Source organism: Paraburkholderia unamae (assembly GCF_003268775.1).
Classification (GTDB): Bacteria; Pseudomonadota; Gammaproteobacteria; order Burkholderiales; family Burkholderiaceae; genus Paraburkholderia; species Paraburkholderia unamae.
Genome location: NZ_QLSU01000031.1, coordinates 1 through 112,744, shown reverse-complemented (window position 1 = coordinate 112,744; position 112,744 = coordinate 1). Strand labels below are relative to the sequence as shown.

97 protein-coding genes and 1 rRNA gene are annotated in these 112,744 nt (G+C 65.1%); 48 read left to right on the top strand and 50 right to left on the bottom strand.

Annotated features, from left to right (window positions below; genetic code table 11):
* A 5S ribosomal RNA gene (gene rrf, locus C7401_RS46305) occupies window positions 1–88 on the top strand; the annotation flags it as partial.
* 372 nt (window positions 89–460) lie between these two features.
* Here the strand turns inward: rrf and pdxR are convergent.
* Window positions 461–1,966, bottom strand: coding sequence for a MocR-like pyridoxine biosynthesis transcription factor PdxR (pdxR, locus tag C7401_RS35520; RefSeq protein WP_112176725.1), 1,506 nt, complete (start codon window positions 1,964–1,966; stop codon window positions 461–463).
* A gap of 122 nt (window positions 1,967–2,088) precedes the next feature.
* Here pdxR and C7401_RS35515 point away from each other — a divergent pair, with 122 nt between their 5' ends.
* The 5 genes from C7401_RS35515 to C7401_RS35495 all read left to right on the top strand — a co-directional run bounded on the left by C7401_RS35515 (window position 2,089) and on the right by C7401_RS35495 (window position 5,405).
* Complete coding sequence (locus C7401_RS35515) at window positions 2,089–2,727, top strand: FMN-binding negative transcriptional regulator (protein ID WP_112176724.1); 639 nt, start codon at window positions 2,089–2,091, stop codon at window positions 2,725–2,727.
* Window positions 2,728–2,765: 38 nt separating this feature from the next.
* Window positions 2,766–3,116, top strand: a complete 351-nt coding sequence (locus C7401_RS35510) for an antibiotic biosynthesis monooxygenase family protein (protein WP_112176723.1) — start codon at window positions 2,766–2,768, stop codon at window positions 3,114–3,116.
* Between the two features lie 284 nt (window positions 3,117–3,400).
* Window positions 3,401–4,471, top strand: coding sequence for an MBL fold metallo-hydrolase (locus C7401_RS35505; RefSeq protein WP_112176722.1), 1,071 nt, complete (start codon window positions 3,401–3,403; stop codon window positions 4,469–4,471).
* An 11-nt stretch (window positions 4,472–4,482) separates the two neighbouring features.
* Window positions 4,483–4,746, top strand: a complete 264-nt coding sequence (locus C7401_RS35500) for a hypothetical protein (RefSeq protein WP_112176721.1) — start codon at window positions 4,483–4,485, stop codon at window positions 4,744–4,746.
* A 110-nt stretch (window positions 4,747–4,856) separates the two neighbouring features.
* On the top strand, window positions 4,857–5,405 hold the full coding sequence (locus C7401_RS35495) for a J domain-containing protein (RefSeq protein WP_112176720.1): 549 nt from the start codon (window positions 4,857–4,859) through the stop codon (window positions 5,403–5,405).
* 13 nt (window positions 5,406–5,418) lie between these two features.
* On the opposite strand, the gene C7401_RS35490 is transcribed toward C7401_RS35495, so the two are convergent.
* From C7401_RS35490 to C7401_RS35465, 6 genes are read right to left on the bottom strand one after another with little or no spacing between them, the layout of a single operon-like run.
* Window positions 5,419–6,570 (bottom strand): aromatic ring-hydroxylating oxygenase subunit alpha, encoded by a 1,152-nt coding sequence (locus tag C7401_RS35490; protein WP_112176719.1) that lies wholly within the window; start codon window positions 6,568–6,570, stop codon window positions 5,419–5,421.
* Window positions 6,571–6,623: 53 nt separating this feature from the next.
* Window positions 6,624–7,418, bottom strand: coding sequence for a siderophore ferric iron reductase (locus tag C7401_RS35485; protein WP_112176718.1), 795 nt, complete (start codon window positions 7,416–7,418; stop codon window positions 6,624–6,626).
* A 2-nt stretch (window positions 7,419–7,420) separates the two neighbouring features.
* Window positions 7,421–9,325, bottom strand: coding sequence for an IucA/IucC family protein (locus C7401_RS35480; RefSeq protein ID WP_309252015.1), 1,905 nt, complete (start codon window positions 9,323–9,325; stop codon window positions 7,421–7,423).
* Window positions 9,326–9,347: 22 nt separating this feature from the next.
* Complete coding sequence (locus tag C7401_RS35475) at window positions 9,348–9,947, bottom strand: GNAT family N-acetyltransferase (RefSeq protein WP_112176717.1); 600 nt, start codon at window positions 9,945–9,947, stop codon at window positions 9,348–9,350.
* Window positions 9,937–11,169: an MFS transporter gene (locus tag C7401_RS35470; protein WP_112176716.1), complete on the bottom strand. Its 1,233-nt coding sequence runs from the start codon at window positions 11,167–11,169 to the stop codon at window positions 9,937–9,939. Before C7401_RS35470 ends, C7401_RS35475 begins: the two co-directional genes overlap by 11 nt.
* Entirely contained in the window at window positions 11,166–12,521 is a 1,356-nt protein-coding gene (locus C7401_RS35465; RefSeq protein WP_165842066.1) for a lysine N(6)-hydroxylase/L-ornithine N(5)-oxygenase family protein, read from the bottom strand. Before C7401_RS35465 ends, C7401_RS35470 begins: the two co-directional genes overlap by 4 nt.
* Before the next feature lie 471 nt (window positions 12,522–12,992).
* Between C7401_RS35465 and C7401_RS35460 the strand changes: the two genes are divergently transcribed.
* Complete coding sequence (locus C7401_RS35460; RefSeq protein WP_112176714.1) at window positions 12,993–13,850, top strand: AraC family transcriptional regulator; 858 nt, start codon at window positions 12,993–12,995, stop codon at window positions 13,848–13,850.
* Between the two features lie 175 nt (window positions 13,851–14,025).
* A complete protein-coding gene (locus tag C7401_RS35455) occupies window positions 14,026–14,817 on the top strand; it encodes an enoyl-CoA hydratase (protein WP_112176713.1) in 792 nt (263 codons plus the stop codon).
* Here the strand turns inward: C7401_RS35455 and C7401_RS35450 are convergent, their stop codons facing one another.
* From C7401_RS35450 to C7401_RS35435, 4 genes are all read right to left on the bottom strand, one after another.
* Window positions 14,818–15,252: a MarR family winged helix-turn-helix transcriptional regulator gene (locus C7401_RS35450; RefSeq protein ID WP_112176712.1), complete on the bottom strand. Its 435-nt coding sequence runs from the start codon at window positions 15,250–15,252 to the stop codon at window positions 14,818–14,820. It abuts the gene before it with no gap.
* A gap of 92 nt (window positions 15,253–15,344) precedes the next feature.
* Window positions 15,345–15,797 carry a hypothetical protein gene (locus C7401_RS35445; protein ID WP_112176711.1) on the bottom strand — a complete coding sequence of 151 codons (453 nt, stop codon included), beginning with the start codon at window positions 15,795–15,797 and terminating at the stop codon, window positions 15,345–15,347.
* Window positions 15,798–16,016: 219 nt separating this feature from the next.
* Window positions 16,017–16,520: a DUF8737 domain-containing protein gene (locus tag C7401_RS35440; protein WP_112176710.1), complete on the bottom strand. Its 504-nt coding sequence runs from the start codon at window positions 16,518–16,520 to the stop codon at window positions 16,017–16,019.
* 61 nt (window positions 16,521–16,581) lie between these two features.
* On the bottom strand, window positions 16,582–17,418 hold the full coding sequence (locus tag C7401_RS35435) for a DUF8737 domain-containing protein (protein WP_112176709.1): 837 nt from the start codon (window positions 17,416–17,418) through the stop codon (window positions 16,582–16,584).
* Window positions 17,419–17,591: 173 nt separating this feature from the next.
* Here C7401_RS35435 and C7401_RS35430 point away from each other — a divergent pair, with 173 nt between their 5' ends.
* From C7401_RS35430 to C7401_RS35410, 5 genes are all read left to right on the top strand, one after another.
* Entirely contained in the window at window positions 17,592–18,560 is a 969-nt protein-coding gene (locus C7401_RS35430) for a LysR family transcriptional regulator (RefSeq protein ID WP_112176708.1), read from the top strand.
* A gap of 106 nt (window positions 18,561–18,666) precedes the next feature.
* Complete coding sequence (locus tag C7401_RS35425; RefSeq protein ID WP_112176707.1) at window positions 18,667–19,617, top strand: TauD/TfdA dioxygenase family protein; 951 nt, start codon at window positions 18,667–18,669, stop codon at window positions 19,615–19,617.
* A gap of 54 nt (window positions 19,618–19,671) precedes the next feature.
* Window positions 19,672–20,715, top strand: coding sequence for an ABC transporter substrate-binding protein (locus tag C7401_RS35420; protein ID WP_112176706.1), 1,044 nt, complete (start codon window positions 19,672–19,674; stop codon window positions 20,713–20,715).
* Between the two features lie 178 nt (window positions 20,716–20,893).
* Complete coding sequence (locus tag C7401_RS35415; RefSeq protein ID WP_112176705.1) at window positions 20,894–21,835, top strand: ABC transporter ATP-binding protein; 942 nt, start codon at window positions 20,894–20,896, stop codon at window positions 21,833–21,835.
* Window positions 21,832–22,719 carry an ABC transporter permease gene (locus C7401_RS35410; RefSeq protein ID WP_112176704.1) on the top strand — a complete coding sequence of 296 codons (888 nt, stop codon included), beginning with the start codon at window positions 21,832–21,834 and terminating at the stop codon, window positions 22,717–22,719. The genes C7401_RS35415 and C7401_RS35410 overlap by 4 nt, the downstream gene beginning before the upstream one ends.
* 15 nt (window positions 22,720–22,734) lie before the next feature.
* Here C7401_RS35410 and C7401_RS35405 read toward each other — a convergent pair whose 3' ends face one another.
* Both C7401_RS35405 and C7401_RS35400 read right to left on the bottom strand, forming a co-directional pair.
* Window positions 22,735–23,715 (bottom strand): zinc-dependent alcohol dehydrogenase family protein, encoded by a 981-nt coding sequence (locus tag C7401_RS35405; protein ID WP_112176703.1) that lies wholly within the window; start codon window positions 23,713–23,715, stop codon window positions 22,735–22,737.
* A 165-nt stretch (window positions 23,716–23,880) separates the two neighbouring features.
* Window positions 23,881–24,795, bottom strand: a complete 915-nt coding sequence (locus C7401_RS35400) for a LysR family transcriptional regulator (protein WP_112176702.1) — start codon at window positions 24,793–24,795, stop codon at window positions 23,881–23,883.
* 126 nt (window positions 24,796–24,921) lie between these two features.
* On the opposite strand from C7401_RS35400, the gene C7401_RS35395 reads away from it, so the two are divergent.
* The 4 genes from C7401_RS35395 (at window position 24,922) to C7401_RS35380 (ending at window position 29,932) form a co-directional block, all read left to right on the top strand.
* The gene (locus tag C7401_RS35395) at window positions 24,922–25,833 is read left to right on the top strand and encodes a DMT family transporter (protein WP_112176701.1); all 912 of its coding nucleotides are present in this window, start codon (window positions 24,922–24,924) and stop codon (window positions 25,831–25,833) included.
* A 186-nt stretch (window positions 25,834–26,019) separates the two neighbouring features.
* Window positions 26,020–27,270 (top strand): SfnB family sulfur acquisition oxidoreductase, encoded by a 1,251-nt coding sequence (locus C7401_RS35390; protein ID WP_112176700.1) that lies wholly within the window; start codon window positions 26,020–26,022, stop codon window positions 27,268–27,270.
* Window positions 27,271–27,275: 5 nt separating this feature from the next.
* Complete coding sequence (locus C7401_RS35385; protein WP_112176699.1) at window positions 27,276–28,541, top strand: SfnB family sulfur acquisition oxidoreductase; 1,266 nt, start codon at window positions 27,276–27,278, stop codon at window positions 28,539–28,541.
* Window positions 28,541–29,932 carry an LLM class flavin-dependent oxidoreductase gene (locus C7401_RS35380; RefSeq protein ID WP_112176698.1) on the top strand — a complete coding sequence of 464 codons (1,392 nt, stop codon included), beginning with the start codon at window positions 28,541–28,543 and terminating at the stop codon, window positions 29,930–29,932. Before C7401_RS35385 ends, C7401_RS35380 begins: the two co-directional genes overlap by 1 nt.
* Before the next feature lie 102 nt (window positions 29,933–30,034).
* Here C7401_RS35380 and C7401_RS35375 read toward each other — a convergent pair whose 3' ends face one another.
* On the bottom strand, window positions 30,035–30,862 hold the full coding sequence (locus C7401_RS35375; RefSeq protein ID WP_112176697.1) for a MetQ/NlpA family lipoprotein: 828 nt from the start codon (window positions 30,860–30,862) through the stop codon (window positions 30,035–30,037).
* A 160-nt stretch (window positions 30,863–31,022) separates the two neighbouring features.
* On the opposite strand from C7401_RS35375, the gene C7401_RS35370 reads away from it, so the two are divergent.
* Complete coding sequence (locus C7401_RS35370) at window positions 31,023–32,522, top strand: MFS transporter (protein WP_112176696.1); 1,500 nt, start codon at window positions 31,023–31,025, stop codon at window positions 32,520–32,522.
* Window positions 32,523–32,535: 13 nt separating this feature from the next.
* On the opposite strand, the gene C7401_RS35365 is transcribed toward C7401_RS35370, so the two are convergent.
* Window positions 32,536–33,360, bottom strand: coding sequence for a phosphate/phosphite/phosphonate ABC transporter substrate-binding protein (locus tag C7401_RS35365; RefSeq protein ID WP_181565778.1), 825 nt, complete (start codon window positions 33,358–33,360; stop codon window positions 32,536–32,538).
* 166 nt (window positions 33,361–33,526) lie between these two features.
* Here C7401_RS35365 and C7401_RS35360 point away from each other — a divergent pair, with 166 nt between their 5' ends.
* Window positions 33,527–34,489: a fatty acid desaturase gene (locus C7401_RS35360; RefSeq protein WP_112176695.1), complete on the top strand. Its 963-nt coding sequence runs from the start codon at window positions 33,527–33,529 to the stop codon at window positions 34,487–34,489.
* A 16-nt stretch (window positions 34,490–34,505) separates the two neighbouring features.
* Here the strand turns inward: C7401_RS35360 and C7401_RS35355 are convergent, their stop codons facing one another.
* Window positions 34,506–35,669 (bottom strand): epoxide hydrolase family protein, encoded by a 1,164-nt coding sequence (locus tag C7401_RS35355; protein ID WP_112176694.1) that lies wholly within the window; start codon window positions 35,667–35,669, stop codon window positions 34,506–34,508.
* Between the two features lie 395 nt (window positions 35,670–36,064).
* Here C7401_RS35355 and C7401_RS35350 point away from each other — a divergent pair, with 395 nt between their 5' ends.
* The 5 genes from C7401_RS35350 to C7401_RS35330 all read left to right on the top strand — a co-directional run bounded on the left by C7401_RS35350 (window position 36,065) and on the right by C7401_RS35330 (window position 42,007).
* A complete protein-coding gene (locus C7401_RS35350; RefSeq protein WP_112176693.1) occupies window positions 36,065–37,090 on the top strand; it encodes an amidohydrolase family protein in 1,026 nt (341 codons plus the stop codon).
* Between the two features lie 47 nt (window positions 37,091–37,137).
* Window positions 37,138–37,851 (top strand): substrate-binding domain-containing protein, encoded by a 714-nt coding sequence (locus C7401_RS35345; RefSeq protein ID WP_258397356.1) that lies wholly within the window; start codon window positions 37,138–37,140, stop codon window positions 37,849–37,851.
* Window positions 37,852–38,054: 203 nt separating this feature from the next.
* Entirely contained in the window at window positions 38,055–39,833 is a 1,779-nt protein-coding gene (locus tag C7401_RS35340) for a tannase/feruloyl esterase family alpha/beta hydrolase (RefSeq protein ID WP_112176692.1), read from the top strand.
* 85 nt (window positions 39,834–39,918) lie between these two features.
* Window positions 39,919–40,200, top strand: coding sequence for a GntR family transcriptional regulator (locus tag C7401_RS35335; protein WP_258397355.1), 282 nt, complete (start codon window positions 39,919–39,921; stop codon window positions 40,198–40,200).
* A 457-nt stretch (window positions 40,201–40,657) separates the two neighbouring features.
* Complete coding sequence (locus C7401_RS35330) at window positions 40,658–42,007, top strand: MFS transporter (protein ID WP_112176691.1); 1,350 nt, start codon at window positions 40,658–40,660, stop codon at window positions 42,005–42,007.
* 138 nt (window positions 42,008–42,145) lie between these two features.
* Here the strand turns inward: C7401_RS35330 and C7401_RS35325 are convergent, their stop codons facing one another.
* The 4 genes from C7401_RS35325 to C7401_RS35310 all read right to left on the bottom strand — a co-directional run bounded on the left by C7401_RS35325 (window position 42,146) and on the right by C7401_RS35310 (window position 46,763).
* Window positions 42,146–43,207: a porin gene (locus tag C7401_RS35325; RefSeq protein WP_112176690.1), complete on the bottom strand. Its 1,062-nt coding sequence runs from the start codon at window positions 43,205–43,207 to the stop codon at window positions 42,146–42,148.
* A 408-nt stretch (window positions 43,208–43,615) separates the two neighbouring features.
* Window positions 43,616–45,052: an MFS transporter gene (locus C7401_RS35320; protein WP_258397354.1), complete on the bottom strand. Its 1,437-nt coding sequence runs from the start codon at window positions 45,050–45,052 to the stop codon at window positions 43,616–43,618.
* 24 nt (window positions 45,053–45,076) lie between these two features.
* A complete protein-coding gene (locus C7401_RS35315) occupies window positions 45,077–45,382 on the bottom strand; it encodes a DUF4387 domain-containing protein (protein WP_112176689.1) in 306 nt (101 codons plus the stop codon).
* Entirely contained in the window at window positions 45,369–46,763 is a 1,395-nt protein-coding gene (locus tag C7401_RS35310) for an acyclic terpene utilization AtuA family protein (protein ID WP_112176688.1), read from the bottom strand. Before C7401_RS35310 ends, C7401_RS35315 begins: the two co-directional genes overlap by 14 nt.
* Window positions 46,764–46,877: 114 nt before the next feature.
* Here C7401_RS35310 and C7401_RS35305 point away from each other — a divergent pair, with 114 nt between their 5' ends.
* The 3 genes from C7401_RS35305 (at window position 46,878) to C7401_RS35295 (ending at window position 49,731) form a co-directional block, all read left to right on the top strand.
* Window positions 46,878–48,092, top strand: a complete 1,215-nt coding sequence (locus tag C7401_RS35305) for a citrate synthase family protein (protein WP_112176687.1) — start codon at window positions 46,878–46,880, stop codon at window positions 48,090–48,092.
* An 83-nt stretch (window positions 48,093–48,175) separates the two neighbouring features.
* Window positions 48,176–49,204 (top strand): cyclase family protein, encoded by a 1,029-nt coding sequence (locus C7401_RS35300; RefSeq protein WP_112176686.1) that lies wholly within the window; start codon window positions 48,176–48,178, stop codon window positions 49,202–49,204.
* A 164-nt stretch (window positions 49,205–49,368) separates the two neighbouring features.
* Complete coding sequence (locus C7401_RS35295; RefSeq protein ID WP_220092890.1) at window positions 49,369–49,731, top strand: transposase; 363 nt, start codon at window positions 49,369–49,371, stop codon at window positions 49,729–49,731.
* Here the strand turns inward: C7401_RS35295 and C7401_RS35290 are convergent.
* Both C7401_RS35290 and C7401_RS35285 read right to left on the bottom strand, forming a co-directional pair.
* Window positions 49,723–50,127, bottom strand: coding sequence for a DUF934 domain-containing protein (locus C7401_RS35290; RefSeq protein ID WP_112176685.1), 405 nt, complete (start codon window positions 50,125–50,127; stop codon window positions 49,723–49,725). The genes C7401_RS35295 and C7401_RS35290 overlap by 9 nt on opposite strands.
* A complete protein-coding gene (locus tag C7401_RS35285; protein ID WP_112176684.1) occupies window positions 50,124–51,914 on the bottom strand; it encodes a nitrite/sulfite reductase in 1,791 nt (596 codons plus the stop codon). The genes C7401_RS35290 and C7401_RS35285 overlap by 4 nt, the downstream gene beginning before the upstream one ends.
* A gap of 266 nt (window positions 51,915–52,180) precedes the next feature.
* Here C7401_RS35285 and C7401_RS35280 point away from each other — a divergent pair, with 266 nt between their 5' ends.
* Entirely contained in the window at window positions 52,181–52,384 is a 204-nt protein-coding gene (locus C7401_RS35280; protein ID WP_112176683.1) for a DUF2970 domain-containing protein, read from the top strand.
* 62 nt (window positions 52,385–52,446) lie between these two features.
* Here the strand turns inward: C7401_RS35280 and C7401_RS35275 are convergent, their stop codons facing one another.
* The 4 genes from C7401_RS35275 to C7401_RS35260 all read right to left on the bottom strand — a co-directional run bounded on the left by C7401_RS35275 (window position 52,447) and on the right by C7401_RS35260 (window position 55,682).
* Complete coding sequence (locus tag C7401_RS35275; protein WP_112176682.1) at window positions 52,447–52,851, bottom strand: RidA family protein; 405 nt, start codon at window positions 52,849–52,851, stop codon at window positions 52,447–52,449.
* Entirely contained in the window at window positions 52,841–53,974 is a 1,134-nt protein-coding gene (locus C7401_RS35270) for a DSD1 family PLP-dependent enzyme (RefSeq protein WP_112176681.1), read from the bottom strand. Before C7401_RS35270 ends, C7401_RS35275 begins: the two co-directional genes overlap by 11 nt.
* 4 nt (window positions 53,975–53,978) lie before the next feature.
* Complete coding sequence (locus C7401_RS35265; RefSeq protein ID WP_112176680.1) at window positions 53,979–54,656, bottom strand: HAD-IA family hydrolase; 678 nt, start codon at window positions 54,654–54,656, stop codon at window positions 53,979–53,981.
* Window positions 54,657–54,776: 120 nt separating this feature from the next.
* A complete protein-coding gene (locus C7401_RS35260; protein WP_112176679.1) occupies window positions 54,777–55,682 on the bottom strand; it encodes a LysR family transcriptional regulator in 906 nt (301 codons plus the stop codon).
* A gap of 202 nt (window positions 55,683–55,884) precedes the next feature.
* Between C7401_RS35260 and C7401_RS35255 the strand changes: the two genes are divergently transcribed.
* The 5 genes from C7401_RS35255 to C7401_RS35235 all read left to right on the top strand — a co-directional run bounded on the left by C7401_RS35255 (window position 55,885) and on the right by C7401_RS35235 (window position 61,599).
* Window positions 55,885–56,190, top strand: a complete 306-nt coding sequence (locus C7401_RS35255; protein WP_112176678.1) for a DUF4148 domain-containing protein — start codon at window positions 55,885–55,887, stop codon at window positions 56,188–56,190.
* Between the two features lie 411 nt (window positions 56,191–56,601).
* Window positions 56,602–58,992 (top strand): DUF3141 domain-containing protein, encoded by a 2,391-nt coding sequence (locus C7401_RS35250; protein ID WP_112176677.1) that lies wholly within the window; start codon window positions 56,602–56,604, stop codon window positions 58,990–58,992.
* A gap of 82 nt (window positions 58,993–59,074) precedes the next feature.
* Entirely contained in the window at window positions 59,075–60,256 is a 1,182-nt protein-coding gene (locus C7401_RS35245; RefSeq protein ID WP_112176676.1) for an acetate/propionate family kinase, read from the top strand.
* 28 nt (window positions 60,257–60,284) lie between these two features.
* The gene (fabI, locus tag C7401_RS35240) at window positions 60,285–61,067 is read left to right on the top strand and encodes an enoyl-ACP reductase FabI (RefSeq protein ID WP_112176675.1); all 783 of its coding nucleotides are present in this window, start codon (window positions 60,285–60,287) and stop codon (window positions 61,065–61,067) included.
* A 208-nt stretch (window positions 61,068–61,275) separates the two neighbouring features.
* Complete coding sequence (locus C7401_RS35235) at window positions 61,276–61,599, top strand: hypothetical protein (protein ID WP_112176674.1); 324 nt, start codon at window positions 61,276–61,278, stop codon at window positions 61,597–61,599.
* Window positions 61,600–61,679: 80 nt separating this feature from the next.
* Here the strand turns inward: C7401_RS35235 and C7401_RS35230 are convergent, their stop codons facing one another.
* Window positions 61,680–62,120, bottom strand: coding sequence for a potassium channel family protein (locus C7401_RS35230; protein ID WP_112176673.1), 441 nt, complete (start codon window positions 62,118–62,120; stop codon window positions 61,680–61,682).
* Between the two features lie 309 nt (window positions 62,121–62,429).
* Between C7401_RS35230 and C7401_RS35225 the strand changes: the two genes are divergently transcribed.
* Window positions 62,430–63,602, top strand: coding sequence for a monovalent cation:proton antiporter-2 (CPA2) family protein (locus C7401_RS35225; protein WP_112176672.1), 1,173 nt, complete (start codon window positions 62,430–62,432; stop codon window positions 63,600–63,602).
* 146 nt (window positions 63,603–63,748) lie between these two features.
* On the opposite strand, the gene C7401_RS35220 is transcribed toward C7401_RS35225, so the two are convergent.
* The 5 genes from C7401_RS35220 to C7401_RS35200 form a co-directional block, all read right to left on the bottom strand.
* On the bottom strand, window positions 63,749–64,861 hold the full coding sequence (locus C7401_RS35220) for a branched-chain amino acid ABC transporter substrate-binding protein (protein WP_372460441.1): 1,113 nt from the start codon (window positions 64,859–64,861) through the stop codon (window positions 63,749–63,751).
* Between the two features lie 151 nt (window positions 64,862–65,012).
* Window positions 65,013–65,363 carry a cupin domain-containing protein gene (locus C7401_RS35215; RefSeq protein WP_090836865.1) on the bottom strand — a complete coding sequence of 117 codons (351 nt, stop codon included), beginning with the start codon at window positions 65,361–65,363 and terminating at the stop codon, window positions 65,013–65,015.
* A 16-nt stretch (window positions 65,364–65,379) separates the two neighbouring features.
* Window positions 65,380–66,762: an NAD(P)/FAD-dependent oxidoreductase gene (locus C7401_RS35210; protein WP_112176670.1), complete on the bottom strand. Its 1,383-nt coding sequence runs from the start codon at window positions 66,760–66,762 to the stop codon at window positions 65,380–65,382.
* A 108-nt stretch (window positions 66,763–66,870) separates the two neighbouring features.
* Window positions 66,871–68,271 (bottom strand): amino acid permease, encoded by a 1,401-nt coding sequence (locus C7401_RS35205; RefSeq protein WP_112176669.1) that lies wholly within the window; start codon window positions 68,269–68,271, stop codon window positions 66,871–66,873.
* 116 nt (window positions 68,272–68,387) lie between these two features.
* A complete protein-coding gene (locus C7401_RS35200; protein ID WP_112176668.1) occupies window positions 68,388–69,857 on the bottom strand; it encodes a PucR family transcriptional regulator in 1,470 nt (489 codons plus the stop codon).
* 343 nt (window positions 69,858–70,200) lie between these two features.
* Between C7401_RS35200 and C7401_RS35195 the strand changes: the two genes are divergently transcribed.
* Entirely contained in the window at window positions 70,201–70,878 is a 678-nt protein-coding gene (locus C7401_RS35195) for a heavy metal response regulator transcription factor (RefSeq protein WP_112176667.1), read from the top strand.
* A gap of 8 nt (window positions 70,879–70,886) precedes the next feature.
* Complete coding sequence (locus tag C7401_RS35190; protein WP_112176728.1) at window positions 70,887–72,314, top strand: heavy metal sensor histidine kinase; 1,428 nt, start codon at window positions 70,887–70,889, stop codon at window positions 72,312–72,314.
* Here C7401_RS35190 and C7401_RS35185 read toward each other — a convergent pair.
* From C7401_RS35185 to C7401_RS35175, 3 genes are read right to left on the bottom strand one after another with little or no spacing between them, the layout of a single operon-like run.
* A complete protein-coding gene (locus C7401_RS35185; RefSeq protein WP_112176666.1) occupies window positions 72,277–73,770 on the bottom strand; it encodes an efflux transporter outer membrane subunit in 1,494 nt (497 codons plus the stop codon). The genes C7401_RS35190 and C7401_RS35185 overlap by 38 nt on opposite strands.
* 15 nt (window positions 73,771–73,785) lie before the next feature.
* Window positions 73,786–75,024 carry an efflux RND transporter periplasmic adaptor subunit gene (locus tag C7401_RS35180; RefSeq protein WP_112176665.1) on the bottom strand — a complete coding sequence of 413 codons (1,239 nt, stop codon included), beginning with the start codon at window positions 75,022–75,024 and terminating at the stop codon, window positions 73,786–73,788.
* A gap of 9 nt (window positions 75,025–75,033) precedes the next feature.
* The gene (locus C7401_RS35175; protein ID WP_112176664.1) at window positions 75,034–78,240 is read right to left on the bottom strand and encodes an efflux RND transporter permease subunit; all 3,207 of its coding nucleotides are present in this window, start codon (window positions 78,238–78,240) and stop codon (window positions 75,034–75,036) included.
* A gap of 298 nt (window positions 78,241–78,538) precedes the next feature.
* Between C7401_RS35175 and C7401_RS35170 the strand changes: the two genes are divergently transcribed.
* The 5 genes from C7401_RS35170 (at window position 78,539) to C7401_RS35150 (ending at window position 85,797) form a co-directional block, all read left to right on the top strand.
* Window positions 78,539–78,895 (top strand): DUF4148 domain-containing protein, encoded by a 357-nt coding sequence (locus C7401_RS35170; protein WP_112176663.1) that lies wholly within the window; start codon window positions 78,539–78,541, stop codon window positions 78,893–78,895.
* Between the two features lie 548 nt (window positions 78,896–79,443).
* A complete protein-coding gene (locus C7401_RS35165) occupies window positions 79,444–81,801 on the top strand; it encodes a TonB-dependent receptor (protein WP_112176662.1) in 2,358 nt (785 codons plus the stop codon).
* Window positions 81,802–81,921: 120 nt separating this feature from the next.
* Window positions 81,922–82,632: a Fe2+-dependent dioxygenase gene (locus C7401_RS35160; protein WP_112176661.1), complete on the top strand. Its 711-nt coding sequence runs from the start codon at window positions 81,922–81,924 to the stop codon at window positions 82,630–82,632.
* A gap of 8 nt (window positions 82,633–82,640) precedes the next feature.
* Entirely contained in the window at window positions 82,641–83,732 is a 1,092-nt protein-coding gene (locus C7401_RS35155; RefSeq protein WP_112176660.1) for an alpha-hydroxy acid oxidase, read from the top strand.
* Window positions 83,733–84,348: 616 nt separating this feature from the next.
* On the top strand, window positions 84,349–85,797 hold the full coding sequence (locus C7401_RS35150) for an undecaprenyl-phosphate glucose phosphotransferase (protein ID WP_258397353.1): 1,449 nt from the start codon (window positions 84,349–84,351) through the stop codon (window positions 85,795–85,797).
* 76 nt (window positions 85,798–85,873) lie between these two features.
* Here the strand turns inward: C7401_RS35150 and C7401_RS35145 are convergent, their stop codons facing one another.
* Window positions 85,874–86,701, bottom strand: a complete 828-nt coding sequence (locus tag C7401_RS35145) for a WecB/TagA/CpsF family glycosyltransferase (protein WP_112176727.1) — start codon at window positions 86,699–86,701, stop codon at window positions 85,874–85,876.
* A 294-nt stretch (window positions 86,702–86,995) separates the two neighbouring features.
* Here C7401_RS35145 and C7401_RS35140 point away from each other — a divergent pair, with 294 nt between their 5' ends.
* Both C7401_RS35140 and C7401_RS35135 read left to right on the top strand, forming a co-directional pair.
* Window positions 86,996–88,696: an FAD-dependent oxidoreductase gene (locus C7401_RS35140; protein WP_112176658.1), complete on the top strand. Its 1,701-nt coding sequence runs from the start codon at window positions 86,996–86,998 to the stop codon at window positions 88,694–88,696.
* Window positions 88,693–89,643: an NAD-dependent epimerase/dehydratase family protein gene (locus C7401_RS35135; RefSeq protein WP_258397352.1), complete on the top strand. Its 951-nt coding sequence runs from the start codon at window positions 88,693–88,695 to the stop codon at window positions 89,641–89,643. The genes C7401_RS35140 and C7401_RS35135 overlap by 4 nt, the downstream gene beginning before the upstream one ends.
* A gap of 45 nt (window positions 89,644–89,688) precedes the next feature.
* On the opposite strand, the gene C7401_RS35130 is transcribed toward C7401_RS35135, so the two are convergent.
* The 5 genes from C7401_RS35130 to C7401_RS35110 all read right to left on the bottom strand — a co-directional run bounded on the left by C7401_RS35130 (window position 89,689) and on the right by C7401_RS35110 (window position 95,638).
* On the bottom strand, window positions 89,689–90,360 hold the full coding sequence (locus tag C7401_RS35130; protein ID WP_112176656.1) for a SagB/ThcOx family dehydrogenase: 672 nt from the start codon (window positions 90,358–90,360) through the stop codon (window positions 89,689–89,691).
* A gap of 199 nt (window positions 90,361–90,559) precedes the next feature.
* Entirely contained in the window at window positions 90,560–91,945 is a 1,386-nt protein-coding gene (locus tag C7401_RS35125; protein WP_258397351.1) for a lipopolysaccharide biosynthesis protein, read from the bottom strand.
* Complete coding sequence (locus tag C7401_RS35120) at window positions 91,938–93,638, bottom strand: glycoside hydrolase family 44 protein (protein WP_112176655.1); 1,701 nt, start codon at window positions 93,636–93,638, stop codon at window positions 91,938–91,940. Before C7401_RS35120 ends, C7401_RS35125 begins: the two co-directional genes overlap by 8 nt.
* On the bottom strand, window positions 93,616–94,902 hold the full coding sequence (locus C7401_RS35115; RefSeq protein ID WP_112176654.1) for a hypothetical protein: 1,287 nt from the start codon (window positions 94,900–94,902) through the stop codon (window positions 93,616–93,618). Before C7401_RS35115 ends, C7401_RS35120 begins: the two co-directional genes overlap by 23 nt.
* Before the next feature lie 52 nt (window positions 94,903–94,954).
* On the bottom strand, window positions 94,955–95,638 hold the full coding sequence (locus C7401_RS35110) for a polysaccharide biosynthesis/export family protein (protein ID WP_165842068.1): 684 nt from the start codon (window positions 95,636–95,638) through the stop codon (window positions 94,955–94,957).
* A gap of 345 nt (window positions 95,639–95,983) precedes the next feature.
* On the opposite strand from C7401_RS35110, the gene C7401_RS35105 reads away from it, so the two are divergent.
* Window positions 95,984–98,008 (top strand): GumC family protein, encoded by a 2,025-nt coding sequence (locus C7401_RS35105; RefSeq protein ID WP_165842069.1) that lies wholly within the window; start codon window positions 95,984–95,986, stop codon window positions 98,006–98,008.
* 19 nt (window positions 98,009–98,027) lie between these two features.
* On the top strand, window positions 98,028–98,999 hold the full coding sequence (locus C7401_RS35100; RefSeq protein ID WP_112176651.1) for a DUF6492 family protein: 972 nt from the start codon (window positions 98,028–98,030) through the stop codon (window positions 98,997–98,999).
* A 108-nt stretch (window positions 99,000–99,107) separates the two neighbouring features.
* Here C7401_RS35100 and C7401_RS35095 read toward each other — a convergent pair whose 3' ends face one another.
* The gene (locus tag C7401_RS35095) at window positions 99,108–99,404 is read right to left on the bottom strand and encodes a GYD domain-containing protein (RefSeq protein ID WP_112176650.1); all 297 of its coding nucleotides are present in this window, start codon (window positions 99,402–99,404) and stop codon (window positions 99,108–99,110) included.
* 35 nt (window positions 99,405–99,439) lie between these two features.
* Window positions 99,440–100,846 (bottom strand): FAD-binding oxidoreductase, encoded by a 1,407-nt coding sequence (locus tag C7401_RS35090; protein ID WP_112176649.1) that lies wholly within the window; start codon window positions 100,844–100,846, stop codon window positions 99,440–99,442.
* A 480-nt stretch (window positions 100,847–101,326) separates the two neighbouring features.
* Here C7401_RS35090 and C7401_RS35085 point away from each other — a divergent pair, with 480 nt between their 5' ends.
* Complete coding sequence (locus C7401_RS35085; protein ID WP_112176648.1) at window positions 101,327–101,539, top strand: DUF1059 domain-containing protein; 213 nt, start codon at window positions 101,327–101,329, stop codon at window positions 101,537–101,539.
* Between the two features lie 407 nt (window positions 101,540–101,946).
* A complete protein-coding gene (locus tag C7401_RS35080) occupies window positions 101,947–103,119 on the top strand; it encodes a branched-chain amino acid ABC transporter substrate-binding protein (RefSeq protein WP_112176647.1) in 1,173 nt (390 codons plus the stop codon).
* Window positions 103,120–103,300: 181 nt separating this feature from the next.
* Here C7401_RS35080 and C7401_RS35075 read toward each other — a convergent pair whose 3' ends face one another.
* The 7 genes from C7401_RS35075 to C7401_RS35045 all read right to left on the bottom strand — a co-directional run bounded on the left by C7401_RS35075 (window position 103,301) and on the right by C7401_RS35045 (window position 111,646).
* Complete coding sequence (locus tag C7401_RS35075; protein WP_112176646.1) at window positions 103,301–104,053, bottom strand: FadR/GntR family transcriptional regulator; 753 nt, start codon at window positions 104,051–104,053, stop codon at window positions 103,301–103,303.
* A gap of 174 nt (window positions 104,054–104,227) precedes the next feature.
* A complete protein-coding gene (locus C7401_RS35070) occupies window positions 104,228–104,980 on the bottom strand; it encodes an SDR family NAD(P)-dependent oxidoreductase (RefSeq protein WP_112176645.1) in 753 nt (250 codons plus the stop codon).
* A gap of 19 nt (window positions 104,981–104,999) precedes the next feature.
* Window positions 105,000–105,740, bottom strand: a complete 741-nt coding sequence (locus C7401_RS35065) for an SDR family oxidoreductase (RefSeq protein ID WP_112176644.1) — start codon at window positions 105,738–105,740, stop codon at window positions 105,000–105,002.
* Window positions 105,741–105,773: 33 nt separating this feature from the next.
* Window positions 105,774–106,970, bottom strand: coding sequence for an NAD(P)/FAD-dependent oxidoreductase (locus C7401_RS35060; RefSeq protein WP_112176643.1), 1,197 nt, complete (start codon window positions 106,968–106,970; stop codon window positions 105,774–105,776).
* A 37-nt stretch (window positions 106,971–107,007) separates the two neighbouring features.
* Complete coding sequence (locus C7401_RS35055) at window positions 107,008–107,838, bottom strand: NAD-dependent epimerase/dehydratase family protein (RefSeq protein WP_112176642.1); 831 nt, start codon at window positions 107,836–107,838, stop codon at window positions 107,008–107,010.
* 10 nt (window positions 107,839–107,848) lie between these two features.
* A complete protein-coding gene (locus C7401_RS35050; RefSeq protein WP_112176641.1) occupies window positions 107,849–109,531 on the bottom strand; it encodes a hydantoinase B/oxoprolinase family protein in 1,683 nt (560 codons plus the stop codon).
* A 3-nt stretch (window positions 109,532–109,534) separates the two neighbouring features.
* Entirely contained in the window at window positions 109,535–111,646 is a 2,112-nt protein-coding gene (locus tag C7401_RS35045) for a hydantoinase/oxoprolinase family protein (RefSeq protein WP_112176639.1), read from the bottom strand.
* A 562-nt stretch (window positions 111,647–112,208) separates the two neighbouring features.
* Here C7401_RS35045 and C7401_RS35040 point away from each other — a divergent pair.
* The coding region (locus C7401_RS35040) for an electron transfer flavoprotein subunit beta/FixA family protein (RefSeq protein ID WP_112176638.1) at window positions 112,209–112,744 on the top strand (536 nt) is incomplete at its 3' end.

Below are 112,744 nucleotides of genomic sequence, written 5' to 3'. Positions count from 1 at the left end.
ACCCCTTCCCATCCCGAACAGGACCGTGAAACAACTCCACGCCGATGATAGTGCGGATTGCCCGTGTGAAAGTAGGTAATCGTCAGGCTCCTTATGCAGCAAGTCCAGAACCCCGGTGTCTCCGAAAGAGAACCGGGGTTCTGGCGTTTACGCTTCGGCTACGCGCGTGCGCGAACAACAACGGCATTCACATCACACCGCTACCGATAATTCACGAAGTTGATGATGTCGTTGAGGAACCACGGGAGAATCAACTGCGTATCGGGATAACTGGTCCCGACGGTGAGCCGCGGTGGTTTTGACGCTGCTCCACTGGCCGATCCACCTCCGGCGCCATGCAGCATATAGCTCTGCGATTCGTCTGAATTCGCGGATGTCGATGTCGAGGCGCAGCCCGCGACGAACACGACGAGGACCACTGCGAAGCAAACACGCTTCATGATGCTGAACTCCCACAACGTTAATTTTCCCGTAGCGCGCTATCGGCAATCACCGCTGCAAGACGGTGTGCCGCATCTTTCATCTGCGCGCTGCTAAATCCACCAAAACCCAGAACCAGCCCCGGACGAGCGGTGCCGGGCGCAAACATCGGCGACACCGCGCGCACTGCCACGCCAGCCTCGGCCGCGAGTTGAACGATGCCCTTATCGTCCAGACGGCTCGCCAGCCAGAGCACCAGGTGCATGCCCTGATCGCCGGGCTCGACCCACGCAAGATCGTCGGGTAACAGCGCTTCGAGTGTTTCGATCAAGCCTGACCGGTGTTCCGCATAGACATTGCGAACCTTGCGTATGTGCCGCTCGAGGTGGCCCTCCGCCATGAACGCGGCCAGAACGTGCTGATCGGCGGTGGGTGCATGGCGGTCCATGAGTACCCGCGCGCCGCAGAACGCATCGACGAGATTGCGCGGCACCACGACATAACCGAGCCTCAGCGAAGGAAACAGGATCTTGCTGAAGGTGCCGAGATAAACCACGCGGTCCGGATCCAGTCCCTGAAGCGCGGGAAACGGATAACCCTCGTACCGCAGTTCGCTATCGTAATCGTCTTCGACGACCCAGGCGTTGCTGGCGTGCGCCCACGCGAGCAGGGCCGTGCGCCGCGCCATGCTCAACGGCATGCCCAGCGGGTACTGATGTGACGGCGTGACGAACGCCGCGCGCGCGTGCGGCGCCATACGCATGCCGGCTTCGACGTCGAGACCTTCGGCGTCGACCGGCACGCGCACCATGGCGTCGGGCGAATGCGTGCTCTCCAGTACGGCGGTCACGCCACGGTACGCGGGGTTTTCGACCCACGCCTGATCGCGCGGACCGAGCAGCACCTGGCTCGCGAGAAAGAGGCCCTGTTGAGTCCCGCTCGTCACGATGATCTGCTCCGCCTCGCAGCGCACCGACCGGGATTTGCGCACGTAACCCGCAATCGCCTCGCGCAACGGTAGCGCGCCAAGCGGATCGGCGTAGCCCGTGGGCGCGCCCGCTCCTCGCGCGCGCAAGCGGTTTCCAAGGCGGCGCCAGATGTCGCCCGGCGCGGTCAAGTCCGTGGGCACCGAAATGGCGAACGGCACCGGAGCCAGCGGCCTGAATTCCCGCGCGATCTGCGCGAATGCCTCGGCGCGCTCGGGCAGGCCCGGCGCCGCCCTCTGTGCCACCGACTGCGGCGCCACGCCAGGCGCGTTGGCAGGCGGCGGCTCGGCCAGCGCCTGCGCGACACGCGTCCCTGCGCCGGCTTTCGACTCGAGAAAGCCCTCCGCGACCAATTGCTCGTAGGCCTCGATCACCGTACCGCGCGCGACCTGAAGCGAAGCGGCCAGCGAGCGCGTTGAGGGCAGCGCGTCGCCGGCCCTGATATCGCCTTTGCGCACCGCGTCGCGCAACGCCTGCGCAACCTGGCGGCTCAGATTGCCGGCGGCCCGGTCCAGTGCCCCGAGCGACGGCATTTCAGCGACACGCGCGGTTCTCGCCATGATTCTGGCTCATCAAGAATGCAACAAAGTGGATCTACAGGATAAACCACTTTTCGGTCACACTGGGTCGATAGCCGCTTCATTCGCTCAATTGCGCCAACCGCCACAGCCGAGATATCCGCATGTACGTACCTGCCCATTTCGCCGAAACCCGCAAGGAAGTCCTGTACGCGAGCATTGCCCAACATCCGTTCGGCACCTTGGTCACGCAGGGGAAAAGCGGGCTCGACGCCAATCACATTCCGTTCGAACTCGATGCGGGCGAAGGCGAGCTGGGCGTGCTGCGCGCTCACGTCGCCCGCGCCAATCCCGTCTGGCAGGATGTGGCGAACGGCGACGAAGTGCTCGTGATTTTCCACGCGGGTGACGCCTATATTTCGCCGACCTGGTACCCGAGCAAGCACGAACTGCACAAGCAGGTGCCGACCTGGAACTACAGGGTCGTCCACGCGCACGGACGCATCACGATCCTCGACGACGAACGCTATGTGCGCGGCGTGATCGGCCGCCTCACGCGCACTCACGAAGCCTCGCAGCCCAAGCCCTGGAAGATGGCCGACGCCCCGAAGGATTTCACGGACGCCATGGTCAAGGCGATTGTCGGCGTGCAGGTCGAGATCACGCGTCTCGTCGGCAAGAGCAAGCTCAGCCAGAACAAGGAAGCGCGCGATATTCGCGGGGCGGGCGAGGCGCTGCTCTCAGGCGGCGAGTCGCCGATTGGCGAAGCCATGCTCGCCGCGCTCGCGCGGAAGTCGCAATGACGCGTCGCGCATTGCCTGGAATTCATCAGGGGAACTGAATGTACTCATCGACCTTCATTTTCCGGGCCGGTCAGTATGACGAAGAATTTCATCGCCTCGACCAGCAGATTGCAGAAGCGGCGCGCGTCATTCCGGGCTATCTGGGCGAGGAAACATGGGAAAGCGCGAGCGAAGGCCTGGTCCAGAACGTCTACTACTGGGAGTCGGAAGAGGCGCTGTTGCAACTGATCCGGCATCCCGTTCATGCCGAAGCGAAGGCCAGGCAGGCGCGCTGGCTGGAGGGCTATCGGGTCGTGATCGCCAGGGTCGTGCGCGAGTACGGCGATGGGCGCATTGCGATGCGTAATCAGGACCACCCCGCGGACCACGGCGAGGACCATCCCGCCTGAGCACACGCGTGCCGGCTTCGCGCCGCAACAGCAGGCCCACGGCATGGCAAACGCTCCATCCCTCGATTCTTTACGCACGGCTTTTTCTCCTGCGACGGCGCAAGCCTGCCATCGGTGCGCTCGCGCTGCGCGCAGGGGGCTGCCGCCAGGTTCCCCGCGTTGCGTTCGCTGGCGCACAAACGCGGGTATATTGGGCGGGCATGATTGACCGACGCACCGCTACGCCCGCAGCGCGCCAGAACCCGCGAAGCGCGCGGCGGCTTTCGCTCCTGGAGAGAGCCGCGATGATCTTTCGCCAGCTTTTCGACCCCGTATCGTCGACTTATACCTACTTGCTCGGCGACGCCGAAAGCGGCGAGGCGCTGCTGATCGACCCCGTCTACGAGCATGCGCCGCGCGACCTCGCGCTCTTGCAGGAGCTGGGCCTGCGGCTACAGGCGACGCTCGACACTCACGTGCACGCCGATCATGTGACAGGCGCGTGGCGGCTGCGCGAGCGTTGCGGCAGCCGGATTGCGCTCGCCGGGGTGGTTGGCGCCGAGGGCGTGGATCGCCCGCTGCGGCATGGCGATCGCGTGGCATTCGGCAAACGCCACGTGGACGTGCGCGCCACACCCGGCCACACGAGCGGCTGCCTCACCTATGTGCTCGACGACGAGAGCATGGCCTTCACCGGCGACAGCCTGCTGATACGCGGCTGCGGTCGCACTGATTTTCAGGGCGGCAGCGCGGAGCAGCTTTTCGCCTCCGTGCGCGAGCAGATCCTCACACTGCCCGACGACTGCCTGCTTTACCCGGCGCACGATTATCGCGGCATCACGGTGACGAGCGTGGTCGAGGAGCGGCGTTTCAATCCGCGCCTGGGCGGCGATGTCGATCTCGGCGACTTTGCCGGCTACATGAATAACCTGAATTTGCCGCACCCCAAGCTGATGGCCGTCGCGGTGCCCGCCAACCTGCGCTGCGGCCAGCCCGAAAACGCGGCCCCGATCGAGGCGACGCCCGACTGGGCGCCGCTCACGCTGCGTTTCAGCGGCGTTTGGGAAATCGAGCCCATGGCGTTGCTGGAACATGCGGCCGAAATGCAGATCGTCGATGTGCGCGAGGCGCCCGAGTTCATCGATCGCCTTGGCCACCTGCCCGATGCAAAGCTGGTGCCGCTCTCCGAACTGACGTCGCGCCTCGACGAACTCGATCGCGAGCGGCCGGTCGTGGCGGTCTGCCGCTCGGGCGTGCGCTCGGCCCAGGCCAGCGTGCTGCTGACCAAGGCGGGCTTTGACAAGGTGGCGAATCTCGCGGGCGGCATGCTGCGCTGGAAGGCCGAGGGACTGCCCGTCGCGCCGTGCAGTCCTTGAAGGAGACGAACATGGCAGCCCACGACTTCGCGCAGTTTTCCTGGGACGAGCAGGAGGACGTCAAGGCCGTGCTTGCGAGCCGCGGACGCGAACTCCACGAGTTCACGATCACGGACAACGGCGCGGCGGCCCCCGAAGGCGGCAAAGCGGCGATCAGGACAATTTCCGTAACGCGTATCGCCAACGGCAAGACGGCGACTTACGAAACCGACCACTTCGCTCCGTGGCTCACGGATTTCGACGAGGCCTTGCAGGCCGGCGAGTTTGACGACTGAATGCGACTGGCGGATTCAACGGGTGAAGCCACGAGCCTGCGCCGCCGTGCAACGGCCGTCATAAACCGCGTGCTACGATCGAGCACACTCCACTTCGATCTATGCGAGCCATGGCGACGTTGTACGACCTGCTGAATGTACGCGACGACGCGAGCGACGAGGAAATCAAGCGTGCCTACCGCCGCGCCGCGATGAAAGCGCACCCCGACCGGAATGTGGGGCGCGAAGTGCACGCGCATGTGCAGTTCCAGGAAATCAAGGAAGCGTACGCCATTCTTTCCGACCCCGAACAACGCCGCGTCTACGACGCCGTGTATGCCGAGGAGATCACGCGCCTCGCGCGCGAGCAGGAAGAAGAGGCGCGTGTGCGCGAAGCCGCGCGCGAGGCGGAATATGCGCGCCACGTTGCGCTTGCCATGCGTTTTGCCGAACAGGGGCACAATCGCGACGTGGTGTTCGGCGTGCTGCTCGGCCGCGACTGCGAAGCGCAACTGGCGCGCCGCATTGCCGACGGTGCGATCGCGCTGCATGCGTCGCGCCAGGCGCAGGCCGACACAACCGCGCCGCGCCCATCCGGCGAACCGCAAGCGGAGGCCGAAGCTTCGCATGCGAACATCTTCAGCACGCTCTGGCACGGGATGTTCGGGCTCCACCCCTGATGGCGAGCATGCGTCAATCCAGCGGCGCGGCCAGCGCGCGGCGATACCACGCATGGAAGTGCCGCATGCCGTCCTCCAGCGGCGACTGATACGGCCCGGCGTCGCTCACCCCGCGCCGGTGCAGGCGCAGGCGTCCCGCGTCCATGCGCTCGGCGATCTCGTCGTCTTCGATCATCGTTTCCAGATAGGCGGCGCGCTGCGCCTTGATGAATTCGCGCTCGAACGCCGCAATATCCTCGGGGTAGTGGAACTCCACCACGTTGAGCGTTTCCTGCGGGCCCTTCGGATACAGGGTCGAGACGACCAGCACATGCGGATACAGCTCGATCATCTGCGTGGGGAAATACGCGAGCCAGATCGCGCCGAAATCGGGTGCTTCGCCGCCGCGATAATCGAGCAGCCGATCGTGCCACGCGCGATAAATCTCCGAACCCGGCTGCGCGAGCGCGGCGTGCACGCCCACGCGCTGCATGCTGTATGTGTCGGCGAATTCCCAGTCGAGCGTTTCGCAGGTCACGAACCGTCCGAGCCCTGGGTGAAACGGCGCGACGTGATAGTCCTCCAGATACACCTCGATAAAAGTTTTCCAGTTGTAGCGGCAGGTGTGCGTTTCCACGTGGTCGAGCACGTAGCCCGAAAAGTCGAATTCGGGCCTCGCGAATACGCTCGCCATGTCGCGCGCCGGCTCGCGCGGACCTTCGTAGAGCAGGCCGTGGCAATGGTGTAGCTCGAAGCGTTCGAGATTGCGGCAGGGCTTGTGCTCGAACTCGGGCGCGCCGATCAGCTTGCCGCCGCCATCGTAGGTCCAGCGATGCAGCGGACACACGATGTTGCCGCCCGTCGCGGCGAGATTGCCGCCGTCATGGCCTTCCACGCCGCCCAGCATGAGCGCCTGGCGGTGACGGCACACGTTCGAAAGCAACTGTACGCCACCCGCGCCGCGCACGAGCACGCGGCCGCCTTCGTCCTGCGGCAGCCGCCGCCAGTCGCCGGACTCGGGCACCGACTGCTCGTGGCCCACATACTGCGCCGAGTGCGCGAAAATGCGCGCCATCTCCCGCTCGAACAGCGCCTCGTCGAAATAGGCGCTCGCGGGCAACTGCGATTGCGCTTCGTCCGTGTCCGGCGGCAACGCGAGGTGCGCGAGGTCACTGATATCGTTCATCGATTCATTCCGTCCCGTTCTTCATGCTGTTGCGCGCCGCGCGCGAAGCGTCCTCAGGCTTCGAGCGCGGCGTCGTGTTGCGCCTGGAGGCGTTCGATGCGCTCTTGCCGCGTGAGCCGCGGGCAGGTGCTGCACATCTCGCCGTCGCGGCGGCGAAAGTGGTAGCAGCAAGTCCGGCGATCGAGCGCGAGCGCGCGAGCGCGGTTGGCGCATTCGAATGCGAAGTAACCGCCAAGGCCTTCCAGTCCGAGCGCGCCCAGCCACTGCCGGCCAAGCGACTCGACTTGCGCGTCGCTCCATTCGGGTCGCGCCTTGCGTGCCGCAAGCAACGCGGCGAGCACGACGTCGGCCTGGGTGCCGCGTACGGCGACCGCATTCAGCCGGATCACAGGCGCGAGTTCGTCGTGCATCTGCGCGCAGCACGCGGCAATCTCACGCGCGGCGTGTTCGATCAGCGCGGACGTTTCGCCTTGCAGTGGCGCGTGGTCTCGCAAGCGCACCTCACTGGTCCAGCCGTCGGCAATGGGCTGTTCGATGTTCTGTAGCGAGAGCGCGGCGCCCGAGGCGTGCACGCCAATCACGCTCAAATAAAGCGGCTGCCAGATCAGGATGCCCCAGCAGCGTGACGACCAGTAGGCGCGTCCCGCCTCCGGGTACGCATGCGACCAGTAAGCGAGCAGGGCGTCCAGCGCCGCGCGATTTTCGTCGTCGCCACGCGGCGCGGGTCGCGCATGCACGAACGCCTGCGCGGGTCGCGCAAGCTCGCGCGAGGCCACCTCGCCGCGCAAGCCCGGCACGAGCCGCGCGGCGAGGTGAAGCATGTCTTCGAGCGCGCGGTTCGCCGCCATGCTTATGCCGCGATCGCTTGCGCGCGTACGCCATCGGCCGCAGGCACATCGGGCAATGCGTCGCGCAACACGTCGCGCCTGCCCGCGAGCGGATTCTGGAGATTGCCCGCCATCTTCAGGTTGCCCGCGGGATCGGCGAGATTGACCATTTGCAGGTTGTTGCCCAGTTGCAGGCGATTCAGGCACGAGTGCAGGAACTCGGGCGCGAACAGGTCGTATTCGGCGTATTTCCCCGCGAACTGCGGATGCTCGGCCTGATAGCGGGCGATGCAGCGCGCCACGGCGTTCCAGAACACATCTTCGGTGCAGCAGCCGTGCTCGACGAGAATCTGGTTCATATAGCGGAAGAAGCCGTCGAACACGTCGATGAAGATCGCGAGCAGCTTCACGCGCTCGGGCACATCGACGGCGAGCCGCTTGACGGTCTCCGGCAGTTGCGCGTCCTTGTTCAGGATGGCCGATTCTTCCGCGATGTCCTTCATGATCGCGCGCACCGGCACGTGATTCTCGAGCACGAGAATGAGATTCTCGCCGTGCGGCATGAACACGAGATCGTGCGCGTAGAAGCAATGAACGAGCGGCGCGAGATACGCTTGCATGTAGCGTTCGAGCCATGCCTGCGCGCCGAGCCCCGACGCCTCGATCAACGCGGGCAGCAGCGCCGCGCCATGACGGTCGGTATGCAGCAGCGCGGCCATCGTCATGAGCCGCTGGCCCTCTTGCGCAAGCGCGAGCGGGTTCTCGCGCCATAGCGCGGAAAACATCTTCTTGTAAGGACTGTCCGCTTGCACCGCGGCCTCGTAGTAGCGATTGCGAAAGCCCATCGAAGCCACTTCGCGCAGGATGGTGAAACCCTGGTCGCGCAGATACGGATCGCTTGCGACCATCCCCTTGATGAAGTCGTTGATGGCGGGCGTGCCCGACATGTAGTAAGGCGAAAGTCCACGCATGAAGCCCATGTTGAGGATCGACAGCGAGGTCTTCACATAGCGCTTCGAGCGGTCGGAGAGATTGAAGAACGTGCGGATCGATTGCTGCGGCAGATAGCGGTCGTCGGCGTAGCCGAGGCAAATGATGCGGTTCGTCGCCACGTAGGCCGCAAAAGCGATGGAGAGCTTGTTGAACCACTGCCACGGATGCGCGGGCATCAGGCGATAGTCGTCGAAGTTCGCGCCGCGCGCCTCGACGGTCGTGCGAAAGCGCGCGATGGTCTGTGCGCCGAGTTCTTCTTCCATCAACTGCTCGTAGTCGAGGTCGGCCGCGCTGTGGAAGGCGGCGTTTTCCTTGTGCACGGCCAGCCACACGACCTGGATGGGCGAGCCCGCCTCGGGGGCAAACGCACGATAGTCGCCCGCGTCGAAGCCCAGACGGCCGTTATTGGCAACGAAGCCGGGGTGGCCTTCGCTCATCGCCGTTTCGACGGCCTGGAAATCGGCGTACAGCAGCGCCGGTGTGTCGGGGCCTTCCTTGACGGCCTTATAGGCCGCGCCGTATAGCGTGCTGCTGATCTCGTCGAGGTAGATCGGCAGCATTTCCTCCTTGATGCCAAGGCGCGCCTTCACGTCGAGAATGAAAGCGAGCGCGTCGAGCGGTCGTTGCGTGCCTTGCTCCTCGCACACGATCGTTTCGGCGCGAATGCTCCAGTGGCGCAGCGCGAGCAGGCGTGCTTCGAACGAGTAGACGCGGGTGCCGTCGTCGGATTCCAGCGCGTAACGCGCGTAGTTCTCGCCGGGCGCATCGCCCACGCGGCGAGGCTCGACGATCAGTTCGTGTGCGTATTCGGCAATGGCTTTGCGCACCAGCATGCGATTCGCGTGCCACCATACTTCGGGGGTGAGATGGGCGGCGGCTTCGGCCGGCGTCAACAGGGTGTGTTGCATGGAGGTTTGAGCGTCGACTTGATTCATGACGATGAGTTCCCTGGTGAGGTTAGTTATCCTGCGCAATGGCGGCGTAAAAATCGGCGCGTGTGCAAAACGCAAGCGAAGCGGTTTTCTCGCGGAACGTGACGTCCTTCGCGTAGGTAAAGCCCATCGCGCGATTCAGCGCGTGTATGCGCGTGTTGCGCGAATCGGGTTCGACAACGATGCGCCGCGCGCCGAGCCGCTCGAACAAAAACATCATGAGCGATTCGAAAACGCGCCGCGTATAGCCCGGCGTACGCGTGGTGGCGGGGCCCACGAACAGGTGCATGCCGATGTCGCCTGCACACACGTCGTAGTGCTTGCCCACTTCCTCGTGAACCGGGTCGTAGCTTTCGAACAGGAAGGCAGGTGCGCCGTGCTGCATGCCGAGCCAGGCCTGCGCATGACCGGAATCTTCGATATCCTGATAGAACACGGCCACTTCCCGCACGCTCTTGTCGCGCATGTTCCAGAACGCGGCGCGTTCCTCGATGAACCAGCGGTGCAGCGTGGGCGCGTCGCGCTGCGCGTCGAGCGCACGGATGTGAAAGTCACGGTGCGCGACAAGGCGCGTGGCCGGGGCATGACGCAACGCGATTTCATCGGCGGCGATATCAGTTCGCACGGGCGGTGACTCCTGTTTCGGCAAGGGGGCTGGAAAGCGGCGCGCCTGCGGCGCGGGGGGGCACGAGCAGCCAGAGGCTGGCAAGCGCGGTGACGACGAGTCCTGCCGAGGCGATGAAGAACGGCGCGCGCAACCCGGCTTCGTCGACAATGGCGCCCGCCGCGAACGACGCAAGCAGCACGCCGAGGTTCTGGAAGAAGTTGATGACGCTGTAGTCGGCGGCATACGAAGCGGGCGTGCTGAGCGCGAACATCGTCACGTCGAGCTTCACGACGATCTGGAACAGCGCCCAGCCGAACATCACGCGGCCCACGATGATCCACAACGGCGCTTCCACGCCTTGCAGCAGCATGCCCACGGTGCAGATGAAGAGGTTCGCGAGCATGTGGTCGGGCACGCGCTTGCCAAGCCCGGCGAGGCGCTTGTTCAGGCGCAGCGCAAACAGCGCGACCATGCCGGGAATGGCGAACACGAGTCCCGGCACCAGTTCTCCGGCTGTGTGCGTGACGGCCTGCCAGTACGACGCCATGAACGGACGGATCAGGTAGACGCAGAAGTCGAACGCGAGCATGAGCAGCGCAAGCCGCAGGATCGGCATGCGTTCGCGCAGCCCCCGCTTCGTCATAGGCGCCTCGCCTTCGTTGGCTTCGTCCGCAAAGCGGCAGCGCCGCGCAATGCCATGCGAGCGGATCAACGACAGGCAGATGGCCATCTGCACGAAATCCCCGGCGGCCATGGCGAAGATGCAGTGGTGCGCGTCCCACACCTGCATGACGAAGCCGCCTGCCACTGCACCGGCAATCGCGCCGAAGTGCACCACCACCGAAAGCACGCCGATGGTGTGCGCGTGCGACGCCTTCGGTTCGAGCCGCATCATGTACGGGTACATCAGCAAGTAGCTGCTCTTGCACATGAACATGGCGAGCGAGAGCACCCAGAAAAGCGCCACGGTGGGGGCGAAATAGCTCGCCACGGAGAGCACGCCCGCGGCGCACTGCGTGTACACGAGCAGATGCATGGCGTCGAGGCGCTTCGCGATGCGCGCCCAGAGCGGCAGCGTGAGCATCACGACGATCGAGATGAACGCCACGTAGGCGCCCGCATGCACGGGGCTCGTTACGCCATAGCGCGCCGCGAAGAACTGCGGGTAGAACGGAATCAGAATCGCGTCGCTGACAACGGCGAATGTCGTCATCAGGATGATCGTGCTGCGCAGCCTCATTGCGCCTCCAGCGGAACCTTCACGAACGCGTCCGTGTCGGGCACAGAGAAGTCTTGTAGCGCGATGCGCCGTTCGATCTTGTAGTGCTCCACGCCGGTCAGCTCGCGCAGGATGCACGAGTTGCGATAGCAACTCATGCCAAGGTCCGGGTTCGTGAGGCCATGGCTGTAAAGGCCCGCATTCTGCACGAATATCTCGCCCCCGTTCACGTCGATGGCGTAGTTGCGCGAGAGCCGGTAGCGCCCCTTGTCGTCCCAGCGTATGCGCTCGCGAATGCCGTCGATGAAGCCCGGCACGTTCTGCCCGTAGCCGGTTGCGAAGACCGCGGCTTCGGTGATGTGCGTGTACTGCACGCCTTCGTCGCGTTGCACGAAGTGCAGGTGAAAGCGGTCGTGCGCGCCGTCGTGATGGCAGGCGGTCAGCTCCGAGTTCGTGATGAGCCGCGCGCTATGGCAGCCGCGCCCGCGCCGGTCGTCGAGCAGGTCGTAGATCTGGTTGATGAGCGAGGCATTCACGCCCTTATAGAGGCTGTCCTGCTTCGCGATGATGCTTTCGCGCACGCCGTCGGGCAGGTTGTAGAAGTAGTCGATGTAGTCGGGCGAGATCATTTCCAGCGTGAGCTTGGTGTTCTCCATCTGGAAGAAGCGCGGCGACCGCGTGATCCACGTGAGCGTGTAATCGTGCTCGTCGCTTGCCTTGAGCAGGTCGTGGAAAATCTCGGCGGCGCTCTGGCCGCTGCCGATCACGGCGATCGAGCGCTTTTGCTGTAGCTCGCTCTTGCGCGCGACGTAGTGGGCGCTATGGATGCAGCGCTCGCGCAGCGTGTCGCAGCACGGCGGCAATTGCGGCACGGAACCCACGCCGATCACGAGCCGCGCCGCGCGATGCATGAACGGCTGGCCGGTGCGCACATGGCGGCCGCGCACCACGTAATGCCGCTGCTGCGCGTCGTATTCCACGCTCTCCACGTTCGAGCCGAACGCAATGCTCGAAAGCTGCCTGATCGCCCATTTGCAGTAGCGGTTGTATTCCGCGCGGCTCAAATAGAAGCGCTCGCGAATGTAGTACGCATAGAGCTTGCCCTCCTGCTTGCAGTAGTTGAGAAAGCTGAACTTGCTCTTCGGGTCGGCGAGGCTCACGAGGTCGGCCAGAAACGGGTTTTGCAGCGTGGTGTCGTCGATCAGCATGCCGGGGTGCCAGTCGAAGTCCTCGTTGCGTTCGAGGAACAGCCCGTGCAGATCGCGTATCGGATCGGCCAGGCACGCGAGACTGAGATTGAACGGCCCAAGGCCGATGGCGATGAAGTCGAGCACCGGCGCATGCGCGCCGGATACGACGTTAGTTCTACTCATGATTGAACTTTCACTTGGGGCCGAAAGGACCATGTTGAGATACCTCATCGAAGGATGAAGAAGGCGAGGACGTTCACGAGCCCGTTCGCGCAACCGTTTGCGCGGGCGGGTAGGGATGCGATGCGAATGAGAGTGATTCGCGTTTGATGATCATAGGTAAGTCGCCTGCCGATGGCAAGAGTGAATCGGCGGTCGATGAGGATATCGAACTATCGTGCCTGCCCAATGCGCATAGCACGCGGGCACGGCCCGCTGCGGCAAAGCCCCGCGCGGGCGGGCGGGGCAGGGGATTGGCGGTGCTTGCGAACCGTGTATGGCGCGCGAGCGCTTTGGCGAATTTTCGTGCCAAATCCTCAGACAAGAAACCCTGTGGCGAGCAGGGGATAGATGCGCGGTGACTCAAACGCGCGTGGGCGCTGACGTACACTGCCTGCGGGACATGGCGCAAGACAGCGAGGAGCGAGGCAAGTGATGACGAATGCGACGGTGCGCGACAACCGGCACGATCACTGGCTTGTCGCGCGTCGCGATGCGGAAACGGGCATCGAGGGCCTGCGCGCGCATTTCAGCGGCCACGCCTACGATCCGCACGATCACGACGACATGCTGATCGGCTACACCGAGCAGGGCGTCCAGCGCTTCCAGTGCCATCGCTCGCTGCATACGAGCGTGCCCGGCCGGGCGATCCTGATCGAGCCGGGTGCGCTGCACGACGGCCACGCGCCCGAGCCGGGCGGCTTCACCTATGCGATGTTGTACCTGCCGCAACCGTGGGTCGAGCGCGCGGCGCGCCGCCTCGATCTCGCGGGCCTGGGCGGCGTCGAGTCCGCTTTCGGCAGTACGCTCGTGGACGACCCCGGTCTCGTACATGCCATTCGCCAGGCGTTCCTTGCCATCTACGGCAACGAAGGGCGCCTGGCACGCGACCAGGCGCTCGACCGTCTGCTCGCGCGCCTGGGCGGCCAGTTGCTCGACGCCCCCACGGCGGGCAGCCTTGCCGCGCCGCCCGCTGTCACCCGGGTGCGCGACCTGCTGCACGAACACATGAGCGCGAACATCGGGCTCGACGAACTCGTTGAAATGACCGGCATCGACCGCTTCCGGCTCACGCGCCTGTTCCAGCGCGCGTTCGGCACGTCGCCTCACGCGTACCTGGTGCGCTTGCGTCTGCGCGCGGCGCGCAGGCTGCTGGCGGCGGGCCACACCCCGGCCCAGGTCGCCGCCGAAGTGGGCTTTGCCGACCAAAGCCATCTTGGCCGCTGGTTTCGGCGCGCCTACCGCATGACGCCGGCAACCTACCGGCGCATGTGCACGAACGCTCCGGAGTAACCGGGCGCCAAGTCGCACCTTGCTGATGACCTTGCCGATGTCGCGCCGCGCACGCGGTTCGAGGGTTCCCTCCACTTCGTTTACTTCGCATGCGAATAAATATAAACTTCGCGTGCGAACTGTTTAACGAGGTGGCGTTCCTGTGGAGCGTCGTCCCAATTTTGGAGGCAAGGCAATGACCCAGGAAATCAAGGTGGCGCTTTCGGACGGCGTACTGATCGCAACCCTTTCGCGCCCGGACAAAAAGAACGCGATCACGAACGAGATGTACGGCGCGCTGGCCGACGCCGTGGCGAGGGCGAACGAGGACGACGAAATCCGGGTGCTCCTGATTCAGGCCGAAGGGGACACATTCACGGCCGGCAACGACATCGCCGAATTCGCCGCGCAGGCCACGGGCAACGGACCGGACGAGCGCCATGTGCTGCGCTTTCTGCGTGCTTTGGCCACGGCCACGGTGCCGGTTGTGGCCGCCGTGCAGGGCAAGGCCGTGGGCGTGGGCACAACCATGCTGCTTCACTGCGACTACGTGCTGCTTGCCGAAGACGCGCTACTGATCACGCCGTTCGTGAACCTTGCGCTGGTGCCCGAGGCGGCGTCGAGCTACCTGCTGCCGCTGCGTATCGGCCATGCGAGGGCCTTCGAAATGTTCGCGCTCGGCGACCCCGTTCCCGCCGACGCGGCCGTGACGTGGGGGATGGCGAACAAGATCACCGGCGTGGCGGAACTGCGCACGGAGGCGCGCCGCATTGCCGGGAAACTGGCTGCGCGACCGAATGGATCGCTCACGGCAATGAAGCGGCTGATGCGTGACGCCGAGCGGCTGGTCACGCAGATGGACGACGAAAGCGCCGTGTTCGTGGAGCGGCTGGCAAGCGCGGAGGCGAGGGAAGCCTTTATGGCGTTTGCCCAAAAGCGCCAGCCCGATTTCACGAAGATCGTTCGGCAGTCATCGCGCCCTCGGTGATTATTCGGAGTCCTCGTCGACGGCGGGAAACTTGTCCTGCAAGCTGCCCAGCCAGCGGGCCACGACATCGATTTCAGAAGCCGTGAAGCCCTCCGTGAGCCGCGCGTTCAAGTCGGCGAGGCCCGATTTTGTGCGCTTGAGCGCGGTGCGGCCATCCTTCGTCAGCCACAACCGCGACACGCGCCGGTCGGTCTCGTCGGCATGACGCTCGATGAGGCCCGCGCGCTCGGCACGATCGACCAGGCCGCTCATGCCCGGCGCCTTGAGATCGAGCGCGGCGGCCGCTTCATTCGTCAAGGCCCCGTCGTTCTTCGCCAGAAAAAAGAGCAGGCCGGCCTGCGCGGGCGTGACTCCGCCGGCGGCCGTGCGCGCCTGCGACCATCTGTGCAGGCGCCGCTGGCCGACGTTCAGCAGATAGACGAGCCGATGATCCATTCCCAGTCCCTCGAAACGCGTTCGCGTGCCGCGACGCTCATGAAATAATGATTCGCATGCGAATATTATCATGCGCGCTTCGGGCCGGACCCTCAGTGACGGTGCCCCGGCGGCGGTGCGCGATGATGAGGCGGATTCGGATGATGGCCGCGGTCATGGGCGTCGTGCCCGTCATGCCTGTCGTCGGACAGGTTGCCGCCAAGCGCGGCTCCCGCGCCGCCGCCCAGCGCCGCGCCAACCAGGCCGCCCGCGCTGCCGCCCATGGCGTTGCCCACGGCGGCGCCCGCGCCCCCGCCAACCGCGCCGCCCACCACCGCGCCTGTGCGTTCGTGATGGTTCGACGTGGCGGCCGCGCCAACACCGCCGCCCACCGCGCCGCCCACGATCTCGCCGGTGCCGCCACCCACCGCGCCACCGATCGCCGCGCCCGCTACGCCACCAAGCGCGCCGCCCACGGCGTTATTGAGCCCGCTTGCGAACGCAGGCGTGACGGAAGCCGCCACCATCGCGGCCAGGACCACACCACCCGTTATTTTCTTCCACATGAGCCATCTCCCTCTCAAAGTGACCGATTCGTATGATTGATGTGAGGTCGCTTACGAAGAGGGAAAAGAGGCGAGCTGTCGCACCGTTGCACGCAATATGCGCGCGCAAGGGCGAGGTGGCCGAAATGCAGGGACAGAAAGCACTGCGAAGTGAATGGAAGCCGCCACGGCTTGATCGAGTCAGGCAACGTGGCGGCTGAATAACGCCTTGCGCAAAGCTCAAAAGACGGGAGCCGCCTTGAACTGCGGGCGCAGCAGCAAATAGAAAGCGGTGGCGTGCGTAATCGCCAGCAAGGGCACGTAGATCACAGGAATCGCGTACATCGCGCCGAGTTCGCCCGCATGGGCGGGCAGATCGGCCTGAATGGCATGGTAGTAGTCGAGGATGAGGTCGGCCGCGCCCACGAGATTGAAGGCGACGGCGAACGACCAGAAGAGGGCGCGTATGCGTGCCGTGAGCAGCGCCAGCATCGCGAGCAGGCCGGTCGCGAGATCGCCATATGCCGCGAATACCGCGAAGCTTGCGGGCAGATCGGGACTCACCACCCCGGGCAACATGAAAACCAGCCCGAAAAAGCGGAAGCTGTGCAGCGTGGCGATGGCGCGCTGCGCATCGAACGGGTCCATCGACTTGAGCCGGGGCCAGATATACGCGCCAAAGCAAAGCAGCCAGGCGACGTAACCCAGAACGAGATGCAACTGGAAGAGCAGCTTCGGCGACATGTGGCCTCCTGAGGAAAGTGGTCCGGCGTGGATGCGCTCAGGCAAACGCAAGCGCAAGCGATCAGCCGCTGCGCCGCCGGAGCAACTGGCGTAGCGAGAGCACGTGCAGCAGAATCGAGCTCGGCACCACGAAAGCCGGCGTCAGCACATAGGGATACGCGCCTGGGTTGAAGGCGGGCATGCCTGTCGCGATCAACTGGAAGCGGCCAGGTGCGGTGATCATGCCGAGCGTGAGCGCAACGGCGAAATCGGCGAGGCCGAAGAGATTCCACGCGATCGCGGTTCGGCGTCCCTGCGCCGTGCCGCTCGCCACCGCAATCGCCGCGGGAATGGCGAACAGACCGGTCAGCACGTCGCCGATTCCCGCCGGCAACGCGAAAATGCCGGGCGCCACGCCATGCAGCCACGCGGCGATCGCCCAACTGCCGAATATCCGGTAGAACTGGAGCGCGACGAGCCAGGCCGCCGGCATCACGTCGAGCACCTGCGCCACGCGCTTAGAGACCAGCAGCAGCGGCGTGCAGAGGATCACCGGCAGAAAGATCGCGAGCGGCAGCCACGGCACGGGCGGCGGCGCTTTGGCGAGCAGAAAAACCCCGTGAATCGCGGCGCTCCACGCAAGCGCGAACCAGAGCGTGTGCGTGAGCACGACCGCAAGCCAGGTCGCGAGGCGCTGGCGCGGCGCGAGATCCGCGCGTTCGAGGCCGAGCCACAGGCCAACCGCGATCAACGCCTGGGCGATCAATTGATGCGCCGTCGTTTGCACGCCGCTGCCCGGAATGACCGGCAGCCAGTAAATCAACGCGATCCATAGCAGCGTGGGCGGGGCGATCCAGAACAGGCTGCGCCAGGCGGGCGGCGGCGCAGCGATGCCGGCGGGAACAGCGGGAGTGTTCATCGTGTGCTCTCCAGATGAGTGCGCGACGTCGCGCTCGCTCGGCCGCCATGCGCGAGCCGGTTCGCAAACGCTTCCCGGGGCATCGTGCGCTGCGAATTTCGTCACGCCTGACTGGCACGCCAGGTGTACCATCGATCCGCGCGAGCGACTATTCATCACAATGTTGACGGGCCATGAAGCAGAACTTCACAGTCAGGCAGGGTGCGCTCGATGGCGTGGAGGCGTTCCTGAGCGTGGCCAGGCATCGCAGTTTTCGCAAGGCCGCGGCCGAGCTCGGGGTCACGCCGTCGGCCATCAGCCAGGCGGTGCGTGTGCTCGAAACGCGCATCGGCGCCGCGCTTTTCGTCCGTACGACGCGCAGCGTCGGCCTGACCGAAGCGGGCGAGCGGTTTCTCTCGCGCGCCAAGCCCGCCTTCGAAGAACTGGTGGCCGCAAGCGAGGTGGCGCGCGATCTCGGCCAGCGCCCCTCCGGGCTGCTGCGCTTGTCCGTGCCGCGCGCGGTCATCCCGATCCTGCTGGAGCCACTGGTCGCGTCCTTTTGCAAGGCGTGGCCCGAAGTCGAGGTCGAGATCGCCGCGAGCAAGGAAGTGGTCGATCTCGCGGCCGAAGGTTTCGACGCCGCCATTCGCCTGGGCCAGTTCGTCGCCGCCGACATGGTCGCCGTGCCGATGACGCCGCCGTTTCGCCTCATCGTGGTGGGCAGCCCCGCGTACTTCGAGGAGCACCGCCCGCCGCGACACACCGACGATCTGCGCCATCACGCATGCTTGCGCTGGCGGCGCTCGAGCGGCGCGCTCGCGCTCTGGTCGTTCAACGACAACGGCGAGGCGCTCGAGATCGCGGTGAGCGGACCTTTCATCGCCAGTGACTTTCCCACCATGCTCGGCGCGGCGCTCGAAGGCGTGGGCCTTGCCCAGCTTCCCGCGCCGCTGGCTGCCGAGGGCTTGCGAGCGGGCAAGCTGGTGGAGGTGCTGGACGCGTATGCGCCGGTCATGCCGGGCGTGTTTCTCTGCTACCCGGACCGCCGCCAGATGTTGCCCAAGCTGCGCGCCTTCATCGACCACGTGAAGCGTCGCCAGGCGGGCGATTCGGGCGCGGAAGCCAAAAAGGAAGCGGGGCGCGGCGGCGGCCGTACGCGATAGCGGCGCCTTTATGACTCGAACGGATAAACGTATCGGATTTGCTTCGTTGCCAGGCGGCGTGCGGGCACGTAGATTGAAGCCATTGCTTACCAGAAAGGTTTCTAGCGTGACCTCCACCGCTGCTTCGTCCGCTTCGTCAATCGCGCCCGCATCCCGCGCGCAGGCAACATACCACGCAACCCACAACGCAGCACAAGGCGAGCCGCAACGCTTCGATGTCGTCGCGCTCGACGCGCCGCTCGGCGCCGAAATCATCGGCCTCGATCTCGCGAAACCGCTGTCGAGCGAGGATTTCGCGCGCATTCATCGCGCGCACCTCGATCATCACGTGCTGGTGTTCCGCGATCAGCGCATCACGCCCGACGAGCAGGTGGCGTTCAGCCGCCGCTTCGGGCCGTTGCAGATCCACGTGCTGCACCAGTTCGCGCTGGCGGGCCACCCCGAGGTGCTGATCGTCTCGAACATCGTGGAGAACGGCAAACCTATTGGACTCGGCGACGCCGGCCACTTCTGGCACTCCGATCTCTCGTACAAGGAAAAGCCGAGCCTGGGTTCTTTTCTGCATGCGCAGGAACTGCCCTCGGAAGGCGGCGACACGCTGTTCGCCAACATGCATCTCGCGTGGGACACGCTGCCCGCGCATTTGCGTAACGCCGTGCAGGACAAGGGCGCCGAACATACCTATCTCGCGCGCTATGCCGAATTGCAGGCGCGCAGCCCGTGGCGGCCGAATCTTTCCGCCGAGCAGATCGCGCAGGTCGCGCCCGTCGTTCACCCCATCGTGCGCACGCACCCGGAAACGGGCCGCAAGGCGCTGTTCGTGAGCGAGCATTTCACCACCCGCATCGTCGGGTTGCCCGAGGACGAGAGCCGCGCGTTGCTCGACGAGTTGTTCGCGCACAGCGTGCGCGAAGCGCATCTCTACCGGCACGTCTGGCGCGAGCACGACCTCGTGTTCTGGGACAACCGCTCGCTCATGCATCTCGCGGCGGGCACGCCCGATCATCTGCGCCGCAAGCTCTATCGCACCACCATCGAAGGCGACACGCCGTTCTAAAGCGCGGCGCCTGTGTTCCGGGCGCCAGCCAGCACAATAACAAGGAATCCTGATATGTCGTTTTCTGTCGCCTCGGCGATCCTGCGCCGCACGGGCGCCGCTTCCCTTGCCATCGCACTCGGTGCGCTGGGCCTGGGCCTGGGCGTGGCGGCCCCCGCGCGCGCCGAAGGCCAGCTTCGCGTGGCCGAGCAGTTCGGCGTGGTGTATCTGATGCTCAACGTCGCGCGCGACCAGCACTACATCGAACAGGAAGGCCGCAAGGCCGGCGTCGATATCAAGGTGGACTGGGTGCGCCTTTCGGGCGGCGCTGCCGTCAACGACGCGCTCCTTTCGGGCGCCGTGGACGTGGCGGGCGCGGGTGTGGGTCCGTTGCTCACGGTGTGGGATCGCACACATGGCCGCCAGAACGTGAAGGGCGTGGCCTCGCTCGGCAACCTGCCGTACTACCTCGTCAGCAACAATCCGAACGTGAAGACGATTGCCGACTTCACGGCAAAGGATCGCATTGCCGTGCCTGCCGTGGGGGTTTCGGTGCAGTCGCGCGTGCTGCAATACGCGGCGGCGAAGCAATGGGGCGACAAGCAGTTCGACCGCCTCGACGCCTACACGCAGGCCATTCCGCATCCCGACGCGACGGCCGCGATCATTGCGAACAGCAGTGTCGTCACCGCGCATTTCGGCAATCCGCCGTTCCAGCAGCAGGAGCTTGCGGGCAACCCGAAGGCGCATATCGTGCTCAACTCGTATGACGTGCTGGGCGGCCCGAGTTCAGCCACCGTGCTCTACGCGACGCAAAAGTTCCGCGACGAGAACCCGAAAACCTATCGCGCGTTCGTGGCGGCGCTGGCCGACGCGGCCAGCTTCATCGCCGCGCATCCCGAGCAGGCCGCCGATATCTATATCCGCGTGAACGACTCGAAGATCGACCGCAATCTGTTGCTGAAGATCCTGCGCGATCCGCAGGTGCAGTTCAAGACCGCGCCGCAGAATACGTTGGGCCTTGCGCAGTTCATGTATCGCGTGGGCGCGATCCGCAACGAGCCGAAGTCGTGGCGCGATTACTTCTTCGACGATCCCGCCGTGGCCAACGGTAGTTGAGTACGCAGCGGTTTTCAGCCGGAAAGCGGGCCCCTTGCGGGCCCGTTTGCATTGGCGGCGCGTGTTTGTGCCGCGGACGAAGGCTTATATGCGAGCCTGGTTTGAATATGTGGATTCATTGGTTGGGCCGCGCGGCGGGTGCCTTTATGTTGACGTTTTATCCGCTGGATTGCCAAACGTGAACGTCACTACCTCCAGATTCTGGGAGCGCACCCCGGCTGCGCGCCGCGAAGCGGGCGCGGTGCAACGCGCCGTCGTTGGCGAGCGCGACGCGCATGCTGAGCGCGCCGCTCACAATGCTCAAGCCGCCCCGCAATCCGAAGCAGGCCCGCGCAGCGAGCGCCTGCTCGCCATCGACAATGTCAGCCTCGAATACCGCAGTCGCGAGCGCATCGTGCGCGCCACGCAGGACGTGAGCTTCGATGTCTACGGCGCCGACCGCTTCGTGCTGCTCGGCCCTTCGGGCTGCGGCAAGTCCACCTTGCTCAAGGCCATCGCGGGCTTTATCGAACCGGTCTCGGGCACGATCTCGCTCGCGGGCGAGCCGGTGCGCGGCCCCGGTGCGGACCGTGTGGTCGTGTTCCAGGAATTCGACCAGCTGCCGCCCTGGAAAACCGTGGCCGAGAACGTGGCCTTTCCGCTGCGCGTGGCGCGCAAGCTGTCGCGCGCCGAGGCCCGCGAGCGTGCGCTCCATTACCTCGACAAGGTGGGGCTCGCCGCCTTCGCCGACGCCTATCCGCACACGCTCTCGGGCGGCATGAAGCAGCGCGTGGCGATTGCGCGCGCGCTCGCCATGCAGCCGCGCGTGCTGCTGATGGACGAGCCGTTCGCCGCGCTCGACGCCCTCACGCGCCGCAAGATGCAGGAAGAGCTGCTGCGCCTCTGGGACGACGCGCGCTTCACGCTGCTCTTCGTCACGCATTCGATCGAGGAAGCGCTCGTGGTGGGAAATCGCATCTTGCTGCTCTCGCCGCATCCGGGGCGCGTGCGCGCCGAGGTCAACAGTCACGCGTATTCGCATGCGAGCATGGGCGGCGTGGACTTTCGCGAGAGCGTGGCGCACATCCATCGCCTGTTGTTCGATACCCATCCCGAAGCGGCCAGGGAGGCCCACCGATGAGCACGCCACATCCCACATTGCCGCCGTTGCCGCCCGTGCGCGCCGAGTACGAGCGGCCCTTGCTGCCCGTGCAGGCGGGCGCGGATTCGGCGCCGTTGCCGCTCGCGCGGCGCGTGCTCGACGCGGGCTGGCTGCGCCGCACGCTCATCGCGCTCGTGCTGATCGCGGGCTGGGAGATCACGGCGCGCATCGTTGCGAACGATCTGCTCGTGCCGACATTCGGCGCCACGCTCGCTGCGTTCGTGCAAGGGATCACGAGCGGCGAGTTGCTCGTGAAGACAGGTATTTCGCTGTCCGTGCTGCTGCGCGGCTACGCGATCGGCGTCGTGCTGGCGTTCGTGCTCACCTCGCTCGCGGTGTCCACGAGAGTCGGCCGCGATGTGCTTTCGATGCTCACGGCGATGTTCAATCCGCTGCCTTCCATCGCACTCCTGCCTATTGCGCTGCTCTGGTTCGGGCTCGGCACGGGCAGCCTGCTGTTCGTGCTCGTGCACGCGGTGCTGTGGCCGCTCGCGCTCAACATGTACACGGGTTTTCTCGGCGTGCCCGCCACGCTGCGCATGGCAGGCCGCAACTATGGCTTGAGCGGCCTGCGCCAGGTCGTGCTGATTCTCGTGCCGGCGGCGCTGCCTTCGATCATCGCGGGGCTGCGCGTGGGCTGGGCTTTCGCGTGGCGCACGCTGATCGCGGCCGAACTCGTGTTCGGCGCGAGCGCGGGGCAGGGCGGTCTTGGCTGGTACATCTTCCAGAATCGCAACGAGCTTTATACCGACCGCGTGTTCGCGGGCCTCGCGGCCGTGATCGTGATCGGGCTGCTCGTCGAGCATCTGGTATTCGACACGCTCGAACGCCTGACCGTGCGGCGCTGGGGCGTACAGCACTAAGGGCCGCGCGCGGCCTCAGTCGACATCCACGACGATCTTGCTCGCCGCGCTGCCATCGGCCACCGCTTCGTAGGCGCGCTCCGCGTCGCTCAGCGCGAAGCGGCGCGCGTCGACGCGCGGCGCGAGCTGGCCGGCTTCGGCGAGGCGCGTGGCCTGCGCCATCATTTCACCGTGATGCGCGCGGTTCACGCCGCTCAACAGCGGGTACAACGTGAACACGCCCGAATAGGTCGCCTCGCGAAAGGACAGCGGCGCGAGCGCATGCGTGCCCCAGCCCAGTGCGCTCACCACGTGCCCGTAATGCTTCACGGCCGCGAACGAGGTATCGAGCGTCGCGCCGCCCACGGTGTCGACCACGAGATCGAAGCCCGCGCCGCCCGTGTGCGCCTGAACGTACTGCTCGACGCTTTGCGCGCCATAGTCGATCGCCGTCGCGCCCAGTTGCCCGATCAGCGCGAGCTTGCGGGCGCTAGCCGTGGCGAACACCTCGGCCCCGAGCGCGCGCGCGATCTGCACGGCCACGTGGCCCACGCCACCCGCGCCGCCTTGCACCAGCACGCTTTGCCCGGCCTGCAAATGCGCGCGATCCACTATCCCGAGCCATGACGTGATGAAGGCGAGCGGCAACGCCGCCGCTTCGCGCATCGAGAGATTCGCGGGCTTGCGCGCGAGCAGGTCGGCATCGACGGCGGCGTATTGCGCAAGCGAGCCCTGAATGCCGCCCACGCCGCCCGTCATGCCGTATACCTCGTCGCCGGGCGCGAAGCGCGTGACACCCGCGCCCACGGCCTCCACCACGCCGGCCATGTCGATGCCCAGCACGAGCGGAAGCGGATGCTGCGCGTGAGCGGCCTTGCCGGCGCGGATCTTCACGTCGAGCGGGTTGAGTCCCGCCGCGTGCACGCGCACGAGCACCTGGCCCGCCTGAGGTTGCGGGCGATCGAGCGTGGTCAGTTCGAGCGGACCTTCGTATTGGCTGAGGACGAGGGCTTTCATGGTTTTCTGGGCGTATCCGGTCTCGTTGATCAGGATGGCAAAGCGAGTGACGCCGAGGCGCTGCTTACCCGGCAATGTCCATGACCCAGTCTAGGCGGTCCGCGCGCACCGTTGAATGTCGGCGCGGCTCAAGTTCATGCCCGATCGTCTCACGGGCGGCGCATGTCAGTCCGGCAACTGCTGTGCGAGCCAGTCGATGAGCACGCGCACCTTGGGCGGCAGGTAGCGGTTGGGCGGGTAGAGCATCCACACCGGGCCGCTATAGGCGCGCGGCTCGAGCGACCATTCGGGCAGCACGTGCACGAGCGTACCCTCGCGCAGCGCCTGCGCCGCCGCGAATTCGGGCAGGCTCGCAATGCCCCGATCGTGCAGCGCCGCGTCGCGCCGCGCGCCCACGTCGTTGGCGATATAGCGGCCCTTCACCTCCACCACGTGCGTTTGCGCGCCGCGGCGGAACGCCCAGCGGTTGTCGTCGGGCGTTTCGCCGAGATAGAGGCAGTCGTGCTGCGCGAGATCTCTGGGGTGCGCGGGCGTGCCGCGCGCGCGCAGGTAGGCCGGCGAGGCGCACGGCATCCAGCGCAGCGTGCCAAGCCGCCGTGCGGCGAGACCGGGCGGCGGCGTGGGCGTGGGGCGGATCACGATGTCGACGCTGTCGCGCACCGGGTCGACATCGCGGTCCGTGAACATCAGTTGCACCGCGACTTCCTCATAGGCGCGCAGGAAGCCCGAAATCAAGGGATGAATCACGCTCTGCGCGAACGAAATGGGCGCGCTGATGCTTACCCGCCCATGCGGGCGGCCGGTGAGCCGGCTGGCGGCGTCGGCCGCGCCGGCCGCTGCCTCGACCATGTCCGCGCAGTGCCGGTAGACCTCGGCGCCCGCTTCCGTGAGCCGCAGGCTGCGCGTGGAGCGCTCCAGCAGCCGCGTGCCGAGCGCGCGTTCGAGCCGCTGCATCTGGCGGCTCACGGTGGAAGGCGTGCTGCCGAGCTGGCGTGCCGCGACCGAGAAATTGCCGGCCTCGACCACGCGCGCGAAGGTGGCGAGGTCGGGCAGCAGGGGCAGGAGGTCGGTGGGGTTCATCGTTGGCGGTCTAATTTCATCTGTGCATTGGCGACATAAATGATGTTCAGGTCAGGTGGATTATCGCCTTGCGGGCACTATTGGACAATGAGCGCACCATCAACGCCTTTCCGCCCACTTTCTCATATGAACGCCTTGCTCCGCTCGCCCCGCACCGTGGACCTGCTGCTCGTTGCCGTCGCGCTCGTCTGGGGCACGAGCTACGGCGTGGTGAAGGGCGCGCTGCTCATTTACCCCGTGCTGGGCCTGCTCGCCCTGCGCTTTGGCATTACCTTTGTCGTGCTTTCGCCCGCACTGCGCGGCCTCCTTCAAGCGAACTGGCGCGAGCGTTTCGGCGTGTTCGGCGTGGGCTTGCTGCTGCTGGGCATCTTTCTGGCCGAGACGTTTGGCGTATCGCTCACGAATGCGTCGAACGCGGCGTTTCTCATCAGCCTGTGCGTGGTCCTCACGCCGCTCGTGGAGTGGGCGTGGCTGCGGCGTGCGCCGCGGCCCGTCGAATGGATGGCGGCCGCCGTGTCGCTGCTCGGTGCGTTCCTGCTCACGGGCGGCCATTTTGCGGCGAGCCCGGGCGACCTGCTGGTCCTCGTCGCGGCGCTGCTGCGTGCGCTCACGAGTTGCGCGGCCAAGCGCGTGATGAAGTCGGGCACGGTGCCGCCGCTCACGATGACGGCGGTGCAAGCCGCCGTGGTGTCGTGCGGCTGCGCGGTGCTGGCGCTGACCGTTGCGCCCGAGCAGTGGCAGCCGCTGCCGCACTGGCACGCCCACGCCGCGTTCTGGGGCAGCGTGCTGTATCTCGTCGCGGGCTGCACGCTGTTCGCCTTCTTCGTGCAGAACTACGCGGTGGCGCGCAGCAGCCCGACGCGCGTGGCCTTGCTCATGGGCAGCGAGCCCGTGTTCGGCGCGCTGTTCGCGTGTGTGTGGCTGGGCGAGCGGCTCACGGTCACGGCATGGCTGGGCGGCCTGCTGATCGTGGCGGCGTCGTTGCTCGCGCTCAGGCGCGAACCGCGCGTGGTGGTTCAGGCGGCCGTGGAGGCCTGAGGCGCACGCCACATCGGCATTGCTGATATGCAATTGCGAATTAACTGGTAGGGGATTGCGACCCGGGCTGTTCCAATGGGGGGCTGGTCCTGCTCGACGCCCGAGCGGCGCTCGCCGGGTCAAAGCGTCGGCGCGCTCCGTTGTGGCGTTCGAACAGGGGATGCAACTGGCTTGCCCTGGAATGTCATGTCGACCCCTGCTTATCCTGCTGACGCCGCGCCGCTGCCGCGTCTTCCCGACGCCGCCCGCGTGCGGCGCATTGCCGACGACGCCCAAGCCCTCGCCGCCGCGCGCACGCTGGCGGCCGCGGTCGCGCCGGGCGCGGCGCAGCGCGACCGCGAGCGCGCGCTGCCCTGGGACGAACTCGATCTGTGGTCCGAAAGCGGACTCGGCGCGATCACGGTGCCGCGCGAATACGGCGGCCCGAATGTCTCGTACGCCACGCTGGCCGAAGTCTTTTCGATCCTGTGCGCGGCCGACCCCGCGTTCGGGCAGATCCCGCAAAATCATTTCGGTGTGCTGGGCGTGTTGCGCGAAGTCGGCAGCGCGCAGCAGAAAACGCGCTTGTATGGCGAAGTGCTGGCGGGCCGCAGGCTCGGCAACGCCGGTCCGGAGCGCCGCTCGGCGGCGGCCACTACCATTCTGCAAGGCACCACGCGACTCGTTTCGACACCACAGGGTCTGCGCCTGAGTGGCCAGCGCTTTTATTCGACGGGCGCACTCTTCGCGCACCGCGTGCCGACCCGCGCAACCGACGACGCCGGCCGCGCCGTGCAGGTCTGGGTGCCTCGCGACGCGCCGGGTCTCAGCGTCATCGACAACTGGAGTTCGTTTGGACAACGAACCACGGCGAGCGGCACGGTGATCTTCGAGAACGTGCCGGTGAGCGCCGCCGACGTGCTGCCGATCTGGCAACTCGCCGAACGCCCCGGCCTATCGGGCCCCGCTTCGCAACTGATTCAAGCCGCCATCGATCTCGGCATCGGCGAGGCGGCGGTGGCCGACACCATCGCCTTCGTGCGCGAGCACGCGCGCCCCTGGATCGACTCGGGCGCGGCGCGCGCGGCGGACGACCCCTATGTGATCGCCGATATCGGCCGCTTGCAGATCGACTTGCACGCCGCTCAGGAGGTGTTGCGCGACGCGGGCCATACGCTCGACGCCATCGCTGCGCATCCCGTCGATGAGTCGGCGAGCGCACGCGCATCGGTTGCCGTGGCGCAGGCGAAGGTGCTGACTACGCGCTTCGCGCTCGAAGCGAGCGAGAAACTGTTCGAACTGGCGGGCTCTGCCGCCACGCGTGCCGCGCACAACCTCGATCGCCACTGGCGCAATGCGCGCACGCATACGCTCCACGATCCGTTGCGCTGGAAACTGCATCTGCTTGGCAACTATCACCTGAACCACGTACTGCCCGCGCGCCACGCCTGGAATTGAGCCCCATGAGCACTGAACTTCCCATCACCGAAGGCTTCTCCGAAGCTGAAACCGGCGGCGCGCCACGGCGTGCCGCACCACCGCGCGCGCCGGCGCGTCTGGCCGACGACGCAGCGGCGCTCGCCGCCGCGCAACGGCTCGCCGCGCAGTTCACGCCCGAAGCGGCGTTGCGCGACCGCGAGCGCCGTCTGCCTTGGGACGAACTCGATGCGTTCGTCGCGAGCGGCCTGTGGGCGATCACCGTGCCGCGCGAGTACGGCGGCCCCGGCGTGCGTAACGGCACGCTTGCCGAAGTGACCGCAATCATCGCCGCAGCGGACGGCTCGCTCGGGCAGATCCCGCAAAACCACTTTTACGCGCTCGAAGTATTGCGCGTGGGCGGGAGCGCTGAGCAGCAGCGTTTCTTTTACGACCGCGTGCTCGCGGGGGAGCGCTTTGGCAATGCGCTCGCCGAGATCGGCCAGAAGGATTTCAAGCGCCGCACGCGGCTTACGCGCGATGCGGGCGGCTTTCGCATCGACGGACGCAAGTTCTATTGCACGGGCGCGCTCTACGCGCACTGGATCCCCACGCTCGTGGTTGCCGAGGAGGCAGGCCAGGACGTGACGTACCTCGCATTCGTGCCGCGCAACGCAGTGGGTGTGACGATCACCGACGACTGGGACGGCTTCGGCCAGCGCGTGACGGGCAGCGGCTCCGTGCAGTTCGACGGCGTGCGGGTCGAGCCCGAATGGATCGTGCCGTTCCAGCGCTCGTTCGAGCGTCCCACGACCATCGGCCCGCTCGCGCAGATCATTCACGCCGCAATCGACCTCGGTCAGGCGCGCGGCGCATTCGAAGCGGCGCTGCAATTCGTGCGCGAGCGCTCGCGTCCCTGGATCGACGCCAAGGTCGAGCGCGCGGCCGACGACCCGCTCGCGATCTTTCACTTCGGCGATCTGGCGGCGCGCCTCGCCGCCGCCGAAGCGCTCGTGCGCCGCGCGGGCCGCTTCGTGGACGCCGCCCAGTCCGCCCCCGACGAACGCACGGTGGCCGAGGCCTCGATTGCCGTGGCCGAAGCGCGTGCACTGACGACGACGATCTCGCTCGACGCCGGTTCGCGCCTGTTCGAACTGGCGGGCACGGCCGCGACGCTCGACGGCCTCGGACTCGACCGCTTCTGGCGCAACGCGCGCACCCACACGCTGCACGACCCTGTGCGCTGGAAGTATCACGCGGTGGGCAACTTCTACCTCAACGACACGCTGCCGCCGCGGCACGGAGCATTGTGATGGCCGAATCAAACCGAACCCACCAGGCGAACAAGCCCATCCTGCTCAACGCGTTCAACATGAATTGCGTTGGGCACATCAATCACGGGCTGTGGACGCACCCGCGCGACCGCTCGACCGACTACCGGACGATCGCCTACTGGACGAATCTCGCGCGCACGCTGGAGCGCGGCCTCTTCGACGGACTCTTTCTCGCCGACATCGTGGGCGTGTACGACGTGTATCAGCGCAACGTGGACGTGACGCTGCGCGAATCGATCCAGTTGCCCGTGAACGACCCTACGCTCCTCGTGCCGGCCATGGCCGCCGTGACCCAGAACCTGGGCTTCGGCGTGACGGTGAACCTCACTTACGAGCAACCTTATCTGCTCGCGCGGCGCTTCTCCACGCTCGATCACCTCACGCAGGGCCGCATCGGCTGGAATATCGTGACCGGCTACCTGGACAGCGCCGCGCGCGCGATGGGACTGGAGCAGCAACTGCCGCACGACGAGCGCTACGATCGCGCCGACGAATACCTGGAAGTCCTCTATAAACTCTGGGAAGGAAGCTGGGAATCCGGCGCCGTGCGGCGCGACAAGGCCGCGCGCGTGTTCGCCGACCCGGCAAAGCTGCATCGCGTGCAGCACGAGGGGCAGTACTATCGCGTGGACGGCTACCACCTGGCGGAGCCCTCGCCGCAACGCACGCCGGTGCTGTTCCAGGCGGGCAGCTCGGGGCGCGGCCAGCGCTTCGCCGCGCGCCACGCCGAATGTGTGTTCATTTCGCCGCCGAACCGTGCGGCCGCGCGCGAAACGGTGCGTGCGCTGCGCGAGCAGCTCGTGCGTGCCGGGCGCCGCCCCGACGACGTGAAAGTGTTCGTGGGCGCGGCCGTGGTGCCGGGCGCAACCGAGCGCGAAGCGCGCGAAAAGTATGCGGACTACCGCCAGTATGCGAGCCGCGAGGCGGGGCTCGCGCATTTCGCGTCGAGCACCGGCATCGATTACGCGCAATACGATCTCGACGAACCGGTCGATTACACCCCGGGCAATGCGATCGAGTCCGCCACGCGCACCGCGAAGCAGAACGGCTGGACGCGGCGCAAGCTGCTCGAGATGTTCGAACTGGGCGGGCGCTACCCGGCTATCGTCGGCAGCGCGTCGCAGGTCGCCGACGAGTTGCAGGCGTGGATCGACGAGGCCGACGTGGACGGTTTCAACCTGAGCCGCACGGTGGTGCCCGAAAGCTACGAGGACTTCGTGGATATCGTGGTGCCGGAATTGCAGACGCGCGGGCGCTACAAGACGGCCTATGCGCCGGGCACGTTGCGCGAGAAGCTCTTTGGCGAAGGTGCGGAGTTGCCCGAGCGGCACGCGGGCGCCGGGTTTCGGCGCGTGCCGGAAGCGGTGTAAATGAAAGCGGGCCGCCGCGGCGTGAATCGCCGGGCGGCCCGATCGGAAAACACAAGGGAAAGCGAAAGTGATTCGGCAACCGAATTACTTTCGCAGTGGTCATTACTGCTGCGGCGCGTCCTTCCACGCGGGCAACGTAGCCCCGTGATAAACGGCGAGAATCTCGGCGGCCACGTTGGGCTGCTGGTAACTCTCCACCAGCGTGTGCACCCACGGTGCGTTGGCATCCTTATCGTTCACGGCGATGAAGTTGCGATACGGATTACCCGGCACCTGCTCCTGCGCAATGCGCTCCTGCGGAATCTTGATGCCCGACTTGACCGCCCAGTCCGTGTTGACCACGGCCGCGTCCAGATCGCCGATCGAGCGGCCGATGATGCCCGCGTCGAGTTCCTTGATATGGATGTTCTTCGGATTCTTCGCGATGTCGCGCGCGGTGGGCAAGAGGCCCACGTCGGCGCGCAGCGTGATGAGCCCTTGCGCCTGGAGCAGCAGCAGCGCGCGGCCTTCGTTGCTCGGGTCGTTCGGCACGCCGATGGCGGCGCCTTGCGGCAGGTCCGCCACCGACTTCACCTTGCGCGAGTAAAGGCCGATCGGCTGAACGTACGTGAAGCCCACCGGCACGATGTGGTAGCCGCGCGCCTTGATCTGCGCGTCGAGATAGGGCTTGTGCTGGAACGAATTGGCGTCGAGGTCGTGAACCGAAAGCGCCTCATTGGGCTGCGTGTATTCGGAGAACGTCGTCACCTTCACGGTGACCCCGTGCTTCGCGGCGTTGGCGGCGACCACGCGCCACACGTCCTCGTCCTCGCCCGACATGATGCCCACGCGCACCGTATTGTCCGCCGCCTGAGCAAGCGACGCGCCCCCGAGGCTCACGCCCAGCGCGAGCGAAGCCAGCGCGGTTCCCAGCCATGTTCTTTTATTCATAGGTCCATCGTTCGATGAGTTGTGGATGAGGCGATGCTAGAGAGCGCGCCACGGGTGGACAACCAATTTCGGCAGCATTGCTTAGCTAAAAACGTCGTTTTGCCATGCACAACGGTGTGGCTACGATGCAGCGATTGCAATCATTCAGTGAGTACCCGTCATGTCCACACTCGCCGTTCCGGTACCGGAAGCCCGCGAAGATTCCGAGCCAGAGGCTGCGGCCGCTTCGCAGCACGCGGTGATTCGTTCCGCGCAGGACGTCGCCCGTATCGTCAACGCGGGAGCCGCGCAGGGCAGCAACGCGCGCATCGTGATCGCCATCGCGCTGGGCGGCGTGTTTCTCGACGCCTACGACCTCACTTCGCTCGCCTATGGCGTGAAGGACATCGCGCGCGAATTCGCGCTTTCGCCGGTGCAGGTGGGCTTCGTTTCGGCGGCCATTACATTTGGCGCGATTCTCGGCGCGCTGTTCGGCGGCTATCTGACCGACCGTATCGGCCGCTACCGCGTGTTCATGGCCGACATGCTGTTTTTCGTCGTGGCGGCCATCGCGGCCGGGCTTGCGCCCAACGCGTGGGTGCTGGGCGGCGCGCGTTTTCTCATGGGCTTCGGGGTCGGGCTGGACTTGCCCGTGGCCATGGCGTTTCTCGCGGAGTTCTCGCGCGTGGCGGGCAAAGGCAACAAGGCGGCGAGCGTGGCCGCATGGTGCCCCGCGTGGTACGCGGCCACGAGCACCTGCTATCTGCTGATCCTCGGCCTCTATGCGATCCTGCCCGAGCATCAGCTTGGTTGGCTCTGGCGGCTCACGCTCGCGTTTGGCGCGGTGCCGGCGCTCGTCATCATCGCGGTGCGCAGCCGCTATATCAGCGAGTCGCCCGTATGGGCCGCCAATCAGGGCGACCTGGAGGGCGCCGCGCGCATCCTCAAGCGCTCGTATGGCGTGGACGCCGTGGTCGAGAAAAGCGAGGCCCCGGTGCGCGCACCGCGCGCCGCCTCGTGGCGCAACTACGGCGTGCTCTTCAACGCCACTTACCGTCGTCGCACCATACTCGCCGCGACGATCGGCGCGGCGTCCTCGTTCGGCTACAACGCGATCATCTTCGGCCTGCCCGTGATCATCGCGAGCTTCCTCCAGCAAGGGCCGCTCACGACCATCGTGGCCGCGCTTACGCTGAACCTGCTGTTCGCGTTCGTCGGCGGGCTGATCGGCGTGCGCACCGCGCCCACCGTCGGCGCATGGAAGATGACCGCGCTCGGCCACGCCTTGCAGTTCGTCTCGCTGATCGGGCTCGCGTTGATCGGCCATCCCGGCAACGGTTTCTTCGTCGTCCTTGCCATTTTGCTGCTGGGCGGCTATCTGTTCGGGCAGGGATTCGGCCCCGGCTCGCATAGCATGACCTATGCGTCGCTCAGCTATCCGACTTCGCTGCGCGGCATTGGCGTGGGCTTCAATCAAACGCTCGTGCGCTCGGCCTCGACCATTTCGCTTTTCCTGTTCCCGGTGCTCGCCGCCGCACTCGGCACCAAGGTCTTCTGGGTGATCGCCATCGCACCGCTCACGTCGCTGCTGGTGCTGTTCGCAATCCGCTGGGAGCCGTCGGGTTACGACATCGACAGCGAGGATTACGCGGACGAACCCGCCGCCGCTGTTGCGCGCTGATCCCGCCGCTCGCTCAACGCAACTCGGCGTAGCCGAGTTGCGCGGCGGCGTGCGCCATGTGTTCGATTTCGGCGTAGGCGTCGCCGCCGAGTCTCGCGAAGCCGTGCAGGCGCAGCGCGCGTGCTCGCTCGACATTGGCGGCGAGGGCGGTATCGAGCGCCGCGCGCAGCGCTTCGGCCTGCGGTTCGGCGAGCGCGCGCGAGGCGATCAACGGCAGGCCGGGAGCCGGAGCCGTCATGCCCAGCACATGCACGCCGCGCAGGGCTTCAGGGTGTGCGTCGCGCAGCAACGCAAGCGTCACGCAGTCGATGGCTCCAACGTCCGCCTCGCCGTTCGCCAGGGCGCGCAACGTGGCGGCATGTGAACCGGTCCATCGCAGCGAAGCGAAGAAACGGCCGTCCCGCGCAAAGGGCGCCACGGCATGGCGCAGCGCGTTCATGCCGCTGTGCGAATCGGCGCTGTTGCAGGCTGCGCGCAGGCCCTGGCAGGCGGTGAGCGTCGTGGCACCGCGCTCCCACGCCTGCTCCCCTACGACGAGCGCGCTGCGATAGCGGTGGTCCTCGCAGCCGGGCGCGTCGAAGCATGGCGTGGCGATCAGATGGACGTGGCTTGCGAGTCCAAGCATGCGGTAGGGGAAGCCGCAGGTTTGCGAGAGCAGCAAGTCTTCGCGACGCCAGTGCGTCATCAAGTCGACGTCGGTGCTTTCGGCAAGCGTCACGTCGCCGGGGCCGCCCGCGCGCGCGAACGCCGTCATGCAGTCGCGCAGCAGCGCGTTCCAGTGCGCGGCGTGTTGCGGCGTGACGTTGTACATCGGCAGGGAGGCGATCCAGTGGTTCATGGGCGCATTCTACGCCGCGCGCCGCGCCTGCCTGACGCCGCATGCAGCTAAGCAAATACGAATCTATTGTTTGGTGAAGCGCGGCGCGTTCGTTATGTTGGATGGCCCAGGATGTTTCGCGCTCCAAAACGATGGGGTCGAATCATTGCAGCAGGATTCAACGAGCATGGCCGAATACTTCGACGTAGACCACGCGCGCGAAATCGCTTCGCTCGCAACAGGCTTCACCGCACGCACCGAGTGGCCCACGTGGCTCCTCATCGGCGTGATCTATGGCGGGTGGGCGGGCGTGCTGGCGCTCCTGCATGCCGGCCATCTCACGCTTGCCGCCGCCACGCCGCCGCTCGTGGTGCTGTGCGCCTGGCATATGTCCTTGCAGCACGAATTGATGCACGGCCATCCCACGCGCCTCACCTGGCTGAACGCGGCGCTCGGCTGGCCGCCGCTCGCCGTGTGGTTTCCGTACGCCTTGTACCGCGAGAGCCACATGGCGCACCATCGCGACGAAGCCTTGACGATGCCCGGCATCGACCCCGAAACGAACTACGTGCTGCCCGGCCGGTGGACGCAACTGCCGCGCTGGCAGCGCGTGTTGTGGCTCGCGCGCAAGAGTTTCGTGGGGCGCATGGTGATCGGGCCGCCGATGAGCGTCGCCGCGATGCTGCGCGGCGCGGCGGGTGCGTTGCAACGCGGCGAGCGCCGTCATCTGCCGATGTGGCTTGCGCATCTTGCGGCCGTCACGCTGTTGCTCGCGTGCGTGCAGCGTTATGCGGGCGTGCCGTGGTGGTACTACCTCGCTGCGATCACGTGGCCCGCGCTCGGGCTCGCGATGGTGCGCTCGCTGTACGAGCACCGCGCGGCCGCCCATCCGAAGGCGCGCATCGCCATCAATGAGGCCGGGCCCGTCATGCGGCTCCTGTACCTGAACAACAACTATCACCTCGTGCATCACGACTTGCCGGGGCTGGCGTGGTTTCACCTGCCGCGCGCCTATCGCATGCGCCGCGAGGACTATCGGCGCAAGTGCGGCGGCTTCGTGATTGGGGGCTACGCCGCGCTGCTCAGGCGCTATGCGTGGCGGGTGACCGACGCGCCCGCGCATCCGTTCGGAGATAGCGCGACGCGCTGAGCACGCTCGCCCGCGTTCATTGCCGGAACCGCTTGAAGAAACGGCGAATGTCGGCGGCGAGGAGGTCGGGTTCTTCCATGGCCGCGAAATGGCCGCCACGCGGCATGTCCGTCCACTGCGCGACGTCGAACACGCGCTCCAGCCATGATCTCGGCGGGTGATTGATTTCCTTGGGAAAGCGCGCGAACGCGACGGGCGGCTGCACGCGCTGCCCCGCTGCGAAGCGAAACGGTTGCAAGCGATTTTCCCAGTACATCTGCATCGAACTGCCGATGCTCTGCGTGAACCAGTAGATCGAAAGGTTCGTAAGCAGTGCGTCTTTCGAAAACCGGCGCTCGATCACGCCGTCGCAGTCGCTCCATGCGCGAAATTTTTCGCCGATCCACGCGGCGAGACCCGCGGGCGAGTCGTTGAGCGACGCCGCCAGCGTTTGCGGCTTCGTCGCATGCACGTGCGCGTAGCCGCCTTCCATTGCCGCCCATTCCGTCTTCTCGCGCAGATAGTCCTGCTCCGCCTGGCTGAGCGGGGCGGCGGCTTTATCGAGCTTATCGAGCGTAGGTTCGTACGACGAAGGCAGGAAGTTGAGGTGGATGCCTTCCACGGCGTCCGCATGCCGTGCGGCAAGCGCGATCGAAACACCCGCGCCCAGGTCGCCGCCCTGGGCGCCGAAGCGCGCGTAGCCGAGTCCGCGCATGAGCGCCGCCCACCGATCGGCCACCTGGAACGCCGATGAACCGGGGTGCGCCGCCGGCGGCGAAAAGCCGAAGCCCGGCAGCGAAGGCACGACGACATCGAAAGCATCGGCGGGATCGCCGCCGAACGCCGCGGGGTCGCACAGGCGTTCGAGCAGCGCGTGGAATTCGGCGAACGAGCCCGGCCAGCCATGCGTGATGACCAGCGGATAGGGGCTCGGACCCACGCCGCGCCGGTGCACGAAGTGCACGCGCTGGCCGCTCAGTTCGGCAATGAATTGCGGTTGCGCGTTGAGCGCGCGCTCGGCGCCGCGCCAGTCATATCGATCCGCCCAGTAGGCGACCAGTTCGCGCAGCCATGCGTTGTCGGTGCCTTGCTGCCATGAGGGCGCGGGCGTGGCGGCGGCCCAGCGCGTGGCGCGCAAACGCCGGTGCAGGTCGTCGAGCGCATCGTCGGACACGCGTATTTCGAATGGATCGCTATGCATGGCGGCTCATCGGTATTGGGGCGGTTCATTATGGACGAATTCGGCGGAGCGGGCCGGCGACGGCCATCGAGCGCTTTCGAATTCCTGGCGCCGCTTACCAGATGTTTATCGAGGCATCCATTTTGTTTATCTCCAACCGGAACCGCGATTGCGCGTTTCGTCCCGCGTCTTGAGCGCCGCAGCGCCGCGCGAGCCCCACAGGACGTGAGAATGGCGGTCTTTGCGCACCGCTGCCCGTGGACGCGTGGGGGGCCATGAGCGATGATTCTTGCGAAATCCAGGTATTAGCCCTGGCTTCTGGCGTGGCGCCCTCAATTCGTACCGTATCGATCGTGTTTTGCGCAGTTCCATTCGTGTGGCGGCTTTGCGGCGCTGCACCCGTAGCAGGGGTCTCAATGATCATCGATATTCACGGCCACTACACCACGGCGCCCCAGGCGCTGGAGGCCTGGCGCAAGCGCCAGATTGCGGCCATCGGCAACCCGTCCGGCATGCCGAAAACGTCGGAGCTGAAAATCGGCGACGACGAACTGCGCGAGTCGATCGAGCGCAATCAGCTCAGGCTGATGCGCGAGCGCGGCCTCGACCTCACGATCTTCAGCCCGCGCGCGAGCTTCATGGCGCATCACATCGGCGACTTCGAGATTTCCAGCACGTGGGCCGCGATCTGCAACGAGCTGTGCTACCGCGTGAGCGAGCTTTTCCCCGACAGCTTCGTGCCCGCCGCGATGCTGCCGCAAAGTCCCGGTGTCGATCCGGCCACCTGCATACCGGAACTCGTGAAGTGCGTGGAGCAGTACGGCAACGTGGCGATCAATCTGAATCCCGATCCTTCGGGCGGCCACTGGACGAGCCCGCCGCTTTCCGATCGCCACTGGTATCCCATCTACGAGAAGATGGTGGAGTACGACATTCCGGCGATGATTCACGTGAGCACGAGCTGCAACGCGTGCTTTCACACCACGGGCGCGCATTATCTGAATGCGGACACGACCGCGTTCATGCAATGCCTGACTTCGGACCTGTTCCGCGACTTTCCCACGCTGCGCTTTGTCATTCCGCACGGCGGCGGTGCGGCGCCGTACCACTGGGGGCGCTTTCGCGGCCTCGCGCAGGAACTCAAGAAGCCGCGGCTCGAAGAACACGTGCTGAACAACGTGTTCTTCGATACCTGCGTGTACCACCAGCCCGGCATCGATTTGCTCACGCGCGTGATTCCGGTCGAGAACATCCTGTTTGCGAGCGAGATGATCGGCGCGGTGCGCGGCATCGACCCCGAAACCGGGCATTACTACGACGACACGAAGCGCTATATCGAGGCCGCGCATGTCGATGCGGCGGACCGGCACAAGATTTACGAGGGCAATGCGCGCCGGGTGTATCCGCGCCTCGACGCGCGGCTTAAGGCAAAGGGGCGCTGAGCGCATGCGAGGCATGCCTCGCGCCATATCGACGGACAAGCCAGTCAATGACAGAGAACGATGTGAAGCATGACGCCACGCTCATGGGCGTCGGGTCGATGGCGACCCGCCAGGTGCTGGCGGCCTTGGCCGATTTATACGAACGCGCAACCGGGTGCCGCGTGAGCGTGACGTCGCTGGGCGGCGTGGAGGCCGCGCGGCGCGTGCAGGGCGGCGCGGCGTTCGACTTCGCGGTGCTCGCCGCGGGCGCGATCGACCGGCTGCTCGCAGGCGCCAGCCTCATGGGAGCGCGCGTGGATATCGTGCGCTCCGGCATGGCGGCGGCCGTCGCCGCGGGTGTGCCGCATCCGGACATCGGCACCGAAGGCGCGCTGCGTGAGGCGATGTCGCGCGCCACGCGCATCGGCTATTCGACGGGCCCGAGCGGCGACCATCTCGTGGGCCTGCTCGAACGCTGGGGCGTGGCGGAAACGATGTTGCCGCGCCTCGTGAAGGCGCAGCCGGGCGTGCCTGTGGCGAGCCTGATTGCCAGCGGCGAGGTCGAGCTTGGGTTCCAGCAGTTGAGCGAATTGAAGGACGTGCCGGGCGTGGACGTGATCGGCCCGCTGCCGGGCGAGGCGCAACTCGTGACGGTATTTTCCGCCGCGGTTTGTGCGGTCTCCACGCGGCAAACGGCTGCCGGGGACTTTCTGGCGTTCCTCGCTTCGGATCAGGCCGAGGCGACCAAACGGGCATTTGGCATGACGGCGGCCGGCGGTTGATCGCAGGCCGTCGCGCGTAAAAGGCGGCGCGAGGCAAGACGCAAGGCGCAGCAGGAGGATCGGATCGGACACGCGGCATCGTCCGGTTCACGCATCGGTTGTAATTAGACATCCTAATTAAAAGAAAGAGAAGTGGAGACGTGAAAAGTGAATCGGGACAACTCGAATACGGACAACGATATGGACAACGTCAGGAGGCAAAGATGAGTCATCTGCATTCAAAGCGAATTTTCGCGAGCGCAAGGGCCCGTGCGGCTTCGTTGCTCGGGCTGCTCGCCGTGTGCGCGACGGCCACGCTCGTGGCCGCGTGCGGCAGCGGCGGCAGTGGCAGTACCAGTAGCAGCGACGCGGCCAAAGCGCCGCTCGCGGTCGTGACGCCCGTGGTGGATTGCTCGAAGCTGGCGGCGATCGATATCACCGATATCGGCGGCGCGGGCAGCACGATTACGTCGGCCACGGTGACCACGGCAACCGTGAACGGCGCTTCGGTCAACTTCTGTACCGTGAAAGGCACGCTCGCGCCCTCGAATACCTTCGAGGTGGCGCTGCCGGTGAGCGGCTGGACGCAGCGCTTCGCGGCGCTGGGCTGCGGCGGCCTGTGCGGCAACGTGAGCGACCCGACCCAGCAGTCGTCGTTCAGCTTCAGCTACACGTGCCCGCTTGTGCAGCAAGGCGGCTTCGCGACGGCGGCAACCGACATGGGCCACTCGGGCAATGACGCGAGCTGGGCCACGGACCCGCAAAAGCAGGCCGATTTTGCGTATCGCGGTCAGCACATCACGACCCTCACGGCGGAAAAACTGATCAAGACTTACTACGGTCAGGCGCAGAAGTACGCGTATTTCGTGGGGTGCTCGGACGGCGGGCGCGAAGCGCTCATGGCCGCGCAACGCTACCCGAACGACTATAACGGCATCATCGCGGGCGCACCGGCCGCGCACTTCCAGATCCAGAACTCGCTGTATCACGGCTGGAGCGTGAAGTCGCAAAGCACCACGGGCGACAGCACCGGCAACGCCGTGCTCTACGCCGACAAGGCGCTCGTGCTACACAAGGCCGTGGTGGCGGCGTGCGGCGGCCAGGCGGGCGTGCCCGACGGCCTGATCGCCGATCCGCGCACCTGCAATTTCGATCCGGCTTCGATCCAGTGTCCGCAAGGCGCGACGAACACGAGCAGCTGCCTCACCGCCGCCGAAGTCGCCACCGCGAGCAAGATCTACGGCGGCCCGGTGGACGCGACCACGGGCGAGCGCATGCTCGCGGGCTCCCCGCAGCCGGGCTCGGAAGAGAACTGGGTAGGCGTGGAAGTGCCGACGACGAATTCGACGGACGCACCGGTGCCAGTGACGAAGCTGTTCAGCTACATGATCGTGACGGGCGCTTACAACCTGATCTTCACGGGCTCGCCCACCATGCCGACCATCGACACGTTCGGCTACACGGACGCCAGCTTCTACCCGACCTACCTGCAAGCGAATCACCCGCTGATGGACGCCACGAGCCCGGACCTCTCGGCCTTCCACAAGGCGGGCGGCAAGCTGATTCTGTGGCACGGCTGGGCCGACCAGCATATCTCGCCGCTCTTCACGATCCAGTATTTCGAGGCCATGCAGAACACCATGGGCGCCTCGAACGTGAGCGATTTCGCGCGCATGTACCTCGTGCCCGGCGTGGGTCACTGCGGCGGCGGCGAGGGTTTCCCGAACATCGACCTGGTTTCGCAGATCACGGCCTGGGCCGAGCAGGGCACGGCGCCGAACGCGGTCATGACCTACCAGACCGACTCGTCGAACAACGTGACGGCGAGCCGCCCGGTTTATCCGTACCCGGCTGTCGCGCAGTTCTCGGGCACGGGCGACTGGCACAGCGGCGCGAACTGGACGCAAGGCTCGCCGCTGTACAACGAGCCCACGCACACCTGGGCGGGCTCGAGCTTCTACACGTCGTACTCGCCGGCTACGCAGGGCGTCGCGGCGCCGTGAAGGGCAGTCCACAGTAGATGTTGAACCGGCCGGCCCTGCGGGGCCGGTTTGCTTTTTACCTGCTGGACAAGGAAGGAGCGCGCTCGTGCCGGCTCGTGTCAAATGGATCCCGTATCTTTCGTGCGACGGCATGCCGATATGGCGGCAAATCGTCTGCGCGCTCGAAGCCGCCATTGGTTCGGGCGAGCTACGCAGCGGCGACGGCTTGCCCTCGCAGCGCTATATGGCCGATTTCATCGGCGTGCATGTCAATACGGTCAACCGTGCGATGCGCGACGCCGTGACGCGAGGCTTGATCGTCGCGAAGACACGGCGCGGCATGGTGGTCGGTAGCGATCCCGTGGCGCGAGAGGCATGCGATAAATAAATCGCATGGAGATTGACGGAAAATCCGAAAGGCAGTGGCCGTTGGCGCGGCGGCCCGACTCCGCGCGATCGGCCGGTTGTTTTCGCGTCGTTTGTGTCGCGTTTGTGTCGTGTCTGTGCCGTGCCTGTGCCGCGTTTGCGAATCCCTTCGGACGGCATCCGTTTTATTTATCCCGCCGGATCCGATTCCACGCGCGCGCCCTGGCAGGCACAGCGCGCACGGAATTGGCCGGACCCAGGCGCGGCGCGGCTCAGCGGCACGATCGCGGCGGCGCGAGCCCGCCGCCAGTGCCTCCGGCTGAGCGCGCCGGCACCCAATATGTGGTTAACCCGCACTTTCACGCGAGGCGCGGTCCCCCTATCGTCCCGATCGACGGATCGCAGTCCGGATACGTAAGCGACCCGGGCGACCCGGGCCCGAGCGAACGGCTGACCATAAAACGGACAGGAGACTACAGATGTCTGGCAGCAAAACAATCGATATCAAGGCGTTCATCGACGAACGCCCCATTTCGGCCTATCAATGGCTCCTGGTGGCGCTGTGCTTTCTGGCGGTGACCGCCGACGGCATGGACGTGGCCATCATGGGGTTCGTTGCACCCTCCATCATTCACGAGTGGGCCATTTCGCGCCCCGAGTTCGGGCTCGTCATGAGCGCGGCGCCCATCGGCCTCGTGATCGGCGCGCTGGCCGCGGGCCCCGCTTCGGACCGCGTCGGGCGCAAATGGGTGCTGATTACCTCGGTGTTCCTTTTCGGCGTGTTCACGATTCTCACGGCGTTCGCGCAATCGCCCGTTTCGATGGCCGTGCTGCGCGTGCTGACCGGCATCGGTCTTGGCGCGGCGATGCCGAACTCCACCACGCTGCTCTCCGAGTATTCGCCGCAGCGCAAGCGCGCGCTCCTCATCACGATCATGTTCACGGGCTTTAACCTGGGCTCCGCGCTGATCGGCTTCGCCGCGGGCTGGCTGGTGCCGAACCACGGCTGGCGCGCCGTGCTGATTTTCGGCGGCGCCATTCCGCTTGTGCTCGTACCGCTCCAGGCGTGGCTCCTGCCCGAGTCGGCGCGCCTGCTCGCTGTGCGTGGCGCACCGAGCATGCGCATTGGCGCGATTCTCAACCGCGTGACGGGCGCGAACTTCACGGGCGCCGAGACTTTCGTCTCGAACGAACCGCCTCTGCCCACGCGCAAGCCGCTTGGCGTGCTGTTCTCGGAAGGCTATGGCGTGATGACGCTCGCGCTGTGGGTCACGTATTTCATGGGCCTGCTCGTGATCTACCTGCTCACCGGCTGGCTGCCGACGCTCATCAAGGACGCGGGTCTGTCGATCACGGCGGCGGCGAACGTCACGGCCATGTTCCAGATCGGCGGGACGATCGGCGCGGTGCTGGTGGGCTGGATCATGGACAAGGTGCGTCCGGCGCGTGTCATCAGCGCCGCGTACCTGGGCGGCGGCATCTGCGTGCTGGTGCTGGCGGGCATGGGGGCGCTCTCTTCGTCGCTCGCATTGCTGGTGTTCGCGGCGGGATTTTGCATGAGCGGCGCGCAAACGGGCCTGAACGCCTATGCGCCGGGCCGCTACCCGACGGTTGCGCGCGCAACGGGTGTGAGCTGGATGCTGGGCATGGGCCGCTTCGGCAGCATCTTCGGCTCCGCCATTGGCGGCGCGCTGCTCGGCCTCGGCTGGCAGTTCGGTGCGATTCTCGCGATGCTGGCCGTGCCGGCCGTGCTCGCGGCCATCGCGATCCTGGTGTCGCAGCGGACGCGTCACGGTGAGCCGGCTACCCAGGTGAGCGCGGCGCACTAACAAAGCAACGGCGTTCGAAAATGAGGCGCGGCGGCGCGGCGAGCACTGCCGCGCCTCGTTGTTTGTGGAAGCATGTGGCCCGCATGTGACCCGCTTATGGCCGATGCCTCCCGTTCGACGAGTTGAAGCACCGCGGTATCAGAACCGGGAAATCAGTCCAATTGAAGCACCCGTGATACCCGTGCTATTCGGAGCTCGCCCGAAAGCAGCGAGGTTCGTGGGATCATTGATATATTTTCCCGAGAAGTGATTCCGGTCGACCTCGGCGTAGACATCCGTGCGCTTCGACAACGAGTAGCGCACGATCACGTAAGCGGTCTGCTTGTGCCCTGTCGCTCCTTCCTTGTTGCCCAGGTTGCTGGCGATGTCGTCGTAGTAGGCGGCAGTCAACGATAGGGCAGGCGTGTATTGCCATATGAAGCCCCCCTGCGGGACGTCGTCGCGCCGCTGTGACGGGTTCTTTGTCGTACCGCTCACCCTGAGCGCCAGATAGCTGAGGAACAGCCGAACCGGACCGGCCTGCCACGAGGAGCCCGCGAAGTAGCTTTGCGCTGCCTGTGACGCGTCGGCGTTGTACACGCGCTGATATGCGATACCCCCCTTGAACGGGCCCCGTGTGTAGTTCAGTTGACCGGAATAGCTAGATCCCGCCCGCTGGTTCCCTGCCACGCCACCGAACGAATAGCTCGCGCTTGCCTCGGTTCCGGCGTAACGATAGCGGTACTTGACGGAATTATTGAACCGCGTGTCGAGCGTAAAGAAGTTGGCGGCGAGGAGCGCCGTGGGAGCAAGCGCGATGTCGCTTCCGCCGATGTGCGAGGGATCGAGCGAAATGCCAAGATCCTCAAATGAACTGAACTGGCGACCTGCGGTGAGGAGCCCATACTGCGTGTTTTCGAGCCCTACGTAGGCGTCTCGCTGCCACAGCACGTTGCTTGACGACAGCGCGCCATTTCCGATGTTGAACTGGCTTTCGAGGCGAAAAATGGCCTTTGTTCCACCGCCCAGGTCTTCTGAGCCAAGCAAGCCGAATCTACTGGAGTCGAGCGGCCCCGAAAATTTGACTGTTGCTCCGCCCGCGGTGCCATTGACCCACCGAATGCCACCGTCGACTACACCATATAGCGTTATGTCAGACTGCGCATTCGCGCTCCCGCACGCCATGGCGAAAAGAACTCCCGGTAACGCAAATCTCTTCATTTCGTCTCCAGATTTTATATGTAGTACAACTTATTTAATTTCAAATAGCGATATCAACTGATACAGGCAGGCTGCCAGGTGCATCCTCGCTCGCTACGAGTCGCCTATTCGGCGTTGTGCGGCGGATCTGGCTGGCGTTGCCTTCTCGGCAGGCGGCTCACGAGAGGCGCTGAGGCATCCGTGTGATGCGGGTATGCGGCAGTGGGATATATGTCGATGCGATTCGACAGGAAATAGTCGACGTTCTGCCCAGCCTGCCACTGAGCCTCGCCTTGTGATGCCGCTTCACCCGATAGCGACCGGTTGCGTAAGCTGTGAGCCTGACGAGATTCGAACTGGGATCGCCGTTGCTCCGGGCAGCCGCGCGAATTACCGCGTTGTGCGATTCATCCGGGCGACTCGATGCGCTTAAGGCCGTCCCGAGATCTCCTCAAAGCTCCTGTTGCGCGTTCGCGGTCCAACCCATCCGATGGTGAGCAATGCAATGATCATGCAGCCGCTGATCGTGAGGAACACGGCCGGGACGCCACCGCGCGTCAATACAAAGGCAACGATGTATCCACTGATTGCCGCCGACAACCTCGTAAATGAGTACACGAAGCCGACAGCGCGCCCTCTGATGGAGGTGGGGAAGATTTCGCTTTGATAGGCGTGTCCGTGAAAACTCAAGGCGGCGTTTGCGAACGTCAATCCGATACCCGCGCTAATCCAGCCGACCGGCGACGTCGAGTGTGCAAAGATCAACCCCAGCGCAATGGAAACCAGGCCAATGGCGATGATCTGGTGTTTGCGCTCGAACCGGTCTGCCAGCAGGGCGATCAATATCGGCCCGAGAGGCGCTGCGAGGCTGACGCCGAAGGTGTAGAACAGGCTGTGCTTCAGTTGCACACCCTGCGCCTCCAGCAAGGTGGGGATCCAGTTGCTGAATCCGTAATAGGCGATGTTCTGGAAGACGAAGTAGACGATCATCATCAACATCGCATTGCGCACGTAGTGCGATGCATCGCGGCGCGCCGGGTATGGGTCAGTCGCGTCTTGCGTAACCGGTGCCGAACAGCTTTTTTGCTGCCCGCCCTCGTCGAGGGCATTCAGCACCGCATGGGCTTCTTCCGCGCGCCCCTGCGATGCGAGCCAGCGAGGGGACTCCGGCAGGTTCCGGCGAAACATCCAGAAAACCGCTGCGCCCGCCGCGGGAAGGAAGGTCAACCACCTCCATCCCTCAACACCGAATACCGGATGAGGAATCAGGATGGCTGCCAGTAGGGCCGCGATTGGGATCGCAGAATACTCGATGGATTTAGCCGTGCCGAATGCTTTTCCGCGGAGGTGCTTGGGCATGATCTCCACGATAAAGCAGTCGATGGCAACCGATTCGGCGCCCAGTCCGACACCCGCCAGGAGTCGCCAGAAGCAGATCCAGATTGAGTCGTCCTGTAACCCCATGACGAACGTTGCGAGCGCGTAGAACGCCAGCGCATAGCCGAAGACGACCTTGCGGCCGAACCGGTCTCCCAGCCCCGCAAAGCCGATCACGCCGAGATACAGGCCAAGGAAGGTGGCTGATATGAAGGTCGCCTGGTCAGAAAATCCAAAGAGGCCGGCCGTGCCGGTCTTGAATATCCCCGCCGCCACGAGCCCGGGCGAGATGGGCGCGGTCAACGCAAGATCATAGACCTCAAAGAAGCCGCCCACCGCGATCAGGGCGAGCCATCCCCACAGGCGCGTTGATCCTTCCAGTGCATCAATGCGCGCACCGATCTGCGCGACTGCGACTGCATTCGCGGGATCGTTGCGAACCGACGCGCGACTTTCCCTGGCCCTTGCGGCCATCAATATTTTGTTCATGGTGTCTCCTCCTGGGTGGACCGGTCAGTCGATCGAGACGCTCAGCAGCGGAATGAACTGCTGCCCCCCGTGCAGATCGGATGCCCCCAGTGCACCTTGCGTCGTCGGGTGCGGGATGCTGAACTTGAATGCGCGAGCGCTGTCGCATTCGAAGAAACGGACCTTGTCGGGCGTAGTCTGATACAGACGCGAAAACATCTCCGCGCTGAGCGCCCCGGAGCGCTTGACGAGTTGATAGCTCTCGTCGTCGCTGAACAGGACATCGAAAGTCAATACGAAAGGGCCGGCGTTCTTGCTGCGAACCATCGCGGCGATGTCAGAGAGTTGCATGCGTGGCTTCCGGGATAGGCGTGATGGTGGTTCGAAACATGGACGCCGGCGAATCCGGCAGCACAACGTGATTCATGTTGAAGGCATACACCGGTCCGCGTTCAATGTGCGCCGGGTTGTGCAGGCAAGCGAAGCCCGTGATCGATCCTTTCCACTTGGTCGTGGGCTGGTGCAGCAACGGTTGCCGTGTCAATTGCACGAGGGCGCTGGCGGTCTGCTGGTCCGCAGCGGTGGCTTCGACAACGAGCCCGATTTCATGCGGGATTCGTGCGCGATCTGGCTCGAGCGTTCCCATTACGCCGTCGCGGCCGTATGCGTGGTAGTCGATCCTCGCGCCCATCGCTTCCAATGACTTACCGAATACCTTTTCCACCGACAGTTGGACGCGCTGGATCACGTTGCCGAGCCAGTCGTCGAATTCCCTCAGGATGAAGGGATCGCGGATGCCGCCCACCATGATGCTTTGATATCCCACGAGTTCGGCGCCTTCGAGCTTGATGGTGGTCCGCTCGGCTGGCCAGAACTTGCTTCCCCGTATCCGCACGCTTGTTTCGTCGATCTGTTCATAGAGGGTCTCGCTGATGTCCAGTACGCCGGAGGCCTCGGTGAAGCAAAACGGATCGGCGTTCTCGTAGAGACTATGCGCGGCGACGGATTGGGTCGTGCAACGCAAGCCGGGGCCGATCGGCTGGATCACCACTTCGTCCGTCCGCACATAGCCGACGACCATCCCGTGCGCGGGCCTTTCGCAAACCGAGGGGCCGCATTCGACAACCTTGCCCGCGTGCCAGGCCAGCCCATGGGGAAGGCCCATCTGGATCGGCATGGCCGCATAGAGTGCGGGATCGCTACAGCGTCCAGCCACAACGAGATCGACGCCTGCGGCGAGCGCGGCTTGCAGCGGCTCGACGCCCATCATGCCGACCACGCGCTCGCTGCGACGGATCGTCGTTTCATCGAGATGGGGCGCCGGGTCGAGTGCGCGGATGCGCCCCTGAGCGAGTTTTTCCGCCAGAAAGTCCTTTGACTGCTCCGAGCGAATCTCGGCCACCTTGAGCTTCAGACCTTCAGAGGCTGCGACCTCGCGCACGATCTCCATGAACCAGTCGACATGCACGTCCGCGCCACCCGTTCCCACGGAGCCAATCAGCAAGGGAATTCCGGCGGGCACGGTGTTTCGCAGCAGGGTGGCGAGATCTCGTACGATCGCTTCACGTGGAAAAGCGCACACGCCCATGCCCAACGCAAACGGGCCCGCATCCGTGGTCCCGGCGTCGGCGGCAACGAAGTGCGGCTCGCACGCCATCGCTTTGCGCAAACTGTCTTCCGGGACGCCGATGCCGAGCATTCCGCTCGCGGCAATAAACCTGCATTCCTTCATGTTGTCTCCATCCGGGCGAAGAATGGCCCGGTAGGAACAAGTGTCGATGTATGTGGCATCGTCAGTCAATCTCGATGATAATCATCGATATATCGACTGATACATTCTCATCCTATGGCAAGCGCAACTCCCGTACCGCTGGGCTCCAGCGATGGCCTCTACATGACGGCGGAGGAAGCCGCAAGCGCACTGAATGTCAGCGTGCCCACGCTCTATACCTATGTCAGCCGAAAGAACATCCGTGCGCACAAGACTCGTGGCAGCCGTGTCAGTCGCTACCTGCGCTCGGACATTGAACAGATCAAGTCGGGGATCGCGCCCGCCTCGGCACGCGACACCGCGCCGGGTCTCATGGGTTCATCGGCTATCACATTGATGACGGAGGCGGGCTCCTTCTATCGAGGCGTGAGCGCCATCGATCTGGCAGAGGAGGCCACCCTCGAGGATGTCGCCCGGCTGCTGTGGGATGCGGGCGACTTCGATCCCTTCGATGGCCCGCCGACTTCGCTGCCTGGGAAAAGTGACGCGTTGCTCAAAGCCTGCGCGAACTATGACGCGCTGGACCGCGCCATCATGTTGCTTCCGGCTGTCGAGGGCGCCAATCCTCGCGCACTTGACCTCGGCAAGCAGGGTTTTCTTCGCTCAGGGGCCGATGTCTTGCGCTGGTTTGCTGCATGGATGCTGGGGCAGACATCGCCGGCAGCGCTGCCGCTTCATCGGTACATCGGCGCGACAACCCAATGCGGACCGAAACTGGAAGATGCGGTACGCAGGGTGCTTGTCCTTTCGGCTGACCAGGCGCTGCATCCCGTCACCTACGTCGCCCGCGCGGCTGCCAGCACCGGCGCGACGCCTTACCGATGTGTCATCGCCGGCCTCTCGGCCGTTACGGGCAGACGCCTGCCGTCTGTTCGCGTGGGCGCGGTGTCGCGCTTTCTGGCCGAAATAGACAGCGCGGCGGATACGACCGAGCCGGTCAGGATTCGTGTGCGGGAGAGCGAGGACATCCCGGGGTTTGGCTACTCGCCCTTCAATGCCCCAGATCCGCGCTCGGCGGCGCTGTTGGCTGCGTTGCGTGTGCTGTTGGCCAGCGACCGAAACTTCGCGCGCTTTGTGCGCGCCATTGACCTTGCTATCGATCTCACGGGGCAGCAACCGGATTTTGCCCTGCTTGCTGCCTATGTGAACCGTCGCATCGGCGCCGAGCCGGACGCGAATCTGGTTCGGCTCGGGCGGATCGCAGGATGGGTAGCCCATGCCTGGGAGCAGCAACATGAGGTGCCGCTCGTACGCTGGAAGGTCAACTACAGCGGGATTCTACCGGGCTGAACAATATATCGATAATAACAGTCGATATTGACGAATGTTCTCCATGAACGGTATGTTCAGCGACATGAGTTCAAGGAGGCAGCATGGGCAAGCGTTGGATACGTCGGCCGGAAGGGTCGAACTGGGGCGATTTCGGGGACGCGGATCAAATCGGCAGGTTGAATCTTTTGACGCCGGCAAAGGTCAGGCAGGGCCTCGCCGAGGCGCGGGAAGGCATCGCTTTTTGCTTGAGCCTGCCGCTCGACTATCCTGGCGGCAACGTCGCCAATCCACGCCGACACCCGCCCCGGCTCTTCGGCGCGATGCACGGCGGCCAGTGCTTTCACAATCACTCGCGACATGTGCCAGGCGCAATGCGGTCCTCGGTTGTCTGTGACGACGCCGTGCTGCTTTCCACCCAATACTCGACTCAGTGGGACAGCCTTGCCCACGTTGGCGCCGAGTTCGATGCGGACGGAGACGGCGTCGCCGAGGTCGTGTACTACAACGGATGGCGCGGTGGCGAACATATTGTGACGCCGCCGCCGCGAGAGGGCGTGGAGGAATGGGCTCGTCATGAAGGCGTCAGCGCCGGACCGCTGGGCATCGACACGATCGCTGCGACATGCGTGCAAGGGCGCGGCGTGATGGTCGACCTCTTCGAGCGCTTTGGCCGCGAACAGCATCGCGTCGGCTATGACGAACTCATGCGTATCTTCGATGACGACGCAGTGGAGGTCGAACCCGGCGACATGCTGTGTCTATGCACGGGCTTTGACGAATTGCTGCTCGAGATGAACAAGGCACCGGACCCCTGGCGGCTGCACAACAGTTGCGCAGGGCTCGATGGATCCGACTCCCGACTGCTGCAATGGATCACTGACTCCGGTGTCGCAGCCCTCATTTCGGACAATCGTGCTGTTGAGATTCTGCCGCCACCGCCGGGCGCTGCGAGCACCATCCACGAACACTGCCTGTTCAAGCTGGGAGTGCCGCTTGGCGAGCAATGGTTGCTTTCACCGCTTAATCGTTGGCTGCGCGAGCATGGCCGCAACCGGTTCCTGCTCACAGCACCACCGCTGCGGTTGCCAGGGGCGGCTGGCTCACCGGTCACGCCGGTCGCAACAGTTTAGGGCGTAGGTATGCAACCACTGATCTATTGATTGCGACAGGTCCAACTGGAAAATGCGTTTTTCACTCATGTTGGAACTGCGATCGCGGCGTTTATACGCCGTTCCAATCGGACAGCGCATAGCAGGAGCCGTATCCTGCGCCAGCGTAATTATTGTCGCTTGATATGTCCGAATATCGACCGCTTAGCGACAGTGACTGGGCTCGCATTGCCAGCCTCTTTCGGTATGATGAAATGAGGCGTTATGGGAAAGTGCGGCGTCACCCACGCGACGTCATGGACGCTGTCCTGTGGGTGCTGTCACAACGCAAATCCTGGAAAGATCTGCCCGCTGACATGCCGCCGATCAAGACCTGCTACATCAAGTGCCTCCAATGGCGCCGGGATGGAACGTTGATGCAAGTGGAGCACTTGCTCGGAATAAACTTGATCTTCCCCGATGCGGTGCACTCGAACCCATCTCATGGGAAGCAAGGCGTTCGCGATCTCTTGCGCGTCGCGAGCCAGACGAAGACGCCGCTAACGTGACACTGGCCAGCGCCAGGGCGCGTCACGCAGCACATCGCCCTGATAGAACGCCGGAAAGCGTTCCAGTTGCCGAAGCGCATCCTCGACGCGAACGCCATCGCCCAACACCGCGCTGGAAAAGCCCATGCGCTCCATCTGAAGCAGTTGATCCACGAGCACGTCGCCCGTTGCACGCAAATCGCCGCGAAAACCCAACCGGCGTCTGATGAGATAGGCCTGGGTAAAGGCGCGCCCGTCGGTGAAGGCAGGGAACTGCAACTCGACGCGCGTGGCGCCCGAGATGTCGGCGGCATGCGCAAGCGGGTCCGCGTCGTTGGGCAGCGTCAGGACGACTGCCGGGTGATCGTCGGCATGCTCTGCGGCGCCTAGAAGCCGAATACGCGAAGCCTTCGTCATACAGCCTCCACCGCCGTTGCGCGCACCGTGTCCGCGGCGGCCTTGAAGGGATCGAGCCCGACGCGGCGCACGGTTTCGATGAACGTCTCGCGGCGCTCGCCAATCTGCTCGCGCAGCGCCAGATAGCAGCCGATCACCGCTTCGACGGCATCCGTCACTTCATGCGCCGCGAACGACGGGCCGATGACCTTGCCGGGCCGTGCCTCGCCGCTGCGCGCGGAGCCGTCTGCGCCGCCAAGCGTGATCTGGTACCACTCCGCGCCGTCCTTGTCGACGCCGAGAATACCGATATGCCCGCTGTGATGATGGCCGCACGAATTGATGCAGCCGCTGATATGCAGATCGATCTCGCCGATGTCATTGAGTTCGTCGAGGTCCTGGTAGCGCGCCATGATGCTCTGCGCGATGGGCAGCGAGCGCGCGTTGGCGAGCGCGCAAAAGTCGCCGCCGGGACACGAGATCATGTCGGTGAGCAGATGCACGTTGGCGCTCGCGAGCTGCACTTCGACAGCCGCTTGCCAGAGCGGCAGCAGGTCGTCGGCATGCACCCACGGCAGCACGATGTTCTGCGTGTGCGTGACGCGCGCTTCGCCCGCTGAGAAGCGGTCCACGAGATCCGCCACGCGTTCGAGCTGCTCCGCCGACGCATCGCCGGGCGCCTGCAACAGGCGCTTGAAGGAGAGGGTGACGATGCGCATCGACGGGTTCTTGTGCGGCGCGACGTTGCGCTCCAGCCAGCGCCGTAGCTGAGGCGTTTGCAGGGCGGCCGCTTCGAGCGCAGCAGCGGCGGCCGGGTCGGCAGGCGTGCACGCGGCCACCTGCGGCGGCACGACGAAGTACCTGCTCATGCGGTCGAACTCGGCCTGCGGAATCGTGTGCGGACCGCCGTCGCACTCCACGATCTGCCGGAACTCTTCTTCGACTTCGTCGATAAAGCGTTGCCCTTCGGCTTTCGCGAGTATCTTGATGCGCGCCTTGTATTTGTTGTCGCGCCGGCCGAACTGGTTGTACACGCGCACGACCGCCTCGATGTAATTCATGATGTGCCGCCACGGCAGGAATTCGCGCAGCACGACGCCGATGACCGGCGTGCGGCCCATGCCGCCGCCCACCGCTACGCGAAAGCCCAACTCGCCGTTCTCGTCGTGCAGGAGACGCAAGCCGACGTCGTGCCAGCCCGTCGCGGCGCGATCTTCCGTGGCGCCTGTCATTGCGATCTTGAACTTGCGGGGCAGGAACGCGAACTCGGGATGCAGCGTCGTCCACTGACGCATGATCTCGGCAAAAGGGCGCGGATCGGCGATCTCGTCGGGCGCCACGCCCGCGCGCTCATCGCAGGAGATGTTGCGGATGCAGTTGCCGCTCGTCTGGATGCCGTGCATGTCGACCGTGGCGAGCAGGTCCATCACATCGGCGGCTTTCGACAGCGGAATCCAGTTGAACTGGACATTGGTGCGCGTCGTGAAGTGCGCGTGATGCGTCGGCAGGCGCACGGTGCCGAGCTTGCGCTGGGCCGCAAGCGCACTGCGGTAGACCTCGGCCTCAGGCGCGTCATATTCGCGGGCAATGCGGGCGAGCACCCGAAGCTGCGCGCTCGACAGCTCTCCATAGGGAACCGCAACGCGCAACATGGGCGCGTGCCGCTGCACATACCAGCCGTTTTGCAGGCGAAGCGGGCGAAATGCGTCTTCGCTCAGCGTGCCGTCTTGCCAGCGCTCGATCTGATCGCGGAACTGGGCCGCGCGGCTCGCCACGAAGGCCTTGTCGAATTCGTTGTAGCGGTACATGGTGACGGCGCAAAGGCCAGGGCCAGAGTGAACACGGAGCCAAGACCTTATCGCGCGCTACCTGGCGCCTCAAGCAGCAGATGGCGCTTAAATGAGCGCAGCAGAGGCTGTACGCACATGGCGTGCAGGATCCCGGTCTCGTGGCGGTGGCAAAGCCGTCCCGGCTGCACCGGTCAAATCGTTCGTGTCTGCTGCTTTTTCTGTACCCCGAGAGGGTTCAACATCGCTCCATACGATCGAGTCGATCGAGCGAAATGGAGAAAATGATGGAAGTCCTGCGCATGGTACGCATTGTTTTGTGGAGCTTCTTCGGCGTGCGCAAGAGCGCGGCCCACGAAGCCGACTTCGCCAATGTGAACTTCAGCTGGCTGCCATTCGTGGCGGTGGGGCTGGCGGTTTTCATTGGTGCTTGCCTGCTCGGAGTCGTGCTGCTGGTCGCGCACTCCACCGGCACCGCGCAGGGGTTCTGAGCCTTCCTGTTCCGTCGACTTTAGCGTTGCGAGCGCGCTTGCGTCCATGCGCCGGAAGGCGCTTATGCCAGCGCCGTCGCTTCCACCTCGATCTTGAAGCCGTAGTGGAGCGGGCCGACCGGCACGATCGCGCGGGCCGGTCGCGCCTCGCCCGCCCAGTCTGCGTAGATCCGATTGAAGCCCGGCCAATGCTCGATATCGGCGAGATACACGCGAACCTGCACCAGTTGCGCGATGCTGCTGCCCGCACCGTTCAGCGCCGCTTCGAGATTCGCGAGCACCTGGCGGGCTTGCTCCTCGAACGACGCGTCGGTCAGCTTTCGGCCCTGCGCGTCGATGGGCAACTGGCCGGACACGAACACCAGCCCGTTTGCGATCGCCACGTGACTGTAGTGGCCGCCCGGCGTCGCGAGTCCTGCCGGGTTTTCCATGCGCGGCAAGCGCGCGCCCGATTCGTTACCAGCCATGAAAGCGGCTCCATAAAGTCGTTTCGTCATTGTCGGACAGCGCGTGATACTCCGGGAACTGCGCACCCGTCGCACAGGCATGATTGGGCAGGATGCGCAGCTTCGTGCCGATCGGGAAAAGCGCCGTCAGGCTCTTTCCCTGCGTTCCCTGCACCGGCGACAGAATGCCGTGCTCCTGATTCGCGCCGCTTAATATCCAGTCGTTCAACGGTGTGCCATCGAGCGTACAGGGCAAACCATAGCCGAAATCCCGCGTTTGTTTCGACGTTCCGCGATCGCGGCTCATTGCCATCCAGCCCGCGTCCAGAATCACCCAGTCTTTCTCGGGTTGATGACCAATCACGGTTGCGAGCACGCTCAAAGCGATATCGTCGGTCGAGCATACACCGACGTTGTGCATGACGAGATCGAAAAAGACATACACGCCCGCCCGCACCTCGGACACGCCATCGAGGTTCCTTGCGGCCAACGCGGTGGGCGTCGACCCGACGCTCACCGTCTCGCAAGGAAAACCCGCGTCGCGCAGGCGCTGTGCGGCGCGAACGCACCCTGAGCGCTCCCGCTCGGCCAGCGCGGATAGCGCATCAGGCGTATGGAGTTCGTAGCTGGACCCCGCATGCGTCATTACCCCGCCAAGCTTGATGCCGCCGTCGTGCAGAATGCGCCCGACTTCCAGCAGCGCATCCTGCTCCGGGTCGATCCCCGAACGATGTCCGTCCGTGTCGACCTCGATCCAGACTTCGAACGTTTCCCCTTGCGCGGCGCAAAACTGCGCGACGTCGGCTGCGGCGAGTATGTTATCGACCACCAGCTTCAAGTCGCAGCCTTGTTGTTTCAGCGCCATCGCTCTTGGCAGTTTCGAACGCGCGATACTGACCGCATAGAGAATATCGGCGATGCCAGCCGCGAAGAACGCTTCCGCTTCCTTTAGCGTGGATACCGTGATGCCGCTCGCACCCGCCGCCAGTTGCGCGCGCACCACCTCCAGGCATTTGGTCGTTTTCACATGCGGCCGGAACCTCACGCCGAGTGCGTTCATGCGCGACTGCATGCGTTGAATGTTCCGGTTCATCCGTGCGACATCGATGAGGGCGGCGGGGGTATCGAGTTCGTCGAGTTTCATGGTTTCAGGCAGACAGATTGGTGTGAGCCGGCGCGCCGAAACGCTTGCACCAGGGCACCAGCGCATCAAGCGTGGGCGCTTCGATTTCAGGCGGCGGCGCGCCTTCTACCAACGACAGACCGACCCTGTTGTGCCAGTAAGTGCGCAGGCCGACTGCGGCGGTGCCGAACATGTCGTAGCTCGACCCCGCGACGAAAGCCGCATCCGAAGGCGCCACGCGAAGCGCGGCGAGCGCAAGGCGATATGGCGCCGGATCCGGTTTGTATGTGCCGGCCTCTTCGGCCGTGACCACGGCATCCCATTTGACCGGCATGAGCGCCGCCGCCTGGCGGCCAAGCCGTATCGAACAGTTGGTGACGATGGCCAGCTTGCAATGCGGTTGCAGTTGCCGCAAGACCTCGACCGTCCCGCTCCACGGCGCCAGGTTCAGCCAGTTGGCTTCCAGCGCATAGGCTGCGGATTCCGGCAGGCCCGTGCGGGTTGCCGCTTGCCGCACGAGTTGTTCGTAGTCGACATATCGGCCGCATCCGTAAGTCAAACGCAGGTACTCGGCGCGCCACACCTTGCCCGCCTGCTCCGAACCGGCGGCGCTGTTCCAGAGCGTCCATGAGTCGAGTAGCGCGGTGAGCAGATCGAAGAGGACCGCCTTCGGGTAGGCGTCCGGCACAGATGGATGGCTCATGAGCGAGGCAACTCCCTTGATGTCGTTCGTGCCACCCAGTATAGAGTTTGAACACGCATTGCCGATTTGGCCAGATGAAATCAATGATTCACAAAAGCCGAATATCGGTTGATGCGCCGTTTAGCTTCGCCACGGCGGCTGCGGTTTGAATCGCGCCTGCATATAGCGCATGAACTGGCGGGTGCGGGCGGGCAAGCCCGCGCGATTGCGGGTGAGCGCGATCACGTCGGCGTCGCCGGCTTTCCAGGCGGGAAGCAGGCGCACGAGATCGCCCTTTGCGAGATCGTCGGCGACATCCCATTCCGAGCGGAGAATGACGCCGCGGCCCTCGCACGCCCACTGCCGAACCACGTCGCCGTCGTTGCAGCACAACTTCGACGACACCCTGACGCTGCGCGTCGTCCGGCCCTTGCGGAACTGCCAGAGCGATGCGTCTTCGTTGTTCTCGCGTAGCACGATACAGGGAAGTTGCCGCAGATCGTCCGGGGTTTCGGGGTTCGGGAAACGCTTCAAAAGCGCCGGGGCGGCGCAGACGAAGCGTGCATTTGGCGCGATCGCATAGCCGATCAGATTCGACGCCGGCAGCTCGCCGATGTGAACCACGATGTCATAGCGCTCGGCCGTTTCGCTCAAGGGTTGATCGGTGAGGGTCAGTTCGATGTCGACATCGGGATTGTCCCGCTGGAAGGCGGAAACGACGGAAGCGAGATGGCGCCGCCCGAACCCTAGCGGCGCGCGAATCTTCACGGTGCCGGCGAGCCCGCCCTGGCGCGCGCGCACATCGTCGAACAACGCGTCGAATTGCTGCACGAGGTCGGCGCCGCGCTGGCACAACAGCGTGCCTTCCTCGGTAAAGCGCAACCGGCGAGCCGTGCGGTCGATGAGGCGCGTATCGAGCTTCCGTTCGATCTGTTGCAGCCGCTGTGTGACCGTGGGTGGCGAAATCCCCAGTGTTCTCGCCGCCGCAACCAGGCTGCCGGCCTCTCGTATCGTCAGCAGGAAACGAATGTCGCTTGAATCGTTCATGTGGGTATCGTCGGGGCGAGAGCAAAGCCCCCATTATCGCCACGTGTCGGTCCGCGCGCTAACGGCGTTATGCGCCGAATGCGCGGTTGGGCTGGACGCTGTGCGCCGGTGTGTGCGTCGAGACCGACAGCTGCGCATGAGCCGCCGTGTCGGCGCTGGTATCATCGTTTGTGCTGCGTGGCCTAACAAAAGGGGACGTGATATGAAGCATTCACCGAAGATCTGGCCGATGATTTGCGCGTTGACGATCTCGTTCGCTGGCATGGCCGCCGGAGGCTTGGCGCAAGGCGCGACCCATCTGAGCGAAAAGCAATGCCGCGATCTCGCCGCGATCAAGAGCCACGCGCCTGTCACAAAAGAGCAAAACCAGAGTGAGCTGGCCGCGCTGAGGAAGGCGGGCTATGACCCGAGAAGGTTCGATCCGCACTATCCGCAAAACCTGCATGCGGCGCAGCATCAGGTCGATCGCTGGTATCAGGCGGAATGCCCTCAGGCGCAGCACAATTGAGGCGGACCCGCACACCGGCCAGGGGTTCTTTGGCCTGCCGGTCTCCATGCTCTCAACGTACGTCGCGGCGCATGACCGGCGGGCGGTCAAAGATGGCATGCGGTAACGAATCTGTCACACTGGTCTGCCAGTGTGACAGAGGGAGACGCCCCTCGCCGCTGTAATAACAATGAGAATTCTTATCAAGAATATTAGTAAGTATTCCTGTTATTCCACTATTTTCATGATGCGATCCTGATCGCCCTGTCACCGATCTGTATTTAGCCGTTTTTTCACCCGATTTCCTGTAGATAGCTCGCCGGTTATGCGAAACGGCTCGGCAAGTACGAGCCGCACATGTCTTCGTCCGCCTGAATCTTCAGACCACGGACGTGTCCCGTCCCACTCGTTCCCGGTTCACGAGGTGATGCAATGACAGACCTAGCCAATCGATATGCACGTAGCCAGGAAGTCGGAAGCAAGGTTGCCCGGCTCCTCGCAAAACGATCGGAACTCGCGCAATCGCAATTCAGGCAGCGCGTCGCGGACGCGGCAGAGCGGCTGGACGACACGGACAAGCGCGCGCAGGGCAGTCCGGCATGGGCAACGGCGTTGGATCCCTGGGCCGGCTACCGCTACGCAATGGATGTCGCCGAGCGTTCCGTACTCTTCTGGGACACCTTGCGTCAGCGCGGAAACGGCTTCGTCGACCAGGCGCGCCACGGTCTTCAGCCTGTTCTGCATTTCGACCATGAACTCGTTGTCGACGGCCGCACGCTCGCCCGGCCGGTCAACTACGCGCTCGTGCGGCTGCTGCCGCCCGAAGGCGTTGTCGTGGACGTTAGCAAGCGTCCTTACGTGATCATCGACCCGCGCGCGGGCCACGGCCCCGGCATAGGCGGTTTCAAGGACGACTCGCAGGCCGGCGTGGCGCTAAAGGCCGGCCACTGCGTGTATTTCGTCATCTTCTTTCGCGATCCGGAACCTGGCCAGACGATGCTCGACGTGTGCGCGGCGGAAGAGCAGTTCATCAGGAAGGTGTGCGAACTGCACCCCGACAGCCCGAAGCCGGCCATCGTCGGCAACTGCCAGGGCGGCTGGGCTGCGATGATGCTGGCGAGTTCCGATCCGGACCATACGGGGCCGCTCGTCATCAATGGCGCTCCAATGTCCTACTGGAGCGGCGCGTGGAGCGAAGGCGAAGGCGACAATCCGATGCGCTATTCCGGCGGCATGCTGGGAGGCACCTGGCTCGCGTCGCTGACGGCGGACCTCGGCAACGGCAAGTTCGACGGCGCGCATCTCGTGCAGAACTTCGAGAACCTCAATCCCGCGAACAGCCTGTGGGACAAGTACTATCACCTGTTCGACAACGTCGATACCGAACCGCCGCGCTTTCTCGACTTCGAGCGCTGGTGGGGCGGCTACTACCTGATGAACCGCGAGGAGATCGAGTGGATCACGCGCAACCTGTTCGTGGGCAACAAGCTCTGGTCGGGCGAGGTGCGCGGTCTTGACGGTGCGGCGTTCGATCTGCGGGAAATCAAGTCGCCGATCGTCCTGTTCGCGTCTCTCGGCGACAACATCACGCCGCCCCAGCAGGCATTCAACTGGGTCGCCGACATTTACGGAAGCACGGAGGAAATCAAGGCGCGCGGACAGGTGATTGTCGGGCTCGTGCACCAGAGCATCGGTCATCTCGGCATTTTTGTTTCGGGCAAGGTGGCGAAGAAGGAGCATCAGCAGATCGCATCCGTGCTCGAAGCGATCGAATCCTTCCCGCCCGGTCTCTACGGCATGGAGATTGCCGAAAGCCGGGGCGAGGACGGCAAAACGCAATACGACGTGTCGTTCCAGGAGTATCGGCTCGAAGATATCGCCGCGCGCCTGAACCGGTTCGAGCGTACCGATGAGCAGCCGTTCGAGGCCGTCAAGCGCGTGTCGGAACTGAACCAGCGTACGTACGAACTCTTCCTGCAACCGTGGGTGCGGGCGTTCTCGAACGAAACGACGGCGACGTTGCAGCGTCAGTTTCATCCGCTGCGCGCGCAACGCTGGGCGTTTTCCGACCTGAATCCGTGGCTCGCGTGGCTCGGCCCGACCGCCGAGGCGGTCCGGGCGAAGCGGCATGCCGAAACCCATGATGACACCCGGTTGAGGGCGGTCGAGCACTGTGGCTCGGAAATGCTCAGCGCATCGCTCGACTTCTACCGCGCGATGCGCGACGCCATGACGGAAAGCGCGTTCTTCTCGTTGTACGGAAACCTGTATCGCGTGGAACACGATGAAGAGGCGAGCGCCCGTCCCGCGGAGCCGGCGGGCGACCACCGCAATCTGCCCTACGTGAGGGATGCGCTGGCCTCGATGAGAGAGGGCGGCTATACGGAAGCGCTCGCGCGCGCCGCTTGCCTGCTCGCGCGCCGGGGCGAGCCGCTGCCGCTCGCGCGGCTTGCCCTGCGCCACGAACTTGCGAAGGACTATGCCGCCTGGCTGCCCCAGCTTCCCGGCGACCAGTGGAGACGCGTGCGCGGCGAGCAGGAGATCATCGTGCGCTACGAGCCGGAGCAGGCGCTCGCGACGCTGCCGGATCTGCTGAAAGACCGCAAAGACCGGGAGAAGCTGTTAGAGCTGGCTGAAAAGCTTCTGGCCGACAGGCGCGTTCAGGAAGCGGGGCCGACCGCCGCTCAACTCGGCATGCTCGACAAGATCCGTTCGTCCCTGCCTGTGGAAAGCGGACCGGTGGCGCTATCTGTCGCTTCGAAGCATCCGGCACCGGATGCACCGCCCGCGCGCGTGGCGCCTGGCCTCAAGGAGGCATCGTGAATCGCGAACACGCAATGTGCGACCGGTTCGTGGCCGAAAAGCGCCGGGAAGATGCGCGGTTGATGGGATAAAGGGGAAGCCAATGGCCGATGTCATTCTCGTTCTCAACGCGGGTTCTTCGAGCATCAAGTTCAGCGCGTTCAATGCAGGGTCGCCAGACCTGCCGCTTGTCATGCGCGGGCAGATCGAAGGATTGCTTTCTTCACCGCATTTCGTCGCGTTCGACGGGAAAGGCAGTCAGACCGGCGAGGCGAACTGGCGCGACAGTCCCATCGGGCATGAGGAGGCGGTCACATACATCGCCCAGTTTCTGCGCGGTCATCGCGACGGCAATCAGCTCGTCGCGGTCGGGCATCGTGTGGTTCACGGCGGCCAGGGCTTCTCGAAGCCCGTGGCCGTCACACCCGGCGTGCTCGATGAACTCGAGAAACTCACGCCGCTCGCGCCACTACATCAGCCTCACAACCTGAAGCCAATTCGTGTCATCGCGGAGCGCAATCCGGATGTGCCGCAGGTCGCGTGTTTCGATACCGCGTTTCATGCGACACAGCCGGCGCTTGCGTCTACATTTGCGCTGCCGGCGGCGTTGACGGCGCAAGGCGTGCGGCGATACGGCTTCCACGGCCTGTCGTATGAATACATCGCGAGAACATTGCCGGATATCGCGCCCGAGGCAGCGAGAGGCCGCACGGTCGTTGCCCACCTCGGCAATGGCGCGAGCATGTGCGCGCTGAACGCAGGCCGCAGTGTCGCGAGCACGATGGGCTTCACCGCGCTCGATGGACTGCCGATGGGCACGCGCAGCGGCAATCTCGATCCCGGCGTGATTCTCTATCTGCTCGACGAACTGAAAATGGATACGCGCGGTGTCGAGGACTTGCTGTACCGCCACTCGGGGCTGCTGGGCGTATCGGGTATTTCGGGCGACATGCGCACGCTGCTGGCCAGCGACGACGCGCGGGCGGCCTTCGCGATCGATTTATACGCGTATCGCATCGGGCGCGAGCTGGGGTCACTCGCCGCCGCGCTCGGGGGACTCGATGCGCTGGTGTTTACGGCGGGTATCGGTGAGCACTCGCCGGAGATCCGGCGACGGGCCTGCGAACAGGCCCGCTGGTGCGGCGTGGAAATCGACGGCAGCGCCAACGAGGCCGGTGCGCCCTGCATCAGCACGGCGTCGAGCAAAGTCGCGGTGTGGGTCATCCCGACCAACGAAGAACTCATGATCGCCCGTCATACGCGGGAAGTGGCGGGCATTGCGTGAGATGGCCTGATCGCCGAGGAGGAGTCCGATGAACCAGAGCATTCAACATCCGGTGCTGGCGGGAAAGAAGGCGCTTGTGACGGGCGTCGCCAACGACCATTCGATTGCCTATGGCTGCGCGAAAGCGTTCCATGAAGTGGGCGCCGATCTCGCGATTACCTACGCCGATGAAAAGGCCAGGTCATACGTCGAACCGCTGGCAAAAGAACTCAACGCGCCCATTTTCATGCCGCTCAATGTGTCGCGGCAAGATGAGCTGGAAGCGGTATTCGAGCGGATTGCGAGCGAATGGGGCGAACTCGACATACTCGTGCATTCCGTCGCATGGGCGCCAAAGAGCGATTTGCAGGGAGGGCTGCTCAACTGCTCCGCCGAGGGCTTTGCGGCGGCGATGGACATTTCATGCCATTCGTTCGTGCGCATGGCTCGGCTCGCCGCGCCGTTGATGAAGAACGGCGGCTCCCTGTTCGCAATGAGCTATTACGGCGCGAACAAGGTGGTCCCGAACTACAACGTCATGGGGCCGGTCAAGGCGGCGCTGGAAGCGTGCGCGCGCTATCTCGCGTATGAACTGGGTCCGCAGCAGATCCGGGTGCACGCCGTATCGCCCGGGCCTTTGAAAACGCGTGCGGCATCGGGCTTGAAAGACTTCGACGTGCTGCTCACGCAGGCGGCCGAACGTGCACCGCTTGGCGAACTGGTCGACATCATGGACGTGGGCTTCACCTGTGCCTATCTCGCGACGCCGTACGCACGGCGATTGTCTGGCGAGACGCTCTATGTGGACGGTGGCGTCCACATCATGGCTTAGGGTAAGCACCGAATCGGGGCAGCGTGCCAAATCGGGGCAAAGGGCCAATGAGGGTATCTCATAGTGGCCGATCACTGACGCCGCGTCGTGGAGGTGATAGATTGCTAACAGGCTCACGCCAGGGGAAGATCGGCGATGAGCCGTTCGCGGCTAGAGTTGGTGACTATCGGGTAATGTCGGTACGAAGATCCTCACGAAAGGATACGCCATGTCCCGCCGATACATTGCTGCTGCCTTTCTCATCCCTTCATTGGCGCTGGCGTTCCAGCCTGTCCCTGTTCCGGAATGTCGGGCCGCGAGTTCCGGCGCCTCGACTCAGGAAACCATCGCCGCCGCCAAATGCCGCGCGCGATCGCTCATCGCGGGGGCCTATAACCGCACCGAGGGCGATGCGATGAGCGCGGTCTCCGAGTGCGCCGGGACCTTCGACGAGGTACTCAACCATCGGCTGACCGAAGGCGTATCCCACGACGAACTGGTCGTGATGTGCGCCGACACGGCCATGCACATGGGCCTCATGAAGCTTGACTAGCGGGAAGCTTTCAACGCATGACGGCCCATGCGGGAACGGCATATCTCCACACCGCGCCCGGCACGTGCCTGCTTTCCCGGCTATTCCTGCTGGAGCCGGGCATGGTGGTACTTGATCACATCCATGACCGCAGCCGTCATCACCGAAGTGGAAACGCCGAACATCAGGATGCCATTGGCTGCTTCGATTGGGCCAAGCATGCGCCATTCCTTGGACATGACGATGTCGCCGTAGCCCAGCGTGATGAAATTGACCGCGGAGTGATATAGCGCGGTGGCGAAATCAGAAAATTCGCCTAATACCATGAACAACGCGGCCCAGATTGCCATTTGGGCAAAATTGCAGAGCAAGGTCAGCAGCATCACGGTAACCAATAGCAGGACGTCCACCCACAGCAAATCCTGTCCCTTGACGTTGCGCCGGAAGCGCGCGTACCGGCGCAGGCAGACCGCGACCACCACGGCTTGCAGCAACAGGCACAGGATCATGGCCGGCGCGGCGGCTAGTAGATTGTGTAGCATGACTGACTCCGTCGTCAGGGGCGCGCAGGCGAAAAGGGCGCGGCATTCGGGATGTGGAGATCGCCAATTGAAAACTGGCTGACCGTGCCATCATAGAATGGCTGACATATTGATGCCGAATGGGCGGTCAAGTCGGATTTCCTTTATCGGCGTAAAGCAGGATGCGCGGGACGCAACATGGCGGAACGTGACTGGCTTGCGAACATGCATTCAGGCATGTGATGGTCCGTTCACCTGGATTCCGCCTGACTCAAGTGGCCGGCCTGCCGTGAATCGGGGCAATGTGGCGGCATTGATTGGGGACATCGCATGACAAAGATGCTGATCGATGTAGTCATCTTTCTGGGGTCCGCGCTGATTGCGGTACCGCTCGCCGTCCGCCTCGGCTTTGGTGCCGTGCTCGGTTATCTGGTGGCGGGCATCATGATCGGTCCGTGGGCGCTGAGGCTCGTGACCGACATCGACGCGATTCTCCATTTTTCGGAATTGGGTATCGTGTTGATGATGTTCGTGATCGGACTCGAAATGCGGGTCGACGCGCTTTGGGCAATGCGTCGCACCATCTTTGGCTACGGCACGATGCAGATGACCGTGTGTGCCGCCGCGCTGCTGGGCGTCTTCGTGATGTTGGGGTTGCCATGGCGCATTGCGTTGACCGGCGGTCTCGCGCTGTCGCTGTCGTCCACCGCAATGGTCATGTCGGAACTTCAGGACCGCGAACTGATGGACATGCCAACCGGCCGGGCCGGCTTCGGCATTCTGCTGTTCCAGGATATGGCAGCCATTCCACTCATTGCTCTCCTGCCATTGCTCGCCCCGAAGGTTGCCGTTTCCGCATCGGAACCGGGGTGGCTGCTGGCGTTGAAAGCGCTCGTCATGCTCGTCGCGGTGGCGCTTGCCGGTCGCTATCTGCTGAATATGGTGCTGCGCGTGATCAGCAGCATCGAAGTCCCCGAGATTTTCACCGCGTTTGCACTGCTCTGGATAATTGGCATTGCTTTGCTGATGCAGACCGTCCATCTCTCGATGTCGTTGGGCGCCTTCGTCGCAGGTGTACTGCTCGCCGATTCGGAACATCGTCATCAGATAGAAGTCGACATGGCTCCATTCAAGGGGCTGCTGCTCGGCTTGTTTTTCATTGCAGTGGGCATGTCCATCGACTTCGGCGTCTTGCTGCGCGAACCGGTCCGTGTCGCCGTACTGGTCGTGGCGCTGGTTGGCATCAAGACGATCGCGCTGTGGCTTCTCGCAAACCGATTTGGCGTGCCGGCTACGCAACGGTCTTACTTTGCCATTCTGCTCTCGCAAGGCGGCGAGTTTGCATTTGTGGTGATGGCCGCGTCATTGGCGGCAGGCGTTATCGATCAACGCCAGTCGTCGCTCGTCACGCTGGTCGTCGCGCTTTCGATGGTGTCGACGCCTTTACTGTTGCTCGTGCACCGCCGGCTATTTCAGCCATTTTTCAGTCGTGAGCCTGGATAGGGTGAGCAGGCATTTCCCCGCCCGCGCGCGCATCGCCTGGAACAAACGCTGACGCCCGCGGCGATAGCGTGTTTTGACGAGCGAGCGGGAGTGTCTAATCCAGCCGATCGACCGGGTACGCTTGAACAGGTACCCGGCGTCTTCGCTTACCTGACGTAAGGAACGGGCAAGCCGTTTCGAATCACGTACACGGTTGTCGGCGCACCCTTGAGATTGCCTTCGGCGTCGAAGGAGTACGTGCCGGCGACTCCCTTGTATTGTTCCTTCGCCAGTTGTGCGATCAGCTTGCTTTTGTCACTTGTCGTCGCGGCTTTCGTCATGGCGTCGGCCAACATTTTTACGCCGTCGTAGTAGTTGACCGCGTAAACCTGCATGTCCGTATGATAGGTGTCCTTATACTTCTTGATGAATTGTCTCCCTTCCGCGGTCTGGTCCAGGGCCACTCCGCCTTGAGAACAGTAGACAATTGAGGCCGCATCGCCTGCCACTCTTCCCATGTCGGCTGTACAGATAGCGTCACCGCCAAGCAACTTCGCGCTCAGACCACGCTGCCGCATCTGTTTAACCATCGGCGCAGCCTGGGATGCGTAGCCGCCGAAGAAAATCACATCGGGGTTTTTCGCTTTGAGCGCCGTGAGAATGCCGAGAAAATCGACGGCCTGGCCGTTGGTGAATTGCTTGTCGACAATTTCCAGGCCGTTTGCCTTGGCCGATTCCTCAAACTGTTCCGCGATGCCCTGCCCATATGCCGAGCGGTCGTCGATGATGGCAACCGTTTTGGCTTTCAACTCCCTGGCGGCGAAGTCCCCCATCGTCCCGCCAAGTTGGGCGTCGCTGGCGCCAATCCGGAAGATGTTCTTGAAGCCTTGCTTCGTAATCGCCGGGTTGGATGCTACGGGCAGGAGAGGCACCCCCGCATTGTTGTAGAGGCGAGACGCAGGAATCGCCACGCCGGAGTTGTACGGCCCCAGGACAGCGACGACGTTGTGGTCAATGAGGTTCTGTGCAACCTGAACGCCTGTTTTGGGGTCGGCCTGATCATCTTGCGACTCCAGCTTGAACGTTACCTTCTTGCCCGCGATCAGCACCCCTTGTTTATTGAGTTCGTCGACCGCCATCCGCGCGCCATATTCATTGTCCTTGCCGTTTGCCGCTTGAGGCCCCGTTAGCGGGGCGGAATGCCCGATCACGACAACTTCCTGTGCCATTGACGGCAGTGCTAGTGCGACCGACGTGCAGGCTGTCGCGCCAAGAATCATGAATTTACGCATGCTTGATCTCCAAACGATAGGTTAGTTTTATCGATACCCTGCGGTCTGTGCTTTTCAGCTAAATCTCTCAGCTAAATAAAACGTCGCCTGGCCGTCGGCATCGCGAACTCGCCGCTTTCCCGATGCTCGCGGATCAGGTTCAATAAATCGCGTAGATCTTGCGAACGGGCTCCAGGACATCCCAGCGCCCCGTCCAACCGGGCGGCAAGATCACGAGATCGCCACCGACGATCTCGGTCACTTCACCCGTCGAGTCATCGGTGAGCCTGGCGCGGCCGGAAATGATGTACGTAAACTCGGTATCGGGACGGTTTATCACCGGCCAGCCTCCTGGCTGACATTCCCAGATCCCCAGATTGCCAACCGCCTCGGGCGCAACAGTCTTGACGGCAATCTGGGGATCGCCGCTATCGGCCCCGGCGCGTTGACCGGCTGAGGCGAGTCGGGCCGAAGCAATATCGGCGGCTTTGACAATGGTGAACTTCGTCATGCATCACTCCTTTTTTTCAATGGGCGCCCGTCAGCTTTTCGAGGACGCGTGCGGTACGCGATGGTTGCCTGGTGACACGTTCTTCGAAATCGCTGAAGCCCGCCGCCGTGAGACCGCCGTTGACGCCTATCCACCGGAAAGGCTCCGGCTCCCACGCCGGTGAGCGATGGTTCACCACGGGCAGCTGGTTGATCTCCTCGTCGCGATCGAGAATCAGATTGCGCAGAATGCGGCCGGCCAGGTTGCTCGTTGCGACGCCATCGCCGACATAATTTCCCGCCCACGCAACGCGCGCGTCCTTGTCCATGCTCACAGTCGGGCACCAGTCCCGCGACACACCGAGCGCGCCGCCCCAGCGATGCGTGATGCGGGCCGCGGCCAGGTCGGGGAAGAACTCGAGCATCGCGGCGTGGATGTTGGCATGCACCTTGTCGACGAGGTCGTCTTCCGGCGCCATCCGGGAGCCGAAGCGGTATGGGGCGCCGCGACCGCCAAACACCAGGCGGCCTTCCGCCGTTACTTGTCCATAAACTCTCAGGTGGCGCATGTCATTGAAGGCCAGGCGATGATCGAGTCCCAGCCGCTGGCGCAGCGCCTGAGGCAGCGGCTCCGTTGCCAGTACCAGGGAGTAGAGCGGAATGACGGAGCGGCTGCTATCCGGAAGCTGGCACGAAAATGCCTCCGTTGCGCGCACAACCGTTCTCGCCGTGATGCCGCCATGCGCGGTGCTCACCTTTCCAGGTGCGATGCGGAGCGCGGCTGTCTTCTCGAAAATTCGCGCGCCCATGGCCTCCACAACGGCTGCCAGTCCGCGCACCAGCTTGCCAGGATGGATCAGCGCGCAATGCTCGGTGTAAAGGCCGCCCAGCACATGCCGGGCTCCGATCCGGGTCGAAGCCTGCTTCGCATCGAGCGTGCGCCATTGATCCGGCAATCCAAAGCGAACCGACGCATCGACTGACGCCTGAATTCGATCGAACTGTGGCTGGCTCCGGGCAAGGGAAAGAAAGCCTTGCTTTGCATAGTCCGCATCGATGCCTTCAAGATCGAGCACGCGTCCAATTTCGCTTACTGTCTCGTTCATCGCTGCCTGCAAATGCAATGCCGCAGCGTGCGAATACATGTGCGCCACGCGTTCGAGCGAAATCGGAAATATTGCCGACGCCCAGCCGCCGTTGCGGCCGGAAGCGCCGAAGCCGACCGTTTCCCGCTCCAGCAGCACAACGTTTAACGATGGCTGCGCCTTCAGCAGATAGTACGCAGTCCATAACCCTGTATACCCTGCGCCGACGATTACGACATCGGCCTGCGCTTCGCGCTCCAGCGTGTCGCGCGCGCGCGAGGGCGCGTGCCACAGCGGGCGGTTTGGAATCTGCGTCAGTTCTTGTGCGGACGGCATCCGTCTCTCCTACCAATCCAGGTTCTTGTTCATGCCATTCGGGGGGCATTGCCCGCTGCGACGATCACCGTGCAGGTGCGAGGTGTGGGTCGAGTTGTCGATTCGGCGTTACGTGCGATTCGCCGCCGACGGTGTTGCTGTCCGCATCTGCTTGCGCTTGCCTTTGGCGCAGAACGCCGGGTAGGAGGCCAGGATGACGACCAGTGCGACGACGCTTTGCAGAAGGCTGATCTGCGTCTTCGGATCCATCGCCATGCTGACCAGAACCGCGACGATCGTGACGGTCACGAGGAGCGGCAGCCACGGATGGCCCCACATGCGCAGCTTCAGCACGCCACGACGTTCCCATTCGCCTCTTAGCTTCAGTTGCGACAGGCAGATCATCAGATAGACGAACAGAAACACCGCACCCGACGAGTTGATCAGGAAGAGGAAGACCGTATCGGGCCAGAGCGCCGCGATCACCACACAGCCATATCCGACGAGCGTTGACGCGATGACGCCCAGGGCAGGGACGCCGCGTCCATTGACACCTCCCAGCCACTTCGGTGCTTCGTTGTTCGAACTGAGGACCAGCAGCAGACGCGACGATGTATAAAGTCCGGCGTTGAGCACGGACAGCACGGCCACGAGGATCACGGCTGTCAATACGGTTGCGGCGCCGGGGATGCCTATCTTTTCGAGCGTCGCCACGAACGGGGATTGGCCCGGCACGATGTCCGTCCACGGCTGGGCAACGACGATGAAGAACGCGGAAAGAACGAAAAAGATCAGGATGCGTGCCATCACCGTATTGACCGCACGGCGAACGTTGCGCTCAGGATGCTCGGATTCGGCAGCCGCAATGGTCGCGACTTCCACGCCTGTCATGGAGAAGATCACGACCACGACGCCCGTGAAAAGCTTGCCCACCCCTTTGGGAAAGAAGCCACCGTGGGCGGTGAGGTTGGAGAACGTCGCGGTCGATCCTGGCCACAAATGGAAGACGTAGGCGCCCGCGATGATCAGGAAAGCGGCAATGGCAACGATCTTGACGCCAGCGAACCAGTATTCGGCTTCGCCGAACGATTTGACGGACAACAGATTGAGCGCCGTCATCATCACCATCAGCCCTAGCGAGATGATCCAGACGGGCAGGGTGGGCAACCACGCATGAATGGTCTGCCCGCCGACAACGGCCTCGAACCCGACCACGATCACCCAGAAATACCAGTACAGCCACCCCATCGCATAGCCGGCGACATCGCCGTAAGCGAGGCGCGCGTAGTCGACAAACGACCCCTTCGTGGGGTGAGCCGCCGCCATTTCGCCCAGCATGCGCATGATCAGTGCGACGATCAGCCCGGTGATGGCGTAGGTGATGAACGCGCCGGGTCCGGTCGATGCAATGACTGCGCTGGAGCCTACGAACAAGCCTGCTCCGATCACGCCTCCGAGCGCCAGCATGCTGATGTGCCGGGTTTTCAGAGCATGTTTCAGCCGTGGATCGAGTTCCGTCTGAATAGGCATTGGTTGTCTCCTGGAATCGAAATGTGTCTTTTGTTACCTCCATTAAAAGCAAAGCGCGCGGGCCAGGCTATGCGCAAAATGTCGATTCGAGGGACAGCGCTTATACAAATGTATGACTATCCGTCTGATGATTTCAAAGGGGCATCGGACAACAGATTGGCAGCCTTTCCCGCCTTAAGGGCCAGCCACAATCGCGTGATGCCGTCGGTCGTGGTCGGTTTGACGCCGGTTAGCTGCTCGATTTGCTTCAGGCGGTAGACGAGGGTCTGGCGGTGGATCGTCAGGTCGAAGGCGGCGGATTTCCAGTTGCCGTCGTTCTCCAGAAACGTCATGAGCGTCGGGAGCAGGGCGGTGCCGTGGACGCGGTCGTATTCGATCACGGGACCGAGGTAGCGGCCGACCAACGCACTCGCCTCGGCAAGCGACCTCGGCATCGTGATGTAGCCGGTGTCGACTTCTCCGTAGCGCACGAGATCCTTTCCGGCTTCGTGTGCCTGGGCCAGCGCGAGGCGCGCCTGGCGCACGCTCTCGCGAAAGCCGGCTGCCTCCGTGACAGGCCCGCTGATGCCGGCCACGGTGCCCTTGCCCAAGCCGAAGCGCAGGCATTCCAGCGTGTCCACGTGATCCTGAGCCAATACGAGCAGCACGTCATCATCGAGCAGCAGGGGCGTGCGGGCGTGCAACGGTGGCGCATGGTGGATCTCGGCTGCGCTCCACGGCCCCTGCTTTCCGGGAGTGAGCGCGAGCACGACGAGTGTGCCCGTCAACCCGCGGCGCTCCAGCATGGGGCGAAAGGAAAATTCGGCCTCGCCTTTCAAGAGGCTGCGCAAGAGCGCAGCGCCTTCCTCTCGCAGTTTGTCGCGGTCGATCATCATCCGTTCCAGCTCGATCGCGAGCAGGCCGAGCAGAGAGCGCACCAGCAGGGGATCCTGCATCGCTTGCGCGTCTCGACGCTGAATGACCAGGTCCGCTTTCGCCCGGCCGCCGATCGCGACGCGTTCGACAAAGACCGGCTCGGTCTCGACAGAAGTGGGCAACGGGTTCGAGGAAACGATGATCGAGCCGCTGCGCGCGTCTTCGATTGCCAGCCCGAGTCGCAACCGGTCGGATAGCACAGTCAGGCGTCCGGCCATGTCCGGCACTTCGCGCAGGGCGGCCGCATACGTCTCGAACAGTTGTTCGCTGGCTCTGAAGCGCTCGCGCTGGGCTTGCAGCACGCTTTCGATCACATGCTTCGACAACTGCACGAATTCAAGCTCGAAGCTCGCTTCGAGTACCGGGAACATCAAACGGTCTGCCGCGTCGAGCATCTCGCGTGAGAGTTCCGGCGCATCGGCCCGGCGCGCGACGACCAATGCACTGGCATGGCTGCTCGCCAGCTTCTCCAGCCAGATAATCTGGTCGGAAGCCTCGCGCGGCACGCCTGCACCCGTCGTCATGACCAGATTGCCGCCGGTAATCCATCGCCAGGGATCGGGAAGGTCAACGGCATGGGCCCAGGTGATCGTCCGCGTCAGTCCGGACAAGCCAGCGATAGCCGTCAGTTTCAGGGATTCGGTATCCAGCAACTCCTGCACGGTAATCATCGCTTGCACTCGAAAGGTAGATAGAGGAGCGGATTTGAACGCCCTCAAGAGGATCACAACTACACCGGCCGGCAGCACGGTTCAACGACGTGCCGCCACACGGGCCTACCGCGAAAACATGGCTTGCCAGGCATGGTTGTCGGGAAGGTCCGCAAAGGCCATGGCGCCGGCGCGAGGGCGGACGCGCTTCTGAGCAGGATTATGCAAGGAGTGGCGCGATGGACATAAATGGCTCGTGGCGGGATACGAAGGCGCCGCGCCGCCCGGGAGCGACGCTGCGTTAAGCCCCCCGGCGCAACGGAGCGCATACAATTGAGCCGGACACACAGATAGTGGAACGGCGATGCGCATTCTCGTGATCGAAGACGAGCCGAAAACCGGCGCCTACCTGAAAAAGGGCTTCGAGGAATCCGGCTATGCGGTGGACGTGGCGGCGGACGGCGCCGAAGGCCTGATCCTCGCGAAGGAAGCCGCGTACGACGTGATCGTGCTCGACGTGATGCTGCCGACCATGGACGGCTGGGCGGTGCTCAAGACCCTGCGCGCCACCCACGCTACGCCCGTGCTGTTCCTCACCGCGCGCGACGACGTGGCTGACCGCGTGAAGGGGCTGGAGCTGGGCGGCGACGACTACCTCGTCAAGCCATTTGCGTTCGTCGAGCTGCTCGCGCGGGTGCGCACGCTCGCGCGACGCGGGCCGCCGCGCGAGAGCGACGTGCTGGCGCTCGGCGACCTCGAAGTGGACGTCACGCGGCGGCGCGTGAAGCGCGGGGCGAAGCGCATCGACCTCACGCCCAAGGAGTTCTCGCTGCTGCAACTGCTGGTGCGCCGCCAGGGGGAAGTGCTCACGCGCACGCAGATCGCCTCGTATGTGTGGGACATGAACTTCGACAGCGACACCAACGTCGTGGAAGTCGCCATTCGCCGCCTGCGCGCCAAGGTCGACGACGAGTTCGACATCAAACTGATTCATACGGTGCGCGGCGTGGGCTACGTCGCCGAAATCAAAGGGCCCGCCTGATGGCGCGCATGGCCGCTCGCTCGCTCACCGCCACCCTGGCGCTGAGCTTCGCCGGCACGACGCTGGCGGTGTTCGCGCTCGTGGGCAGCACGCTCTATTTCACGCTCGACCGCGAAGTCAAGCGGCAGGACGATCTGGACATCGTGTTGATCTCGCGGCATACGCGCCGTCTCGCGCAGGAACTGCACGACGCGGCGGATGTGCGCACGCACGCCCAGCGCCTCACGAGCCAGGTGCTGGGCAATCCCGCGCTTTCGATGGAGATGCTCGACGCGAGCGGCGAGCGACTGTTCGAGCACAACACCGAAAGCATTGCCGACGCGCTCTTTCCCCAGGCTGCCCTTTCCCGGCGCCTCGGACCGGCGCAGCGCATTACCGAAGACGACGTGGTGGAGTGGCGCAACGCGTTCGGCGTGCCGGTGCGCGGGATCGCCACCGCCGCGTCGCTCACCGACGGCACGCAGGTCACGACCGTGATCGCGCGCGACATGACCGACCGCTGGCGCCTGCTCGACCACTATCGCGAGCGGCTTTACGGCTTTGGTTTCGCGGGCATGCTGCTCGCGTTCCTGATGAGCTGGATGCTCGTGCGCGAGGCGCTGCGCCCGCTGCGGGAGATGGCCGAGCGCGCGGCCACCGTCACGGTCGACCGGCTCGATACGACCATCGAGATCGAGCGCGCGCCCAGCGAGCTGGAGGCGCTCACGAAGTCGCTGAACGCGATGCTCGATCGCCTGCACGGCGGCTTCGAGCGCATGTCGCAATACACGGCCGATCTCGCCCACGACATGCGCACGCCGCTTGGCAACCTGCGTGGATCGACCGAAGTGGCGCTGGCGCGCCCGCGCAGCACGGCGGAATACGAAGCGCTGCTCGAATCGAATCTGGAGGAATGCGAACGGCTTTCGCGCATGATCGAGAGCGTGATTTTTCTCGCGCGCGCGGAGCACCCGCAATTCATGACGACGCTCGCGGCGTTCGACGTCGAGGAAGCGCTCGCGCAGATCGCCGACTACTTCGAAGGTCTCGCCGACGAGGCCGGCGTGCATATCCGCGTGGCAGGCCAGGGGCGGTTGCGCGCGGACAAGGAACTGTTCCGGCGCGCGGTGGGCAATCTGCTCGCCAACGCGCTGCGCTATACCCCGCGCGGCGGCGAGATCACGCTGCGCGTGGACGAAACGCCCACGGCCGTGGAGGTCACGGTGGCCAATCCGGGCACGCCGATCGACGGCGCGCTGCTCGAACGCATCTTCGACCGCTTCTATCGCGCCGACGCCTCGCGCCATAGCGAGCCGCGCGCGGGCGCGTCGGCGGGCCTCGGGCTCGCCATCGTACGCACGATCATGACGCTGCATGGCGGCTCGGCGCGCGCCGAGAGCGACGCGACGAGCACGCGCTTCATCCTGACGTTCGCGCGGCCTGAGGCGTCGCGCTGAGATTGCGCAGCGTCGTGCGGTCCCAGCCACCGCCGAGCGCCTGGAGCAAATGCACGCTCGCGTCGAGCCTGCGCCCCGCGATCTGCTGCTCGTTGCGTTCGTTCGCGAGCGCGATGGTCTGCGCCGTCACCACGTCGAGATAGTTCACCGCGCCCGCCTGGTAGCGGTTGGTCGTGAGCTTGAGCGAGAGTTGCGCGGCGGCCGTCGCGCGCTGCTGGCTTTCGGCTTCACTCGCCAGCGTGTCGAGCGCGCTCAGATTGTCTTCGACCTGCTGGAACGCCGTGAGCACCGTTTGCCGGTAGCCAGCCACGGCCCCGTCGTATTGCGCATTGGCGCCCTTGAGCGTGGCGTCGCGGCGGCCGCCGTCGAACAGCGTGCCCGCGAGCTGCGAACCGAGCGACCAGAAGAGGCTAGGCGCGCTGAGCCACGGCGCGAAGAACGTGCTTTCGAGCCCCGCCGTGGCAGAAAGCGTGAGGTCGGGATAGAAGGCCGCGCGCGCCTCGCCGATTCTCGCGTTGGCCGCCGCCACGCGCCGCTCGGAAGCGGCGATGTCGGGGCGCCGTTCGAGCAGCGCCGAGGGCACGCCCGCCGGAATCTGCGGCACCACGACGGGCGCCACCTGCGGCGGCAGCACGAACGACGAAGCGGGCACGCCCACCAGCGTCGCGATGGCGTGCTGAAGCTGCGCACGCTGGACGTCGATGTCGCTGTCCATCGTGCGCGCGCTCTCCAGTTGCGTTTGCGCCTGGGCGACCGCCGAGGCGTCGATCGCGCCGTCGGCGAGCTGCTGCTGGACAATGCGCAGCGCCGCCGTGTAGGCGGTCACGGTGTCATCGAGCAGCTTCTTCTGGCGGTCGAGCGTGCGCAAATCGAAGTAGTCCGAAGCAAGCTGGCTCGTCACGGAAAGGCGCACGGATTCGAGGTCGGCCTCGCTTGCCTGGGCGTTGGCGTGCGCTTCGGTGGTGGCGTCTTTCACGCGGCCGAACAGGTCGGGCTCCCAGCTTGCCGTGACGCCCGTGGAATAGTCGGGAATCGTCTTGCCCGCGAGCGACCGGTCGACGAGATTCTGCGAGGTGCGGTAGCGCTGCGCCGCCACGCCCGCCGTGACCGTGGGCGCATAGCCCGCGCGCTGGTAGTCGATCATCGCGCGCGCGGCTTGCAGATTGGCCACCGCCTGGCGCACGGTCTGGTTCGACACATCGACGCGTGCTTCGAGGCTGTCGAGTTCGCTGTCGCCGAAGATCGTCCACCACGGGCCGCGCGGCTTGCCGTCCGCGGGCGCGGCGACGGCCCAGCCGGGAGCGGCCTGAGGGGCATTGGCGGGCTGAGTGGCATAGTGCGCCGGTACGTCGACCGAAGGGGCGCTGTAATGCGGCAACGTGGTGCATGCGGCGAACGAGGCGGCCGTGCAGGCCACGACGATCGTGCGCAACGGGGTGAGGGGGCGTTTGAACATGATGGACCTCGCCATTCAGGCTTTGTTGCCCGGCGCGGACGTTGCCGTCACGTGCACGCTTTGACCGTTGGCGATGGCGTCGCCGGGATTGTCGATCACCCGGTCCGATGCGGCGAGCCCCGTGGCGATCTCCACGTAAGTGCCGAAGTCGCGGCCAATGGTGACCTTGCGCAGTTGCACCTTGTCGTGCGCGTCCACCACCGCGATCGTCACGCCGTCGGGGCGGAACAGCAGTGCGCTCACGGGCAGTTCGAGCGCGGGCGTGGCCGTGGTGAGTGCGAGATGCACCTGCGCGTAAGCGCCGGGCATGAGCGCGCCGTCGTGGTTGTCCACGTCCACTTCCACGTGCAAGGTCCGGCTCACGGGATCGATCACGTTCGAGGTGCGCGCGACGCTCGCGGCGAAGCGGCGGCCCGGATATTGTTGCGTCGTCAACCACACGGCGGTGCCGGGCGTGACGAGGCTCGCGTCGTCCTGCGGCACATCCACGTACACGCGCAGCCGGTCGGTCTGCGCGATATGGAACAGCTCGCCCGGCATGGTGGCGAGGCCGGGCGTGCCGCCCGCCGTGACGAGCGCGCCCACCTGCACGTTGCGCGCGGTAATCACGCCGTCGAAAGGCGCGGTCACGTTCTGGTATGAAACCAGCTCCTGGAGCCGCGACACGTTGGCCTGCGCGGCCTGGAGCGTGGCGAGCTTCGCAGCGGCGTCGCTCGTCTTCGCCTGCGCGTCCTGGGGCGAGACCGATTGCGTTTGCAGCATGGTCTGCCAGCGCTGCGCCGTGCTGCTCGCGAAGCGATAGTTGGCCTGCGCCGTGGCTGCGTCGGCGCGCGCCTGCTGGAGTTGCGCGTCGAGTTCGGGCGTGTCGATCTGCGCGAGCGTCTGGCCGGCCTTCACATGCGCGCCGATATCCGCGTACCAGTGCTGGACGTAGCCGCTCGTGCGCGCATAGATCGAGGCGTCGGCCCACGACATGACCGAGCCGGGCAGCAGCAGGTCCTGGCTGGCGGGCGCGCGCTGCGGCACGAGCGTCGCAACGATCAGGTCGCGCTGCGCCGCCACCTGTTGCGCTTGCGTGGTGCGCGCTTCGAGGCGCGGCACAATGCCGGCGGCGAGCAGCGCCGCCGCGAGACAGGCGAGGCCGATCACGAGGGCGGCGCGGCGCGGTTTCGCCGGGGCGGTTTCGGCGTGCGCGCCAGGCTGTGCGTTGGCGTCGCGGTCGTCGGGCGCGCCGGCTGGATTGGTCTGGTTCATTGGGAATCCTTATTCAACGTGATGGGTAGCGTTGGTGCGGGCGTTGTCTTGTGCATCCCGGGCGGCGCGGCGTTTGGCCAGCCAGCCGTGCACCATGCCGAAGACGACGGGGACGAACACGAGCGTCGAGAGCGTGCCGATGGCGAGGCCGCCGATCACGGCGCGCCCGAGCGGCGCGTTCTGCTCGCCGCCGTCGCCGAGACCGAGCGCCATCGGCAGCATGCCGATCAGCATGGCGAGTGCTGTCATCAGCACCGGGCGAAAGCGGTTGAAGCCCGCGTCGAGCGCCGCCGCGAGCGGCGACATGCCGCCGGCGAGTGACTCGCGCGCCGTGTTGATGACGAGAATGCTGTTGGCGGTCGCGATGCCCATGCACAGGATCGTGCCAGTGAGCGCCGGCACGCTGAGCGTGGTTTGCGTGACGAACAGCATCCACGCGATGCCGGCAAGCGACCCCGGCAGGCCGCTGATGATGATGAGCGGGTCGAGCCACGACTGGAAGTTCACGACCATCAGCAGATAGACGAGCGCGATGGCGAACACGAGGCCCGCCGCGAGGCCGCTGAACGAGGCGTTCATCGACTGCACCTGGCCGCGCACGACGATCGACGAGCCGGGCGGCAACTGCGCGCGCGCGGCGTCGACGAGACGGTTCACGTCGGAGGCGACGCCGCCAAGGTCGCGCCCCTGCGTCGAGGCGAAGATGTCGAGCACGGGCTGCACGTTGTAGTGCGACACCACGGCTTGCTGCTCGCTGCGCGAGACCGTGCCGAGCGTGCCGAGCTGGTTTTGCGGATTGACCTGCACCGACTGCGTGGTTACCGGAATGTTGGCGAGCGTTTGCAGCGAATGGATGTCGTATTGCGGCACTTCGGCCATGAGCGGATAGCTCACGCCGTTCTTCGGGTCGAGCCAGAAGTTCGGCGTGGTCTGGGAGCTGCCCGAGAGCGCGATGAGCAGGTTCTGCGCGACATCGCGCTGCGTGAGCCCGGCCTGCATCGCCTTGGTGCGATCGACGTTCACGTTGATGGTCGGCTCGTCGCCGGGCTGCTGGATGCGCGCGTCGACGAGGCCGCGCACGCCGCGCATCTGGTCGAGCAGACGATTGGCGACCACGCGGTTTGCGGCCAGCTTGTTGCCGACGATCTGCACGTCGATGGGGGCGGGCAGGCCGAAGTTGAGGATCTGGCTCACGATGTCGGCGGGCAGGAACGCGAACGTCACGCCCGGAAACGCGGCGTTGAGGACGTTACGCAACTTCGCGACATATTGCGCGGTGGGCTTGTGCTTCGGCGCAAGCGTGATGAGGATGTCCGAGTCTTCCGGGCCGATGGGGTCGGACGAGTCGTACGTGAGGTTGATGCCGCTCACCGGCACGCCGATGTTGTCGAGCACGGCGGCCTGTTCGGAGGCCGGAATCACGCTGCGGATCTTCGCCTCCACTTCGTCGGTAATGCGCGCCGTTTGCTCGATGCGCGTGCCGGTGGGCGCGCGCAGGTGCAGGCGGATTTCGCCGGTGTCGACGGCGGGGAAGAAGTCGCGGCCCGTGAACGGCACGAGCACGAGCGAGCCCAGGCAAAGCGCGAGCCACAGCACGACGAAGCGGCGGCGCTGCGCGATGGCCGCCTGCAACAGCGCGCGATAGCGGTTGCGCAGCGCTTCGAAGCGCGTTTCAAAGGCGGCCTGAAAGCGCGTCAACGCCCCTGCGATGCCGCGCGCGGGCGCGGCGTTCGGGTCGCGTGCGCGCAGCAGGTACATGGCAAGCGTGGGAATCAGCGTGCGCGAGAAGAAGTACGACGCGCACATGGCGAACACCACGGCCTCGGCCATCGGCACGAACAGATAGCGCGCGACGCCCGAGAGCAGGAACATCGGCACGAACACGATGCAGATGGAGAGCGTGGAGACGAAGGTGGGCACGGCGATCTCGCCCGAGCCGTTGAGAATCGCGTCGTGCAGCGGCGCGCCGCGCTCCAGGTGGTGCGTGATGTTCTCGATCGCGACGGTTGCGTCGTCAACGAGTATGCCCACGGCGAGCGCGAGCCCGCCCAGCGTCATGATGTTGATGGTTTCGCCGAGCGCGGAGAGCGCGATGAGCGAGGTGAGCACGGCCAGCGGAATGGTGATGGCGATGATGAGCGTGGCGCGCCAGCTGCCGAGAAAGAGCAGGATCATCGCCGCCGTGAGGCAGGCGGCGATCAGCGCCTCGCGCACGACGCCCGAGATCGCCGACTTCACGAACACCGACTGGTCGCCGAGCGGCGTGATCTTGAGCGCGCTCGGCAGGCCCGCGGCGATCTTCGGCAGCATCGCCTTGACCTGGCTGATGATCGTGAGCGTGGAGGCGCTGCCGGTCTTTTCCACCGTGAGCAGGGCGGCGCGCTTGCCGTCGGCGCGCACGATGTTGGTTTGCGGCGCGTAGCCGTCGATCACGTGCGCGACGTCGCGCACGTACACCACGCTGCCGTTCACGGTCTTGATGGGCAGGTCGTTGAGCGCGGCAACCGTCTGCGTGCTGCCGTTCATCTCCACGTTGTATTCGCGCGAGCCGATCTTCGCGGTGCCGCCGGGCAAGATGAGGTTTTGCGCGTTGACGGCGTTCACCACGTCGGCGGGCGCGAGCCCCTTGGCCTGGAGCGCCTTGGGGTCGAGCTCCACCATGATCTGGCGGATCTTGCCGCCATAGGGCAGCGGCACGGCCGCGCCCTGGACGGTGGCGAGCTGCGTGCGAATGAAGCTGTTGCCGAGGTCGTAGAGCGACTGCTCGGGCAGCGTGTTGCTGGAGAGGCCCAGTTGCAGCACCGGCACCGTCGAGGCGTTGTACGTGATGATGTTGGGCGGCAGCGTGCCCGGCGGCAGGATGCGCAGGATCGAGGCGGAGTTCGAGGCCGCCTCGGCAATCGCGCGGTTGATGTCGGCGCCGGGGTGGAAGAACACCTTCACGACCGAGACGCCGTTGAGCGACTGCGATTCGATGTGCTCGATGTCGTCGACGTCCGAGGTGAGGGCGCGCTCGTAGTTCGAGGTGATGCGATGCGCCATGTCCTCGGCGGAGAAGCCGTTGTAGCTCCAGACGATGCTGACCACAGGAATGTTGATGTTCGGAAAAATGTCCGTGGGCGTGCGCATGATCGCGAGCGGCCCGAGGATAAAGAGCAGCACGGCGAGCACGATGAACGTATAAGGGCGCCTGAGCGCCAGTTTGACGATCCACATGGCGTGTTCCGGGTTGGGTCTGAAAGAGGGGCGCGAGAGGCCGCGCGGTTGATGCCAGTATCGGGAGGAGGCGCTTACCCGCTGCTGACCTCGACATTACGGATTTGTCATCTGCGCGCGTTGCTGCGCGAGGCCTGTGCTCGCGGCGTTCGCGAGAGATAACGAACTCGTAATCGGCGGGTCAGCTTTGGGTCAGCGCGGCGCGACCAGAATGCAGTCAACCTTCGCGACATTGCCGAGGGCGGCTGAAGCGGCATCGCTTTCCGGTGCGGCGGCCATTCATTGAGAGGTGAACATCATGAAAGCACTCGTTTCCACCCTGCTCCTCGCCTGCGCGCTGGCCGCTCCGGCCGCCGCTTTTGCGCAGACCGCACAGACCGCTCCGACCGCGCAGAGCAGCGCGACACCCGTCACCCGCGCTCAGGTGATCGCCGATCTCGTGCGGGTGGAGCAGGCGGGCTATCGTCCGTCGGCTTCGGATCTCAACTACCCCGACGACATTCAGCACGCCGAGGCCATCGTGGCGCAGGAGCAGGCGCACGGCGCGGCGCCGGGGAGCACGGCGGTGGGCGGCGTGGCGATGACGGGAGGCTCGGACTCGGGCGCGCCCGTGATGGCCAGCGTGAGCGATCGCTCGATCTATGCGGGCCATTGACGGCGTGCATGCCGCGCGGCGGCGCCGGCCATGATGCCGGCCGCCGCTTTTTTTGCTTTTCCGCTGTTCGTTGCGCACGCAACCTCTCGCACTTCTCCCTGTTCTGTCCCCTGCTGCGTAATCTTCTGTAAACGTTCAAAGTCCTTCCAGTCAAATAAGAATCGTTTACATTAAAGTTACAAACCCTTATATTTCTCCCTGCGACGGCATTACAAGTCCGGCTGATTACGGACAGGGGAGACCTTCCCCCACGCGACCGTCGCTCATTCCCACCGTACGCGGGCGCGGCCGATTCCATCGCAGCCGTGTCTGCGGCGCATGAGTTTTTCGTAGGCGTCTGCCTGCCTGCCGGCTCGCGCAGGACCATGGCCTGGTCTGCGCCAGGCCCGTCGCACGGTAAAGCGCGCCGAACATTCAAACGCCAGTCAATCGGGCCGGCCCTCGCTCACGCTCAGCGAAGGCCGGGGATAGAGCCTGCGCGCTTTCCTTGATGATTCGCAGTACGACATAGTTTTCGAAACACATTCAAGAAGAACTGGAGCAGTTTGATGAAGCAGAAAGTCACATCGGTTGCGATTCGCCGTCTCGTTTCCGGCGCCGCCACCGCGAGCGTTGCGATGACGCTCACGTCCGTGCCCTTGATGGTGTTCGCGCAAGACCCGGCTGCCACGGCCGAGGCGCGCAAAGACCAGCAGGCTGGCACGCAGGCCGGGTCGCAAGCCACCCAGGCGCTCGCGCAAGCGGGCGGCGACACGCAACTCGCGGCCGCCGAAGGCGGCGCGCTGCCGAAGATCTCCGTCACGGCGGCGCTGCCGGGCAACACCAACGAGGCCACGACCGGCATCGCCCGGTTGCCGGACTCGGTGAGGGACATGCCGCAGACCGTGAATGTGATCCCGCACGAGCTGATCGAGCAGCAGAAAGCCACCTCGCTTGAACAGATCCTCAAGAACGTGCCGGGCATCACGATCTCCACGGGCGAGGGCAACGGCGGCCAGAGCGGCGACCAGTTCAAGATTCGCGGGCTCTCGGCCAAGGGCGATATCTATATCGACGGCCTGCGCGACTTCGGCGCATACAAGCGTGACAGCTTCGACGTGGACAGCGTGCAGGTCATCAAGGGCGCGTCGGGCGACAGCTTCGGCGTGGGCAGCATCGGCGGTCTCATCAACCAGACCTCGAAGATGGCGAATCTGGAAACGTCGACGAGCATCGATCAGAGCGGCGGCTCAGGCTCGACCTATCGCACGACCGTGGACAGCAACATCAAGCTGGGCGACACCACCGCGCTGCGCGTGAACGGCATGTACCAGAACGGCAACACGCCCGACCGCGACAACGTGAAGGACAACCGCGCGGGCGTGGCCGTGGACTTCGGCACGGGCATCGGCACGAACACCGAGTGGCATCTCGGCTACTCCTACCTGCATCGCGACGGCGTGCCCGACTACGGCCAGCCGACGGCGCAAGGCTCCGACGGCATCTATCGTCCGTTGCTCGAATACGGCGTGCCGGGTCTCGATTCGTCCACGTCCTATGTGCGCAGCACGGACCACGACAAGAGCGACACGCACATTGTCTCGTCGCTGTTCACGAAGAAGCTCAATAACGGCATCCAGATCGACAACGACACGCGCTTCACGTTTTACGAGCGCGACTTCTCCTCGACGAATCCCGCCGCGATCAGCAACACCGATCTGAAGAAGCTGCTGGCGGCCCAGAACGTCGCGCTGTCGTATGGCGCGGGCGGCGGCGCCGCGTATCTTCAGCGCGGCATCGGCGTGCAGAACGTGACCACCGCGAAGGGCGAATTCGATCTCGGGCCGTTCCGCAACCGCGCCGTGGTCGGTCTCGACATGAACTATCAGCGCGACCATCGCGACCAGGGCACCTGGACGGGCCGCGTGAACAACCAGACCGTGGTCAATCCGCAGTATCAGATGCCCGCGGGCTGGTCGCTCGGTTACGGCGCGACCACGCGCGACGCGGAGTCGTCGGATATCGGCCTGTTCGCGAACGACCGCATCTGGCTCACGCAACAGATCTCGCTGCTCGGCAATCTGCGCTGGGACTATTTCCGCAGCAAATACTGGACCAACGCGACCTCCGTTGCGGGCGGCACGGCTTCGTCGAGCAAGCTCAGCCCCGCGATTGCGGCGATGTGGGAGCCGACGAACAATTCGATGTTCTACACGTCGTTCTCGCGCACGTATCGACCCGTGGGCACCGACATTGCGCTCGCCGTGGGCGGTGTGCAGTCGGAAGTGCCGCAAGACGGCGTGGGCAATGAGCCGGAGCGCGCGGACACCGTTGAAGTGGGCACGAAGCTCGACTTCCTCAACAAGCGACTGGGCGTGACGGCCGCGCTGTTCCAGACGCGCAAGTCGCATGCATACACGATCGACCCGGACACGGGCGAACTCTCGCCGGGCTTCTCGGACAACGGCGAAGGCTATCGCATTCGCGGCGTGGAGCTGGGGCTCACGGGCTGGATCACGAACAACTGGTCGGCCAACATTGCGTATGCGTACCTGAACGGCATCGTCACCGAGGCGAGCGCGGCGACGTCGATCGGCAAGACGGCGCCGGGCGTGTCGAACAACAACGTCACGCTGTGGACGAGCTATATCGTGCCGCATTCGCTGCTGCCGCTGCCGGGCAAGCTCACCGTGGGCGGCGGCATGCAGTACGCCTCGGGCTACTGGGCCGATTCGGCGAATACGGCGCGCATGCCCAACAACTTCTCGCTCGACGGCATGGTCGGCTACGAGCAGGGGCCGTACCGCATTTCGCTCAATCTGTACAACCTCACCGACCACCTGAACTACCAGTCGGCGTTCAGCTCGGCGCGCGCGGTGCCGGCTTCGCGCCGCACGTTCCTCCTGAACGCGGGCGTGACGTTCTGATCGTTGCGCTGGCAACGGATGGAAGCCGATAACCCGCGATAGCGCCGAGCGGCGGCGTACACGATTCCGGTTTTCCGGATCGTGTACGCTGTTCGTCTGTTTACGAAACCCGCCTTCATCATGTTCATTCAGATTCCCGACGTGCTCACGCCTGCCGATGTGAAGCATTGCCGCCAGGTGCTCGAAGCTTCGCAGTGGGTGGACGGCCGTCTCACTGCCGGCGATCTCGCGGCGAAGTCCAAGAGCAATCTGCAAATTCCGGCGGAAAGCGCCGAAGCGCGCGAACTGGGCGAACTGATCCTGAATGCGCTGGGCCGCAACGCGACCTATCATTCCGCGGCGCTGCCGTTTCGCGTGCTGCCGCCGCGCTTCAATCGCTACGACGTGGGCATGACGTTCGGCACGCACGTGGACAACGCGATCCAGACCGTGCCCGGCACGGGCGGCATGCGCATGCGCGCGGACGTGTCCAGCACGATCTTTCTTTCGGACCCCGATGAATATGAGGGCGGCGAACTCGTGATCGACGACGCGCAAGGGTCGCGCGCCATCAAGCTGCCGGCGGGTCACATGATCGTCTATCACGCTTCCACGCTGCACCGTGTGACGCCGGTCACGCGCGGCAGCCGCTGGGCCTCGTTTTTCTGGGCGCAATCGCTCGTCAAGGACGAAACGAGCCGCGCCATGCTTTACGAACTCGACTGCGCCATCATCGCCCTGCGCTCGGACCTGGGGCTCACGCGCGGCAACGAGTCCGCAGACGAGCACCCGGCCGTGCTCCGGCTCGTGAATCACTATCACAATCTGTTGCGCCGCTGGTCGGAGCTGTGAGCCGCACGATGCACATTCCCGCCGATACGGTTTCGCTGTTCGACTACGAACGCCATTTCCACACGCGCGTCGATCCCGCCATTCGCGCCTATATCGCGGGCGCGGCCGCCGACGGCATCACGCAGCGCGAGAATCGCACCGCGTTCGATCGCGTGCAGCTCATGCCGCGCGCGCTGGTCGATATGTCGTCGGCCACGGCGCGCACCACGTTGCTGGGCGAAACGCTCGACTACCCGGTGCTGATCGCGCCGACCGCCTGGCACCGGCTCGTTTGCGAGGAGGGCGAACTCGCCACCGCACGCGCGGCGTCGCTCACGCGCACGTGGACGACCGTGAGCGCGCAGGCGAGCGTGGCGCTCGAAGCGGTGGCGCAGGCAGCGGACGCGCCGCTATGGTTTCAGCTCTATATGCAGCCGCGCCGCGAAGACACGCTCACACTCGTACGCCGTGCGGAGGCCGCGGGCTATCGCGCGCTCGTGGTGACGGTGGACGCGGCCGTGAGCGGCATACGCAACGTCGAGCAGCGCGCGGGCTTTCGGTTGCCCGAGGGCGTGGAGTCGGTCAATCTGCGCGGCTTCGCTCGCGCCGAGGCGCTCGATGCGCGCGGCGGCAGCCCCGTGTTCAAGGGCTTGCTTGCGGGCGCGCCCACCTGGGCCGACATCGAGTGGCTCTGTCGCGCAACGGCGCTGCCGGTGCTGCTCAAGGGCATCCTCAACGCGGCGGACGTGCCGGGCGCGCTCGATGCGGGCGCGGCCGGCATTGTCGTGTCGAATCATGGCGGCCGCACGCTCGACACCGTGCCGGCCACGCTCGACGTGCTGCCCGGCATTGCGGCGGCCGTGAACGCACGCGTGCCGGTGTTGCTCGACGGCGGCGTGCGGCGCGGCACCGACGTGCTGAAAGCGCTGGCGCTTGGCGCGCAGGCCGTGCTGATCGGCCAGCCGGTGCTGCATGCGCTCGCCGTGGGCGGCGTGGCGGGCGTGGCGCACTTGCTGACGCTGCTGCAAACCGAACTCGAAGTGGCGATGGCGCTTACCGGCGTGCCGCGCCTCGATGCGGTGCCGCGCGCGGTCGTGCGTGAGATGAGGCGTGAGACTTGACACCCGACAGCGCCAATGACGCGCTCGTCAATGACGTCCGCCCGATTCAATCCACCGATTAAAACGTTTGCGCGGGCGTAAATCGACAGATTCATGGTCGAAATAAACCGGTATTGTTTTTTATAAAGCACGACCATGCGCCACTAATACGCCGGGCGTTAAATCCGGCGAATCGGGAAATTAACCACAATATCGCCGGAAGTCATTGCATCTTCTTTACTGCATACGCAAAGTCATAATGGACTGGTAAGATACGCGCGAAATATCGGATGGCGAGCCGCCATTTTCGGATAATCGGTGCGAGCCTAGACCACTCGCGCCGCCGGAAAGCGTGCCGCGCCATCAGGCCGACTGGGGAGCGGCCGTTGGTACGCAAGCACCGTGAAGCGAGCGCGTCGCATGAAGTCGACTGAAAAAAGCGCGTACGTTCGCAAGGTGCCTTCTACCGCAAGCGTTGCCTGCGCATCGAGCGCCGCCGCTTGTGTCCGCACGCGCCGTGCACAGACGGTTTCCCTCATACGCCAACGCGACGCCCGCCATGCAAGCGCCGGGCCATATCAACACTATTGAGGCCCGCTGTTCAGTTACGCAGCCGCACGATCCAGCCGAACTCGCCATGTCCACTCAGTCGACCCACCATCACCGCCTCTTCATGGCGCTGGTCGGCGGCATCAGCGCGGCGCTCAATACGGGCGCCTTCGTCGCGCTGCTGCCGCTGCACGGACAAGTTGGCGACACGCCTTATACGCGCGCCCTGACCGGCGCGTTCGCCGTGACGGCGTTCGTGGTGTTCGCGCGTTTTCATCTGCTGTCGAGCGCGCGCAATCTCTGGTGGATGCTCGGCCGTGGCGCCTGGCGCTGGTGCCGGCTGCCGGTCGTGCTGATGGCGCTGCTGTTCATCACGCACGGCGACGGCGGCAGCGGCGACCCGCGTGTGCTGGTCGCACAGTGGGCCGCGTTCGCGCTGCCGCTGCAACTCGTGGGGCTTGCCGTGCTGCGCGGCGTGGCGCACAGCATCAACAACGCGCCCGGCAACCAGCGTCACGCGGTGTTCTTCGGCATGGGCAGCGAGGCGCGCAAGCTCAACCTGCGCCTGCGGCGCTCGCCCATCCTCGGCATTCAGGTGGTCGGCTATTACAACGACGCGCCCGTCGCGCCGGGCGCCGGCGAAACCCTGCCGCTGTATCTGGGCCGCTACGAAGATGCGGCCGGGCGCATTCACGCCAACGCGTTCGAGATCGCGTTCCTCGCGATGAGCCAGCCCGAGCGCAGCGAGATCACGGCCGCGGTCACGGCCGACGTCGTGAGCCGCCTGTGCGATTCGACGGCGGCGATCTATCTCGTGCCCGAGGTGCATTTCCTCGACGACCTCGCGACCACCAGCTCGGACCTGGCCGGCGTGCCGCTGCTCGCGCTGCATGACGTGCCGATCCTCGGGCTCTCGCGCATGCTCAAGCGCGCGGTGGACATCGTCGGCGCGTGTGTGCTGCTCGCGCTGCTGTGGCCGGTCATGCTCGTCATCGCATTGGCGATCCGCCTCGACTCGCCCGGCCCGGTGATGTTCCGCCAGCGCCGCAACGGCGAGCACGGCTTGCCGATCGTCGTGCACAAGTTCCGCTCGATGCGCGTCGCCGCGCGCGATGCGGGCGCGCCAGGTGAGGCAGGCAGGGAGGGCGAGGGCGGCTTGCGCCAGGCGCGCAGCGGCGACGACCGCATCACGGCGGTGGGGCGTCATCTGCGCCGTACTTCGCTCGACGAATTGCCGCAGCTTTTCAACGTGCTGGGCGGCTCGATGAGCCTCGTCGGCCCGCGCCCGCATGCGGCCGAGCACAACGAGCTGTATCGCCGGCTCATTCCCGGCTACATGCTGCGCCATAGCGTGAAGCCCGGCATCACGGGATGGGCGCAGATCAACGGCCTGCGCGGCCTGACCGACACGCCCGACAAGATGCAGCGCCGCGTGGAGTTCGACCGCTACTACATCACGCACTGGTCGCTCTGGCTCGATCTCCAGATCCTGCTCAAGACGATCCCTTCGATCATCTCCGGTCGCAATGCGGTCTGACGCGCGCGCCCGGTCGAGCGCGGCCGCGTTGGTTTGCCGCTCGGCGGGTGACGCCGTTGCCCCCGCCGTTGCCGCTTCAGGCGGCGCGCCGCTGCGTGCGCGCCACGCGCCAGTGCCGCCACAGGATGCCGAAGAAGCGGCGGTCGTCCACGAGGTAGCGGCGCCACAGGCGCGCGGGGTCCTGCATCACGCGCCAGCACCATTCGAGGCCGCAGCGCTGCATCCACGCGGGGGCGCGCTCGCGCAGGCCCACGGCGAACTCCACCGCCGCGCCCGCGCACAGCATCAGGCCGCCCGGCAGCTTGTCGGCGTGATGCAGCGCCCAGCGTTCCTGCTTGGGCATGCCGACGCACACGAACACGATATCGGGCGCCGCCGCGCTCACGCGCTCGGCGACCGCCGCGCCCTCGGGGCCGGTCGGATCGAACGTCATGGAAGGCGCGATCACCGTGATGTCGAGGCCCGGATAGTGTTGCGCGAAGCCGTTCACGAGCGCGGCCTCGTGGCCCGGACGCCCGCCCACCACCACGACCTTCCAGCCGCCCGCGCGGGCGCGCTCGCACAAGGCGGGCAGCAGGTCGGAGCCGGTCACGCGGCCGGGCAGCGGCGGGCCGAACAGGTGGCTTGCCCACACGACGGGCATGCCGTCGGCGAACAGGAAGTCGGCGGTTTGGTAAAGACGCTTGAATTCGGGCTGCGAGTCGAGGCGCACGACGTGGTCGACGTTCGGCGTGACCGCCACGCGTGCGCGCCCGTCGCGCTGCATGGCGGCTGCGCAAAGCACGTCGAGCGCGGTGTCGAACGACACTGCTGCGATATCGAGTCCGAACAAGGGAATGCTCGGCGTGAAAACACCCCGTGCGGCCGCGTGCGGCGCCGCTGGCAAGTAAGGCGCACTGCTCATGTTGTTTTTGTGACCCCGACGTCCGCGCGCGACGAGGCCCACGCGCGTCGCCCATCAAGCAGGCGCAGCGCCACCCCGAACCACAACGAACGTTTTAGTTTTTTCTGGTCTCCTGGCTTTTGCCAAGATGCTTTTGAACTTCAGGGAGAATATTACTGCGCTGTCGGTGCGGTGGGTAACACTGGCGTGCGTTTTTCGAGACAAATATCGACATGCGCTTGAAATTTCATCGAATGCGCGCCTGGCATCGGACCTCGAAGCGGACCTCGCATCAACCTTGGGATCGGACACACGATGATCGTCGACGCCCGTGATATTCCCGCCGGCACGCTGCTGCGCGCGGACCTGTGCATCGTGGGCGCCGGGGCGGCCGGCATCACGCTCGCGCTCGCGCTGGAGGCAAGCGGCCTCGACGTGATCGTGCTCGAAAGCGGCGGCGACGCGCCCGAGCCGGCGACCCAGGACCTGTACGCGGGCACCGTGGCCGACGCGCGCCTTCACCCGCCGCCGGAAAGCTACCGGGTGCGCCGCTTCGGCGGCTCGACCACGCTGTGGGGCGGGCGCTGCATGCCGCTCGACGCGCACGACTTCGACGCGCGCGCGCATATCGCGCACAGCGGCTGGCCGATCGCGTTCGCCGACGTGCTGCGCCACTACCCGCAAGCCAACGCGCTGTGCGAGGCGGGCGACTTCGCCTATACGGCGGAGAGCGCGTTGGCCGCGCCGCTGCGCCCGATGATCGGCGGCTTTGCGAGCGAGGCGTTCTCGACGCACACGCTCGAGCGCTTCAGTTGCCCGACCGACTTCGGCCAGCGCTATCGCGCGCGCCTCGCGAAGGGGCGCGTGCAGGTGCTCCAGCACGCGAACCTGTGCCGTCTGCCGATGCTGGCGGGCTCCTCGCGACGCGTGGGCGCGGCCGAAGTGCGCGTGCTCGGCGGCGCGGCGTTCCTGGTGGCGGCGCGCGCCTTCGTGCTCGCCACGGGCGGGCTCGAAGCGCCGCGCCTGCTGCTCAACAGCCCCGGCCCGAGCGGGCGCGGGCTCGGTAACGCGCACGACGTGGTGGGCCGCTATTACATGAGCCATCTTGCGGGCACCATCGGCACGCTCGACCTCGCGGCGGCGCAGTTCGTGTGGCACGGCTACGAGGTGTCGGACGAGGGCGTGTACTGCCGCCGCCGCCTCGCGCTGCGCGCGGACCGGCAAGACGCGCTGCGCGCGGGCAACTTCGTCGCGCGTCTGCATCACCCGCGCATTCCGGATGCGGGGCACGGCAACGGCATTCTCTCCGCGCTGTATCTCGCGCGCGGCATCGTCCCGTATGAATACGCCAAGCGGCTCTACGATGGCACGCCGCAAGGCTATGCGGGCTCCACGCTCGCGCATCTGAGGAACGTCGTTGCGGACGCACCGAACACGGCGCGCTTCCTGTGGCACTGGCTGCGCCGGCGCACGCTGGCGGCGCGCAAGTTTCCCTCGGTGATCGTGCGCCCGGCGAACCTGCGCTTCTCGCTCGACTTCCATGCGGAGCAGGAGCCCAACCCGGCCAGCCGCGTGACGCTCGGCGAGGCGACCGACGCGCTCGGCCTGCGCCGCATCCACGTGGACTGGCGCTATAGCGCGCAGGACGTCGCGACGGTGAGCCGCGCGCTCGCGGCGCTCGCGCACGAGGTCGAGCGCGCGGGCGTGGGACGCTTCACGTACGACCCCGCGCAGGTCGAAGCCGAGATGACGCGCTACGGCGCGTACGGCGGCCATCACATCGGCACGGCGCGCATGGGCCTCGACCCGCGCACGAGCGTGGTGGACCCCAACTGCCGCCTGCACGAAGCCGACAACGTCTACGTGATGGGCGCGGCCGTGTTCCCGACGTCGGGCCAGGCGAACCCCACCCTCACGATCGTCGCGCTCGCGCTGCGCCTCGCCGAACACCTCAAGCAGGCGGCGGACTTGTCCGCGTTGCCCGTTGCCACCGTCAACCTTCCCGAGCCTGCATGATGACCGCGCAGAAAGCCCGCATCCTCGTTCTTGGCGCAACCGGCTATGTCGGCCGCCATCTCGTCAAGGCGCTCGCCGCCGCCGACTGGGCCGAGCCGGTCGCCGCCTCGCGCCGCGAAGGAAGCGGCCTGCGCCGCGTGGACGCTGCGGACCCCGCCTCGCTGCGCGCCGCGCTCGCGGGCGCGGACGGTCTCGTGAACTGCGTGGCCGGCGCGCCGGAGGCGATCGTCGCCAACGCCCGCGCATTGCGCGCGGCGCTCGACGCGCACGGCACGCCGCTGCCGGTTGTACATTTCAGTTCGATGGCCGTGTACGGCGCGGCCGAAGGCCGCATCGACGAAGACGCCGCGCTCCAAGCCGTGAGCCCGTATGGGCAAGCGAAGCGCGAAGCGGAGCGGCTGCTCGTCACGCTGCCCGCGCTCACGGTGCTGCGCCCCGGCTGCATCTACGGCGGCGGCAGTCCGCAATGGTCGCTGCGCATCGCGCAACTGCTGCGCGCGCGACGTCTGGGCGACCTGGGCGCGGCGGGCGACGGTTGCAGCAACCTCGTGCATATCGACGACGTCGTGCGCGCGGCGCTGGCCGCGCTGAGCACGCCGACCGCGGGTGGCCGCGCCTACAACCTCGCGATGGCCGACGCGCCGCGCTGGAACGAGTACTTCGTTGCGTACGCACGCATTCTGGGCGCGACGCCCGTGGAGCGCATCGGCGGCCGCCGCCTCGCCTTCGAAACGAAGCTGCTCGCACCCGCGCTGAAGATCGCCGAAATCGCGGGCCGCAAGCTCGGCGGCGTGAAGGTGCCGCCGCCCTTGCCGCCCTCGCTCGCGCGGCTGTGGCAACAGGACATCAAGCTCGACGCGCGCCGCGCCGAAGCCACCTTCGGCCTCGCGTGGACGCCGTGGCACGCCGCGCTGCAAGCCGAGGCGGCGTTGTCGTTCGCGGCCTGAAGCCGTCGCCCGCCCGGGCGTGGCGGCATCGCCGCTTGCGGCAACTCATGCCGGCATGCCTACCGGGATGAGATACACCACGCTCTGGCCATGGGGCAGCGCGAGCTTGCGCGCCGCCGGCGCCCCGTCGACCGCGCCCACGGGCACGGCGCCGAGCCCGAGCGCGGCCGCCTGGAGCAGGATGTTCTGGGCGGCGTGGCCGGCCTCCAGGTCGGCATAGACCTGGGCGCGTGCGCCATAGCGCGGCGAGAGCCGGGCGGGCTCGGCGGCCACGACGATCACGACCGGCGCCGCGCCAACCGACGCTTGCCCGAGCGCGAGCGCCTTCAACTCGGGGCGCAGGTCGGGCGTGACCCGCGTCGCGGCGCGGTGCTCGCGCGGCAGGTAGTGCATCACCTGCGCGGCGCTCACCGCGTACAGTTCGAGCGCATACAACGCGCCGGCCGAAGGCGCGGCGCGCTTGCCGTCCGGGCTCGTGACGCCTTGCCCGGCCCAGAACAACTGGCCGATGGTTTCGACCGGCAGCGGGTCCGGCTTGAACCTGCGCACGGACCTGCGCCGGGCGATGGCTTCCTCCAGAGATACCGTGCCGGCGGCGTTGGGTTTGGGCAGCGCGACTTCGTCGGTGTAGTGCGCGGGGCTTTCGTCGGCCTGCGCGGCAGTCACCTCGGCAAGCGCGGCGGCGGCAAGCACAGCCAGGAGTTCGCGGCGTTTCATCGGACGCCTCCGTGAGCGAAGGCGCAGACCGGCGGGCTGATCCTGCGGCCTGCGCGAAAGTCGGACCGGGTTTCGGTGTGAATCGCAATCCGGAAACGGCATGGTGTCGCCCATGCCGTCCCGATGGCAAAAGTTATAGACCGTAAATGGGAGATTGCGAGGTTGCGTGCCTCTGCACGGCGGCCCGTGCGCGCAGGCGCTATTTGCCTTGCTGCGTGCCGTCTTGCGCGGCGGCGCTGCGCGACACGCGCCCGAGCGCCCAGCGCCCGAGCAACGCAAGCGGCGCCACGCCCAGCAGCCGGTGCGCCACCCAGGCCGCGAGCGCGCCGTTCACGGCAATGGCGAGCGACGCCGCCGCGGCGGCCCCGACGCTGCCGCCAACCGGCGCGAGCACGGCGAGGCCGACGAGCAGCACGGCGACCGAGCAGACGTTGATCCGGTAGAGCACGGAGGTGTGCGCGGTCATGCCGAGCAGTTCGGGCATGGCGGTAAAGCACGCGGCGGCGAGCTGGCCGAGCGCGAGCACGCGCAGCGCGGGGGCGCCGCCGCCGAAGCCCGGCCCGAACAGGTGCAGCAGATGTTCGGGAACGAGCAGCATGCACACGGTCACGGGTAGCGCGAGCAACAGCACGAGGCCCGCGGCCTGGGCGGCGCTTCGTTCGAGGCCGCGCCGATCGTCGTGCGCATGGAGGCTTGCGAACTTCGGTGCGGCCATGCCGGTCACGCCGCTGATCAGCAGATTGACGACGAGCGCGAGACGCCACGCGAGCGCGAACAGCCCGGTCTCGCGCGAGGACGCGACGATGCCGAGCACGATGGCGGGCGCGGACGTGATGAGGAGCTTGGTGAACTCCAGCGTGAACAGCGGCAAACCCGCCTTGAGCAAACGCGGCGCTTCGGCGGGCGGCGCGCCGCTTGCGGGCACCGAGGCGAGAAACCGCTTGAGGAGCCATGCGCCGACGAGCGCGGTCAGCGTGAAACTGGCGGCGATCAGCACGAGGGTGTTCGCCACGCCCATGCCGTGCGCGAGGCCGAGCGGAATGGCGGCCACGCAGAAGATGGCGGGCCACAGCCAGGAATAGATCATCTGGCTGTAGCCCACGCGCTGAAGCCCGGCCAGCGCGCCCGCCACTGTCGCGCCCACGTTCTGCGGAACGAAGGAAAGCGCGCCGAGCACGAGCGGCCACGCGAGTTCGGGCTTGTGCAGCACGTGCTGCGCGATGACAAACGCGAGCGCAGCGAGCGCGGCGGCGACAGCGATGGAGGCGAGCGCAACGACTCCCAGCGCGCGGCGGATAGCGGGGCGCACGGCGCTCGTGCGCCCCGAGGCGAGGTCGATGGCGACCTGCCGAGTCAGCGCCTGATCGATGCCGAGGCGCCCGAAACCCGCCAGCGCCACCATGGTGCTGAACACGATATAGAAGTTGCCGGTCTCGACCACGCCCAGCATGGCCGCGATCAGCAGGTGGAAACCGTAGCGGCTCGGCAGGTCGAGCAGGCGCACGCCGAGGCTCACGAGCGAGCCTCGCATCATCGATGCGCTGTGCTGCCGGGCGCTCGCGCGCGCTTCGCCGGTCTCACTCATGCGGTGCATCGCCCGCCGCGCCGCGCAGCACGAACAGCGTCACGCTCTGCGCGGGCAGGTTCGCGCGCAGCGTGCCGTCCTGGTAGCGCGCGTCCGGCATGCGGAACAACGTGTTGTTGGCGAGCCGCCAGGTTTCGGCCACGCCGCTCGCCGCGAAATGCGCGAGCGCGATGCTCGCGTCGGCCGTGCGGTCCAGTTGTTTGTTGACGACCACGAGCGTCATCGCGTGGTCGCTCTCGCGCAGGGCCGCGAACGCGGAGACGGTGTCCGGGTCGGGCGCGTTCGCCGCAATGCTGGTCGCGCCGAACGCCGCGCCCTGGCCGTCGTAGTTGCGGTAGAGCTTGAACGCCTTGTACACCGGCATCGACGCATCGAGCGTGCCCCAGCGCGTGGCGAGATCCAGGCCTTCGCGCCCGAAAATGCCGAGCACGTCGGCCTGGGCCGTTGCGCCGTTCATCAGCGTGTCGCCGCCCCAGTTGTATTCGGTGATGCCGATGGGCGTGCCGGGGTAGTAGTACGTGTCGGCCCAGTGGCGCATGAGCGGGATCAGCGCGACCACGCTGTTGATCCACGTGGGGTCCTTGTAGTTCGTGTCCCACAGGTCGCGCGTGGAGCGGTTGCGCATGAGCGCGACGGCCTGCGAGTTCGTCACGCCGGACTCGGCATATTCGCCGCCCTGCGGGTAGAAGTGCAGGCTGAACACATCCACCGGATGGCCCGCCGCTTTCCATTGCGCGAGCAACCACGGCACGTATGGCAGGCCCTGGGTTTCGTTCGCGCGGTCCGGTGCGTGTTCGAGGCCGTGATCCACCGCGTACTGCTGGTCGAAACCGCTGTAGAAGTAGCCCTGCCAGCCCCATTCCTCGGGCGCCACGACCTGGGCGTGCGGGTCGGCCGCCTTCACGGCGCGCGCGTAGGCGACGACCTTGTCGGCGATCTCGCGCGCGTGCGCGCCCGTGGGATGCACGTCGCGGTGAATCAACTGCCAGAGGCTCGGTTCGTTGTCCATCGCGTAGTAGCGCACGCCGCCACCGCTCGTGCCATCGCTGTTGCCACCGCTAGCGCCGCCGAACTGCCGCACGAGGTCCGCCACGCGCGCCTGCTCGTTTTGCGGATCGTCGGGTGTGGTGGCGTCGTTTGCGTCGTTGCCCACGATCGGCTTGCCGCCGGGCGCCACGCCGTTGCCCGCGTCCGCGTGGCCGTCCACGTCGTGGTTGGGCTGCGGGCCGTATTTGGCGATCGAGAAGCTCGCAAGCGTTTGCCGCTGCGGTCCGAGCTTCGCCACCCGGCCCAGCATCGGAATGGTCAGGATGGGCGTGGCGCCGCCCGCCTGGGTGAGCGCCACGAAGCGCTCGCCGAACTGGTCGTTGATGTCGTCGGGATTGACGCCGAGGCTCTCGAAATACCAATCCTTGCCCGCGTTGCGCGCGTCGATGCGCCAGTTGTACGCCGAGGCGCTGTTGCCGCCCGAGCGGTTCAGCGGCGCGCGCAGGTCTTGCAGCGTGGCCGTGGTGCCGAAGTTCACGCCGTAGATGAGCGGGCTGATCGGGTGCCGCCCGGCGGCGGCGTCCACCGTGATGGCGACCGGCAAGGGCGTGCCCGACGTGGCGTCGGTGCAGGCCGCCGCGCCCGTGGCGAGCAGCGCCGCGCCGATCAGGCGTGTGCGCAGGCTAGGGCGTTTCTGGCGTGGCATGGTCGATCCGGGAGTCGGTGGGGGCGTGGTCCAGCTCCCCCGCGCGCCACACGTAGGCGAAGATCGCGAGTATCACGGCGGTCTCGCCCGGCGTGAGCGTGGGCGGGTAGAAGGCGGAAATGAGCAGGATATAGACGAGATAGTCGTACAGCGAGCCGAGGAAATCGTCCTCGACCCGCGCACGCAGGCGCCGGTAGAACACGATGCCGCGCAACTGGAAGCACAGGATGATCAGCGCGCCGAGCACGCCATATTCGAACACGATGCCCAGCCACGTGATGTCGGCGAGGAAGAAGAAGTGGTGGAAGTAGTCGATCAGGTTGTCCTTGCTGGTCGAGCTGATCGTGCCCACGCCGAACAGCCAGCGCATCGGGTCGCTGCCGAGGAACTTCGTGGCGAGCAGGATGGTGACGCGGCGCGTGTCGAAGCCGGTGCTCGCGTCGGTGCTGAACACCGTGGCGAGATACCCCGCCGAGAACATCGCGGCGAGCGCGAGGGGCGCGCACAGCAGGAGGCCGAGACGCGCGAGCGGGCGCGACCACACGAAGGCGTTGATGATGAGCACGCCCATGATGCCGATCACCATCGCGCGCGTCTTGACGATCAGGAGCGTGACCGCGAACGCGATCACGACGCCGAGCAGGTAGCCCGCGTGCCGCTCGAACCAGGCGCGCCGGAAGCAGAAGAACAGCAGGATGAGCGGGAAATACATCGACATACGGATGCGGTGCCCGCGGTTGTCGCTGCTGAAAAACGGCGACTGGCCGATCACATACGACTCCTGGTACCAGTCGGACGGCACCACGGCCCAGAGCACGATCAGCACGGCAAGGATGACGACGCCGAGCACGATGAAGCCGCGCTCCAGTTCCCCGAGCGTCGGCTTGAGCGTGAGCAGCAGCGCGAGAAACGAGAAGAAGTACAGAATCGGCAGGAGCTTCACCTGCGCCGTGATGCTCGTGAAAAAGCTCTCGTGAAAATAGATCACGGCGGCGAAGCTCGGCACCAGCAGCAGCCACGCGAAGCTGATGAGGATTTGCCGCGTCATGGGAAAGCGCGGGTGGCCGCCCAGGCGCAGCACGGCGGGCAGCGAGATCACCGGCAGCGCTTTCGAAAGCGCCCACAGCGGCACGAGCGAGCTGAGGTAGTGGAAGGTCTGGCCAAAGAGCGGCAGCAGCGCGAGCAGCCACCACGTGACCCGCCACCTGGCGGGCTCGCGCGAGAAGACGGGGGCGAGCCCGGTAGTCGTTGAGGCTGTTTCCATCGCGATTGAGTGTTCCGCCCGCCCGGCAAACCGGCGTGCGGCCCGGGCTCGTTCAGGGCCAGGTGGGGTTGTTCGAGATCGTGTAGTCGAAGCCGCGATTGAACGGGATGACCTTGTCGATGTACTGGTCGATCCACTGGTCGACTTCGGCGATCGACGACTTTGGCACGAAGATCGTGTCGGCGGCCTGCAACACGACGTCCTGCTTCGAATCGCCGCGGTGCGTGAGGGCGTCGATGTCGATCGTACGCAACATCTCGCGGCCGTCGGGGCTGCGGCGAATCAGCACAACCTCGTTGGTGCGCGCCGTGTCGAGCAGCCCCTGGGCAGCCATGATGGCCTGCATCACGCTCATGCCGTTGTGCAGGGCGATTTCGCCGGGACGCCCGACCTGGCCGCCCACATAGATTTTCGCGGCGGACTGGATGATGGAGACCGAGGCGTAGCCGTTCTTCGCCATGCCGCCGGTGGCGAGCGCCTTGTTGACCGAGTCGGCGAGTTGCGCGACCGTGAGCCCCGCCGCGGGGATCGTGCCCGCGAACGGCATGGTGAGCGAGCCGTCCGGCGCGACCGAGCCGCGGAAATTGAGCTCGGCGTTGAACGGCAGCACGACCGACAGGTCGTCGCCGGGCATGATGCGGTACACGCTGGGCGTGGCTTCCGACCACGCTGCGAAGTGGTCCGGCTGCTGGTATTTCGGCTCCACCCAGGTCTGGGTGCAGGCGGTAAGCGTCATCAGCCCCAAGGCTAAGGCCGGGCGGGTTATGTTCATCGGGCGCGTGCTTGAAGCGGTGGCTTGCGGTTCCTTATTCATGTCAAGTAACGGCAGTGATTGCCGTTAATGAAGGGTGGAACTCGCAATAAATTTTAGGGAATGCCGGTTTGATCCGACCTTCCAGATGTTTTCTTACGTATTATATGCGCCGTCGAATCTCTATTGTTGGCCCGGAACCGCACCTGTATGGTTATTACTACTAGAACAAGGCCTGAACGGAAGGCAGCAGTTGTCGAACTGACGGTCCGGGATTATCTCAACACCTTTTTTTATTACCGCAAGATTGCAACAGCGGTATTTCTTGCCGTGGTGGCCATCGGCCTCGCCGTCGCCATTGTGGTGCCGATGCCTTACCGCGCCCAGGCCACGCTGCTCGTGCTGCTCGCGGGCTACTACGACCAGTCGAACAACCCCAACGGCGGCGGCGCGGTGCAGCCGGCCATCGGCCAGCTCGACGGCGTGGAGGCGCAGATCCTGAGCAGTCCCGAACTGCATCGCGACGTGGTGATCGCCAAATTGGGGCCGAACGCGAGCGAGCACGAAATCGACAGCCAGTTGCAGGATTTCGAGCACCGGCTGCATATCGAGCAGAACGATCTCGCGAGCACCATCAACCTCACGTACTACGACGCCGACCCCAAGGCGGCGGCCGATGCGCTCTCGCGCCTGCTCGACACCTATTTCCGGCGCCGCGCCACGATCTTCACGTCCGGGCGCGTGGATTTCCTGACCGGCCAGCGCGACGAAGTCGCGCGGCAACTGAAAAAGGCCGACGCCGACCTGCTCGCGTTCCAGAAGACACACGGCATCGTCAATGTCGACGACCAGATCTCGCGCGCCGTGCTGCTCGAAAGCCAGCTCGTGCAGCAGAAGTTCGAGAACGACAGTTCGCTTGCGCAGCATCGCGGCGAACTGAAGTCGGAGCAGGGTTCGTCGAAGGGCGTGAAGGCGACCATCCCGATCTTCACCGACGACTCCGAAGCCGCTCACGCGCTGGACACGATGCAGCTTTCGCTGATGCAGCTCGAATCGCGCCGCGCCGATTTCGCTTCGCGCTATATGGACAGCTCGCCGTTCGTGCAGCAGCTCGACCAGCAGATCACGGACATGCACGCGAGCATCGAGCGGCGGAAAAAGCAGATGGCCACGGCCACGCGTTTCGGCCACAACGACTATTACGACGTGGTGCAGGGCAAGCTCGCCACGCTCAACGCCAGCATTGCGGGCGAACTCGCGCGCCAGGCGACGCTGGAAGGCCAGATCAAGGACGCGCGCGCGAGGCTCAAGAACCTGAGCGACGTGTCCAGCCAGATGCGCCAGTTGCAGGCAAGCCGCGATCTGCTTGCCGACAGCTTCCGCGACCGCTCGCGCCAGGTCGAGCTTGCGAACATCCAGCAAGGTCAGGTGAGCCAGGTGAATAGCACGAACGTGCGCGTGATCCAGGCGCCGTTCCCGCCCTCGCAGCGCAGTATTTCGGCAAGCCTGATCGTTTCGGCGAGCGTGGCCGCAGGACTCCTGATTTCAGCGCTCGTCGTGCTGATCATGGCGAGCCTGCGCGAAACCTTCCTGAGCCCGGAGCAGGTGGAGCGCTCGCTGTTGCTGCCGGTGCTCAACGCGCCCGTGAAACTGAGCGGCGCCGGCGCGCCGGGCGCGGTTTCGCCGGACGGCGCGTTACCGGCGAGCCGGCCCGCGCACATGGCGTACGGCCGCATGATCGCCGCGATCAACGCGAGCACGGACGCGCCATCGAAGGTGATCATGGCGCTCTCGTTCGGCAAGAACGATGGCCTGCTCTCGGTGATTCGCGGCCTCGCCGTCGAACTGGAACACCGCTCGACCAAACCGATCCTGATTCTCGACATGGCTTCGGGCACCGACACGCCGCTCTATGGCCAGCCGAACGCACAGGGCCTGCTCACCTGGTCGGGCCACGGCGCGCCGGAGCACGACGCGCATGCGAAGCCCGGCGACGTCACGACATCGGGCGGCCTCGTGTTCGAGAGCGTCGAGCGGCACAACATCGTGGTCGCGCGCCCCGAAAGCGGTCTGTTTCCTTCGTCGTGGCGACAGGCCACGAGCCTTTTCGACACCTTGCGCGAGGCGCACGACTACATCGTCGTGCACGCGCCGCCCGCGAGCCAGTCGTTCACGGGCATCGAAAACGCGGCGCTGGCGGACGCAACCGTGATGGCGGTGCGCGCCGAAGTGTCGCGCAAGCCGGTGGTGCTCGGCCTGAAGGCGCAGGTGCTCGACGCGGGCGGCAGGCTCATCGGCATCGCGCTCACGCACCGGCGCGGCTATATCCCCGCCTTCATTTACCGCTTCTTCTAACCTGCCGGGTCCGACTGCCATGCAACAGATCAGCGCGATCCTGCCGATCAAGACACGCGGGCGGCATTACGCCGACAATATTGGCCGCTGCGATATTTTGTTCTCCTCGCTGCGTCATTTCACGCGGCCGGAACTGTTTCATCGCTTCGTCATCGTGGTGCCGCACGACGAACTCGAAGAGGTGAAAGGCTACGCGAAGGCGTGGTCCGATTTTCCGATCGAGGTGGTCGACGAATCGCTGCACATGGGCATCTTCGCGGAGTTTTCGCAGCGTCATCAGATCCGCAACTGGCACCGCCAGCAGATCATCAAGCTCAACGCGCCCGCCTGGATCGAGACCGAGTATTTTCTCGTGCTCGACCCCGACTGTTTCGCCACGCACCGTTTTGGCGCCGACACGCTGATCCTCGACGGCAAGGCGCTCACGCACGTGCAGCCGCGCACGGTGGAGCCGTACTACTGGGAAGCGTCGGCGAAGCTGCTCGACGTCGACCCGCAACTCTCGCGCGACGGCATCTGGTGGACGCCCGCCATTCTGTCGCGCACGTTGTGCCTGAGCCTGCAACAGCGGCTCGAAACGGTGCACGGCACCGACTGGCGCCGCGTGCTGCTCGCCAATTACGCGCTCGACTGGACCGAGTACACGCTTTACTGGCTCAACGCCGAGCGCGAAGGGCTGCTGGAGCGCTATCACACGGGCCCGAAACCCGGCCAACGGGCATTGCACGCCGACGAAAGCGTGTGGTTCGCCGACAAGATGGAAGGCTGGAGCGAGGCCCGCCATCTCGCGCCGGAAAGCGACGGCATGTTCGCCGTGGTTCAGAGCAACACGCGCATTTCGCCGCAGCGCGTGGTGGAGCAGCTTTCGCCTTATTTCCCGATCGCGCTTCAGCCGTACGAGCGTCACGTCGATCCGGCGCTCAAGGGCGCGGAGCTTTATTCGGCCGTCGCGCGCCGCGCCTTGAAGTTCGTGAACAAGCTGCGCGGCTAACGCAGAACGTCGCGCGCGCCGCGCCGTTGAGTCGCGCGGCGGGCGGCGGAACCCGGTTCGCCGCCGCCTGATGTTTGACGAGTGTTTTCCGAATGTTTTGCGAATTTTCTACTGCGGCAGCTTGCCGAGAATGGCCGAGAATTCGCTCTTGTTCAGCGCGCGTAACGTTTGCGTGCGGATATTGCCAAGCGCGCCGAGCGCGAGACCGAATGCCATCAGGCTTTCGTCATCGGGCGCTTCGACGATCGTGACAATGTCGTATTTCCCCATCGTCCAGTAGATCTCCTTCATTTCGCAGCCGAATCCACGGGCCAGTTCCGCAGCCTGCCCCGCGCGCTGCGCGCTGTTCTTTACGCTGCGAATCCCCTGGTCGGTGAATTGCGCAAGCACCACATAAGTCGACATGACGAATCTCCTTACGCTGACAATCGAATGGCGAATCAGTTGCTCCCTGCTCGCGACGCGTCGGGCTGGATATTCTGGTTATGCCGGAACAGATTGTCCGGGTCGTAGCGAGTCTTGATGGCGATCAGGCGCGCCATGTTCGGGCCGTAAGCCGCTTCAACGCGCGCACGTTCGTCCTCGGTGAGGAAGTTCACGTACACGCTGCCCAGCGCATAAGGCGCCGAGGCTTCGAAAAAGCCGCGCGCCCAGTCGATGCAGCGGGCGTCGTCGGCGGCGTCGGTCCAGCGGCCGTGCACATTCATGACGTAGAGGGCGTCGCGATTGGGGTAGGCCATCGCGTCCGCGGCCACGCGCAGCGTCGCGCCGCCGATTTGCCCGAAGAATATTTCGCACTGGGGCGAGGGCAGCCGCGCGATGGCGTCGAGCAGCGTGTCGATCAGGCCGTCCGGCAGCGTCGCGAGATTGTGCGACTTCCAGTAGTTGCGCGCGCCCGGCGTGAGCAGCGGATCGAACGCCTTTTGCCATGCGGCGTAAGGCATGGGCCCGAGATGCTCGCCATAAGGCTTGCCGAAGCGGCGCACCGGCTCCACCGCATCGGCCGCGCTGTCGAGCGATCCCGTGTAGCAGATCGCGAACGCGATGATCGGCTTGCCGTGCACTTCGGGCGGCAGGAACGGCAGGGGCGGCGCGAGGCGCAGCACGCTCCAGACCGTCAAGTTCTCCGGCATCGCCGCGCTCGCTTCGCGATAGTGCGCGAGCGCTTCCTTTGCGGCGTCGATCGGCAGCACCACCAGCCCGCCATACACTTCGGGGCCGACCGGGTGCAGCGCGAACTCGAACATCGTGACCACGCCGAAATTGCCGCCGCCGCCGCGTATCGCCCAGAACAGATCGGCGTTTTCGTCGGCGCTCGCGCGCAGCAGATTGCAGTCGGCGGTCACGACATCGACGGAAACCAGATTGTCGACCGACATGCCGAGGCGGCGGCTCAGCCAGCCGAAGCCGCCGCCCAGCGTGAGGCCGGCCACCCCCGTGGTGGAGTTGATTCCCAGCGGCGTGGCGAGGCCGAACGCCTGCGCTTCGTGATCGAAGTCGCCGAGCGTGGCGCCCGGCTCGACATACGCGCGGCGCGTGGCGGGCTCGACGCGCACCGACTTCATGAGCGAGAGGTCGATCACGACGCCGCCCTCGCACAGCGCGCTTCCGGCGATATTGTGGCCGCCGCCGCGCACCGCGAGCGGCAGCCCGGACTCGCGCGCGAACGCCACGGCGCGCCGCACGTCGGCGCAGCCCTGGCAGCGCACGATCAGCGCGGGGCGACGCTCGATCATCGCGTTCCAGATTTGCCGCGCTTCTTCGTAGCCCGCGTCGCCGGGTTGCAGCGCCTGGCCGCGTAGCGCGCCTTTCAATGTCTCGATGGAATCGCTCGACAGGCTGGACATGGCACACCTCTCTCATTCAGCGCATCGCGCGCTGCGTGCAGGCGCGCGCAAGCGCGATTTGCGTGGACTGGCTGGATTGAGCGCGCCCGCGCGGGCCTCGCGTCAATCGTCGAATCAATCTGCGGATTTCGCACGCGCGATGCACAGCGTGCGTTGGAACAGGAAAGCGGGAAGGAGGGGCTTTCAGAAAGGGCGGCGGGCGCAGCCGGAGTGTACGGGCCATGCGGGCCCGGTCTGCGAGGGTTTCGCCGCGCGGCCCGGCTGGGGAGCAGGAGCGCCGGCGAAGTCTCGAAGATTAATTAGATAACCTAAATTACGCAGCTTGATAAATAAAAGTGCTGCGCAATTCATTCAGATGATTGTTATACGTGGACGGGTTTTAATAGTTTAGCAAGCGTATTGCATGGGTTCTATAATTTTTACGCATGCGCGGGCGGCTCGCGCGTGCGCGGTGATCGCCGCATCACGAGGAGATTCGCCATGGCTCGAAAATACATTGACTGTAGGGAGTTCCCGAGCGAAATGCATTGCACGGTTGCGATTTCGGCGGATTCGGACTCGGAACTTCTGGAGGCGGCGGTGCAGCACGCGGTGAGCGTGCATCATCACGCCGATTCGCCTGAACTGCGTGGGCAGCTCAGCCAGCTCTTTCACGACGGCACGCCCCCTGTGGCAACGCCACGCGCGGGTTGAGGAGGCCAGCGCGGGGCTCGATCGCGCAAGTCGACTAGAAGCCGATTGAGTTCAAAAAGGGGCATGGCGCTCGCCGGTCGCAAGCCAACTTTCAGTGAGCGACGGGTGAACCCGTCATCGGGGCATGCCCCTGTCCAGCAGGCCGCCATTGCGCGCGCCGTCATCCCATGGCATTTGACACCGGGCCGCCAGGGTCACGAAAACCCTGGTCCGAAGTTTTATTTTGGCCCGTTGACATATGATGTCCTACCTAATACCTTGTCTATCAATCAGCGTCGCGGCGGACAGCCCCGCCTGCCGATCCCGAGTGCCCGGCGTTGACGTTCCGAGTCAAGGCTCCATGTCGTGCACCCTGCGCGATGACGAGCCGGAAGCTTTTCCACAGACCAATCCAGTCGAGGTATGAAATGAGACAGCTGTTTCCCCTTAACGGCGTTGCCGTGGCGGTCACGTTGGCGCTCGGCGCCGCCGCCTTCAGCTCCGGCGCCTACGCGGGCGACGTGGTAATAGGCTTCGCGGCGCCGCTGACTGGTGCATCCGCCCATTACGGCATCGATCTGAAACGCGGCGCCGAACTCGCGCTCGACGACGCGAACGCCCAGAAGCTCGTGATTGGCGGGCAGCCCGTCCATTTCGTGCTGGACGCCGAAGACGACCAGGGCGACCCCAGAACGGGCTCCCAGGTCGCCCAGAAACTCGTCGACTCGAAAGTCGCCGGCGTGGTCGGCCATTTCAACTCCGGCACCAGCATTCCCGCATCCCGCATCTATAACGCCGGCGGCATTCCGATGGTCTCGCCCACCGCGACCAACCCGAGCCTGACCTCGCAAGGCTATGCCAACGTCTTCCGGGTGGTGAACTCCGACGCGCAGATGGGCCAGCTTGCCGGTCACTCCGCGGTGCAGGCGCTAAAAGGCAAGAGCATTGCCGTGATCGACGACCGGACAGCGTTCGGACAGGGCATGGCCGACGAGTTCGTCAAGGGCGTGGAGCAGGCGGGCGGCAAGGTGGTCGATCGCGAATTCACGACCGATAAATCCGTGGATTTCCGGGCGCAGCTCACGCGCATGAAGTCGTTCAATCCGGATGTGGTGTTCTGGGCCGGACTCGATCAGCAGGCGGGCATGCTCGTGAAGCAGATGCGCCAGCTCGGCATGCGTGCGGTGCTGCTCGGCGGCGGCAGTTTCGAAAACGAGACCTTCCTGAAGGTCGCGGGCGAGAGCGCGAACGGTTCGACGTCGTGGGACTACGGCATCCCGCTCTCGAAGATGAAGCAGGGCAAGGAGTTCGACGCCAAGATGAAGGCCAAATACAACGAAGGCGTGGTGGCCTATGCGCCCGCGGCGTATGACGCGACCTGGGTGCTCGTCAACGCGATGAAGAAGGCCAATTCGACGGACCCCAAGGTATACGGGCCGCTCATCAAGACGGAATCGTTCGTGGGCATTTCCGGCACTATCGCGTTCATGCCGAATGGCGACATGAAGGACCCGGCCGCCACGTTCTACAAGGTCGTCGACGGCAAATGGGTGCCGCAGGCGGTGGCTTATGGCGAGAAGCTGGAGCCGGTGCAGAACTGAATGCGGTCCGAACCCGGCGCTGAATCGGGGCCTGGCAATCGGAAAGTCCGCCCGGTCGAATGAGAATACGGGCAGGCAGGGAGTGAATCGGGCCAACCGCATTGGGAAAACATTCAGGAATGCTTATGGTGTTGCCGCTGCCGGTTCGACTCCGGCAGTGGCAACGCATTGTTTCGGGGCGCTATTCCGCGCGCGTACTCGTAAGGTGATGGTAGCGCTCGAGGCTTTCGTTCAGGTGGCGGCGCATGGCGCGCCGTGCCGCGGCCTCGTCCTGACTTTCGATCGCGTCGAGAATGTCCGCGTGCTCGCGCTGGATGCGGCGGATGTAGGTCTTGCGTTCTTTCGCGTTGGCCTTGGCGTGCTTGAGGCGCAGATCGATAATGATCTCCTGCCCGAGCGTGCGCAGAATCGACGAAAAGTGCGGGTTCTCCGAACAGGTGGCGATGGCGAGGTGAAACTCGAAATCGGCCCGCGCACACTCGGCGTCGTCCTCGACAGAGACGATCTCCATGCGTGCGTACACTTCCTTCAACGCCTTGAGGTGGGCTTCGGAGCGCCGCAGTGCGGCGTAGGCGGCGCACTCCGTCTCCACGCCAATGCGCAGTTCGAGCACGTGCATCGAGTTGTTGAGCGTGTTGCCGTCGATGAAATCGCGCCCGCTCGACAGGCTGCCTGCTTCGGCCACGAACACGCCCACGCCGTGCCGCGCAATCAGGCGGCGGCCGAGTTTCAGCGACGCGACGGCTTCGCGAATCACCGTGCGGCTCACACCGAATTCGGTGCACAGTTCCGCCTCGATCGGGATCTTCGCGCCCGGGGCGTATTCACCGCGATCGATCTTGTCGTTCAGCGCCTGGATGACGAGTTCGGTGAGGCTGCGCCGCTTTCCGGAGGTCGCGGCACTTTTAAGGAGGGTTTCAGCGTCCAGAGTCATTCCGAGTGCTCCACACCGGATCAGGAGAGCGCTGCAATTCACGGATGCAGACGGACCGCGTGGCGCGTGGATCTTGTCTGACCTGCGCCGTATGACATATTACGACGACTTTACCACAGTCCGATGGGAGCAGCCCCGCCCCCGGAGCGCGGAGGGCAGGGCTTTTGATCTTCGTCAGGCGTAGATATAGCCTCCGCTGACGATCACGTTTTCTCCCGTTGCATAGGTGTTCCGGCTGCTGGCCATCATGACCACCCAGTGCGCGATTTCCTCCGGTTCCGCGGCGCGCCCGAGCGGGTTCGCGGCGGCGAGTTCGCCGAGGAATCCGAGCTTTTTGGCGCGCTCGGTTGCGAATCCCGCGGGCGCGACGGAATTGACGAGAATGCCGTCTTTCGCCACTTCCTGCGCGAACGATCTGGTCAGGCTCACGACGGCCGCTTTCGTCGCGGCGTAGTGGGCGTTCTGCGGATGCGCCTTGAAGGCGTCGACGGAAGTGATGTTCACAATGCGGCCTGCCACGTTCGGCTCGACCTTCGCGCGGCTGCGCATGTGCTCGATCGCGGCGACCATCATGTGGTAAGTGCCCTTGATGTTGACCGCGTTTTCGAGGTCCCACTCGTCATCGGAGATCTCGAGGATCGGGCGTCGCGGATAGATCGCCGCGCTGTTGACGAGGCAGTCCACCCGGCCGAGCGCGTCAAGCGCCTTCGCGAACGCCTCGTGGGCCGACGCCTTGCGCGTGATGTCGCCTTCCACGCCAACGACCCGATGGCCTTGCGCGGTGAGCGCCCCAACGGTGTCGTCCAGCAGCGGGCCGTTCTTGTCGATCAGCGCGACGCTGTCCGCGCCGTCCGCCAGCATCAGGTTGGCGATCGACAGGCCGAGGCCGGATGCACCGCCGACGATTACGACTTTCTGGTTCTTCATGGCTGAGAGGGCTCCGCAATTACTTCATGGAAACGATGTGTGATCCGCCTGGCGCCTGGTCGGTCGGAAAGACTTCCAGGCGCGATACATCCACATACTCGGGCAGGTTGAGCGCCGTGGCGATGAGTTCCGCGATGTGTTCGGGCTGGATCGAGCGATAGGCCTCGTAGAGCTTCTGGTTCGCCGCCTGCTCGCCCAGCGCCGTGCGATACAGATTGGTCTGCACGCGGCCCGGTGCGATCTCCGTGACGCGCACGTTGCTGCCGAGCAGGTCGCAGCGCAACGAGTCGCAAAAGAGGCTGATCGCGGCCTTCGTCGCACCGTAGACGGCCGTATTGGGATGCGGGAAACGACCCGCGCTCGAACCCACGAAGAAGAGATGCCCGCGCTTGCGGCGCGTCATCCCGGCCAGCGCCAGATGCGCGAGGTGCAGGGGCGCGCGCAGGTTCACGTCGATCATGCTGTCGATGTCGTCGGGCGAGCTGGCGGGGAAGGGCGCGAGGCCCGGCAGCAGCCCCGCGTTGTTGACCACGACGTCGATCTCAACCTGCTCGAAGAGATCGCGCAGCGGCGTCAAGTCCCGCAGGTCGAGCGCGACGGGCGTGATATTGCCCTCGCTCGCCAGGGTTTCGAGCGCAGCCAGGTCGCGGCCAAGCGCATACACGTGCATGCCGTCGCCGGCCAGCTTGCGGGCGATTGCGCGCCCGATTCCGCTCGACGCGCCGGTGACCACGGCGCGTTGGTAGATGGAAGGTTTCATCTCGTTCTATTCCGTGGGCACCGTTGGCGCAGTTCAGATCACGCCTTCCTCGAGGAAGGGGCGGTTCTCGACGACCCGCTCGTAACCGAGCGGACGCAGATCCAGCGAGCGATACTCGCCATAGGCGATCAACTCGCTCAGGCCGCGTCCGATCGCGGGTGACTGTTGCAGTCCGTGTCCGCTAAAGCCGTTGGCGAACAGGAAGTTCGTGACTTCCGCGTGCGGTCCGACGATCGCGTTGTGGTCCAGCATGCAGAAGTCGTAGTGACCTGCCCACGCGTTCACGACCTTGATGGCTTCGAAGGCGGGAACGCGCTCGGCCAGCGCCGGCCAGATGATCTCTTCGAACTCCGAATGAATGACGTCGAAGTCGTTGACGTCGGCGAGCGGGTCGGGGTCGGGGTAGCAGCCGGTGAGGTAATACTTTCCCTCCGGCCGGAAGAAGATCCCGGTCGTATCGATCGTCAGCGGCACGACGCCTTCGAGCGGCGTGCGGCAGTCGAAAACGAAGAGGCAGCGCTTGCGCGGTTCGACGGGAATGTCGAGGCCGGCGAGCCGCGCCATTGCCGGGCCGCGCGTGCCCGACGCATTCACCATGACGCCGCAGCCAATGGTTTCACCGCTTTTCAGCACGACGCCGGTGACTTTCGAGCCTTCGCGCAGGACGTTCACGACCTCGTTCTCGATGTATTCGATCCCGAGCGCGCGCGCCTTCTTGCGCATGCCTTGAAGCAGGCCGTAGCTGTCGAACCAGCCCTCGCCGGACTGGCCGTACACGCCGTTGACAAGCTGATCGGTGTTGAGCCACGGAAAGCGCGCCGCAAGCTGCTCGGGGTCGAGCAGCACGACGTCCGCGCCGTTCTCGCGCTGGGTTGCGTAGTTGCGCTCGAACATCGGCGCGCCCCTGGCGTCGCCCAGATACAGGTAGCCGTTTTCCTTGAAGCCAAGCTCGGGCGCGTCGCCGTCGACTTCCACCCGTTCGTGGAAGTTGCGGATGAAGTCGGTGCCGAATCGCGAGATCTGGATATTCAGCGGGTTCGAGAACTGGTGGCGTATCGACGCGCTGGACAGCGCGGTTGCCGACTGCGCGTAAGTCGGATCGCGCTCGATCACGAGCACCGAGCCGTTGAAGTCCGGGTTCTTCGCGAGGAAGTACGCGGTGGCGCTGCCGACGACAGCGCCACCCACGATGACCACATCGTAATGGGTCTTTGATGCCTGTTGTGCCATCTTGGTAAGTTCCAGACAGGAGGTGGGGGCGCGAGTATCAGTTCGTTTTCGGGTCTTCGAAGTGGCCGTCGGCCGCGAACGATCCGCCCTGGAAGCGCACGGCCGGGTGACGGGGATCGGGCGTCGGCGTGTTGGCATACACCTCGGCGCGGTACGCATCGGCCGAATCCTGCGGGCGGAAGCCGAGGTACGCGGCCTGCGTGTTGTCCCAGAAGTTCGCGCTGTTGGCCGAATTGCCGTACACGACCATATGGCCGACGCTCGGCGCCATCAGGGCGCGCTCGCACAGATGCGAGAAGTCGTCATAGGAGAGCCACGTGGCGAGCATGCGGCGATCGACGGGCTTGGGGAAGCACGATCCGATCCGCACGCAGACGGACTCGATGCCGAACTTGTCGAAGTAGTAGCGCGAGAGGTTCTCCACGAACGTCTTGCTCACGCCATACAGACTGTCGGGACGCTGCGGCACGTTCGCGTCGATGGTCTGCGTGCACTCGTAGAAGCCGATTGCGTGAACCGAGCTTGCGTAAATCACCCGCTTCACGCCGCATTGGCGCGCGGCTTCGTAAATGTGGTAGCTGCCGACGATGTTCGAATCGAGAATGACCTGGAAGGTATTTTCCCTGGGCGCGCCGCCCAGGTGAATCACCATGTCGACGCCCTTCATCATTTCGAACACCGCATCGCGATCGGCCAGATCGCAGACGACATGCCGTTCGTTTTCGCGCGTCTCGCCAAGCGCGCTGCGATCGCTGAGCGTGAGCGTTTCGGCATAAGGGCGCAGCGATTCGCGCAGGACCGTGCCGAGCGCACCGGCCGCGCCGGTGATCAGGATGTTCTTGAAGGGGGGCGTTTGAATCTCAGGCATGCTGTGCTCCTTACCGGGTGACCGACGCATGCAGCGCGTCGAGCGTCAGTCCATAATCTTCCTGCAATTGCGCTTCCGAAATATATTCATTGCGGATGTCCCGCAGGAGCGCTGCGTGATCGCGCCGCGACGGCGATCCGACGCCGCCGCCGCCGGGCAGCGAGAGCGTGACGCGCTCATGCTCCGCGACCGCCTGCGTGCCTTTGCCTTTCATGCGCGAGCCATCGGAAAGCGTGACCGCACCCGCCGCGCCGGATTGGCCGCCGGACTGCCCGCGCGCCGGGTGATCGATGCGATCGAACATCGCGTTGAAGCGGAAGTGATAGCCGTCGCGCGGGCCGATCTCCACGATCTGGCCGAGGCCGCCGCGATGCTCGCCCGCGCCGCCGGAACCCGAGCGCATTTCCTTGCGCCAGACGACGATCGGGCCGACCTGTTCCGTCGCTTCGACCGACATCGCGTGAACGCCGCTCGGAAAAGCCGTGGCGGAAAGGCCGTCGAGTTCCGCGCGCGCGCCGGTGCCGCCGCTGTTGAACATCAGGATCTCGCTGCCCTTGAGGCCGGAGCCTTCGCGCGCCGGGCGTGCGCTCACGTGCAGGTTCCACAATGCGCCGGAGCCTTCGGCCGGCACGCGGTGCGGCAGCACCTTGTTCAGTGCGCCGAGCACGAGATCGGGCACGAAGTGGCCGAGTACGTGGCGCACGGCAACCGGGCTTGGGCGCTGCGCGTTCAGGATGCAGCCTGCGGGCGCCTGGACGCGGAACGGTTCGAGCGACGCCGCGTTGTTCGGCACTTCCGGAGCGATGATGCACTTAAGGCCGTAACACGCGTACGCCTTCGCATACAGCAGCGGCACGTTGATCCCGAAGGGGCTTGCCGGCGACGTGCCCGCGAAATCGGCGAGGAGATGATCGTCGCCCACGGTGAGCGTGACGTTCAGCTTGACCGGCGTGTCGTAGCCGTCGAGCGTCATGTCGTTCGTCGCGGTTTCCCTGGGCAGCGCGGCGATTCGTTCGAGCGTCGCTTCGCGGCTGCGCGCGAGAATGAATTCACCGATTCCTTCGACGTCCTTGAGATCGAATTCCTTGAGCATTTCGATCAGACGCTTGTGGCCCGTTTCGTTGCAGGAGGCGAGGGCGTAGAGGTCGCCCACCACCTTGTCCGCCTCGCGCACGTTGTTGCGGATGATATTGACGAGGTCGCGATTGACTTCGCCGCGCTCGATCAGCTTCATGATCGGCACGAAGAGACCTTCTTCGTAGATCTCGCGCGAATCCGGGCCGAAGCCGCGGCCGCCGATGTCCACGACGTGCGCCGTGCTCGCGAAGTAACCGATCAGCTCGCCGTTGTGGAACGAGGGAGAGACCACCGTGAAGTCGTGCAGGTGTCCCGTGCCTTTCCACGGGTCGTTCGTGAGGTACACGTCGCCTTCATACATGCGCTCCACGCCGATGTCGTTCATGAAGTGCTCGACGGCTTCGGCCATCGTGTTGACGTGCCCCGGCGTGCCGGTGACGGCTTGCGCCAGCATGCGGCCGCGCTTGTCGAAAATGCCGGCGGAGAGGTCGCCGGCTTCGCGCACGCTGGTGCTGAAGGCCGTGCGGATGAGTGCCATTGCCTGTTCTTCGACCACGGAGATCAGGCGGTTCCACATGACCTGCATGTGGATGGTGTCGAGATTGCTGAGAGACATGCTTTACTCCTGGTTCGCGCGGGCGGCGTTCAGTTCTTTGGCGACAACGAGCAGACAGCCGTCGGGCTGGACCATGGCGTCGAAGGACGAGGTCACGAGCGTCGAGGTTTCCGGCTCGACGATGATGGCCGGGCCCTTCACGCTTTCGCCAACCTTCAGCGAGCCGCGCTCCACGATGGCGGCTTCGACGAAGCGCGAAAGCGCCGCATCGAAAATCTGCCGGGTGCTGGCCGGCGTGACGGCGTCGCGAGAGCTGACGAGCTGGAGACGCTCGACCGGCGGCAGCGGCGAGCTTGCCTTCACGGCCCAACTCACGATCTCGATGTCGAGGCCGTCGATGGGGCGGCCGAAGAACTGCGTGTAGGCGCGGGTAAATGCCTCGGCAAATGCGGTGCGATCTTGCGCGGCGAACTGGCGGTACGGAAAGGCCACCGGAATTTCCCAGCCCTGGCCGACATAGCGCATGAACGCCTTGACTTCGACCTGGGGTTCCGCATCGCCCGAGCCCTGGCGAGCGAAGTGCAGCGCTTCTTCGCTCAACTGGCCGACGATTTCGTTGAGCACGTCGGCGTTGAAGTCGTTGAAGCGCATGGTCGCGCTGCGAACGCTTTCGTAGCCGAACGGCGCGCGCAGAAAGCCGATTGCCGAACCCACACCCGCACCCGGCGGCACGATGAACTTCTTGATGCCGCTTTTCTCGCATAAGCGCGCGGCGTGAAGCGGACCCGCACCGCCGAAGGTGATCATCGTGTAGTCGCCGATGTCCTTGCCGCTTTCGACCGCGTGAACGCGCGCGGCGTTGCTCATGTTCTCGTCGACCACTTCCGCGACGCCGTAGGCCGTTTCTTCCGGGCTCAGGTGAATCGTGCCGCCCACCTTCACAACCATGGCGCTGGCGGCGTTGTCCTTCGAAAGCAGGATGCTGCCGCCCGCGAAGTTCGCGGGATCGAGGCGGCCGAGCAGCAGGTCGGCGTCCGTCACGGTGGGCTGGTCGCCGCCGCGCTGATAACACGCCGGACCCGGCTCGGACGCGGCGCTGTGCGGGCCCACGCGAATCTGCCGCATCACGTCGAGCGAAGCGATGGAGCCGCCGCCCGCGCCGATCTCGACCATCTCGACGACCGGGATCGAAATGGGCATGCCGCTGCCCTTCTTGAAGCGATACGTGCGCGCGACTTCGAACGTATTGGCCGTCTTCGGCGTGAGATCGTCGATGAGACAGATCTTCGCCGTCGTACCGCCCATGTCGAACGAGAGGACCGTGTTGAGATCGTAGCGCGCGGCAATGTGCGCGGCGAAGATCGCGCCGCCCGCCGGGCCGGATTCGACGAGGCGCACCGGAAACTCCGAAGCGCTTTCGATCGACACGATGCCGCCGCCCGAATGGATGATGAAGATCGGACACACCGCGCCAGCGGCCCGGACTTCACCGAGCAGGCGGTCCAGATACGACTTCATGATGGGGCGAACGTAGGCGTTCGCGCAGACGGTGTTGAAGCGTTCGAACTCGCGGATCTGCGGCGACACTTCGCTCGAAATCGAAACCGACACATGCGGCAGCCGCTTTTCGAGCGCCTCGCGCATCGCGCGCTCGTGCGCGCCGTTGACATAGGCGTGGATGAAGCCAACCGCCACGCTCTCGTAGCCGCCTTGCTCGATGCGATCCACGATGGCGGAAATCTGCGCCTCGGTCGGCGTAAGGAGGACGCCGCCCTGCGCGTCGACGCGCTCGGCGAGCGTAAAGCGGTCGCAGCGCTCGATGAGCGGCGGCGGCAGCTTGATGTTCAGGTCGTACTGTTCGAAGCGGTTTTCCGTGCGCATCTCGATCGTGTCGCGGAAACCCTGGGTGGTAATGAAAGCCGTTTTCGCGCCGCGTCGCTCGATCAGCGCGTTCGTTGCGAGGGTCGTGCCGTGGATGATGACGCCGATATCCTTCAGACCAATGCCGGCCTTGTCGGCCACGATGCCGATGCCCTTGATGATCGCGCGCTCGGGCGCTGTGTAGTCCGTGAGGACCTTGGTGGAGAAAAGCTTTCCACCCAGTTCCAGCGCAACGTCGGTGAAGGTTCCACCGATGTCGACGCCCACCCGTGCCTTGTCGTGACTGGCCACCATGACTCTCCTGTTCAAGTCTTAAGACATATGCGGACGCGAAGCTCCGCGAATTTCCGTTGACGAACGCCTGGCGGACGTGAAAGGGCATTGTCAGCCCATTTCCTGCTGCCGTTCTCGCCGTGTTCGTCCTGCGCTTCGAAGTCATTTTTTTGCGCGTTGACATATGATGAGTGACGTCTTACAGTGCTGTCAACACGAACAATATTATTTGCGTCTGGCTGGGTGGTTCGGTAGCCGGGTAGGTTCGGTAAGTAATTGTTTATAAGTGGTTTGTTTGTGGTCTGTGCGTGTCGCAAACGATGCCGTACGACTCGTGCAGGGGGCGATTTCTACAAGCCCTGAAGGTCGAAAAAAGGCGAATTTTCTCGAATTTTTTTGATGCTTGGGATCGTCGGCGCGGAGCCCTTCTGGTCTTCGCGTGTGCTTAGGGGTTAACACCGGGACAGGCCAGTGCCAAACGAGTCAGCTCGCATGACTAATGAAAATGAGGCGCGCGTTCAAGCGCAAGCCGGCCGGGTGAGCCGGGTTCCGAATTGAACTGGCAGGACGAAAGGAAAGCAAGATGAAGGTACTCGTGAGCGTGAAAAGGGTCGTCGATTACAACGTGAAGGTTCGTGTGAAGTCGGATGGCACGGGCGTCGACATCGCCAATGTGAAGATGTCGATGAACCCGTTCGATGAAATCGCCGTTGAAGAAGCGGTGCGGTTGAAGGAAGCGGGTGTCGCGACCGAGGTGATCGCCGTTTCAGCCGGTGTGGCGCAGGCGCAGGAAACGCTGCGCACGGCGCTCGCGATCGGCGCGGACCGAGCGATCCTGGTCGAGTCGAATGAAGACCTCCAGCCGCTCGCCGTGGCGAAACTCCTGAAGGCGCTGGTGGAGAAGGAGCAGCCATCGTTGGTCATTCTCGGCAAGCAGGCGATCGACGACGATTCGAACCAGACCGGCCAGATGCTCGCGGCGCTCGCGAACCTGCCGCAAGCTACGTTCGCTTCGAAGGTTGTCGTGGCCGATGGCAAGGCCACCGTGTCGCGTGAAGTGGATGGCGGCGCGGAAACGCTGTCTTTGACGCTGCCCGCAGTCGTCACGACCGACCTGCG

Coding starts and splice junctions, on each gene's coding strand:
- pdxR (WP_112176725.1), bottom strand. CDS start 1,966: ATGGCGAGAACCGCGCGTGTCGCTGAAATGCCGTCGCTCGGGGCACTG.
- C7401_RS35515 (WP_112176724.1), top strand. CDS start 2,089: ATGTACGTACCTGCCCATTTCGCCGAAACCCGCAAGGAAGTCCTGTAC.
- C7401_RS35510 (WP_112176723.1), top strand. CDS start 2,766: ATGTACTCATCGACCTTCATTTTCCGGGCCGGTCAGTATGACGAAGAA.
- C7401_RS35505 (WP_112176722.1), top strand. CDS start 3,401: ATGATCTTTCGCCAGCTTTTCGACCCCGTATCGTCGACTTATACCTAC.
- C7401_RS35500 (WP_112176721.1), top strand. CDS start 4,483: ATGGCAGCCCACGACTTCGCGCAGTTTTCCTGGGACGAGCAGGAGGAC.
- C7401_RS35495 (WP_112176720.1), top strand. CDS start 4,857: ATGGCGACGTTGTACGACCTGCTGAATGTACGCGACGACGCGAGCGAC.
- C7401_RS35490 (WP_112176719.1), bottom strand. CDS start 6,570: ATGAACGATATCAGTGACCTCGCGCACCTCGCGTTGCCGCCGGACACG.
- C7401_RS35485 (WP_112176718.1), bottom strand. CDS start 7,418: ATGGCGGCGAACCGCGCGCTCGAAGACATGCTTCACCTCGCCGCGCGG.
- C7401_RS35480 (WP_309252015.1), bottom strand. CDS start 9,325: ATGAATCAAGTCGACGCTCAAACCTCCATGCAACACACCCTGTTGACG.
- C7401_RS35470 (WP_112176716.1), bottom strand. CDS start 11,169: ATGAGGCTGCGCAGCACGATCATCCTGATGACGACATTCGCCGTTGTC.
- C7401_RS35465 (WP_165842066.1), bottom strand. CDS start 12,521: ATGAGTAGAACTAACGTCGTATCCGGCGCGCATGCGCCGGTGCTCGAC.
- C7401_RS35460 (WP_112176714.1), top strand. CDS start 12,993: ATGACGAATGCGACGGTGCGCGACAACCGGCACGATCACTGGCTTGTC.
- C7401_RS35455 (WP_112176713.1), top strand. CDS start 14,026: ATGACCCAGGAAATCAAGGTGGCGCTTTCGGACGGCGTACTGATCGCA.
- C7401_RS35450 (WP_112176712.1), bottom strand. CDS start 15,252: ATGGATCATCGGCTCGTCTATCTGCTGAACGTCGGCCAGCGGCGCCTG.
- C7401_RS35445 (WP_112176711.1), bottom strand. CDS start 15,797: ATGTGGAAGAAAATAACGGGTGGTGTGGTCCTGGCCGCGATGGTGGCG.
- C7401_RS35440 (WP_112176710.1), bottom strand. CDS start 16,520: ATGTCGCCGAAGCTGCTCTTCCAGTTGCATCTCGTTCTGGGTTACGTC.
- C7401_RS35435 (WP_112176709.1), bottom strand. CDS start 17,418: ATGAACACTCCCGCTGTTCCCGCCGGCATCGCTGCGCCGCCGCCCGCC.
- C7401_RS35430 (WP_112176708.1), top strand. CDS start 17,592: ATGAAGCAGAACTTCACAGTCAGGCAGGGTGCGCTCGATGGCGTGGAG.
- C7401_RS35420 (WP_112176706.1), top strand. CDS start 19,672: ATGTCGTTTTCTGTCGCCTCGGCGATCCTGCGCCGCACGGGCGCCGCT.
- C7401_RS35410 (WP_112176704.1), top strand. CDS start 21,832: ATGAGCACGCCACATCCCACATTGCCGCCGTTGCCGCCCGTGCGCGCC.
- C7401_RS35405 (WP_112176703.1), bottom strand. CDS start 23,715: ATGAAAGCCCTCGTCCTCAGCCAATACGAAGGTCCGCTCGAACTGACC.
- C7401_RS35400 (WP_112176702.1), bottom strand. CDS start 24,795: ATGAACCCCACCGACCTCCTGCCCCTGCTGCCCGACCTCGCCACCTTC.
- C7401_RS35395 (WP_112176701.1), top strand. CDS start 24,922: ATGAACGCCTTGCTCCGCTCGCCCCGCACCGTGGACCTGCTGCTCGTT.
- C7401_RS35390 (WP_112176700.1), top strand. CDS start 26,020: ATGTCGACCCCTGCTTATCCTGCTGACGCCGCGCCGCTGCCGCGTCTT.
- C7401_RS35385 (WP_112176699.1), top strand. CDS start 27,276: ATGAGCACTGAACTTCCCATCACCGAAGGCTTCTCCGAAGCTGAAACC.
- C7401_RS35380 (WP_112176698.1), top strand. CDS start 28,541: ATGGCCGAATCAAACCGAACCCACCAGGCGAACAAGCCCATCCTGCTC.
- C7401_RS35375 (WP_112176697.1), bottom strand. CDS start 30,862: ATGAATAAAAGAACATGGCTGGGAACCGCGCTGGCTTCGCTCGCGCTG.
- C7401_RS35370 (WP_112176696.1), top strand. CDS start 31,023: ATGTCCACACTCGCCGTTCCGGTACCGGAAGCCCGCGAAGATTCCGAG.
- C7401_RS35365 (WP_181565778.1), bottom strand. CDS start 33,360: ATGAACCACTGGATCGCCTCCCTGCCGATGTACAACGTCACGCCGCAA.
- C7401_RS35360 (WP_112176695.1), top strand. CDS start 33,527: ATGGCCGAATACTTCGACGTAGACCACGCGCGCGAAATCGCTTCGCTC.
- C7401_RS35355 (WP_112176694.1), bottom strand. CDS start 35,669: ATGCATAGCGATCCATTCGAAATACGCGTGTCCGACGATGCGCTCGAC.
- C7401_RS35350 (WP_112176693.1), top strand. CDS start 36,065: ATGATCATCGATATTCACGGCCACTACACCACGGCGCCCCAGGCGCTG.
- C7401_RS35345 (WP_258397356.1), top strand. CDS start 37,138: ATGACAGAGAACGATGTGAAGCATGACGCCACGCTCATGGGCGTCGGG.
- C7401_RS35340 (WP_112176692.1), top strand. CDS start 38,055: ATGAGTCATCTGCATTCAAAGCGAATTTTCGCGAGCGCAAGGGCCCGT.
- C7401_RS35330 (WP_112176691.1), top strand. CDS start 40,658: ATGTCTGGCAGCAAAACAATCGATATCAAGGCGTTCATCGACGAACGC.
- C7401_RS35325 (WP_112176690.1), bottom strand. CDS start 43,207: ATGAAGAGATTTGCGTTACCGGGAGTTCTTTTCGCCATGGCGTGCGGG.
- C7401_RS35320 (WP_258397354.1), bottom strand. CDS start 45,052: ATGAACAAAATATTGATGGCCGCAAGGGCCAGGGAAAGTCGCGCGTCG.
- C7401_RS35315 (WP_112176689.1), bottom strand. CDS start 45,382: ATGCAACTCTCTGACATCGCCGCGATGGTTCGCAGCAAGAACGCCGGC.
- C7401_RS35310 (WP_112176688.1), bottom strand. CDS start 46,763: ATGAAGGAATGCAGGTTTATTGCCGCGAGCGGAATGCTCGGCATCGGC.
- C7401_RS35305 (WP_112176687.1), top strand. CDS start 46,878: ATGGCAAGCGCAACTCCCGTACCGCTGGGCTCCAGCGATGGCCTCTAC.
- C7401_RS35300 (WP_112176686.1), top strand. CDS start 48,176: ATGGGCAAGCGTTGGATACGTCGGCCGGAAGGGTCGAACTGGGGCGAT.
- C7401_RS35295 (WP_220092890.1), top strand. CDS start 49,369: ATGTCCGAATATCGACCGCTTAGCGACAGTGACTGGGCTCGCATTGCC.
- C7401_RS35290 (WP_112176685.1), bottom strand. CDS start 50,127: ATGACGAAGGCTTCGCGTATTCGGCTTCTAGGCGCCGCAGAGCATGCC.
- C7401_RS35285 (WP_112176684.1), bottom strand. CDS start 51,914: ATGTACCGCTACAACGAATTCGACAAGGCCTTCGTGGCGAGCCGCGCG.
- C7401_RS35280 (WP_112176683.1), top strand. CDS start 52,181: ATGGAAGTCCTGCGCATGGTACGCATTGTTTTGTGGAGCTTCTTCGGC.
- C7401_RS35275 (WP_112176682.1), bottom strand. CDS start 52,851: ATGGCTGGTAACGAATCGGGCGCGCGCTTGCCGCGCATGGAAAACCCG.
- C7401_RS35270 (WP_112176681.1), bottom strand. CDS start 53,974: ATGAAACTCGACGAACTCGATACCCCCGCCGCCCTCATCGATGTCGCA.
- C7401_RS35265 (WP_112176680.1), bottom strand. CDS start 54,656: ATGAGCCATCCATCTGTGCCGGACGCCTACCCGAAGGCGGTCCTCTTC.
- C7401_RS35260 (WP_112176679.1), bottom strand. CDS start 55,682: ATGAACGATTCAAGCGACATTCGTTTCCTGCTGACGATACGAGAGGCC.
- C7401_RS35255 (WP_112176678.1), top strand. CDS start 55,885: ATGAAGCATTCACCGAAGATCTGGCCGATGATTTGCGCGTTGACGATC.
- C7401_RS35250 (WP_112176677.1), top strand. CDS start 56,602: ATGACAGACCTAGCCAATCGATATGCACGTAGCCAGGAAGTCGGAAGC.
- C7401_RS35245 (WP_112176676.1), top strand. CDS start 59,075: ATGGCCGATGTCATTCTCGTTCTCAACGCGGGTTCTTCGAGCATCAAG.
- fabI (WP_112176675.1), top strand. CDS start 60,285: ATGAACCAGAGCATTCAACATCCGGTGCTGGCGGGAAAGAAGGCGCTT.
- C7401_RS35235 (WP_112176674.1), top strand. CDS start 61,276: ATGTCCCGCCGATACATTGCTGCTGCCTTTCTCATCCCTTCATTGGCG.
- C7401_RS35230 (WP_112176673.1), bottom strand. CDS start 62,120: ATGCTACACAATCTACTAGCCGCCGCGCCGGCCATGATCCTGTGCCTG.
- C7401_RS35225 (WP_112176672.1), top strand. CDS start 62,430: ATGACAAAGATGCTGATCGATGTAGTCATCTTTCTGGGGTCCGCGCTG.
- C7401_RS35220 (WP_372460441.1), bottom strand. CDS start 64,861: ATGATTCTTGGCGCGACAGCCTGCACGTCGGTCGCACTAGCACTGCCG.
- C7401_RS35215 (WP_090836865.1), bottom strand. CDS start 65,363: ATGACGAAGTTCACCATTGTCAAAGCCGCCGATATTGCTTCGGCCCGA.
- C7401_RS35210 (WP_112176670.1), bottom strand. CDS start 66,762: ATGCCGTCCGCACAAGAACTGACGCAGATTCCAAACCGCCCGCTGTGG.
- C7401_RS35205 (WP_112176669.1), bottom strand. CDS start 68,271: ATGCCTATTCAGACGGAACTCGATCCACGGCTGAAACATGCTCTGAAA.
- C7401_RS35200 (WP_112176668.1), bottom strand. CDS start 69,857: ATGATTACCGTGCAGGAGTTGCTGGATACCGAATCCCTGAAACTGACG.
- C7401_RS35195 (WP_112176667.1), top strand. CDS start 70,201: ATGCGCATTCTCGTGATCGAAGACGAGCCGAAAACCGGCGCCTACCTG.
- C7401_RS35190 (WP_112176728.1), top strand. CDS start 70,887: ATGGCCGCTCGCTCGCTCACCGCCACCCTGGCGCTGAGCTTCGCCGGC.
- C7401_RS35185 (WP_112176666.1), bottom strand. CDS start 73,770: ATGTTCAAACGCCCCCTCACCCCGTTGCGCACGATCGTCGTGGCCTGC.
- C7401_RS35180 (WP_112176665.1), bottom strand. CDS start 75,024: ATGAACCAGACCAATCCAGCCGGCGCGCCCGACGACCGCGACGCCAAC.
- C7401_RS35175 (WP_112176664.1), bottom strand. CDS start 78,240: ATGTGGATCGTCAAACTGGCGCTCAGGCGCCCTTATACGTTCATCGTG.
- C7401_RS35170 (WP_112176663.1), top strand. CDS start 78,539: ATGAAAGCACTCGTTTCCACCCTGCTCCTCGCCTGCGCGCTGGCCGCT.
- C7401_RS35165 (WP_112176662.1), top strand. CDS start 79,444: ATGAAGCAGAAAGTCACATCGGTTGCGATTCGCCGTCTCGTTTCCGGC.
- C7401_RS35160 (WP_112176661.1), top strand. CDS start 81,922: ATGTTCATTCAGATTCCCGACGTGCTCACGCCTGCCGATGTGAAGCAT.
- C7401_RS35155 (WP_112176660.1), top strand. CDS start 82,641: ATGCACATTCCCGCCGATACGGTTTCGCTGTTCGACTACGAACGCCAT.
- C7401_RS35150 (WP_258397353.1), top strand. CDS start 84,349: ATGTCCACTCAGTCGACCCACCATCACCGCCTCTTCATGGCGCTGGTC.
- C7401_RS35145 (WP_112176727.1), bottom strand. CDS start 86,701: ATGAGCAGTGCGCCTTACTTGCCAGCGGCGCCGCACGCGGCCGCACGG.
- C7401_RS35140 (WP_112176658.1), top strand. CDS start 86,996: ATGATCGTCGACGCCCGTGATATTCCCGCCGGCACGCTGCTGCGCGCG.
- C7401_RS35135 (WP_258397352.1), top strand. CDS start 88,693: ATGATGACCGCGCAGAAAGCCCGCATCCTCGTTCTTGGCGCAACCGGC.
- C7401_RS35130 (WP_112176656.1), bottom strand. CDS start 90,360: ATGAAACGCCGCGAACTCCTGGCTGTGCTTGCCGCCGCCGCGCTTGCC.
- C7401_RS35125 (WP_258397351.1), bottom strand. CDS start 91,945: ATGAGTGAGACCGGCGAAGCGCGCGCGAGCGCCCGGCAGCACAGCGCA.
- C7401_RS35120 (WP_112176655.1), bottom strand. CDS start 93,638: ATGCCACGCCAGAAACGCCCTAGCCTGCGCACACGCCTGATCGGCGCG.
- C7401_RS35115 (WP_112176654.1), bottom strand. CDS start 94,902: ATGGAAACAGCCTCAACGACTACCGGGCTCGCCCCCGTCTTCTCGCGC.
- C7401_RS35110 (WP_165842068.1), bottom strand. CDS start 95,638: ATGACGCTTACCGCCTGCACCCAGACCTGGGTGGAGCCGAAATACCAG.
- C7401_RS35100 (WP_112176651.1), top strand. CDS start 98,028: ATGCAACAGATCAGCGCGATCCTGCCGATCAAGACACGCGGGCGGCAT.
- C7401_RS35095 (WP_112176650.1), bottom strand. CDS start 99,404: ATGTCGACTTATGTGGTGCTTGCGCAATTCACCGACCAGGGGATTCGC.
- C7401_RS35090 (WP_112176649.1), bottom strand. CDS start 100,846: ATGTCCAGCCTGTCGAGCGATTCCATCGAGACATTGAAAGGCGCGCTA.
- C7401_RS35085 (WP_112176648.1), top strand. CDS start 101,327: ATGGCTCGAAAATACATTGACTGTAGGGAGTTCCCGAGCGAAATGCAT.
- C7401_RS35080 (WP_112176647.1), top strand. CDS start 101,947: ATGAGACAGCTGTTTCCCCTTAACGGCGTTGCCGTGGCGGTCACGTTG.
- C7401_RS35075 (WP_112176646.1), bottom strand. CDS start 104,053: ATGACTCTGGACGCTGAAACCCTCCTTAAAAGTGCCGCGACCTCCGGA.
- C7401_RS35070 (WP_112176645.1), bottom strand. CDS start 104,980: ATGAAGAACCAGAAAGTCGTAATCGTCGGCGGTGCATCCGGCCTCGGC.
- C7401_RS35065 (WP_112176644.1), bottom strand. CDS start 105,740: ATGAAACCTTCCATCTACCAACGCGCCGTGGTCACCGGCGCGTCGAGC.
- C7401_RS35060 (WP_112176643.1), bottom strand. CDS start 106,970: ATGGCACAACAGGCATCAAAGACCCATTACGATGTGGTCATCGTGGGT.
- C7401_RS35055 (WP_112176642.1), bottom strand. CDS start 107,838: ATGCCTGAGATTCAAACGCCCCCCTTCAAGAACATCCTGATCACCGGC.
- C7401_RS35050 (WP_112176641.1), bottom strand. CDS start 109,531: ATGTCTCTCAGCAATCTCGACACCATCCACATGCAGGTCATGTGGAAC.
- C7401_RS35045 (WP_112176639.1), bottom strand. CDS start 111,646: ATGGTGGCCAGTCACGACAAGGCACGGGTGGGCGTCGACATCGGTGGA.